Consider the following 115,343-nt stretch of genomic DNA (forward strand, 5'->3'; position numbering starts at 1 on the left):
TGAACGAGCTGGACGCTGTCGGCCGTGGCGGCGGCCGGTACGTCGAGGCACTTTCCGCTGTTGCGGTTGACGAAGTGGTAGGCGCCGCCGCCCTCGTCGACCGCCCGCCACTGCTGGTTGCCGCCACCGCCGTACGTCCACAGGTGCACCGCCGCGTTGTCGGCGGTGGACACGTCGCTCACGTCCACGACCTGCTGGGCGTCGTTGCGGTTGTTGATGCGTACGTAGCCGTCGCTGGTGGGGGTGAAGCTCCACTGCTGGGCGGTGCTGTTGTTGCAGCCGTACTGCTGCACCGCGGTGCCGTTGACGGTCGCGGCGGCCCGGGCGTCCAGGCACTTGGCGCTGCCGTTGTTCACCACCGTGGACCAGCCGGTGGGCAGGGCCGCCGCGACCGAGGGGGCGGCCTGGGCGGCCTGGGCGGGCTGGAGGCCGGTGAGGATCGAGGCGGTGGTGGCAGCGGCCGCGAGGAGCGCGGTCCAGCGTCCGGCGATGGGTGGTCGGGGGAGTCGGAGCACGTCTTCTCCTGTGCCGACGAAGCGGCGTGAGTGGGGGGCGGGGAGGGGGTGGGGCGGTCGCTGCGGCGTGTCAGCCGCCGTACTGGGCGAGGACCCGGGTGAAGTCCCACGGCTGCTGGGCGACGCCCGAGCAGGTGTCGGCTCCGCCGCCCGTGCACGGCCGGTCGCGGTTCACCGACCAGAACGTCAGCCGCGCCAGGTGACGCTGCTGGGCGTAAGCGAGGATGGTGCGGAAGTCGGCGACCGTGACGGTCTCGCCGTTGTCGGTGATGCCGTTCATCGAGGAGATGCCGGTGTGCCGGTATGCCTGGTCGTCGGTGTAGCCGTAGGCGTTCTTGACCGCGGTCTTGAGTCCTTCGGCGGCACGGACGCTGAGCTGCCCCATGTTCTGGCCGGCGCCGCCGAAGTTGAACGGCATGATCGTCCAGCTGTCGACGGTGAGACCGGAGGCGGCGGCCTTGCCGATCAGACTGCTGTCCGGGCCGTTCTGGCCGGTGCCGAAGGTGATGTACACCTTGATGCCGGGGTTGGCGGCCTTGACGGTCTTCAGCGCGTCGACCGTGCGCTGCTGCACCGCCGGGCTGTCGTACGCGGCCGCTTCGAGGTCGACGTCGATGGCCTTGAGGCCGTAGGCGTTGATCACTTTCTGGTACGCGGCGGCCAGTTCACCCGCGCTCGCGCACGAACTCTCCAGCTTGTTGCCGCTCCAGCCGCCGAAGGACGGGATGACGTCGCCGCCGGCCGCCCGCACCGTGTTGATCGTCTGCTGGTCCACGCCTCCCGTCAGAGGCCGGTTGCCGTCCCACTGAGGGGTGCAGTAGCCGTTGCTGAGCACGAAGGCCAGCGTGAACCACTTGACGCCGGTCGCGTTCATCACGGTGGTGGGGTTCGGCGGACTGCCCCAGCCGTTGTAGAGATAGGGGGCGACGGCCATCGCGCCGGGTGAGGGAACCGGCGTGCCGCCGTCCGGCGCGGTCCACTTCTGGTTGCCCGCTCCCGTGCACGTCCAGATCTGCAGCCGCGTTCCGTTGGCGGAGCTGTTGCCGCTCGCGTCCAGGCACTTGTCGGCCTGCGGGTTGACGATGTCCCGCGCGGACGTGACGGACCACTGCTGGGCGGCACTGCCGTTGCAGTCCCAGAGCCGCACCCGCGTGCCGTCGGCCGTCCCGCCGGAGGCCACGTCGAGGCACTTGCCGAGCGCGCGGACGGTGCCGTCGCTGCCCACGGTCCACTGCTGGGCGGCACTGCCGTTGCAGTCGTAGAGCTGTACGGCGGTGCCATTGGCCGTGGCGGCGCCCGCGACGTTCACGCACTTTCCGCCGGTCCCGGTGATCTGTCCCGTGGCCGCCGCGGCGCCGCTCGCGGGAACCCCGCTGAGACCTACGAGGAGAGCCGCGGCCGCGGCGGTACCCAGCACGTGGCGTCCGGTGCGGGCGGCCACAAGGTTTTCGATCATGAAGTCACGTCCATTCTGGCCATGCGCATGTCATGCGAAGTGCTTCATGTGCGCTCGAGGCGTGTCGGCGCCAGGTGGGGGGAGGGGCGTGGGGCTTATCTCAGTTCATGATTTAAGAAGTGACGCAAGCAACTGTCAAGGCTTTGGTACAGGCCAATCCGGGGGACGGCTAGGTGCGCGGTGAGGCGTCCAGGAACCGGTGGAGGGAGCTCGTCATGCTGGTGACGAAGGCGTCGCGGGTCGGGGCATCGACACGGTCCAGGGACAGGTAGGGGTTGAGGTCCTCCAACTCGACCAGGAGGAGGTCGCCCTCTCGGGTGCGGCAGGCGTCCACGCGCTGGATGCCGTGATCGAGGGTGTTCCAGTCGATGAAGCGGCGGGCGAAGCCGAGGTCGGCTTCCGTGGGCAGATAGGGCTCGAGGACCCAGCGTCGCTCGGGATCGGGGGCGTGGAGGGCGTACTGGAAGGCGTCGTCGACGTAGTAGAACGACACCTCGTAGCGGAAGTCGATGCGGGGCTGGACCAGCACGTCACCGTAGGCGAGGCCGTCCAGCCGGTCACGGGGGACGAAGGTGAGGCCGATGGAGTCCGCCCCCGCCTTCGGCTTGACCGCGTACTGCTCGGCCCGGGGGAGCAGGGCCAGATCCTGCTGTCGGTCGACGGTGGGGATGACCGGGTGTCCGGCTGCCGTCAGATCCAGCAGGTACCGCTTGCCGGCCATGTCGGCCCGGCCCGACAACGGGTTGTAGACCCGGGTGCCGCGAACCGCGGCCTGGTTCCGGAAGGCGTCGTACTCCCTCTGGTAGTGGAGCACCGGGCCGCTGTTGCGGACCACGACCGCGTCGAAGGAGTCCATCAGGGCGGCGGCATCCAGCGGGTGGCACAGAGCGAGGTCGAAATCGTTCCGCAGCCGCGACGACAGGAAGACGTCCTCGTCGCCATAGCGTCGCCCCCGGGCCGGGTAGGCGAGATCGGTCACGAACAGAACGCTGGGGCGGCCGGGCACGGGACATCTCCTGGGTCGGTGGCCCCCAATCTACCGACGCCGGGCACTGCCCCGCGCCGGGGTTCGTCCCCTCGATGACCGGCCCGGCGACGTGCGGGGCGGCCATGCGCATGCCCCGCGCCCACCGGGACCCGCCCGCGTCGCGCCGCAGGCGGGTGAAGCCTGAGCCACCGTCAGCTTCCCGGGGCATGCATGAGGACCTCCGCCGTATCCGGCCGGGTCGGCGGCATCGATGCGCTGGAGGCGAGAGTGATGAACGAACGAGCCGGACGGACGGGCCCCCACACCATCAGCGTCCCGGTCCTCATCGTGGGCGGCTCCCTGGTCGGCCTGTCCACCTCGTTGTTCCTGGGACGCCTGGGCGTGCCCCACGTGCTGGTGGAGCGCCACGCAGGCACCTCCATCCACCCGCGGGGCCGCGGCAACAACGTCCGCACGATGGAACTGTTCCGGGTGGCCGGCGTCGAGAAGGGGATCCAGGACGCGGCCGCCACCCTGGCCGTCAACCACGGCATCCTCCAGGCGCCCACCCTGGTCGGCGACGCGGGCGAGTGGTTGTTCAGGGACATCGACCCGGGCGGCGGCCTCGCCCGCTTCAGCCCGAGCGCCTGGTGCCTGTGCAGCCAGAACGACCTCGAACCGGTGCTGCTCGACCACGCCCGCGAGCACGGAGGCGATCTGCGCTTCTCCACCGAGCTGATGTCGTTCGACAGCGACCCCACCGGTGTGACCGCCGTCGTCAAGAGCCGCGAGACGGGTGAGCACACCACCATCCGTGCGGACTACCTCGTCGCCGCGGACGGCCCGCGCAGCCCCGTGCGTGAGCAACTCGGCATCACCCAGAGCGGGCCCGGCGACCTGTTCCACAACGTCAGCCTCACGTTCCGCTCCCGCCGTCTCGCCGACGTCGTGGGGGACCGTCACTTCATCGTCTGCTACCTGACGAACCCCGAGGCCGACGGCGCCCTGCTGCCGGTGGACAACCGCGAGAACTGGGTGTTCCACGCCCCCTGGCACCCGGAGAACGGGGAATCCCTGGAGGAGTTCACGGACGAGCGATGCGTCGAGCACATCCGCCGGGCGGTCGGGGTCCCCGACCTCGATGTGGAGATCACCGGCAAGGCGCCCTGGCACGCCGCTCAGCGGGTCGCCCGCAGCTACCGGTCGGGACGGGTGTTCCTGGCCGGTGACTCGGCGCACGAGATGTCCCCCACCGGGGCCTTCGGTTCCAACACCGGTATCCAGGACGCTCACAACCTCGCCTGGAAGCTGGCCGCGGTGCTCGACGGCTGGGCGGGGGAGGAGTTGCTCGACACGTACGACGCCGAGCGGCGCCCCGTGGCCGAGGCCACCAGCGCGCGGGCCGCGGCCCGGTCGGCCGAGCACAGCCACCCCGGATTCGCCCCGCCCCCCGGAGCGGGCGGCGGTGGCCCCCAGAAGGGCATCCTCAACGTGGCCCTCGGCTACCGCTACCCGCAGGGTGCCGTCGTCGGCGCCGATCCGGCGGTCCCAGTGGTGCCCGAGCGCCTCGACCTGAGCGGAGGACCGGGCAGCAGGGCGCCTCACCTGTGGGTGCGCCGAGGGGACGAACGGCTCTCGACGCTCGACCTGTACGAGCGGTCCCTCGTGCTGCTCAGTGACGCCGCTGAGCCGAACGAGTGGCACGGGGCAGCCGTCCGCCTCGCCGACACACTGTCCCTGCCGCTCACGTCGTACCGGGTGGGCACCGGGGCTCAGGCCGACCTGGTGCCGGAGGACGACGCCGACTGGGCCGAGCGCCACGGGACCGGCCCTGGGGGCGCGGTGCTCGTCCGGCCCGACGGATTCGTCGTATGGCGGTCCCAGGGACCGGACGCGGAGGCGGAGGCGGTACTGCACCAGGTCCTGAGGACCGCACTGGCAGTCGCCTGAGCTCCCTGACGCAGCGGAGGGGGCAGTCGACGGGCGGCACGTCGACTGCCCCGGCCGTGGCGGGAGGACGAGTGGATGCCCACGTCACCTGTGCGGGGGAGTGCGGCCGGCAGGCCGTGACCGCGCGGATCGCCTGATCCGTCCGGGCTCTTCTCGTACCGCCCGCCTCCCGCCCCGTCACTCGCGCACGCCGTCCGAGTCGCGCGAAGTGCGGGGACGGCCACAGGATCGAGGAACGCCGACGTCGCACGACCGCGACCGGCGCTCACTTTCCCCTCCGCGAAGGAGATGTGCGGGATGACCACCACGTCCGAACGGGTGGAAGGTTCGCGTGCGCGACAGGCGTCGCACCATGTCTCCCAGTCCGTGTTCGACGGTTCCCGGCTGCGCGTCGTCCTCCTGGTCGACGTCCACGACGGGGCCCAGCACCAGTTCCTCGAAGCTTACGAACAGTTGTGCAACCAGGTCGCGTCCGTGCCCGGGCACGTCAGCGATCAGCTGTGCCAGTCGATCGAGAACCCTTCCCAGTGGCTCATCACCAGCGAGTGGGAGAGTGCCCCGCCCTTCCTGGCCTGGGTCAACAGCGAGGAGCATGTGCGGATGGTGGAGCCGCTGCACAGCTGCGTCCGCGACACCCGGTCACTGCGCTTCCACGTGGTCCGCGAGACCGGCGGCCCGGCGACGGGCACCGACCAGGCGGCCCGCAGGCTCCAGACGGCGCCCAGGATCGGTGACGGCGTGATCCGGCACGCGCTCACCTTCACCGTGAAGCCCGGCAGCGAGGAGATCGTCGCCAAGATCCTCGCCGACTACGACTCGCCCGAGCCCAAGGTCGACGACACCACGCGCCTGTGCCGCACCTCGCTGTTCATGCACGGCAACCGGGTGGTGCGGGCCGTCGAGGTGCGCGGCGACCTGCTGGCCGCGCTGCGCCACGTCGCCCGCCAGCCCGAGGTACGGGCCGTCGAAGAGGCCATCAACCCCCATCTGGAGCAGGACCGGGACCTGGGCGACCCCGAGTCCGCCCGGGTCTTCTTCACCAGGGCAGCCCTGCCGGCCGTCCATCACGTGATGGCGGAGCGCCAGAACCCGCAGGCCGAGCGGTACGCCCTGTACTACCCGGCACGGCCGGAGCGCGGGATGCAGCTCGCCGAACTCCTGGCCCATCGCGACGAGGCGGCGGACGACCCGCGCAACCCCGTCCTGCGCAGCACGATCTTCCAGCGCGACGACGTCGTCGTACGGCTGATCGACGTGTACGGCGGACTCGAGGCGGCCGATCCCGGCCACATCCTCGGTCTGTCCGACTCGGCACAGGTGGCCGAGCTGACGACGCTGCTGGACGAGACCGCGGGCATGGACGTGGTCGCGTCGAAGGACGGCAGCCTCGCGCGTGTGCTCGAACTGGCGCGCATGGATCTCGTCACCGACCGCCGGTCGCCCGACGCCTGATTCGCCATCCGGCGGGAGAGGCGGCTGCCGCCTCTCCCGCGTTGGTGCAGCACCTCAACGGAGGAACCCGTGATCACATCCCGTCCCAACATCGTGAGCCTGAGCGACGTCGAGCCCAACCGCCGGCGAGGCGGTGACCTGCGCGCCATGCTCACTCCGGCCGCGGTGGGCGCCACCAGTGGATTCATGGGCGTGGCCCTCATCGAGCCCGGTGACCGCATCGGTGAGCACTACCACCCGTACTCCGAGGAGTTCGTGTACGTGGTGTGCGGGCAGCTCGAGGTGGACCTGGACGGAGAGCCGCACCCGCTCCAGCCCGAACAGGGGCTGCTCATCCCCGTCAACATGCGCCACCGTTTCCGCAACGTCGGCAACGTGGAGGCCCGGTTGGTCTTCCACCTCGGCCCCCTCGCCCCGAGTCCGCCGCTGGGCCACGTGGACACCGAGGCGACCGACGTCCAGTCCGCAGTGGTGGGAGCGGAGGCGGCCGAACGACGTCAGGTCCGGTCATGACGAGGCGAGTGGCGGTCACCGGCATAGGTATCGTCGCTCCCGGCGGCATAGGCGTGCCGGCGTTCTGGAACCTCCTGGCGGACGGACGCACGGCGACACGGGCCATCACGTTCTTCGACCCGTCCGGTCTGCGCTCGCAGATCGCCGCCGAGTGCGACTTCGACCCCGCCGCCCACGGTCTGGACGAGCGGGAGACGGAACGCAGCGACCGCTACATCCAGTTCGCCCTCGTCGCGGGAGAAGAGGCGGTACGGGACTCAGGTCTCGACCTCGACGCCGAGGACCCGTGGCGGGTCGGCGTCTCACTCGGCACGGCGGTCGGCGGCACCACCCGGCTGGAGAACGACTACGTCCTGGTCTCCCACCGCGGACAGCGCTGGGACGTGGACCACCGGGAAGCCGGCCCCGACCTGCACCGCGCCTTCACGCCCGGCTCGCTCGCCTCGACGGTGGCGGAGCGGTTCGGAGCACGCGGCCCGGTGCAGACCGTGTCCACGGGCTGCACCTCGGGGCTCGACGCGGTCGGGTACGCCTTCCACACCGTGGAGGAGGGCCGCGCCGACATCTGCATCGCCGGCGCCTCGGACTCGCCGATCTCCCCGATCACCATGGCCTGCTTCGACGCGATCAAGGCCACCTCCCCGAACAACGACGACCCGGCCCACGCCTCGCGCCCCTTCGACGCCGACCGCAACGGATTCGTCATGGGCGAGGGCGGCGCCGTACTCGTCCTGGAGGAGCTCGAGCACGCCAGGGCCCGCGGCGCCCACGTGTACTGCGAGCTCGGCGGCTACGCCACCTTCGGCAACGCCTACCACATGACCGGCCTCACCAGCGAGGGCCTGGAGATGGCCCGCGCCATCGAGGACGCCCTCGACCACGCACGCGTCGACCCCACCGCGATCGACTACGTCAACGCGCACGGCTCGGGCACCAAGCAGAACGACCGCCACGAGACCGCAGCGGTCAAACGGGTCCTGGGACCGCACGCCTACCAAACCCCCATGAGTTCCATCAAGTCGATGGTGGGCCACTCCCTGGGCGCCATCGGAGCGATCGAACTCGTCGCCTGTGTGCTGGCCCTGACCCACCAGGTGGTACCGCCGACCGCGAACTACGAGACCCCCGACCCCGAGTGCGACCTGGACTACGTCCCCCGCGTGGCCCGCGAGCGCAAGCTCGACAGCGTGCTCTCGGTGGGCAGCGGATTCGGCGGGTTCCAGTCCGCGGTGGTCATGAACCGGCCGAGGGAGAAGTCACGATGAGCGAACCTCGTCCACGGCGCGCGGCCGTCACGGGAATCGGTGTGGTCGCGCCCAACGGATCCAGTACCGAGACCTTCTGGAAGTCCACCAGGGAGGGCATCAACGTCCTGGACCGCGTCACCCGGGAGGGCTGCGAGCATCTGCCGCTGCGGGTGGCGGGCCAGGTCCGCGACTTCGACCCGTCGGCGGCGATCGAGGAGCGCTTCCTGGTCCAGACCGACCGGTTCACGCACTTCGCGATGGCCGCGGCCGACCTCGCGCTGGACGACGCCCGGCTCCCCCGGTCCGTGACCGACGAGGTGCCGTTCTCCGTGGGCGTGGTCACCGCGGCCGGTTCCGGCGGCGGCGAGTTCGGACAGCGCGAGCTCCAGCAGCTGTGGGGCAAGGGCAGTCGCTTCGTCGGCCCGTACCAGTCCATTGCCTGGTTCTACGCCGCCAGCACCGGCCAGATCTCCATCCGCCGCGGCTTCAAGGGCCCCTGCTCGGTCGTCGCGGCCGACGAGGCCGGCGGCCTGGACGCCCTCGCCCACGCGGCACGAGCCGTACGGCGCGGCACCGACGTGATCGTGGCCGGCGCGACCGAGGCACCGATCGCGCCGTACTCGGTGGTCTGCCAACTCGGCTACGAGGAACTCAGCACGGTCGACGACCCGGCCCGTGCCTACCGCCCGTTCACCTCCGCGGCCTGCGGGTTCGTGCCCGCCGAGGGTGGAGCCATGGTCGTGGTGGAGACGGAGAGCACGGCTCGGGAACGGGGCGCGCCCGTGCGGGCCCACCTGGCCGGACACGCGGCGACCTTCACGGGGGCCTCCCGCTGGGAGGAGTCCCGGGAAGGGCTCGCTCAGGCGGTCCGGGGCGCTCTGACGGAGGCCGACTGCGCCCCCGAGGAGATCGACGTGGTCTTCGCCGACGCCCTCGGCGTACCGCAGGCGGACCGCGCCGAGGCCCTGGCCATCGCCGACGCTCTCGGGGCCCACGGCACCCGGGTGCCCGTCACCGCGCCGAAGACCGGGATCGGCCGGGGTTACTGCGCGGCGCCGCTGATGGACGTCGCGGCGGCGGTGCTCTCGATGGAGCACGGTCTGGTCCCGCCCACCCCCAATGTCTTCGACATCTGCCACGACCTCGACCTCGTGACCGGCCGGGCCCGTACCGCCGAGGTACGCACGGCGCTGGTGCTGAGCCGCGGGCTCATGGGGTCGAACTCGGCGCTGGTGCTGCGGCACGGCGCCACCGACGCCTCGTCCTGAGGCGCCGTGGAACAGGCAAGGAAGGGAAATGGCATGAATGACCGCATCACTGTGGAAGAGCTCGCCGAACTCATGAAGAAGTGCACCGGTGTCACCGTCACTCCGGAGGAACTCCGCCGCGACGAGACGGCCTTCGAGCAGCTGGGCGTGGACTCGCTGGGCCTGCTGGGCATCGTGGGCGAGCTGGAGAACCGGTACGGCACGCCGATGCCCACCGACGCCGAACGCTCCAAGACGCCCCGGCAGTTCCTCGACCTCGTCAACGGTGCCCTTCTGGCAGGAGCGTGACATGACCGGACACACGCAGAACGAGATCACCATCGCGGCACCTGTGGACCTGGTCTGGGAGGTGACCAACGACCTGGAGAACTGGCCGCAGTTGTTCAGCGAATACGCCTCCGTCGAGATCATCTCCCGGGAGGGCCACAAGACGACCTTCCGGCTGACGATGCACCCGGACGAGAACGGCACCGTGTGGAGCTGGGTCTCCGAGCGCGAGCCCGACCGCGAGACGCTCACCGTCAAGGCCCGCCGCGTCGAGACGGGTCCCTTCGCCCACATGAACATCCACTGGCGGTACGAAGAGGTGCCGGCCGGCACGCGGATGGTCTGGACGCAGGACTTCGCGATGAAGCCGGAGGCACCCGTCGACGACGAGTGGATGACGGACAACATCAACCGGAACTCGAAGGTGCAGATGGGTCTGATCCGCGACCGCATCGAGAAGATCGCAGCCGAACGCGGTGCGAGTCCCGGTCTGACCCACTGAGCCGGACGGAGAACAGCCCCATGCACCAAGCCCTGATCGTCGCCCGGATGGCCCCGGGATCGGCCCCCGACATCGCCAAGGTGTTCGCGGAGTCCGACCGCGGGGAGCTGCCGCACCTCGTCGGCGTGACCCGGCGCAGCCTCTTCCAGTTCGGCGATGTGTACATGCACCTGATCGAGTCCGAGCGGGAGCCCGGACCGGCCATTGCCAAGATCACCGGGCATCCCGAGTTCCGGGACGTCAGCGAGCGCCTGTCCGCGTACGTCAGCGCGTACGACCCCGACACCTGGCGCTCCCCGAAGGACGCCATGGCGCAGCGCTTCTACCTCTGGGAGCGCGAGCCGGCCGGCTGACCGCAGTCGGCACTCGACGGCCGCCGGGTCCGCAGCGTCGCGGACCCGGCGGCCGTCGGTCTGTCTGCGTCGAGGGAGTCCCGGGATCACCCGACCCCTCGGTACGCGGTCGGATCAGCCGGGGATGTGGCAGTCGAACGCGTGGAGATAGGGATTGACGGGACTGATGTCGTCGATGACCAGGCCGGCCTCGGTGAGCCGGTCCACCATGCTCTGGCGCGTGTGCTTGGCCCCGCCGACGTTGAGCAGCAGCAGCAGGTCCATCGCGGTGCTGAACCGCATGGACGGCGAGTCGTCGACGAGGTTCTCGATGACCACCACCCGCGTCCCGGGGCCGCCGGCCTCGCGGACGTTGCGCAGCGTGCGGGTGGTGCTCTCGTCGTCCCACTCCAGGATGTTCTTGATGACGTAGACGTCGGCCCTCACCGGGACGGCCGTCCGGACGTCGCCGGGCACGACCTGCGCGCGGTCCGCGAGGTCGCCGCCCGTGCGCAGTCGCGGGACGGCGTTCTCCACCACCCGGGGAAGGTCGAGCAGCGTCCCGCGCAAGTCCGGGTACTTGTCCAGCAGGCTCGCCACCACGTGCCCCTGGCCGCCGCCGATGTCGGCGACCGAGGCGCATCCCGTGAGGTCGAGGAACGCGGCGACGTCCTGCGCCGACTGCACGCTGGAGGTCGTCATGGCGCGGTTGAAGACGTCCGCCGACTCCGGGGCGTCCTCGTTGAGGTAGGGGAAGAACTCCTTGCCGTACAGGTCCTCCACCACGTTGCGGCCGGTGCGCACCGCCTCGTCCAGCTTCGGCCAGACGTCCCAGGTCCACGGCTCGGTGCACCACAGCGAGATGGCGCGCAGGCTGTGGGGGTCGTCCTCGCGCAGCAACCGGGAGACGTCGGTGTGCGCGAACGTCCCGTCCGGGCGTTCGGCGAACACGCCGTAGCAGGACAGGGCCCGCAGGAGCCGTCGCAGCGGGCCGGGTTCGGACTTCACCGCGGCCGCGATGTCCTCCACGGCCATGGGCTGGTCACCGAGCGCATCGGCGACGCCCAGCCGGGCGGCCGCGCGCAGGGCGGCGGCACATGCCGCCCCGAACGCGAGTTCCCGCAGCCGCATGGACGGCGGAGGGGCTGGCTGAGTGGTCGTCATGTGCCGCCTTTCTACTTGGATCGAGCAGGGTGATCACTGAACAGTCGTGGAACTCTCGGACGCGTCGAGGGGTGTGGGTCGGTGTGCGGTCAGCACAGACCGGCGGGCTTGGACGACAGGCAGGAGTTGCCCTGGAACGTGTTGCCCTCGCCGGGATCCGTGTTGACCAGGTCCGCCGGGGAGTTGCCCTCCAGCAGGTTGCCGCTGATCCGGTTCCGCTCGCTGGTCGTGCCGACGAAGCTCTTGAACACGACGATGCCGCCCGAGAGCGGGGACGTGCCGACGTTGTCCCTGATCACGTTGTGGGTGATCAGGTTGTCCTCGGTGCCCGTCAGGACGATGCCGGACCCCTGCAGGGCGTCCAGCCGGGCGGTCTTCGGGCAGGACTTGTTGTTGCGCTCGATGCGGTTCTCGCGCACGGTCACGAGGCCGGCCTTCGGCTTGTTCTCGTCGCCGACGACGAAGACCGCCGCGCAGTTGCCCGTGAGGTGGTTGCCCGCGACGGTCAGGTTGCGCAGCCGGCGGATGGTGACGCCGATCCGGTTGCCCTCCAGCCGGTTGTGCTCCACCACCGTTCCCCCGGTGTCCGTGGCGCCTTCCTCCTCCTTCACGGTGTTGGCGAGGAAGAGGCCCGCGTCGCCGTTGCCCCGGGCGGTGTTGCCGCGGAACACACCACGGGCCGAGCGCTCCGTGGCGATGCCCCACACCCCGTTCCGGGCCGCGGTGACGTTCCGCACCGTCAGCCTGTCGGCCTCATTGGCGTGGATGCCCGTCTTGGCGAAGCCGGTCACCGTCAGGGACGCGATGGTGACGCCGTCGACGCCATGGTCCTTCGTGCCCGTGACACAGATGCCGTTGCCGGCCGCGGCACAGCTGTCGGCGGCCCTCGCGGCGCCCGCTGCGCCGGCGGGAAGGGTGGTGGTGCCCGCGCCCGCCTCCGGTACGAGGACCGTGCCGCGGCCCATGCCGCGCAAGGTGAGTCCGGGCGTGGTCACGTCGATGCTTCCGTGGTGGGTGCCGTGCGCCAGCAGAACGGTGTCACCCGGCCGGGCGCTGTCCACCGCCTTCTGGATCGATTCCCCGGGCCTCACCAGATGGACCGTGTGGCCGGTGGTCGACGGAGCGGCCCCGAGGCCCGTACCGAGCAGCGCGGCTGCGCACGCCAGGTATGCGATATGGCATTTGTTCATACCGCGCAGATTATGTCCACAAAGGTCGCGAAACGGTGAGATGGGCCATCCGGCGGCGTGGCCCTGCCGACAGGCACCGGCCCGGGCGGGCCGGCGCCCCGAAAGGACCTCTCAGCCCTGCTGTGCGGCGTCGGGCCGAGCCGTGTGATCGGGGTGCCCACCGGTGCGGCGCGCTTCCTTGAGCTCGGCCTCGTACAGGTGGTCCCTGCCGTCGGCCAGTTCCCGGCGCGCCTCCCGCTCCGTGGCTCTGAACGGCTCGTAGTAGGTGGCGTCGTAGGCCTCGATGATCTGGAAGGTCCAGTGCCCCGGAATGACATTGCGGCCCGTGATCTCGTGCCGGATCCGTTCCGCCCATCGCGAGTGACCGGCGTCGCGCATGAGGTCGGCCGCGCGGTCCAGCTCGAAGTCGGCCCCGCCCGTCAGCTGGTGAAAGGCGTACAGGTGGCCGCGCGCACGTTCGGTCGTCTCCAGTGCCTTGGACAGGGCACCCAAGGCCCGGACGGTGGCGTCGGTCATGCCGGGTGGACGGCGGTGGGCCGCGTCCGGTCCCTCGTGGTGATCACTCATGTAGGACTGACTGCCCTGTCGGCGGCTGCTCGCATCACCGGCATTCGGGCGACGCGCGGCTCTGCGCACCCGCATACCGGCTGCCCCGCGCCGCGCAGGCCGTGAGACGTGCTCAGAAGGCGTAGCGCACGCGCAGCCACGGCGCGTGGCGGTCGATCAGGGTGCGCAGGGTCCGTACCGCCTCGCCCTTGACGTCGTTGCGGTAGCGGAGGTTGAGGGCGCCGTTCTCGGAGCGCTTGGCCTGCTGGAGTTCCGGGCGCCACAGGACGTCCTCGGCACGGGGATGCCAGCCGAGGTTGACCTCATGCAGGTCCCGGTTGTGGGTCAGCATGATCACCTCCGCCGCCGCCTGCTGTTTCACCCGCTGGGGCAGCACGTCGTCGAGGTGGATGAGCAACTCGGCCCAGGCGGCCTCCCAGCCGGGGCGGACGACCACGGGGGAGAGGTTGAAGTGGACCTCGTACCCCGCGTCCAGGAAATCGGCCGCCGCGCCGATGCGCTCGACGACGGGCGAGGTGCGCACGTCGAGCAGCCGGGCGTCGTCCGGCGGCATCAGCGAGAACCGGATGCGGGTGCGGCCACGCGGGTCGAGGGCCAGCAGGTCGGGATTGACGAACTTCGTGGCGAAGGACGCCTTGGCGGTCGGCCACTGCCGGAAAGCGTGCACCAGATCCGCGGTGTTGTCGCAGATCAGTGCGTCCACCGAGCAGTCGCCGTTCTCCCCGATGTCGTACACCCACGACTCCGCGTCGCACTGGTTCGGCTCGGGCTTGCGCCCCTGCCGCGCCACGTGCCGGGCGATGTGGGCGACGATCCGGTCGATGTTGGTGAAGACGGTGATGGGGTTGGCGTATCCCTTGCGCCGGGGCACGTAGCAGTAGGCACAGGACATCGCGCAGCCGTTGGAGGCGCCGGGAGCGATCCAGTCCGCCGACCGGCCGTTGGGGCGTGTGGTGAGGGACTTCCTCTCGCCCAGGACCAGCGTCTCCCCCTTGATGCGCACCCAGCGCTCGATGTTCCCCTGGTTGCCGTGCAAACCGGGAAGGCGCCAGTGGGACTCCACCGTCGTCACCCGCGCGTCGGGGAACCGGGCGCTGATCTGCCTCCCGCGGGGGGACTCGGCCGCCGCGGGCTCGGCGTAGATCTCGCGCACGGGCAGCAGTCGGCGAGCCGCGCCGGAGGTGCGGAAGGAGGGGCGCCGGTCGGCGGCGTCCGGTCGAGGAGTGAGGGCGTCGAGTCCGAACAGTGCGCCGGAGTCGTCGTCGGGGGCGCCGGACGGGTGGTGCATGAGTGCTCCCGTACGGAGGGGTGCGAGCGGAGGAGAGGGGGTCCCGTCGCTCAACCGGGCTGGAGGATTCCCGTCACTCAACTGTACGGGGCACACATTGCCGACGCGTGTGTCATGTGGTCCGGGGCGAGTTCAGCGCCAGTCGCACCACGCCCGGCCAGTCGGCCGCCCGGTCACCGACCCGCGAGGTGCGGGGGCGACGGCATGGCACGCGGACCCGGAGTGCGCCGGGCGCGATGCGGCACACCACGGGTGACGGCAGGACGACGTGCTCTCCGTCGATGCCGGCCGGGAGGGTGTCCGAGTCCGCTTCGACGACGACGGTCTCGGCACTCAGCCGGATCAGTCCTCCCCCGGAGCCCGGACCGCGCAGGAGGCGTGCCGCCTGGGCGGCGTTGCCCACACGCACGCACACCACGCCGAGGAGCCCCGAGTCCAGCCGTCCCCTGCGCCCGGGGTGGGCGGCGTCGACGGCCCGCCCGTAGGGGTTGTTGCTGACGAGCAGGGCCTGGAGCCCGTCGATGTGCGTCCGGTCGGCCCGCGCCCGCAGCCTGGGCGCATCCTCGCCGGTGAGGAGACCGGGGAGCGTGCGCAGGGTCGTGCGGGCCTTGGCGTCCCGGTAGGCGGGATCGGTGACGACGAACGCGTACGTCCCGAAGGAGGCGTTGTTGACGAAGACGCGGTCCGCGGCGTACCCGAGGTCGATGCGGAGTTCGACGCCCTCGGTCAGGGCCTCCAGGGCTGTCGCCGGATCGTCGCGGTCGAGGCCGAGATCGAGGGCGAAATGGTTGCGGGTGCCGGCGGGAATCACCAGGAAGGGCAGGTCGTGACGCGCGGCGACCTCGGCCACGAGGGCCTGGGTGCCGTCACCCCCTGCCACGGCCAGCAGATCGGCTCCCTCGGCGACGGCCTGCCGCGCCAGCTCGGTGATGTCCTGGTCCCGATCGAGCAGCGTCACGCGGCAACCGGCCGCCCGGGCCCTGTCCACCAGGTCGAAACGGCCCACTTTGCCGCCGCCGGAACGCGGGTTCATGAGGACCCAGGGGTGTCGGGGCGCCTTCGTCGCCGTCTGCTCCGAGGCGGTGTGGCCGGAGGGCAGTGCGCTACGGGCCGTGGCGAGGGCGAGCGCCCACAGTGCGAGGGACAGGCAGGCCGCCCAGAGCATTCCGGCCGCCGCGTACAGGGCCAGGACGGCCGACGGCGCGGCCAGTGCCAGGACCAGTCCGAGCACACGGACCACTCCGGTGTGCGCCAGGATCCACCACACCCCGACGGCCGCCAGCGCCAGTGCCGCGATTCCGGCCAGTACCCACAGCACGCTTCTCAGGCCGGCCGTGACGAGTGGCACCAGGATGCTCGCCAGCAGGGCCAGCACGGCGAGGCGTGCCCGTCCGGGGCTGCCCTCGCGCGCGGTGGCCGCCCCCGCCTCGGTGGATTCCGTCCGGTGCCGGACCTGTCGATGCACCAGTGCTGCCCGCCCTTCGCGTCACAGGTCGCGTGGTGGGGCGTCCTCGGAGAGGTCGTAGAGGTTGTCGGCCCGTACGACGCACAGGGCCCAGACGATGAAGCCCGAGAGCGTGATCATCACGACCGACCAGACCGGGTACTGCGGCAGGGAGAGGAAGTTGGCGATGATGACGAGCCCGGCGATGGCCACACCCGCGACGCGCCCCCACATCGACATCCGGAACAACCCGACGGTGACGATCAGGGCGACCACGCCGAGGGCGAGGTGGATCCAGCCCCAGCCGGTCAGGTCGTACGCGAAGACGTAGTCGCGGGACGTGACGAAGATGTCGTCCTCGGCGATGGCCATGACGCCCCGGAAGACGGCGAGCAGCCCGACCAGGAAGAGCATCACGGCCGCGAAGGCGGCCAGGCCGGTGGCCCACTGCTGTCTCGCCGAAGGTGTGGACCGGGTGTGTGTCGCGGTCATGGTGCGTGCCTCGGCTCGTGTGGCTCGGCTCGTGTGGCTCGGCTCGTGTGACGAGAACGCTCAACGATCGGAGGCGTGGGCGCCGGAGCCCGAGGGTCCGGCCGGGGCGTGGCCGGTCAGAACGAGCTCCTTCGCCTTGCGGAACTCGTCGTCCGTGATGGCGCCGCGGTCGCGGATCTCCGACAGCTTGGCGAGTTCCTCGACGCTGCTGGTCCGGGCCTCGGTGCCCGCGGCCTGCCTGACGCGGGCGTCGAAGGCCTCCTGCTGCGCCCGGGCCTGCGCTATCTCACGGCGGCCCATGTTCTTGCCGCGGGCGATCACGTAGACGAACACGCCCAGGAAGGGCAGCAGGACGGTGAGCACCAGCCAGCCGGCCTTCGCCCAGCCGCTCATGTCGTCGTCACGGAAGATGTCGACCACCACGCGGAAGAGCAGAACGAACCACATGATCCACAGGAAGAACAGGAGCATGCTCCAGAAGACGCTCAGCAGGGGGTAGTCGTACGCCAGATACGTCTGTGCGCTCATGTCTTCCTCCGTCTCCGGTGCTCGCCGGGCCTCCGGCGCGCGCTGCACTCAGCGTGAGCCCGGCAGGGCACGGCCGGCCTCACCCGGCACGGGTGAACATGCGACGGAGGGCGGACGTCCGGTACCAGGTGGTGGAGGCGACATGCTCGCCGAGGGCCAGACCCGAGACGGCCACGAGGAAGACGGCGATGAGCCACGAAAGGAAGGTGAAGACGGGGCCCAGAGGGCCGAACTCTTCCAGGCTGCGTTCCATGGCCGTGGGGACCAGCACACGCGCGGCCAGGCTCAGCAGGACCGTACCGCTGCCGGCCAGCAGCGCTCCGGGCAGCAGACTCCGCCAGCCGATCCGGCCGCCCAGCAGCAGGTGCTGCGACCACCACCACAGCAACGTCGCCGAGAGCACGGACAGCAGCACTCCCGGCACCGTGCCCGCGCCGAACGCGTTGCGCAGCGGCGCCTGGAACAGGAGGCAGGCGAGCCAGACCACCAGCCAGAGCAGCCAGCGCCAGACCGCGGTCCGTAGCGGTGCGCGCGGGAGGCGCCAGCAGCGCTCGCACACCGCTTGGAGAGCCCGGCTGAACGCCGTGGCCGACACCAGGGTCACCACCGCGCTCACGGCGCCGGCCGTGTTCCGCGTCGTGCCCGTCGCGGAGAAGACCCGGCGCAGTTCGTCGAGGGTGTCGCCGCGGATGCCGAGAACCGCCCGGAGGGAGTCGGCCAGCAGGTCCTGCATCCAGCCGGGGGCGAACGCCGCGACGGTCATGAGCAGCGGCAGTGCGGTGAGGAACGCCTGCGCGGCCAGCCGCACGGAGCCCTCCACGATGTTGAGCGACGACAGACGGGACAGCAGCCGGGGCACGGCGCCGGACCGCAGGCTCGCCGCGATCCGTGCCGCCGTGCGTCCGCGGGCCTCGTCCCCTCGGCCGGATGTGCCGGTCATGACTCACGGGGCCGCCTGTTGCGTCGCCCGCCCCGCCGCCCGGTCGGCCGGTCCGGCGGCGGCAAGGACCGCCAGAACGATCAGTACGGCCAAGGCGATGCCGAGGACGAGCGCCACCGCTCCGACGGTGGGATGGTTCCAGAGCACGAGAGCCAGAGCTCCGGCCGCCATCACCACTCCGGTGATCCACGTGCGGTGCTCGGCGAGCAGGCGTCCCGTGGCACCGGTGCGCACCCCCGCGTGCTCGAGGGCCCTGCCGGTGGCCGCCGTGCCACGGTCCGCCGCCGTCCGGACCCCACGGGCCAGGCGCCCGGGGCCGTACAGGTACGCGACCAGCGCGGTGACGACCGCCACGACGAGCAGGGTGATCGTGCTGTCGCGCAGGAAGCGGACGAAGGTGTCATAGACGGCCGCGGCCGCGTCGGCGGGCAGGGCCGCCGGCGGGACCGAGTCCAGATAGACGCGCCGGACCACGGCGAAGCCGACGAGCAGCACCAGCATCATCACGCCCACACCCGTCGCGGTGATGATCAGCATCACCCGGTGCGCGGGAGCGGTCCACACGGCGAGCGCGGCCAGGACGACGGTGAGGACGGGGAGCCAGGCGCCGAGGATGTCCAGCAGCCGCATCGCGTCCTGTGCCTTGCCCAGTTGCTCCGTCTCGAACAAGGTGACCGTCCGGTCGACGTCCGGGATGGCGGAAGCCTTGTCGAAGCCCGCGTCGACGAGCCGCTCCCGCACCTGGTCCACGATCTCGCCCACGTTCAGCTGGACCGTGCCGTCCTCGGAGGTCACGGCACCTTCGCGGTCACCGGTGAGCATGTTCACCACCGCTGCGTGTGAGCGCCTGTTGGCGCCCTCCCACACTTGCTGGAAGGCGTCGCTGGTGATCACGCCGGTGACGGTGCGGTTCACGGCGGTCCTGACCGCGTCCCGCAGCGGACCCTCGAGAGAAGCGGCTCCGTCGACGACACGCGGCGGCGCCTCCGCGTCCTGAAGGGTCCGTACGAGTGCGTCCGTCACGGCCTTGACGTCGACGTTCTTCACCACTTGGTCCGTCAGCCGCTTGATCACGACATCCTGCACGGCCGGCTCCGACGCCAGGGGCGCGACGGTCTCCACGTACCTGTCGGTGTCGGACACCGTGTCCTGGACCCAGGCGGCGACGACGGCCGGCGGCGCCAGCAGCAGAGTCAGCACGAGGAGCAGCGTGGAGCCGGCCCGTCGAACCCTCCGGTGGCGTACCGCGGCGTGACGGCGCAGCCGCTCGTACTCGGCTCTTTCCTCGGCGGTCATGACGTGGGCCGGGCCGGCGGCGTCACCGGGGTGCCCCGGGTCCTGGGATGCGGGCGGGTTCATGGGTGCGCCCCTTTTGAATGTGCGTCGCCCCGGCTGTGTGGGCCGTCGCACGGGGTGGAGGAGGAGAGGCGCCGCGAGGGCGTCCCTCAGCACGTCGTGAGCGGTGTCAGGCTCCTCCCGTGGGCGCGCGCGACCCCACGGCGTGCGTCTTGCGGAGCGCGCCCCGCCACGCGAGGGCGACCGCCGTCTCGGCCAGGGCCAGCAGGACCAGCCACAGGCCGAGCAGCCGGGTCAGGGCTCGGGCCGACTCCGAGGGCAGGGCGAGCACCACGATCCCCGCGACGATGCCGATCACCGCGGCGCCCAGGACGACGCCGCGGTGCGGCAGGTCCTTCGCCGCGATGGCCGTGTAGAGGGTGAGGATCCCGGACACCAGCCATACGACCCCGACGACCAGCGAGAGCGCGGCGATCGTCTGCAGCGGGTTCCGCAGGCACAGCACCCCGGCCAGGACGTAGAGCACGGCCAGGACCAACGCCGGAAGGCGTTCTCCGTGCTCCTCCCGGCCGAAGACGGCCACGAACCGGAAAGCCCCGCTCACCAGCAGGTACAGGCCGATGAGGACGGCCAGGACGTGCAGGGTCGCCTCCGGCCAGACCAGTATCAGGACGCCCGGTACGAGCGTCGCCACGGCCGAGGCCAGGAGCCAGGTCCAGGAACGGCCCAGCCGCGCGAGGCCGTACGCGGAGTCACCCGTCGCGATGAGGACCGCTCCGTCGGAGTGGTGCTCCTGCCCGGGGAGCGGTGACGGACCACGCGACATGGTCATGGCTCCTCCTCGTGTGATCGAGGTGCGGCGGTCTTCGAGGGATGCGTCGCGGCCCGGGCGATGGATCCGACGGCTTCAGCGTCCCGCCTGTCGCCGGTTCCGGGCTCACCCTCGGTGGGTGAGCCGTCGGCGCCGCCGCTGCGGGACGGGACCTTGCGCGCGTCGTACGCCTGGGAACGGTCGCGTCACTCCGGTACCGGCCGCATCTCCACGACCCGCAGTCCCAGCGACTGGCAGCGTGCCAGCAGCCCGAACAGGTGCGCTTCGTCCACGACGGGGCCGAACAGGACCGTCTGGCCGGCCATCACCACATGGCCCAGCTCCGGAAAGGCCTTGGCCAGTGTCTCCGACAGGTGTCCCTCGACGCGGATCTCGTAGCGCACGAACTTGTCCTCCCACGGCTTCCCGGGACAGGCGGACGGCGCCCTTTCCGCCATCGTCCACCTCCGTGCCCCGTCGAACCTCACCCGGAGCAGGTGACCCGCCCGGTGACGGACGCCGGGCTCAGTGCTTCAGCACGATCTTGACGGCGATGATGAGCAGGCCGAGCAGCAGATTGACCGATGCGGTGACGGCCATGAGCCGCTGCGACGCACCGGCGCGGCGCGCCGCGGCCACGGACCAGCCGACCTGGCCGACCACGGCGACGCAGAGAGCCAGCCACAGCGCCCCCCGGACGTCCAGCCCCAGGAGCGGGCTGACCGCCACCGCGGCCGCCGGCGGGACGGCGGCCTTGACGATGGGCCACTCGTCACGGCACACGTGCATCACGAGGCGGCGGTCCGGAGCCTGTTGCGCCAGGCGCGCCCCGAACAGCTGGGCGTGCACGTGCGCGATCCAGAAGACCACTCCGGTGAGGAGCAGCAGCACGACCATCTCGGCCCGGGGGAACGACCCCAGGGAGCCGGCGCCGACCACCACGGAGGCCGCGAGCATCGAACCGTAGACGCCGCCCGTGTAGTCCGCGCGGGCCCGGCGCTCCGCCCGGCGCCTGCTCCGGTCCGCCGGGGCGGGTGAGGTCCTGGACATGAGTGGCCCCCTGTGGCCTCAGAGTGTCGACCCGGTCGCTCCGGCCGGGGCGTCGGGGCCCCGCTCCTGCGGCCGGCTCTGCCGGGCGGTCGGCAGGTGCGGTGTGACGAGGAAACTGGCCAGAGCGATGCCGCCGGTGGCCAGGATCGCCGCCTTGAGGCCCTGCAACTGCGCGGACGCGTAGGAGTCCGTGACGGCTTCGACCTCGGACGGTGGCAGCCCGGCGCGTTGGGCCGCCGAGCGCACCTGATCGGTCGGGATGAAGGTGACACCGGCCTGGAGGGCGACACCGACCTGCTCACGGGTCTCCTCGGACAACCGTGGATCGTCCTCGACCCGCGTGGTGAACGCGTGGGCCAGCGCGCCGATGAGAAGGGATCCGATGAGCGCGGTGCCCAGCGCCGAACCCAGGTTCTGTGCCGTGAACTGAAGCCCTCCCGCCTCACTGCGTTCCGCCTCGCCGACACCGGACTGCACGACGTTGCCCAGCTGCGAGGCGAGTAGGCCGACCCCCACGCCCAGCAGGGCCATGGCCCCGGCGAACTGCGCGTCGTCGATGGCCGGGTCGATGGTGGCCAGCAGCCACACGATGGCCGCCACCAGCGTGGTCAGGGCCAGCCGGACCACCCGGCGCGGCCCCGCCACCCGCCCCAGCGTGGACGCGCCCAGAGAGGTCACCAGCATGGTGGCGGACACCGGGAGCAGGCGCAGGCCCGTCTCGAACGCGTCGAACCCCTGGACCACCTGCAAGTACAGCGGAATGGTGAAGAACAGCCCCAGCAGGATGAGGTTCTGGCTCAGCAGCGTCATCAGGCCCGACCGCAGCACGGGTCTGCGCAGCAGGGCCAGGTGCACGAGTGGGTCGGCGTTCGCCTCGTCCCGCCGCCGCTCCCACCACCGGAAGACGGCCAGGACGGCCGCCCCGGCGCCGACGACGAACAGTGTCGGAGCGAAGCCGAAGACGGTGAAGGGCGGGTTGCGCGGCTGTACCCATCCCCACGTGCTGCTCTGCAGCACGCCGAGTACGCCCAGCCCGAGCCCGGCCGCGGAGAGGACCGCGCCGACCCCGTCCAGCCGGGGGCGCGGCCCGCTCGGAGCGGACGTGGCGATAGCCCGGCGGCACAGCAGTACGGCCACGACGACCACGACCTCGCCCGCGAAGACCAGCCGCCATGTCAGGTAGGTCGTCACCCAGCCGCCCAGCAGGGGGCCGACCGCGATCCCGGCACCGGCGAGCCCGCCGATGACCGCGTAGGCGATGGCCCGGTCACGTCCTCGGTAGGACTCCGCGACGAGGGCGGCCATGGCCGGGAGCACCATGGCGGCGCCGAGCCCCTCGATGACGGACCAGCCCAGCGTGAGGACCCACAGCGTGGGTGCCACAGCGGTGATGGCCGACCCGACGCCGTAGACGACCATCCCGATGAGGAAGATGCGGCGGCGCCCCACGATGTCCCCGAGCCTGCCGCCGGTGATCATGAAGGCGGCCATGACCAGTGCGTACAGCGTGATGACCGCCTGGATGGCGGTGACCTCCGTGTCGAAGTCCTCGACCAGCTGGCTGATGGACACGTTCATGACGGAGGTGTCCAGGACCATCAGGAACTGAGCCGCACCGAGGATGATCAGAGCCCGCCAGCGTTTCACGGTGTCCACCTCGCCGAGTCGGCCCGGTACGGCCGGGGAGTCCCGGGCGTGCACCGGCGCACCCGCCGGCTGCCCTCATCGAACCCCTGAGTGCGCGCTGCCCGCTTCACCCACGAGGGGGGAGAGGGCGGGCGCAGGACTCGTGGACCGGCGCGGCCTCACAGCATCCGGAGGTCGCGGGCGCGGCGCACCGCCTCGCCGCGCCGGTTCACCGCCAGCTTCCGGTAGACGCTCTTGAGGTGGGTCTTCACCGTGTTCACCGACAGGCAGAGGTCGGCGGCGATCTCCTCCGTCGACATCATCCGGGCCACGCGCTCCAGGACGTCGTGCTCGCGCGCGCTCAACTCCACCACCACGAGCGGGGCGGGCGGCGGTGATCCCGGCCGCTCGCGGGTCGGCGGTGCAGCGGGCGTGAGCCAGCCCGCCGCCAGATCGTGCAGCGGCGCCGTGGCCATGTGGGGCCGGATCCACGCTCCGGCATCCAGGAACGGACGCCGCAGCCGTTCGCGCCGGGCGTCGAGGAGCGCCTGGGTCAGGAGTTTGCGGGCGGTTGCCGTGTCTCCCGCCGCGTCGGCGGCCCGGGCCCTCACCAGTGCTGCCCTCACGGTCACCGCCGGGCCGGTGCGTTCCTCGGTGTGGATGCTGTCGAGCAGGTCGAAGGCCGCCGCGGTACGTCGTGCGGAGAGCTGGATCGACGCGGCCTCCACGGCGCACACGGGCTGTTCGCCGGAGACCGCCCGGAGTGCCTCGGTGGCTCTGTCGGGCCGACCCTCGGCCAGGAGGGCGGCCGAGGTGACGAGTGCTTCCTGGCTTGCCGCCCACGGGGAGGTCACGGCGGCGGGGACGGCCGGGGCCACCGCCTCGACCGCGGCTCGCATCTTTCCCCGGGCCATCAGGAGGCGAGCCGCGGCGAGGGAGCGCCCCGCTGCCGTCACCGGGTCACGCGCTTCGAAGGGGAGATCTGCTGCCTGGTCGATGAGGGCTTGGGCCCGGTCCAGCTCGTTGCGGTCGACCGCAACGGCGGCGAGGACCAGCCGTCCGATCGCGGAACCGGTCGGCTGGGGCGGGCCGGGGCGGTCTCCCTCGGACACTGCCGCCAGGGCTTTGCGCTCTGCCCGGCCGGGCCAGCCGTTGAGGTAGTCGATCAGGGCCAGGTGCCCCATCGCCTCCTCCCGGGGAGCCTCGGTGGACGTTCCGCCGGGGGAGCCGGCCACGGTGTTCAGGACGGCACGCGCCTCCTCGAAACGCCCGGCCCAAAGGAGTGTCGAGCCCACATGGGTCAGCAGGAGGGCGGTGAGTTCCGGATGCTTGTCCAGGAGGTGAGCCGGCACTTCCTGTCGTAGTTCGTGGGCCGTTTCGGCGGCCTTCTCCACGTGCGGGGGACTGCCGGTCAGCCGGGCGGCCAGGGCTTCCAGCAGCGCGCAGCTCAGCCGCGCGGCCGCGAGGTCGCGGTCGTCGTCGGCCAGCTGCTCCTCGGCGTGGCGCAGGCTCGCCAGGCCGTGATCGAGGTCGTGGTGGGACAGGTCGTGGGCGGCGCGCACGAGGTCGGTGGCCGGGCTTCTCGCCTCGGGCCCCATGTGGGAGAACAACTGCGCCAGGTCGTGCGCATTCGGGCCGGTGAAGAGCCGTCCGATCGCGAGGTCGTCCACGAGGGCACCGGCGGCGAGGTCCCAGTCGTCCGCGGCGGCACTGTGGGCGAGTGTCTCCGGCAGGTGGCCGTGCCGACGCAGCCAGCGCGCGGCCCGTCGGTGCAGTTCGGGCTCCAGCCCGGGCAGGCGGACACGCAGATGGGCCCGCAGGATCTCCCTGAACAGCGGGTGGAGCTGGTACCAGGAGTGCCCGAGCCGTTCGACGAACGCGTTCTCGCGGTGCAGGCCGGCGAGGAGGGGCTCGGCGTCGATGCGGTGGGTCAGCGCGTTGGCCAGATCGGGACAGAAGCGGTCCAGGACGCTCACGCGCAGCAGGAGGTCCTGGGTCTCCCGCGTCTGCCTCTTGAGGACCTCGGCCAGCAGGAAGTCCGCGACCGTGCTGCGGTCGGCTTCGAACTCCTTCAGATAGAGCTCGGGGTCCGAGCTCTCCCGGGCGGCCAGGGCGGACAGGCTCAGACCGGCGGCCCAGCCCCGGGTGCGGTCGACCAGGTTCCGCGCCGCCTGGATCGGGACGTTCACACCGTGCAGTTCCAGCAGCGCGGCGGCCTCTTCGGGTGTGAAGGCCAGTTCGGCGGAGCGGATCTCCGTCAGTTCGCCGACCGCCCGGTAGCGGTGCAGCGGGAGCAGTGGTTCGGTGCGGGTGATCAGGACGAGGCGCAGTCCCCGGCCGGCGTGGTGCAGGACGAACTCCAACTGCTCCGCGATCTTCGTGTCGGCCACGCGGTCGTACTCGTCGAGCACGAGGAGCACGGGCCGTTCGCGCTCGTTCAGCTCGGAGGCGAGTGTGGACAGCAGCCTGCGGCTCACCCTGGAGGCGTTGACGGGTGCCCCGACCGCGTCGTACGGCGGGGCACCGCAGGTGCGCAGGGCCTGGAGGACGTAGGCCCAGAACAACCCGGGGCGGTGGTCTCCGCCGTCGAAGGAGAGCCAGGCGACCGGCGGGCTCTGGCGGGAGGCCCATTCGGCGGCCAGCAGGGTCTTGCCGGCTCCGGCCGGGCCGTTGAGAAGAGTCAGCGGCGTCTTGAAGGCCTGGTCGAGGTGGTCGACGAGCCGTCGGCGCCGCAGGTATGTCCGGGGCCTCGCGGGGAGGGCGAATCGCGTGCGCAAGAACGGATTGCCCAGGGGATCGGTGTGCGACAGCGGCGTAACGACCGGAACCTCGGATACTCGAGCACGCGCAGGAATGTCCGACACGGCGCTCATCACCCCAGTCGGGTCAGGGCCACGTCATGGGCAGCGCTTCCACCCTCAGCATCCCAGCACTCCAGCCCGGCCGCACGGCGGACCGGGCCTCCTCGGAGGTCGCCCCGGGGCCCTCAGCGAGGAGGCCGGGGAGCGGCCGTCGGACGGTACGCGTCGTCGTGTGCGCGCCAGGAGCCTTCCTCGGACGGTTCGAGAAGGTTCTCACGCGGTACGACGCACAGGGCCCAGATGATGAAGCCCGAGAGCGTGATCATCACGATCGACCAGACCGGGTACTGCGGCAGGGAGAGGAAGTTGGCGATGATGACGAGCCCGGCGATGGCGACGCCGAGCACGCGGGCCCACATCGCCGTCTTGAGCAGCCCCACGCTGACGACCATGGCGACCACGCCGAGGGCGAGGTGGATCCAGCCCCAGCCGGTCAGGTCGTACGCGAAGACGTAGTTGCGGGTCGTGACGAAGATGTCGTCCTCGGCGATGGCCATGATGCCCCGGAAGAGGTCGAGCAGCCCGACCAGGAAGAGCATCACCGCGGCGAAGGCGGTCAGGCCGGTGGCCCATTCGTCCTTCGCCCTGTGTGACGGTTGGGTGGGTGTGGCGGTCATCTTGCGCCTCGGTTTCGATGCTCAGGGGCCGGCGGGGGACGGGGGAGAGGAGCCTCCTCCGAACGGTTGGGCTCGGCGTCCTCGCGGTTCGGCTCGGCGTCCTCTTCAGCGTGCCCACGGCAGGCAACGGGCGGCTTCACCCGGTGCGGGTGAGAGTGGAGCCGCTCGCCTGCCTCACAGCACGCACTCGCCGTTCCCCACGGCGGCCTCAGGCGAGGGGTGCCGCTTCTCCCATCAGAGTGCGCACGGCCTCCAGCGCCTCGGCCCGGTCCGCCGGGACCAGCCCGATGCGGGTGCGCCGGTCGAGCAGGTCGGCCTCGTCCAGGGCGCCCTCGTGCCGCAGTGCCCACAGCACCTCGGCGCCGGTGACGGGATGGCCCGGGACGACGGGCTCGGCCAGCCGCGGGTCCTGCCCGGCCAGGGCATGCACGGCCGGTGCCTCGGTGCCGTAGCGCTGGACGAGGCGGCGGGGCGCACGGAGTGCGGCGAGTGCCCGGGGGGCCGCGGCGCCCACCAGCGGGAGCGCGGCGGTGGGTGAGGGACCGGCGGCCAGACCGCGTGCGTCGACCGCGGTGTTCACGGCGTCCTCGGCCATCCGACGGTACGTGGTGAGCTTGCCGCCGACCACGCTGACGACGCCGTCCGGTGAGGTCAGCACCGCGTGACGGCGGGAGATGTCGGCCGTGCGCGAGGCGGCGCCGGACTGGGCCGTCCCGCTCGTGTCCAGCAGGGGGCGCAGGCCGGCGAACGAGCCGACGACGTCACCGCGGCGAACCGGGACGTCCAGTACGGAGCCGAGGACGTCGAGCAGGAAGCCGATGTCCGTCTCGGGCACGTCGGGGACGTCGGGGACGGGCCCGTCGAGGGGTTCGTCGGTGAGTCCGACGTAGACCCGCCCGTCGTCCTGGGGCAGGACGAGGACGAAGCGGTTGGTCTCTCCGGGGATGGGGATGTGCAGGCCGGCGGGGAGCGGGCCGATGTGCTCCGAGTGCAGGACGAGGTGGGTGCCGCGGGAGGGCCGGATCCGGATGCCGTCCACGAGGTCCCCGGCCCACACGCCGGACGCGTTGATCACCGCACGGGCCCGGATCTCGCCCTCCGCGCCGGTGAGTTCGTCCCGCACGCGGGCGCCGGACGCGGTGAGTTCCAGGGCCCGGACACGGGTCAGCACGCGGGCGTGGTGCGCGGCGGCCGTGCGGGCGAGGGCGGTCACCAGACGGGCGTCGTCGGTGAGCCGTCCGTCCCAGGACAGCAGGCCGCCCCGCAGCCCGCCGGGGCGCAGTGCCGGGGCCAGGTGCCGGGTCTCGACGGGCGACAGCCGGCGCGGTGCGGGCAGTGTGGCGCGCGCCGTACGGGCCGACAGCCGCAGGGCGTCGCCGGCCCGGAAGCCGGCCCAGGCCAGCGCGGCCTGGCCGCGCGAGACGAGTCCGGTCAGGGGCAGGACGAACGGCTGGGCACGCACCAGATGGGGCGCCGTGCGCTCCATCAGCACGCCGCGTTCGACCGCGCTCTCGTGGGCGACGTCGAACTGCGCCGAGGCCAGGTAGCGCAGCCCTCCGTGGACGAGCTTGGAGCTCCAGCGCGAGGTGCCGAACGCGAGGTCGTGGGCGTCGACGGCGACGACGTCCAGACCGCGGGCGGCGGCGTCGAGGGCCGCTCCGGCGCCGGTCGCGCCGAGGCCCACGACCAGCACGTCCACCACGCGGCCGTCGGTCGCTTCGCTCAGCTCGCGGGCGCGCCGGGCTGCGGACAGGGAGGCCCCGGCGGCCGGGACGGCGGTCTGGCTCATGGGGTGAGGCTCCTCTCCAGAACGGTGCGCAGTTCGGCCAGGAACGCCGCTGTGGTGAGCTCGGCGTCGTCCTCGTCGGTCATGGTGCGCAGGGACAGGGCGAAGGACTGCAGGATCAGCAGCACGGTCCGGGCCTGGCGTTCGGCCGGGGCCTCACGCACCGAACCGTCGGCGTGCCCCTCGCGCAGCGCCCCGGCGAGCAGCCCCAGCAGGGCTTCCTGGCTCGCGCCGCGCCGGTCCAGCACGTAGGGCAGGAGCAGTTCGGGGTCCACGTCGACGATCTTCTGGAAGAGCGGGTGGGCGCGGAACGCCTCCACTCCCGCGACCAGGCCGTCGATCAGCGGCGGGCGCGTGCCCACCTCCGGCCGGCTCTCGGGCATGGACCCGGTCGCGACGGCGATCCACTCGCGCGTCATGAGGTCGCCGACGAGGGAGCGGACGTCGGGCCAGCGGCGGTAGAGCGTCATCCGCGAGAGGCCCGCGCGCCGGGCCACGTCGGTCATGGTCGTCCGCCGGACCCCGACGGCGAGGACGCAGTCGCGGACGGCGTCGAGCACCACGTCGTTGTCGGCGGAGGTCGGCTGGGCCGAGCTGTTGTGACGATTAGGCGTCATGTGTAACAGTGTAACGCCCGACGCCGCTCCAGCGGCAACCCCGACGACCGGTGAGGACGACAGGCATGGACATGCTGTGGAACGGCTGGGGAGACCCGGCCAGGGCGACGCCGCTGCCCGACACCGTGACCGGGCTGCTGCACGACTGGCTCGGCGTCAAGCCGCAGCCCACGGCATCAGCCCGGCTGGAGGAGATCGCGATCTCCACGCCCGCCCTAGACGGCGCCGCCCTGCACGCGCTGCGCACCGCACTCGGCGACCGGGCGGACGACGTCCGCACCGACACCGAGAGCCGCGTCCGGCACACCCGCGGCAAGTCCACCCCGGACCTGCTGCGCCTGCGCGCCGGTGACACCGCCGACGCCCCGGCGGCCGTGGCCCTCCCGCGAAGCCATGACGAGGTGCTCGCCGTGCTCCGCGTCTGCGCCGAACACCGCCTCGCCCTCGTCCCGTTCGGCGGCGGCACCTCCGTCGTCGGAGGCCTCGCCCCCTCCGGCAAGGCGCCCTTCGTCGCCCTGGACCTGCGGCATCTGAACCGGCTCATCGACCTCGACCCCGTCTCCCGGACCGCCACCCTCCAGGCCGGTCTGCGCGCCCCCGAGGCGGAGGCACTCCTGGCCGAACACGGCTTCACCCTCGGCCACTTCCCGCAGTCCTACGAGTGGGCCACCATCGGCGGCTTCGCCGCGACCCGCTCCAGCGGCCAGGCCTCCGCCGGCTACGGCCGCTTCGACGAAATGGTCCTCGGCCTCACCCTCGCCACGCCCGGAGGAACCCTCGACACCGGCCGCGCGCCCCGCTCGGCCGCCGGGCCCGATCTGCGGCAGCTGCTGCTCGGTTCGGAGGGCGCCTTCGGCGTCATCACCTCCGTCACCGTCCGCGTCCGGCCCGTCCCGCAGACCCGCCGCTACGAAGGATGGCGCTTCGCCTCCTTCGCCGAGGGCACCGCCGCCCTGCGCCGGCTCGCCCAGGACGGCCCGCGCCCCACCGTCCTGAGGCTCTCCGACGAGACCGAGACACTGATCGGCCTCGCCCAGCCCGACGCCATCGGCTCCGCCGCCGAGCAGCGGAGCGCGGGATGTCTCGCCGTCGTCGGCTTCGAGGGAACCGAGGAGGACACCGCCCGGCGCCGGGCGGCCGCGGCGGCCGTACTCACCGACTGCGGCGGCGAGTTCGCGGGCGACGAACCAGGACGGCGCTGGGCCCACGGCCGCTACTCGGCCCCGTACCTGCGGGACTCGCTCCTCGAAGCGGGAGCATTTGCCGAGACGCTGGAGACCGCCGCCTACTGGTCACGGCTGCCCGGCCTGTACGCGGGCGTCCGCGACGCGCTGACCGCCACACTCACCGAGAACGGCACCCCGCCCCTGGTCATGTGCCACATCTCGCACGTCTACGAGAACGGCGCCTCGCTGTACTTCACCGTCGTCTCGGCCCAGGGCGAGGAACCCGTGGCGCACTGGACGCGCGCCAAGCACGCCGCGAACGAGGCGATCCTCGCCGCCGGGGGCACCATCACCCACCACCACGCGGTCGGCACCGACCACCGCGACTGGTACGTCCGGGAGGCCACGGACCTGGGCGTCGCGGCACTGCGGGCCGTCAAGCAACGCCTGGACCCGGACGGCCTGCTGAACCCCGGCGTCCTGCTGCCGACCGACTGACCGCGTCCCCGCTTCCAGTCCGCACACGCACCACCCCACCAGACGACAGCCCGGCACCACCCGTCAGCCCGGAGGCACATCGATGCGACAGTTCACCGCCGTCGTCAACCCCACCGCCGGCGGAGCCACCAGCGCCGCGGCGCTGCTGAAGGTGGCCCGTCTGCTTCGGGAGGCGGGCGCCGAGCTGGAGACCGAGTACAGTCGCAGCCTCGCCCACGCCCGCGAACTCGCCCGGCACGCCGGGGAACGAGGCCGGGTCGTGCTCGCCGTCGGCGGTGACGGCATCACCGGAAGCATCGGCGGAGCCCTCAGCGGCACCGGCGCACTGTTCGGCATGGTCCCGGCCGGGCGCGGCAACGACTTCGCCCGCGCCCTGGGCCTGCCCGGCGACCCCGAAGGCGTGGCGCGCGTGCTGCTCCACGGCACCCCGCGTGCCGTGGACACCATCGAGGTCACCTCGTCCGTCCACGCCGGCACCGTCGTGCTCGGCAGCGTCTACGCGGGCGTGGACGCGCTGGCCAACCTCCATGCCAACCGCTCACGCCTGCTGCGCGGTTCGGCCTCCTACTACGCCGGTGCCCTGCGCGCGATCAGCACCTGGCGCCCGGTCGGCTACCGGATCACCGTCGACGGCCAGGAGCACACCTGCACGGGCTACACCGTGGTGGCCGCCAACTCCAGCTACTACGGCTCGGCGCGCCGCATCGCTCCCGAGGCCCGGCTGGACGACGGCCTCCTCGACGTCGTGATGATCCGCGACGCGCCGCGCCGGCTGTTCTTCGCCCTGATGAAGGAACTCGACACCGGCGCCCACATCCACCGCCCCCAGGTGCGGGTCCTGCGCGGCCGGGAGATACGCATCGAGGCCGACAGAGACCTCCCCTACGGCGCGGACGGCGAGATCGAGGCCGCCCTCCCGGTCACGGCCAGGGTGCTGCCCGGCGCCCTGCGCGTCCTGTGCTGAGGCCGGGCCGCACCCTGACGGCCGTCTATCCCTCGCTGCTCGTCAGACCCATCCGCGCCAGGTAGCGGCCCACATGTTCCGGGCCGTCGGCGGCCAGTGCGATGTGGTGGTCGGGGCGGATGAGGAACAGCCCGGTGCCGAGTTCCTCGGCGAGCGGTCCGCCCGTCACGTGGTGGGTGCGGACACCCGGTGTCGCGCGGGGCGGTGCGCAGTTCACCGCCAGCAGGGTGAAGTCCGGGCCTCTCAGCAGGCCGAAGAGATTCGCGCAGGGGCCGTCGGCGGTGACGCACGGGAGGTCGGGCGCCCGGTCGCCGGCCCGGACACCCGCCAGGGAACCCAGCGCGCGGGCATCGGTCGAGAGCTCACTGTCGCGGTAGTGCACCGACAGCAGGTGGCAGACCCGCCCCCGCAAGCGTGACTGCCCGCCGTCCTCGGGTTTGCGGCCGGCACGGTACAGGCGGGTGCTGAGGTCCAGGACGCCCGCCGCGGCGGGCCGGCGCTCGGCTTCGTAACTGTCCAGCAGTGAGACCGGGGCACCGCGGCCGATGACCTGGCCGAGCTTCCAGCCGAGGTTGCAGGCGTCCTGCACGCCGATGTTCAGCCCTTGGCCACCGCCGGGCGGGTGCAGGTGGGCGGCGTCCCCGGCGAGGAAGACCCGCCCCTGGCGGAAGCGTTCGGCCATCGCGGTGCGCGGCCGGTAGAAGGAGCTCCACGGCACCTCGGTGACGGCGTCCGGCGGCAGGTGGGTCCGCTCGGCGACCAGGCTGCGCACGGTCTCGGCCGTCGCGGTGAACTCATCGCCCGTGATCTTGGCGTTCAGCTGGAAGTCGGCGGTGCCCGGCAGCGGGCACAGCAGCAGCTCACCCGGCGGGTCGTCGGGCCAGATGTGCCAGTGATCGCGGTCCAGGCCCCGCACGCGCACGTCCGCCACCACCGCCGACCGCAGCCCGCGGTCCTCGCCCTTCATGGCGATGCCGAGGGACTCGCGCACCGAGCTGTGGCTGCCGTCGGCGCCCACCAGGTAAGGCACCGTCATCAGGCGACAGTGGCCGTCGGACTGCGCCACCTCGGCCGTCACGTGCGTGTCCGTCTGCGTCAGGGACACGAGCCGGGCACCGCACTCCAGGGTTCCGCCCAGTTCGAGCAGACGATCGCGAAGGATCTCCTGCGTGCGCCACTGGGGGATCAGCCACTGCTGCGGCTGACGCGAGACCGGCGCCTCCGGGTCCGGTTCGATCAGCCACCACTCGCCCCCGCGCTCGCCGTCGCGCCAGGTCTGCATGGGCGGGAAGGGGGAGCCGGCGGCCTGCACCGCGTCGATGACGCCGAGGTCGTCGAACGCCTCCAGCGTGCGTGCCTGAAGGCTCTTGCCGCGTGAACCGGCGGGGAGCCGGTCGCTCGCCTCGATGACATGGGTTTGCACACCGCGCCTGGCCAGGTCGCAGGCGAGGGTGAGGCCGGTCGGTCCGCCGCCGACGACCAGCACGTCGACGGTCGGCTGCTGCGGTGTCCGAGAGGTGGGATCGGGCACGTCTCCCTGCTTTCTGCCGTCTGCCCCGGCACTGGATGCATGGAGCGGCGCTCTGCCGCACTATGCGAAATGTCCCCCACGGGCGGGGCGGCCGTGGCCCGTGCCCACCGGTTCCGCCCACATGGCCGCACCACCGCACGAGCTCAGGAGCACACATGGCTCACACCGCCGCCTGCCCCTTCGACTACAGCGAGCAACTCGAGTTCGACCCGTCCCTCGCCCAGCTCATGGCCCGCGGCCCGGTCAGCCGTATCCGGCTCTCCTACGGCGAAGCCGACGCGTGGCTGGTCACCACCTTCGACGGCGTACGCCAGGTGACGACCGACCCCAGGTTCAGCCGGGCCGCCATCGTCGGCCGCGACTACCCCCGGATGACTCCCGAGCCGATCGTCTCCCCGGAATCGATCAACGTCATGGACCCGCCGCGAGGCACCCGGCTGCGCCACGCCGCCGCCCGGGCCTTCACCCAGAGCAGCGTGAAACGCATGACGCCGGCCATCGAAGAGGTGGCCCACCGGCTCGTGGACGAGATGATCGAGCAGGGCCCGCCGGCCGACCTGGCCCGTGCCCTGTCCGAGCCACTGCCCAACCACACCATCTGCGCCCTGCTGGACGTCCCCGTCCAGGACCGGCCGCTCATGCTGCGCCTCACCCAGCAGATGCTGACCACCGCGCCCGAAGCCCGGCAGACGGCGGCCGAAGCCAAGCAGCACCTGCGCGCCTACTTCACCACGCTCGTCGCCGAACGCCGCAAGGACGGCGGCAGCGACCTCATCACCACCATGGCCGCCGGCGATCAGGAGGAGGAGCCCCTGAGCGACGACGAGCTGGCCGTCCTGGCACTCACCCTCATCCTCAGCGGCAACGACACGGCCACCTGCCAGATCAGCAACATCACCTACACCCTGCTGACCCGCCCCGAGCTCCACGAACTGCTGCGGCGCAGCCCCGAACAGCTTCCCCGGCTGCTGGACGAACTCCTGCGGCACATCCCCTTCCGCAAGGGCGTCGGCATCCCGCGCGTCGCGCTGGAGGACGTGGAGCTGGAAGGAGTGCTGATCCGCGCCGGTGACTTCGTGCACGTCTCCTATCTGGCAGCCAACCGGGACCCGGAGGTGTTCGCGGACCCCGACACCCTCGACGTCGACCGTGCGTCCCACCCTCATATGACGTTCGGCTGGGGCGGTCACCACTGTGTCGCCAGCACCCTCGCCGTCGCGGAACTGAAGACCGCGATCGGGGTCCTGTTCACCCGCCTCCCCCGACTGCGGCTGGCCGTACCGGCCCAGGACGTGCCCTGGGACACTCAGACCATCCGGCGCTTCCCCCTGGAGCTGCCCGTCACGTGGTGAGGGCGCGGGCATCTTCAGTCCTGCTCCTCGCGGAGAGGCGCTGACGCCGCCCTGCCGCGAGGAGTTCACGGACTCGGTGGAAGCCTCCCGCTAGAAGGTGAGGTTCCAGGCGTCGATCCGCCCGGTGTCCTGTGTCGCGATGTCGCGGACACGCAGCTTCCACGTACCGGACGCGGTCTCCGACGAGGCGTCCACCGTGTACGTCTTCACCACGTCGTCCCCGCTGTCGCCGTCGGCGAAGTCCTCCAGGGAGTAGACCGAGCCGTCGGGGGCGACGAGGGACAGCACCAGGTCGCCGCGGTACGTGTGCTTGACGTCCACACCGACCTTCAGCGCGGCCGGGGCGTTGCCCGTCACCCCGGTCACGGTGATCGGTGACTCCACCGTGGCGTTGTCGGCGACGGTGACGTCGGCGGTGTTCTCGAAGGAGCGGCCGGGCGGCGGCGTGGTGCCACCGACGGCCTTCAGCGCGTCGACCTGGCCCTCTCCGAAGAAGGCGTTCTTCGCCGTGGTGCCGGTGCAGCGGCCGTCGGACGGGCACGCGGTGTCCGTGGCCTGAGTTCCCAGCCGCGCGCGCAGATCAGCGGGGGTGGCGGCCGGATCGGCGCTCTTCAGCAGCGCGGCGACGCCGGCGACGTGCGGCGACGCCATCGATGTGCCGTTCATGTTCCCGTACTTGCCGCCGGGGAGCGTGGAGTAGACGCCGTAGGCCCCGTCGCCGCCCGGCGCCGCGACGTCGATGACGTCCCGGCCGAAGTTGGAGTACGAGGCCTTGATGCTCCCGTTGCCCATCGCCGCGACGGTCACCACGCCCGGCAGCTCCGTCGGGATGTCGATGCAGGCGTCGGTGATGGTGCGGTTGACGGGGGTGGAGTCGTTCGGGCTGGAGCTGTCGCTGCGCTTGTTCGCCAGGTCGTAGTTGGAGTTGCCCGCTGCCGCGACCTGGAGCGAACCCTTGCCCTCCGCGTACTCCTGCGCCCGGCGCACACCCTCGATGATGGCCGCCTGGTCCGGGTCGTCGGGGCAGTTGAACATCCAGGGGTCCGTGTAATAGCTGTTGTTGGTGACGTCGAAGCCGTGGTCACCGGCCCACATGAAGCCGCAGATCGTGTTCTCGGCGAAGAACATGCTCGTACTCGGCTCCGCCACGCGCACGGAGGCGATCTTCACGCCCGGCGCGACGCCGACCACGCCCTTGCCGTTCTTCGCGGCGGCGATGGTACCCGCGACGTGCGTGCCGTGGCTGCCGACGTCTCGCCAGGCGCCGGCCCGGGTGTCGGCCTTGCCGTAGGCGCAGGAGACGGAGTCCGCCGTGTCGAAGTTGGGCGCGATGTCCTGGTGCCGGTCGTCCACTCCGGTGTCGAGGACGCCCACCGTGACGGACGCCGAGCCGGTGCTGACGGCCCAGGCCTTGTCGGCGTTGATCCTGGTCATGTCCCACCGCGCCGTCTCGGTCAGCGTCGTGGACGACTGCCCGGGAGCGCTCGGGAGGGTGGGGGAGTAGGCGTCGGCGGGGACGTCCGAGGTGCGGGTCGCACCCACCTTCTGCACGCCCGCGACGGAGCGCATCGCGGCGGCGAAGCCGGCCGACGAGGAGTGGGCGACCACGACGCCGATCGCGTCGTAGGACGCGAAGACCGAACCGCCGCTCGCCGCGACGGCGTTGCGGGCGGCGGAGGTGTCGCCGGGAGCGGTGATGACGAGGTAGGAGCGGGTTCCGGCGGCCCACCCGGCGGCGGTCTGGGCGGGCACGGCGGCGCGGGCCGCGCCCGGACCGGGCGGAAGGCCGGTGTCCACGTCGGCCGCTCCGGCGGGCGTGGCGAGAGCGAGGGCCGCTCCGGCAGCGGCGACGGACAGCAGCGACCGTCTCAGACGGCGCAGGGATATGCGGGGGGTTGTCACAGCATCCTCCGAGAGCCCGGGGCAAGGGGTGGCGCCCGCCGGGCCGTGGGTCGAATGGGTCGACGCAAGATTTCAGATGAGGGCATGACAAGGGAAGGGTCTGCGGTGCTTTGATCGTCAAGGGAAGACAAGTAGGTGACTTCACTCCGGATCGCAAAGAGGGGCATGCTCTGTACATGCCGGGGTACACGCGCGTTCGTCAGCCCACGGGAGGCCGGCAGCGTGCAGTTATAGGGGAGGGAAGCATCGTGGCGACAGTGACGACGGCGAAGACGGACACGACCGTGGATGGCCTGCCGGAGGTCGCCGAGCCCTCGCGGATGGCACCGAAGGACGCCCGGCAGCTGACGCGTCTGTTCTTCGACCAGCTCGCGGCGCTGGAGGAGGGCACACCCGAGTACCAGTACGCGCGGAACACGCTGATCGAGATGAACATGTCCCTGGTCCGCTTCGCGGCGGGACGGTTCCGCAGCCGTGGGCCGGAGGAGATGGAGGACATCGTCCAGGTCGGCATGATCGGCCTGATCAAGGCCATCGACCGGTTCGAGCTGACCCGCGAGGTGGAGTTCACCTCCTTCGCCATCCCCTACATCGTCGGCGAGATCAAGCGGTTCTTCCGCGACACCACCTGGGCCGTGCACGTTCCGCGCCGGCTGCAGGAGGCCCGCGTCCAACTCGCCCGTGCCACCGAGGAACTCCGCAGCCGCCTGGGCCGCACCCCGACGGTGAAGGAACTGTCGGAGCTGATGAGCCTGCCCGAGGACGAGGTCAGGGAGGCCCGACTGGCCTCCAACGGCTACAACTCCACCTCCCTGGACGCGGCGATCGGCGGCAGCGAGGACGGCGAGACGGCCCTGGCCGACTTCATCGGCGCCGACGACCGGGCCCTCGAACTCGTGGAGGACTTCCACGCGCTCGCCCCGATGATCGCCGCGCTCGACGAACGCGACCGGCAGATCATCCAGATGCGCTTCGCGGAAGAACTCACCCAGGCCCAGATCGGCGAACGCCTCGGCGTCTCCCAGATGCACGTCTCCCGCCTGCTCTCGCGCTGCCTGGCCCGGCTGCGCGAGGGCATGCTCACCGAGAGCTGACCCCACGGCGGACGGCGCGGGGCGTCAGATCATCCGAGGGAGGCCGGTGCCGCCGAACTGGGGCTCTCCCGCTGGGGGAGCCCCACGGACGAGGCGGTGATCATCCGGCTGCCCCTGGCGGTCGGCCCGCCGCTGCCGCCCGGGAGAACCCAGTCCGCTCCGGTGGAGGGGTACTCGATCGCGGCGCCGATGAAGAGCTCCGGTCTGCCGTCCTTGTCGATGTCGCCGGCAGGTCGGTGCCGGACGTCAGCCCGTTCTTGCCGCCCCACAGGACCGACACGGTGCCGGCGTCGCGGCCCCGCGTGGTGTCCTCGTTCGGGGCGCCGACCACCAGATCCGCATAGCCGTCCCGGTTCAGATCGGCCGTCGCGGTCGCGGCATCGAAGCGGTCCTCCGTCTCGGCCGTGCCCGGCACCCCCGCGGCGTTCTGCGTGATGACGGACCGCCGGGACGCCGACAGCCCCGACTTCGCTCCGTAGAGCACGCACGACCACGGCGCCGGATCCCGCCTTCCCGGCGACGTTCGCCCCCGGCGCGGGCAGCACGGCGTCGCGATATCCGTCACCGTTGGCGTCGCCGGGCACCGCCCGTGCGCCGCCGCGGACGTCGCCGTCAACAGTGGCGCCCTCATGACTACGGCGATCAGGAACGCCCCCGTTCTCCTGGCATGCGCCCCAGTCGGGGGAGTCGTAGGACGAGCCGACACGGCGTCGGTCGCGCCCCGGGTGTGGTGCAGCCGCTACGACGCAGCCACGACCTCGCCGGCCGTGACCTGGGGCGGTTGAGGGAGCAGTGCGGCGAGGCGGTCCCGGACGAAGTCCTTCGCCCGGTGGGTCGACTCCTCGGCGCCGGACCGGTCCTGGAAGACACTCGTCGACACCATCACCCCGTCCCCGGCATCAACCCAGTAATAGGCCACGAAACCCTGGACCTGGCGGACCAGAGGGAGGAACTCCTCGTTCACCCGACGCCCGGCCTCGGCCGGCTCGGTCACCCCTTCGTACCGGCGAATCACTGCGTACATGCGGCTGTCTCCTCGTGCGTCTCGACGTAGTCGTGTGCGCAGACGACGTACCCGCCGCGGGGCGTGAGGCGTGCGGCGGCGGGAGAAGATCACCGGAAAAGCCCCTCACCGGGCCCGCTGCCGTCATATCACTCGAGTCAGGAGCACGCGCTCCCACTCCCGCACCGTTCCTCCGATCACGACCGGCGATGCGGAGCCTGGTCACTCCGTCACGGGGCCACTTCGCGGGCATTCTCCCCATGATGACCAACGGTTCGTCGACCGGGCCGTGGCCGAGGAGGCCGCCCGCGCGACCGCCATCGAACTCGCCCAGGCTCAGGTGGGGATGGCCGGCGACACCCTCGGCACCATCAAGGCCCGCATGTACGGGCCCACGCCGGCCGTCCTGCGGGACACCGCGACGCCGCTCGGCCGACGCCGCTGGGTTGGCGCGGAGGCGGACGGCGAGCCGCCCGCCAACGCCCGCTTCGGCGGGCCGGTGGGCGGGCGCAGGGGCGCGGGCAAGCGGGGGCCGGGCAACCACCTGGCCCACGCTGCCCCGAGCTGTCGCCGACGGGGGTCGGCGGGAGCCCCGGAAGCGCCTGTCCGGCCCGTTGGCGGCACCACTCGAACCAACCCTGCGGCTCGGCGCATACAATTTGCTCTCATGCCGAAGCCTGACGAGCTGATCGTTGACATCGCCGCCCGTGTGGAATCCGGGCAGAGCAGCCAGATGTCCCTGACCGTGGTCACCGGTGGTGCCGTCATCACCGGTCGACTGGCTCCCGAAGCCATGTGGCGGCAGAGGGTATCGGAGGTGCTGATGGACTCCGCCCGCCTGGGTGAGTTCTCCGCCGTCTTCGAAACCCCACTGACGAAGGACGGGCCGCCCACGCATCTGCACTTCCATGTCGCGCGGATTCTGCAAGGCACCGTGGGAATCCCGGAGACGGGCGGCATGTTCCGCGTCGCGATCGAGGACATCAGTGCCTGGACCGTGGGCGACTTCAGCTACTCCGACCACTGACCGGCGGGCGTGCCGGAGCGCACGACGGTGAAGGGCGGCCCCAGGCGGCGCTGTCGTGACCGGCCTCGCCGGGAGCGCCCAGTGGCCGCGTCGGCCCCTCGTCCTCCACCACCCTGCGTTCCGGCTCGGTCGCGTCCAACTCCCAGTGGTGCCGGCACTCCTCGCACCGGGGGCCGTCCGCCCCCACGTCGAGCACCTCCCCGTTCGGGCAGTCCGTGCCGTCCCCGCGACCCTCACACGCTTCCCCGCCGACCCCCATGCGCTCGACCGTGCGCCCTCCCGTACCCGAACGGGAGGGCGTCGGCAGGGCGCACAGGGGCTCAAACCCGGTACAACGCCCCGGCACCCGCCGTCAGCCCCACCAGCGACATCATGAGGCCGCGAGCGGCGTCAGCGAGGCAGGCGGGTCCCCGGCTCCTGGATCGTTTACACGCTCTGGCCGCTGTATGTGGTAGGTGAATTCAGCGGGAGAGCAACCACCGAAGCAGGCGGAGTACTGGTCGAATTTTGAACTTTTTCTGAGTCGCACGGGACTACCTGTGAATCGTCGGCTTCGCCCGCTGCCGTGATCTCACCTTTGCGCTTCACGCAGGCCAAGAGGGCCGGCCGCGTGGTCCGGATGGCGAAGGCAGATCATGTGTCCAACTGCGGAGATATTCCCATCCGCCCGCGGGGAGCCGATCATTCCGCCCGAAGGGGGAGCTTTGCACTCCGCTCGCCCCTCGACCAGCGATCAAGAATGGGCCGGCTTCCTCTACAGGACGGCATGACAGAAGCCTTGCACCGATCCGATCCTCCTGGCAGGGTTCGGGAGTCGGTTCTCGGCATTGCGTCACGGGGGAGACTCGATGTTGTTCACCTTTCCGATGGACCATGACGGCTCTTCCTTTCCTCGGCCCGTGGTTCGCCGCGCTGCCTGACGACATCCGCAACCGGATGAGTCGCACGACAGTCGGTGGGTCCACTGGGAGTTGCTGAGGAGGAAGAGCGATGGACCACATCTCCGCATCCATACCGAAACCGATACAGCAGCACTTACGCCGCCCGGATCCGCATCTGGGCGGACGTTTATCGGAGATCACCCAAGTACCGATCAGCAGAATCTTGGTCGCGGGCTCACTTCGTACGGTCGGGGAGGATCCACGGCACATCAGCGCGCTCGCCGAAGTGTGCTCCGAACTGCCGCCGATCGTCGTCCACCGGAAGACGATGACCGTCATCGACGGTGTCCACCGGCTCAGGGCGGTGGAGAACAGCGGCGCCACGCACATCAGTGCCGTGCTCTTCAACGGCGATGAGCGCGAGGCCTTCGTGCTCGCGGTCAAGCTGAACAGCAACCACGGGCTGCCGCTCTCCCTTGCCGACCGCAAGGCCGCGGCCCTGCACATGATCACCGACTTCCCGGAGTGGTCCAACCGGCGGCTGGCGGGAGTCGTCGGCCTGTCGGACAAGACCGTCGCGGCACTCAGGCGACGGTCGGGTGCGGAACTTCCGCACCCGACCGCGGTGCGACTCGGGCGTGACGGGGTGGCCTACCCCCTCGCGGCAGCCGAAGGCCGCAGTCGCGCGCTGGTGTACCTCGCCGCGCATCCCGACGCGTCCGCGCAGGAGGTGGCGCGTGCCGCGGGCATCTCGCTCACCACGGCGAAGGACGCGCGAAAGCGGGCCCGCGCCCTTCCAGGAGAGCCGCCGCCGGCGGAACAGCCGGGCGACGGGCCGGTCCGGGAGGCCGGGGCCGGTCGCCCTGCGCTCGTGAAACGTCCCAAGGCGGGGAGCGCGGACCTGTCCCTGGCCGTGCGGCGGTTGCGCGCCGATCCCTCGCTCCGGTTCACCGAGGTGGGCCGGAAGCTGCTGCGGACCCTGGACCCCGCGGCCACGCAGCCGCACGACTGGGCGGCGATGGCGAGCAGCATCCCGATCCACTGCGCCCCTCTGATCGCCGAGCTGGCACGGCACCACGCCGAGAGCTGGCAGCTCCTTGCGGAATCATTGACGGAACGGATCAATTCCCGGGAAGCTGACGTATAGATCTCCGGCCGGTTCATCGAATACCGTTGCCGACGCCTCGGATTCGTCGCCTCCGGTTGATTCCGCCGAGATCATCGCCTGGATTCCCCAGGCGCTGTGTGAAACGCCGGCGTATCAGATTCCGCGGTACCCGGGGCTTTTTGTTGACGCGCTCCGAACCGCGCCTTCGGTGGCTGATCAAGCCGGCGTGGCTCCTGGTGGGGAACGGAAAAGCCTTTCTGGAACCCGCGGTATTCGTTGAATGTGCGACTTAAGTTCAAACGGTTGCGCGGTGCTCGAACGGTTTGTACGCTGGCTCACACAATTTTGAAGCGGGGGTGCGGGGGGAACGTGACTTCGTATAGTCCTGGCCATGTTGGGCATGAGCAATCATCCGTGCCTCAGCACATTGTTCGTAACGGTTCATCATTATCGGGAATGCCGACTCATTGGTACAACTTCCTGGCGGATCTGCCGGGCCCCATGCCCGAAGTCAGGGATTCCGGAAGCCCCACGGCCGCAGAGATATCGGCCAAAATCAGGCCGCGAGTACTCGCCGAGCAAAACGGCTCGGACGAGCAATGGATCGCCATTCCCGAACCGGTCATGGAGCGGCTGCGGCAATGCGGCCGGCCGACACCGCTGCACCGGGCGCACCGGCTCGAGAAGTATCTCGGTACCGGCGCGAGAATCTACCTCAAGCGTGAAGACGTCCTTCCCACCGGCAGCTTCAAGCTGAACACCGCCATAGCTCAGGCGTATTACGCGGCCGAGGAAGGACGCACGACCCTCGTCACCGAGACCGGGGCGGGTCAATGGGGGATGAGCGTCGCGCTGGCGGCGAAGATGTTCGGCCTGCGGGCCGAGATCTTCATGGTGAGGTGCTCGCTCGAGCAGAAGCCCTACCGGCGTCACTACATGGAGCTGCTGGGGGCCGAGGTACGGCCGTCGCCGTCGACCCACACGGCGATCGGACGAAAGATCCTCGGGGAGAACCCGGACCACCCCGGCAGCCTCGGCACCGCGATCAGCGACGCGATCGAGCACGCCCTGGGCAACTCCTCCGCCGCGTATCTCGCCGGCAGCGGGATGCCGCACGTCTACCTCCATCAGACGTTGCTCGGGCTCGAGGTCGCGCAGCAGCTCAAAACAACCCACGGCGAGGACCTGGGCGTCGACGGGCGCGGCGACCACCTCATCGCGTGCTCGGGTGGCGGAAGCAACCTCTGCGGTCTCATCGGCCCTCACCTGCGGGCCAAGGCCGACGGGGCCGACCTCCGCTTCCTCGCCGCGGAATCCACGGCGGCGCCCCGGCTCACCCAGGGCGTCTACGCGTACGGCCGCACCGACCTGGGCGGCTACACGCCCGAGGTGCTGGGCTACACGATGGGGGAGAGCTTCATCCCCCCGTCCAACCACGTCGGCGGCCTGCGCAACCACCACAGCTCCGCCCTGGTCAGCCTGCTCCGGCGCGAGGGCGTCCTGGACGCCGTCGCCTTCGACCAGCGAACGGCCCTGGAGGCCGGCCGGCTCCTGCTGCAGACCGAAGGCCTGCTGCTCGCCCCCGAGGCCGGTCACGCGGTCGCCGCGGCCCTGGACGTCGTGGCGAAGGCCGACGCGGAAAACGCCGAACCGGTGATCGTGGTCCTGGCCAGCGGCTCCGGATTCCTCGATCTGCAGGGATACAACGAAGTCCTGCTCGACGCATAGCCGCACCATCGTTCACGGCATCTTCGCACCATGCGATTGGGAAGCCATATGCGCTTGGCGACATTTCAGCCCCAGCACGGCGTTCATTGCGAGACGACCACCCTCCGCAACATGCTCCACCACGCCGGCGCCGGTATATCCGAAGCCATGCTGTTCGGCCTCGGCCAGGGGATCGACTTCCAATACTGGGACGCTCCGGATCCTGCTCTCGGCACGCCGATGCTCACCGGCCGGATCGAGCCGGCCCTGCTGTCCCGCAACGCCTGCGCGGCCCTGGGTGTGACCTTGCGTGAATCGCGGTCACCCGACCCCGAATCGGCTTCCGCCGCAGCGGCGGAACTGCTGGCCGCGGGACACGTCGTGGGAGTGTCCGTCGACATCTTCCACCTCGACTACTTCTCGTCCCGCAGCCATTTCGCGTCGCACTACATCGCGGTGTACGGGCTCGACGACTCCCTCGCCCACGTCGTCGACACCGATCAGCAGGGTGGGGCACAGACCCTTCCGACGGAGTCGCTGCGCCGAGCCCGCGCTTCCGACGAAGGCTTCATGCCGTCGCCCCACCTGCACCTGTACGTCGAGAACCTGCCGGAGCGTGTCACCACCGACACCGACGCGGTCCTGCGCGAACAGATCTGGAACGCCATCCGGCTGACCGCGGAGCGGATGACCGAGGACCGCGGACCCCGATTCGGTCTCCGCGCGATGCGGCGGGCCGCTTCCGAGATCGCCGGATGGAGCGACACCCTCGCCTCCCCGGACGAGACGGTGCCGGGTGTCGGCCGCTTCTGGCGCTTCGCGGGAACAGGCGGAGCGAACTTCCGCAAGCTCTACCGCGAGTTCCTGCTGGAGGCCCGGCAGCGGTACGACGACCCCGAACTCGACTCGTTCGTCGAGGACTTCGGCGATGTGCAGCGGCAGTGGGACCAGGCGATCGACCTGCTGACGGCCTACCGCGCCGCGGACGACGGGCGAAGGCGGCTGGAGGCCGTCGCGGCCCGGCTGGACGCGATCGCCGACGCCGAACAGGCCGTCTTCGAAAGGCTGCTCGTATCGGCCGCCAAACGGGCGGGTGAGCCGGCTTGACGACCACCCGGGCCAGGTCCGTCTGCCGCATGTGCCACGGCGGATGCGGCGCCATAGTCGAACTCGAGGACGGCGTCCCCACCGACATCCACGGGGATCCGGACAATCCCACGAGCGAGGGCTACTTCTGCATCAAGGGCAAGGCGTCTCTCGACCTGCTGCGCAGCCCGGACCGGCTGACCACACCACTGGTACGGACCGGCCCGCGCGGCTCGGGGACGTTCGAGCCGGTCAGTTGGGAAGCCGCCCTCGACCGGATCGCCGGCGAGCTCGCCGCGACCATCGGCCGGCACGGGCCCGAGTCCGTCGTCCTCGGCCAGGGCACCGACCGCAACTACCAGGAATGGGTGTTCCGGCTCGCCAACGCCATCGGGACGCCCAACGTGGTCGGTCCGGCCCACGTGTGCTTCTACCCGCGGGTCATGGCCTCGATCATGACGTACGGCGCCTTCACCTTCTGCGACTACGACGGCGACCCCGAAGTCGTCCTGCTCTGGGGCAGCAACAAGCCGAGCACCCACTCGGACGGCGTGATCGGCATCAAGCTGCTGCGAGCCGTCGAACGCGGCAGCCGCGTCATCACCGTCGATCCCCGACGGACGCAGACCGCCGCCCGCTCCGGCCTGCACCTGGCGATCCAGCCGGGCACCGACTGCGCACTGGCCCTCGGCATGATCAAGACCGTCATCGACGAGGGCTGGTACGACCACGACTTCGTCGCCGCGCACACCTCCGGGTTCGACGAACTCGCCGCCCACGTGAAGGCGTACGACATCGAGCGGGTCGCGCGGATCACCGGACTCGCCCCCGAGCTCATCCACGAAGCCACCCGCTCCTACGCCCTGGCATCCCGGGCATGCATCGAGGCCGGAACCGGTCTGTCGCAGAACGAGAACTCCTTCGACACCCACCGCGCCATCGCCATCCTCGCCGCGATCTGCGGACACATCGACGCCCCCGGCGGCGATGTGATCTGGGAGCCGATGCCGATCGAGGGCCGGCGCGCCTTCCCCCGCTCGGACCTGCTCCCCGAAGAGCAGGCGAAGAAGCGGATCGGCGGCGACAAGCACAAGATCCTTTCGATGTCGGGCTGGGTCGCGCCGGGAGACCTGCACGAGGCCATCGTGACCGGGTCGCCGTACCCGATCACCTCCATGCTGATCTTCGGAAGCAACATGCTGGCCTCGCACGAGAACACCGAGCTCGTCCGCGAGGCGATGAGCAAGCTGGACCTGATCGTCGTGTGCGACCTGTTCATGACGCCGACCGCCCGCTACGCCGACGTCGTCCTGCCGACGTCGAGCTGGCTGGAGCGGGACCAGATCGTCGAATTCAATTCCTACATCGCGGCCCGGCAGAAGATCGCCACGGTTGACGGCTGCCGCTCGGACGAGGAGATCATCCTCCAGCTCGCCGAACGGCTCGGCCTGGGCGAGCACTTCTTCCCCTCGCTGGAAGCCGCTCTCGACGCGAAGCTGGCCGGCATCGACCTCACCTGGGAACAGTTCACGAAGATCGGCTACATCCGGAACGAGAAGCGGTACCGCAAGTACCGCGACGGCGGATTCCGGACCCGGTCCGGACGCGTGAACCTCATGAACCACGGGCTGCGGGCCATGGGCTACGAGGCGTTCCCGGTCTACCGGCGCCCGCCGGAGCCGGACCCGGCTCTGCCGTACGTGATGACCAGCGCCCATCCGCGCCAGTTCTACAACACCGAGTTCCACCAACTCCCGACCACCTCGCGCAGCCAGAGCACGGCGCGGGTGACCGTCCACCCGGACACCGCTGAGCGGGAAGGGCTGACAGACGGCGAAGAGGTGGACCTCTTCACGCGGGCCGGTGCGCGCGGGGTGCGCATGACGGTCAAGATCTCCGACTCCGTCGCACCGAACGTCGTGATGGCGGACGCCGGCTGGTGGTATCCGGGCGAGTCCTCGGTCGACGCCTCGCTCAGATCCTCGGTCAATCTCCTGACGGGCAACGACCGTTCCGACGTGCACATGGGGAGCGCGACGATGAGAGGTGTAGCAGTGGGAATACGGCGGCTGGGGCCGGGCCGTGGCTAGCGCGCGGGGCACCGTCGCCGCCCGGGTGCCGGAGACCGACGAGGGCCTGCAGGGCGACGAACTGGCCCTCAAATACGACGAGATGCAACGTCACATCCGGGACAACGGCTGGCTCCAGGAGAAGATCGACGACATCCTGGCCGCCGGGATCACCACCGGCGAGGTCCTGGAGCTGGGATGCGGCCCGGGCTACCTCGGCCTGGAATGGCTCACCCAGGCCGAGGACTCCGCCCGGCTCGTCGCCCTCGACATCTCACCGGCGATGCTCCGTCGGGCGGGCATCAACGCAGGCGGCTACGGCGTCTCCGAGCGATGCGCCTACGAATGCGGCACCGTCCTGGCCCTGCCGTTCGAGGACGACCGCTTCGACCACGTCATCAGCGCGTCCTCACTGCACGAATGGGCGGATCCGGTGACCGCCCTGTCGGAGATGCACCGCGTGCTCAGGCCGGGCGGCCGGTACTGCGTCTCCGATCTGCGCAGGGACGTCGACCGGACGACGTTCCAGTTCATGAAGGCGAACATCGCGGCCGACATGCGCCCCGGCTTCCGCACCTCGATCCGGTCCGCGTACGTCAAGAGCGAGATCGAAGAGCTGCTGCGCGGCACCGCGCTCGACACGGCCGTCGTGACGGAAGTGCAGATGGGGATCGTCATCACGGGCAGGAAGGAAGCGCCATGAACGCACTCGCGGGAAGTTCGCCGGCCATCACCGCCACGCGCGACGGGCGCTTCCCCGACCGCGCCGGCTTCGGCCGGGCCTGGGAGGAGATCCTCCGGACGTCGAGCGCCTGGCGGGACCTCGACTGCGGGCAGTACCTGTCGGCCTGGTGCGGATACGCGCCGGAGCACGTCGTCGAGAAGTTCGCCGGGGTCAACCACGTCGGCATCTACATGGGCGACTACGACGTCGACGACGAGGTGTTCGGCTGGAACGCCCACCTGAACGACCTCCGGGCCTCCGGCGAGATCACCACCGTCGAGATGGGGCCATCGTACATCTCGCCCCGGCAGTACGGCACGCCGGGATGGTGGAACTCGATCGCCCTCGCCGACGGACGGGTCATCGAGATGTTCGCCTGCCGCCGCTTCGGCCCCTGGGCGGACCGCCCCGCCGGAGAGCGGGGACGGCTCATGTCGCACGTCGCCATCGACGTGCACACCGACGCCGACGTCCGCTACCTCCTGGACGTCCTCGACCGGGACGTCGACCACCTCGAGAACATCGCGTTCACCGAGGCGGACGAACTCGGCCACACCTACGGGCACCTGCGCAACAACGACAGCGGTTCCGTGCTCGAGATCGTCTACGAGGCGCCGCGCGGCGGATCGGGGCACGGCGATGGCGGTCATTGAGATCTCGCCGCACTCCGGCGAACACTGCGAATCCACCGCGCTGCTCAACATGCTCCGCAACCACGACATCGAGCTGAGCGAGCCGCTGATCTTCGGGCTGGGACAGGGGCTGTCGTTCCTGTACTGGCACTCGAAGCAGATGCCGAGCCCGTTCCTCGCCGGCCGGGTCAAACCCGACCACCTCATGCGCAACGTGGCGGACGCGCTCTCCCTGGAGCTGCGGGCGCAGGAGACGTCCTCACCGGCGAAGGCCGAGGCCACGCTGATCGAGGCTCTCGACGAGGGCGATGTGGTGGGCCTCAAACTCGACCGCTACCACCTCGACTACGCGCGGGAGAACCACCACTTCGCCGCGCACTACGTCGCCTGCATCGGCTACGAGGACGACAGGTTCGTCGTCGTCGAGACCCGGTCGCTCGGCGTCCAGTCGACCTCGCGGGAGAGCATGGCCCGGGCCCGGTCCGCGAAGGGACCGATGTCCTCGCGCCACCTGTCGGTCCGGGTGGACCCGCGCGGGTACGACGAGTCGATCCTCGCCAAGGCCTGCCGGACCTCGATCCTGGCCGCCGCGCAGGACTTCCTGAGCCCGCCGATCACCAACATGGGATTCAAGGGGATCGCGAAGGCCGGCTCCCTGATGCGCGGGTGGCACGACAAGCTCGACCGTCCCGTCGAGGCGATGAGCGCCGTCGGCACCAGCATGGAGGAAGGCGGAACGGGCGGCGGACTCTTCCGGACGCTGTGGGCGCAGTTCCTGGAGGAGGCGCACGAGCTGACCGGCGTCGAGGCCTACGACGAGCTCGCCGTCGAGTACCGCCGCATCGCCAAGCGCTGGACGGACGTGGCGAACCTGCTGCGCGACGCCGACGAAGCCGGTGCCCGGCGCTCACTCGACGACGCCGCCTCGATCGTCAGCAGCCTGGCGGCCGAGGAACGTACGGCGATGGCGAGGCTGGAGGAGGCGTCCCGATGACCAGGCTCGCCCGGCCGGCCGGCCACGACCCGCGCGGCACACTCCGCGACACCCTCGTCTCCCGCGTCGACATCGCGCGCAAGGTCGCCGTGGTCACCTCACTGGACCGGCCGGCGCTCGACGCCTGGGCCGCTCAGGCGCTCTCCGCGACCGTGGAGCACGCCTGCCGCAACTCACCGTTCTACACCGACTTCGTCCCGGCCGAGGTCGCCCGGGCCGTCGCACAGGGCCGTCCGCACGCCTTCGAGGCCCTTCCCTTCACGACGCGCGAACATCTCGCCGCCGCCTACCCGCTCGGCATGCTCGCCGTGCCCCGGCGTGAGGTGATCCGGTTCGACGAGAGTTCCGGTACCGGCAACGGGCGCCCCATCGCCGCGTTCTTCACGATGGCGGACTGGCTGGAGAACAACCTCACCGTCGCCGGGCTGCTCGCCGCCGTCCTGGACGAGCGGGACGTCGCGGCCATCGCCGTCCCGTACGAGCTGGCCGGGGTGGGCCAGGACCTCGACCGTGCGATCGAGATCCTCGGCTGCACCATCGTGCCGCTCGGCGCGGCCTCACCGTCCTGCACCCCGGACCGGATGGTCGACGCCCTGCTGCGGTCCGGCGCCACCACCCTGGTGTGCTCCGGAACGCGCGCCCTGTTCCTCGGCGAGATCGCCCGCCGCCGAGGCATAGACCCGCGGCGCGACCTCGCCGTCTCGAAGATCCTCATGGCGGGGGAGGGCGCGTCGCCGGCCAAGAAGCGGCGCCTGGCCGACCAGTGGGACGCCGTCGCGTACTCGATGTTCGGCATGACCGAGACCAATACGCTGGCCATGTTCTGCCGCGAGCGCGAACTGCACCTGGTCGAGACACGGACGTTCTTCGAGGTGGTCGATCCGGGATCCGGCGAGCGGCTGCCGGACGGCTCCGTCGGCGAACTGGCCGTGACGACGCTGGCGAGCCGGGCCATGCCGCTGCTGCGGTACCGCACCGGTGACGTGTGCCGGATCGAGGCGGCGCCGTGCACCTGCGGCTCCCCGCTGCGCCGGCTGCAGCACCGCGGCCGGATCGGCGACCGGATCCCGCTCGGGGAGCGCTGGACCTCCCAACTGGAGGTCGAGGACATCGTCCTGGGCGCCATGACCACCGAGCCGTACTACTTCGCCTTCGACATCGACGGCGATGCCCTTCAGATCGCTCTACCGCCGACCGGCGCCGACGACGCGACCCGCAAATCGATCGAGGCCGCGGTCCGTGACCGCCTCGGAGCGGCCACCCGGTTCCGCGTGCTGGACACCGAACGGTTCGAGACGGCGCTGCGGACCTCGGCCAAACCGACGATGCGCAACTTCAGTGCCTACGGGGGAGGAGGGACTGCCGGTGAGGGTTGAACTGCCGCTTCCCACGCGCATTCCGATCGACGGGCGCTTCGAGATCGATGACACGTGCATCGACTGCAAGCTCTGCAACGACCTGGCGCCCGACAACTTCGACGCGGACCTCGACAACGACGTCCACTACGTGTGCAAACAGCCCGATACGTCCGACGAGCTCGAGCGGGTCCTCGACGCGTTCGAATCCTGCCCCACCGAATCGATCCGGTACTCAGCGGCACCCAGCGGGGAGTGATGGCGCAATGTCAAGCCTGGACGATCCAGTGGAAGCCGACATGTGCGCCGGCCGACGGCAGATGACCGCACTGGGCCCGGTGGCCGAGAGCTACGACCAGCTGCACCGCATCGACCTGCTCGGCGAGGCGCGGGCCGCACGAGGAGTGCCGGAGGGCACGTACGACTCGACGGTGTGCGCCGTCCTCCAGGCGTCCGAGGTATGTCTGCTCAACCTGGCACGGCTGGCGAACAGGACCCAGGCGTGCCTGCTGGCCGACGACATCCCGACCGCCTCCCGCTATGTCCAGTGGGCCGTCGGGTTCCACCGGTTGCTGCGCAGGCTCGGCACGGTGATGTGCGGCGCCCGCGGCATCTACGGAGCCGGCGTGTCCGCGGGGGCCACGGCCGTCAGCATCTCCGAGTCCGCCGGCTACGCGGCCTACGTCGACGCCCTCCGGGGACTGGAGGACGTCGCCAAGGGCTCGCTGCTGGCCGGCGCACCCGAGCTGACCCGCTCCACCATCGCCACCAGGAGCATCGACGACTCGCTGTACCGCGTTCTGCACGGCATCCGGATCGGCTGCCACGACGCCACCAAGTGGGAGAGCGACCTCACCTCCGTGCCCATCGGGGTGAGCCGGAGCACCGACGAGCTGATCTCCGCCGAGACACTGGCGCGGGCGGTCGCCGCGACCGAGCTGAACGCGGACACCCTGCACGGCGAGTTCGTCGCCCTCCACCAGGTCCCGGAGATCCTCTGCGCCGAGGCGAACGACCATCTCGAGGTCGCGATCCGCGCCATCCGCGCGTCGGCGCTGAGCCGGGCGGCGCAGCACCTGACGGCCTGCCGGGAGCTGCTCGATCCGGTGGTCGACGCACAGCGGGTGATGGCCGAACACCTGGCCACCGGGGAGTACCACGAGTTCCGGACCAATCTGGGACCCGCGAGCGGTACGCACTCGCTGTCGATCAAGCAGCACATGTTCCGGGACCTGTTCAAGCACATGTGGAACGACCTCGAAGCCTGGCTGAGCTCGCTCGGCGGGGCGTCGCTCGAGGAGACCGTCCGGGACATCGACGCACGCCGCCACGACGACCCGGAAGGCTGGCTGCGGCACACCGTGGTCGACCAGGCGTTCAAGCTGCACTCCGCCCACCAGCAGTGGCGTCACGAGCATCTGCACATGCCCCGCAACTGCCTGGGCAGCGGCGGCACCAAATCCATGATCGGCATCCCGGACGGGCCCCAGGCGGTCTACAAGATGCGGGACGCGGCCAACGCCCAGCACGCACTGGCCACGATCCACCGGGCACGCCGGACGCCCCTGACGAACGCCGTGCCGGACTCGCCCATGGTCAAGCTCATCACCGATCCCAGCTCCCTCGACTCCGAACTGATGCGGGTCGTGGGCGAGGCGACACGCGAGTACTTCCCCCAGGTGCAAGAGCAGAGCTACCAGCCGTTCCGGTCCGGTGCGGCCGAGCGGAACCCGTAGGAGCGCGGACGGTGACCACCACAGGATCCACAGCCTCTGACCAGCCCGCCGACGAGACGGCCCTCCTGCCGGGCACCTCCGGCGGCGCCTGGCGAGGGAACGAGTACATCGCCAGCCTCAAGGACGAGCGGGAGGTCTGGAGCGAGGGACGCCGGGTCGACGTGACCGGCGACCCGGGCTTCCGGCCCATGCTGTCCACGCTGGCCGGCCTCTACGACGCCCAGCACCTGCCCGACCGGGCGCAGGAGATGCTGCACCGCTCGGACACCTCCGGCAACCTGGTCAGCCTGTCGTACCTGGCGCCGGCCGACCGGGACGACCTCGGCCGCAAGTGGGCCAACTCCCACCGGTGGGCGGAGGCCTCCTACGGCCAGCTCTCCCGGATACCCGACTTCATGTCGAACGTGGTGGTCGGCCTGTACGACTACCGGTTCCAACTGGCCGAGGTCGACCCCGAGTTCGGGCGCAACGCGGAGAACTACTACCACTACTGCCGCGAGAACGACCTCACGCTGACCCACGGCCTCGGCGACCCCCAGATCGACCGTTCCTCGACGCCCGCCGACCGGCCGGAGCTGGGTCTCAGGGTGGTGCGGCGCGGCTCCGACGGCATCGTCGTGCGGGGAGCCAAGCAGATCGCCACCCTGGCGCCGTACGCGCACGAGGTGCTCATCTACCTCTCGCCCGCGAACTACCTGCGCGAAGACCCCAGCTACGTCTGCTGGTTCGCCGCTCCCCTGGCGACACCGGGCCTGCGCGTCCTGTGCCGCACGTCGTACGCCGAGGGCTCCGGTGGCCTGTCCGCGCGCTACGACGAGCAGGACGCCATGCTGGTGTTCGACGACGCGTTCATCCCGATGGACCGGGTCTTCCTGCTCGACGACTCCCAGGCGGCCGTCCGCGGGTTCGGCGAGCTGAACAAGTGGTCGCTCTACACCGGCCAGGTGCGCTACTACCACCGGCTGCGCACCATGCTCGGGGTCGCGTCTCTGCTGGCCCAGGCGATCGGCGTCGACACGTTCCGACAGGTCACGGACCTCCTCGGCGAACTCACCTCGTACGTCGAGATCGTCCGGCTCGGCCTGGCCGCGATCGACGCCGAGTGCCGGCCCACCTCCTCGGGCCTGCTCGCCCCCGGCTCGACGGCAGCGCTCGACGCCGTCGCCGGCCGTTTCTCGACGCGGGGCTCGGAGATCATCCGGCAGATCGGCGCGTCGGGTCTGATCATGCAGCCCTCGGAGGCCGATCTCGGGACCTCCGAGCTGCGCGCGGTGCTGGACACCTACATGTGCGGGCGCGAGACGAGTGTGGACGAGAAGTCCCGGATCTTCCGTCTCGCCGCCGATCTCGCCGTCGACCGCTTCGGAATGCGTCAGGAGCTCTACGAGACATGGAACCGCGGCGATCCCGCTCGGGTCCGCTCGATGCTCTATGCCCGCTATCCCGACCTGCGGCGCTGCGAAACCCAGGCCCGCGACCTGGCCGAAGGGCGGAACGACACCACATGAGTCTCGACAGCATCCGGCTCGAAGGCGTCACGACCCACAACCTCAAGTCGGTCGACGTCTCCTTCCCCAAGGGGAAGCTGGTCGTCGCCGCGGGTGTCTCGGGGTCGGGCAAGTCGTCCCTGGTCATCGACACCCTCTTCGAACACTCCAAGACGCTCTACCTGGGCGCCCTGTCCAGCAAGTCCCTCGACATGGGCGACGGCGACTACCAGTTCGACCGGATCGCGGGGACCCAGCCGCCGGTGGCCCTGCGCCAGCGCGACGGCGGCTACTCCAACCCCCGCTCGACCGTGGGGACCCTCACCGGCCTCGACGGGCTGTACCGGCTGTTGTTCGGCGCCGGCTCGCGGCCGGTGTGCCCGGCCTGTCTCGGCCCGACCGGTCCGGACCTGTTCTGCGACGACTGCGGCTGCTTCGCCGAACCGCACTCCGCGAAGCACTTCAGCCCGAACCGCAAGGAAGGCAAGTGCCTCCGGTGCGACGGCATCGGCGAACTCGTCGGCTTCTCGCTGGACAAGATCATCCCGGACCGGTCGAAGACCCTCACCGAGATCTGGGACGGCGCCGACCCGGGGACGTTCGCCGTTCCCAACGTGCGCAAGGCCTTCGAGGCGATGGCCGCGGACATCGGCCTGGACCTCTCCCTGCCGTTCGAGAAGCTGAGCCCGGAGCAGACCGAGAAGGTGCTGCACGGCTCGGACACGATCTACACGCTCAAGATCCGCAAGGTCACCAACGACTTCCGCTTCGAGGGCATCCTGGGCTTCCTGGAGCGCGCGTACCGCAACGCGTCATCGGCCGCCCGCAAGAACGCCTTCACCAACTACCTCGGACGGGAAGTCTGCCCCGGGTGTGACGGAGGGCGGTTGCGCCCCGAATCGCTCAGGGCGACGGTGGCCGGGCACACCTTCCACGACTTTCAGAGCGATGAACTGTCGCGATCGATCACCCGGTTGCGCGACGGACTCGCGTCCGGTGCCGTGCCGGCGCAGGTGCGTGAACTCGCCTCCGCGATCGTCAAACAGAGCGCGAACATCGACGACGTCGGACTCGGCCACCTGCAACTCCAGCGGCCCGTCATCACCCTCTCCGGCGGTGAACTGCAACGGCTGCTGCTGGCGCAGCACCTGGCCAGCGACCTGACCGGCGTCATGTACGTCCTCGACGAACCGACCGCCGGTCTGCACGAGGCCGACACAGGGAAGATCCTCACCTCGCTGCGACGATTGCGCGATCTCGGGAACACCGTCATCGTCATCGAGCACGACGAGTCGGTGATCCGTGCCGCCGACTGGATCGTCGAGCTGGGACCCGGGGCCGGCTCTCGCGGCGGCGAGATCGTCTTCGAGGGCCGCTTCGCCGACCTGCTGAGCTCCGGTGCCTCACCGACGGCGACCGCGATGTTGTCCGGCGGGCCGTCGCGGGCGCGGGCCGAACTCGCCGACGCGTCCTGGCTCGAAGTGCGCGGCATCACGCGCAACAACGTGGTCGACCAGACCGCGACGTTCCCGCTCGGCGGGCTCACCTGCGTCTCCGGCGTGTCCGGCGCGGGCAAGAGCTCCCTGGTGGCAGGTATCCACGCAGCGGTCTCCCGGGCCATCGCCCAGCGGTCGACGGGCGCGGCGGACGGGAGCAGCGGCATCCGGGGAGCCGAAGCCCTCGACGACGTCATCCACGTCGAGCAGCGGCCGATCGGCCGCTCCAGCCGCAGCACGCTCGTCACCTACATCGGCATCAGCGACCACATCCGCGACGCCTTCGCCGGCAGCGCCGACGCGGTCGAACGCGGCCTCGGCCGAGGCGAGTTCAGCCCGAACGTCGCGGGCGGGCGGTGCGAGTCCTGCAAGGGACTCGGGCTGGCCGAGATCGAGATGACCCTCTTCAAGAGCGAGTTCATCGTCTGCCCCGAGTGCGAGGGCCGACGGTTCCAGGAGCACGTCCTCGACGTGCGGCTGGGCGACAAGAACATCCACGACGTGCTGTCGATGACCGTCGAGGACGCACTCGAGTGGTTCGACGCCACGAGCAGCCCCAAGGTCGTCCAAGCGCTCGGCGTGCTCCGTGAGTTCGGCCTCGGCTACCTGCAACTCGGCTGCTCGACGACCACGCTGTCCGGTGGCGAGGCGCAACGGCTCAACCTGGCCGGCGAGCTGCTCAAACAGCGCCGCAGCCGCACGCTGTTCATCTTCGACGAGCCGACGCGCGGCCTGCACGCCGCCGACATCCGCCACCTTCTGGCCCTCTTCGAGCGCCTGATCTCCACCGGCAACACCATCGTGGTCATCGAGCACGACCTGAAGGTGATCGCCATCGCCGACTGGGTGATCGACCTGGGACCCGGCGCCGGCCGCGAGGGGGGCCGGGTCGTGCACAGCGGGACACCGGAGGACCTCGCGGCCAACACGGCGAGTGTGACCGGCGAGTTCGTACGCCGGTTGCGCGAGGAACCCGGCGCGACGACGCCGGTGCCCGAACCCGCCGGACTCCTTCAACCGAACGCGGCGCCGGACCTCGGGGTCATCGGCGAGCTTCTCCCACGGGCCGTCACGGTGGTCGCCGGCACGGCACGGCAGTCCGAGCGGAACGGACCGACACCGTACGGCCTGGTGATCGGCTCGCTCACCGTCGTCTCCGACGAACTCGCCCTGATCGGCTTCCTGGTGCGCTCCGGCAGCACCAGCTGGAACGCCATCGCGGACACCGGACGGTTCTGCGTCAACATCCTCGGCGAGGACCAGCACGAGGTGTCCGACGCCTTCTCGCAGGGCAGGCCGGACAGCCGTTTCGACGCCCTTGCGTGGACGCCCTCCGCCAACGGCTGCCCGAGGCTCTCCGGCGCCGTCGGCACCATCGACTGCAGCCTGAGGTCGACGTACCGGATCGGCGACCACGAATTCGTCCTCGCGACGGTCGTCAGCGTCGACATGGAGGGCGGCGCGGACCGCCGGCCACTGCTCCGGGCCGAACGGGGCGACAGCGCTCTCGACGACTACGGGTGGCGCCGGTTCGCCCGGGAAGCGGAGGCCAGGTGACCACGACCACGTCCCTCGCGGGTCACTACGAACAGTTCCTGGAACTGCTCACCCGAGACCCGCGTACCGAGGCGGACGGCCGCGGCGGTCTGCGCGCGCGGTACGGCGAACGGGCCGATCCGTCGGGCGGATCACAGCCGATCGTGCTGACCCGCGACGAGTGGATCCGCAACCAGATCGACCTGACGCTGGCACTGGGCCGGCTGCTGACCGAGGACGACGTCGTCGTCTCGGCCGTGCCGTACGAGCTGTCGTTCGTCGGCGCCGAGGTGGACCGCGTGATCGAGATGGTCGGCGCCTCGGTGATCAGCGTCGGGACGAGCGGGACCATCTGCCCGATGGCGCGGCTGCTCGGACTGATCGAGCAGTACGAGGTGACGGCCCTGGTGTGCTCGCCGAGCTTCGCCGCAGAGCTCGCGGGTCTCGCGGTGTCCCTGGGCAAGCGGCCCGCGGACGCCACGATCCGGACGATCGTCTGCGTGGGGGAGGCCTGCTCCACCGAGCGCCTCGACCGCATCGGCGCCGCCTGGGCGGCGAGGACCTCCGCCCTGTACGGGACGTCGTCGACACCGACGGTCGCCGTCGCCTGCGACCACGGCGCACTGCACCTGTGCGACCACCGGCTGCGGGCGGAGGTCCGCGGCGGTCTGCGCGGCGAGCTGATCCTGGACGGCACACCGACCGGCGAGGTCGTCGAGCTGTGGCCGGCGGAGCGCCGCTGCGACTGCGGTTCCCCGAGCCGGGTCCTGGTGCCGCTCGGCAGCGTGGCGTCGGCGGTACGCGGACCGGACGGGCTGGTCTCGGCGGTGGACGTGGAGCGGGTCGTGTTCGGCCACAGGAGGCTCGCACCGCGCTTCGCCTGCGCCGTCCGGGACGGCACCTTCCATGTGACCTGCGCCGTGGCCGACTCCGCCGCGGTGGACACGGACGCGATGCGGCGTGCGATCCGCGGCGGCATCGACGAGGCGCTCGGCGTCGAGGCCGAGGTCACGATCGTCGGCGTGCAGGACTGGAGCACCGCCCCGTCATGACCCGCACCCCGCCGCGGCGCGCGGTCGCCGCGGCCCATCCACCCGGTGGCATCTCGAGGAGACAAGACGCATGAGGGTAGCGGTAGTACAGACCCAGTGGGTCGACGACCCCGAAGACGGCCTGCGCAACGCCTACCAGGCGATCGAGGACGTCTGCGGCGCCGGCGACATCGACCTGGTGTGCTTTCCCGAGTTCCTGCTCGGCCCGCCGTGGTACATGCCCGGGCAGGACGGGCTGAAGGGACGCACCGACACCCCGATACCGGGGCCGATCGTCGACGGCTTCCAGTCCCTGGCCCGCAAACTCAACACGCACATTCTGCTGGGGTCGCTCGTCGAGGACCTGCAGGACGGCATGTACCGGAACACGTCCCTGCTGATCGGCCGGCAGGGCGTCATCACCGGACGCGCCGTCAAGGCACACCCGTTCGGCAACGAGATGGTGGTGTGCCGCCAGACGGACGCACTCGGCGTGCTGTCGACCGAGTTCGGGCAGATCGGCATCGCCGTGTGCTCGGACTTCTGGATCCCCGAGGTCGTCCGGCTGCTGGCGCTCGCCGGCGCGCGAACGGTCTTCGTACCGGGCGGGACACTGGGCCAGAACCAGCCGCTCATGGTGAACGCCCTGCGCACGGCGGCGTACCTGAACGACGTCAACATCGTCTACGCGAGCTCGGTCGGAGTCGTCCGCGGCAAACGCGGCGACCGGCTCGTGGAGATCCACTTCGCCGGCACCAGCCTGGTCGCCAGCCCCGAGGGTGTGCTCGCGCAGGCCGGCAGCGACGAGCCGGAGACCCTCGTCGTCGACATCGACGAGCCCGCGGACGGCGACGGCCGCCGCTGGCAGCAACTCCGCAGGCCCGACGCCTACCAGGCGCTGCTCACTCCGTACGCCGGAGCGGACCGGGACCTCGCCGCCGAACTGCGGGCCAGCCTGACCGGCGGCGGCCCGGACCGGGGCCGGCCCCCGGCCGCGACCAGCACACATGAGGGGACTCGTTCGTGACCATCTTCGTAGCGCAGCACGCCCGCCGGGCGACCCCTGAGGCGACGGCCTCCGCCGTACTCGACGATCTCGACAGCCGGGTGAGCGACGAGGCGTCGTTCGTCGTCCTCCCCGAGAACGCGTTCACCACCGGCGGCGACGTCCGGGCGCTGCCCCGGCCCCTGCGCGAACAGTGCCTGGACCGGCTGACGGCCCTGGCGCGGACCCGCGGTACCTATGTGCTCACCGGCTCGTGGGCGGAGACACGGCCGGGCGGCGGGCTGACGCAGGTGACCAGGTTGCTGGACCCGAGCGGCTCGGAGTGCGCCCGGGTGGAGCGTCCCGTCCTGCCCGACGGGACGACGGGCACCGGCGACGACTTCCCCGTCGTCGAGACGCCGTTCGGCCACGTCGGGGTGCTCCTCGGCCCCGACTTCTGGCTGGTCGAACCGCCGCGCATCGCATGCCTGGCCGGTGCGGAGCTGCTGCTGGTGGCCGGGTCCCTCGACGGCAGGCAGCAGGCGTCGCAGCGCGCCGCCGTGTGGGGCATCGCGACCCTCAACACCGTCGCCGTCGCCTTCGCCGGTTCGCTGAGCGAACGCTGCGGCGGGGGCAGTGCCGTGGCGGCGCCCGAGGGCTTCGTCGCCGAGGCGGGCACCGACGAAGGGGTCATCGAGGCGCCCTGGGACGTCGAGAGGATCCGGCACCTGCGCGAACCCGACCTGCGCTTCCAGCAGACCCTCTGGTTCGGCCTGTGGGCTCGCCGGACGGAGCTGTACACGGACCTGACGGCGCAGGTGAGTTGAGATGCGCGACACCGGTGCCTCCGCCTCCGACGTCCGAGGGCGGATCGCCACGGAGATGGCGGACGACGTGCCCTGGAACAGGGTGCTCAACTCCATCTGCACCGAACCCCATCCGCTGGGTGTCGAGATGGCGTCCGCCGCGGCACACACCAACCTCGGCGACGTGCGCATCTTCCGCGGCACCAAGCGGATCGAGCGCAAGGTCGTCGAGCTGCTGCTCGACCTGATGGGAAACCCCGGAGGTTCGGGAAGTCTGGTGTCCGGTGGCACCGAGGCGAACCTGATCGCGATGCTGGTGGCCCGCGAGGCGGCACGCGCCCGGGGACGGCTGACCGACCGGCCCGAAGTCGTCGTCAGCAGCACCGTGCACTTCTCCTTCACCAAGGTCTTCGGCCTGCTGGGGCTGACCCCGGTGGTCGTGCCGGTCGACGACTCCCTGCGGTTGCCGGCCGGCGAGGTGGCCCGGCGCATCGGCGAGCACACCGTCGCGGTCGTCGCGACCGCGGGCAGCAGCGAGTTCGGTGTGGTCGACGCGGTCGACGAGATCGGACCCGTGGTGGCGGGACGCGATGTGCACCTGCACGTGGACGCGGCCACCGGCGGCTTCATCATCCCCTTCGCCCGTGAACTCGGCCACGACCTGCCCCGGTTCGACTTCACCGTGGACGGCGTCGACTCGATCACCATCGACCCGCACAAGTACGGACTGGCCAACGTCCCGGCCGGGGCGATCCTGTTCCGCGGCGGCCAGGACGCCGGACGTTTCGCCGTCGACTCGTTCTTCATCGACACGCCGGTGCACAACACCCTGCTCGGCACCCGGCCGGGCGCCGCCGCGGTGTCGACCTACGCGGTGCTGGAGCACCTAGGGCGGGACGGCTTCCGCGACCTCACCCGGACCAACTTCGAGGTGACGAAGTACCTGGTGGACGGGTTGCGCGCCGCCGGGCACGAGTTGTTCGCCGAACCGCAGCTGAACATCGTCGTGGTCAAAATGCCGCACGCGGTCCGCATCTCCCAACTGCTGGAGTCGAAGGGCTGGATCGTCTCCACGTCGAAGCGATTCGGCGAAACCCTGCGGCTGGTGGTCACCCGGCACGTGACGCCCGCGATGGTGGACGAGTTCCTTCCGGTGCTGGAGCGGGCGTGCAAGGAAGTCGCGGCCGAGGCGGCGCCACGATGAGCCTCTTCCGCGGCGCCCGCACCCGGCTCGCCGCCCTGCAGTTGCGGATCGAGCCCGGGCAGCGGGACGAGAACCTGGCGCGAGCCGCCAAGCTGCTGTCCACCGCACGAGAACGCGAGGCCGACCTGGCGTGCCTGCCGGCGACGTTCGCCACCGGCCTGAACTTCCCGACGCTGCGCACCGACGCGACCACCGAGGACGGCCCGGTCGTCGAGTTCCTCGCCGAGCAGGCCCGCACCCTCGGCATGCACATCGCCGCGGGCGTGCTCCTGTCGGCCGGGCGGGACGTCTTCGACGCGGCCGTGCTCGTCGGCCCCGGCGGCGACCCGCTCGGCTGGTACCACCGCGCCTGCGTGTGGGCGGGCGAGTCCGAGTACATCTCCACCGGCTCGCCCGGCGAGGTCATCGACACACCCGTCGGGCGGATCGGCCTCCAGGTCAGTTACGACCTGCGGTTCCCGGAGGCGAGTCGGCAGTACCTCGCCCAGGACGCCGACCTCGTCGTCTGCGTGGCCAACCTCTTCGGGCCGTTCTCGCACCCGGTGCGCTCCTTGTGCCGCGCCCGGGCCGCCGACAACGAGTGCGCACTGGTCTTCGCCAGCGGGGTGGGGGAGAACCGCTTCGCGAACATGACCTACGTCGGCCGCAGCATGATCGTCGACGGTCTGGTGCAGGACGCCCGCGAGGACCAGGACGCCGACGTCCTCGCCGAGGCCGACCCGGGCGGCCAGGAAGCCGTGATCCACGCGGACGTGCACTGGCGGCAGCGGCGCAAGGTCCGCGCCGGGCTGCCGTTCCACGACGACCTGCGCTCGACCTGGACCACGAACCACGGGGGGCCCGCCTGATGAGGGCAACGCGTATGCAGCCGGAGTCCGGCTGGCTCGGCGACGTGCTCGGGCTGGTCGTGATGGACATGCGGCAGTTCTTCGACAACCGTCTGTTCGCGGTGTCGACGCTGCTGACGTCGGTGTCGATGGTGCTGGCCTTCGGGGCGGCGACCGACCAGATGGTGAGCCCGGCGCCGACGGCCGCCAACTACTTCGGCTTCGTCTTCCCCGGCATCATCGGCGCCGGCATCATGTTCAGCTGCACCTACACCGTCGGCTACACGGTCATCATCGACCGCAACCGCCGCACGATCGAGGACCTGATCCTCTCGCCCCTGTCGTACTCCGGGTTCCTGCTCGCCCGGATCGTCGGGGTCGTGCTCAAGTGCCTGTTCCAGTTCGTGCTGGTGCTCCTGCTCGGCGTCGGGGTCTTCGACGCCCGGATCGAGTCGGTGCCGCTGTTCGTCCTGGGCTTCTTCACCGCGTGCACGGCCTTCGCCGGACTCGGGATCCTCATCGCGACGTACACCAACGAGATCTCGTTCCCGGCCGTCGTGAACATCATCGTCATCCCGCTCATGTACTTCGCCGGGATCTTCTTCCCCCTCGAAAACCTCGGGACGCTCGGCGACGTCTTCGCCAGGCTCCCCCTCTCCGTGCACGTCGACATCTTCCGCGCCGCCACCTCACCCGACGTCTCGGCCACCGGAGCATCGGTGCTGGCGGTGGCCTACTCGTTCCTGGCTCTCGGCATCGCCGCCTGGGCCTTCCGCAGGAGGATCGGCCATGGCTGACACCACGAGCACCGCAGCGCCGGTCCTGTCGGTCTCCCGGCTCGACCACCGCGTGAGCCCCGACTTCGCCCTGCGCTCCCTCACCTTCTCGGTGAACGCCGGCGAGGGCGTGGCCATCATCGGCACCAACGGCGCCGGCAAGACCACGCTGATCCGGCTCGTCGCCGGGCTGCTGCGCCCGTCGGGCGGCGAGGTGCGCATCTGCGGCACCCCGCCCCGCCGCTGGGGGCAGATCGGCCGCCACATCGGCTACGTCCAGCAGGCCAAAGACCTCCCGGACGGCGTCAGCGTGGAGACGTACGTCAAGCACCAGCTCAAGCTCCGACGGGCCGACCCCGGCCGGTACGAGGAGCTCATCGCCCTGGCCGACCTGGAGCAGTACCGCCACCAGTACGTGCGCAGCCTCTCCGGCGGCAGCCAGCGCAAACTGCACGTCATCTGCGCCGTGGCGCACCGCCCCGACCTGCTGATCCTCGACGAGCCGACCACGGGCCTGGACCCGACGGCACGCGAGACGCTGCTGGAGCTGCTGGGGAGCCTGAAGAAGGACGGCGTCGGCGTGCTGTTCGCCAGCCATCACCGCGACGAACTTATCGCGCTGGCCGACTCGGTCGTGGTGCTCCACCAGGGCCGCCAGATCAAGGACGCCTCGCTCGACGCCGTCACCCGGTGGGGCGAGCGCTCCAGCCTGATCCTGGAGGCCTTCACCGAATCCCACCTCGAGCGGCTCCAGGACTGGGCCGGGCAGGAGGCGCGGGCCGGCGGCCCGGTCCGGTCCGTCCGCACCGCCGACCAGGGCGTGCGGCTGGACCTGTCCGACGGTGACCACCAAGGCACTCTGGCCGAGGTGGTCGCCCGGGCCCACTCCGCCGGCCTCGCCCTGCGCTCCGCGTCCTACTTCCAGCCCACTCTGGCGGACGTCGTCCGTTCCATCGTCGACCAAGTCGAACCGGAGGACATCGCATGAGCATCACCACCACGACCACGAGCATGCCGTTCTGGAAGGAGTACCCGGAGCGCGACAGCGAGTGGGTGCGGCAGTACCCCACCAAGCACGTGCCGGTGAACGAGGAGGAGGTGTTCACGCGCAAGCCCATGGGCGTGTACGTCCACATCCCCTTCTGCAACCGGCTCTGCTTCAGCTGCCCGTACATCAAGCACCAGACCGACCGGGACCTGACCCGCACCTATCTGGACGCGCTGAAGACGGAGATCACCAACTACGCCGAACGGCCCTACATCCAGGACCACGTCATCACCCTCGGCTACATCGGCGGCGGCACCCCGACCGCGCTCACCGCCCCCCAGCTCGACGATCTGCTGGGCCACATGTTCAGCAGCTTCGACGTCGAGGAGGGCGCGGACTTCTCCATCGAGACCACCCCGGTCGACATCAGCGAGCGCAAGGCCACCGTCCTGCTGGAACGCGGCATACGGCGCATCAGCCTCGGGGTGCAGACCTTCGTCCCGGAGGAACTGAAGAACATCGGCCGCCCCAACGACCCGGAGATGCTCAAGGAGAGCATCCGGCTGCTGCGCCGGTGCGGATTCGAGAACATCAACATCGACCTGATGCACGGCATCAACGGGCAGACGATGGAGAGCTGGGAGCACAGCCTCGACGTCGCCATCGAACTCGGGGTCACCTGCATCTCGTTCTACACGTACATGGAGTTCGCGCAGATCTCCACCAAGCGCAGGAAGCTGCCGCCGGTCCCGGAGAAAGCCGTGGTCGACGACATGTTCCTGTTCGCCGCCGAGAAGCTCTCCAAGAACGGCTTCCTGGGCTACTACGGCGACTGCTTCGCCAAGCCCGGCTTCCAGCCGAAGTACGGCGAGACGTCGTGGAGCGAGGACATCCCCATCATCCCCCTCGGCCCCACCGCCACCGGGCACCTGCGCGACCACTGGTACTTCAACGAACCCGACATCGGCCGCTACATCCAGACGGTGATGGAGGGCCGGCTGCCGATCTCCATGGGCAAGCACATCACGAAGTCGGAGTCGATCCGGCGGTCGATGGTGCTGGGCGTCAAGGCCGGACGGGTCAACCGGGAGCGTTTCCGCCGGATCCACGGCGTCGACTTCATGGAGATGTTCCGCACCGAGATCGACGACCTGATCGAGAAGGAACTCATCACCGCCGACGAGAACGGCATCGAGGTGACCGGCCCCAAGGGCTGGTACTACCTGGACAACATCTCCAAGGCGTTCTACTCGCCGGAGTTCCGGCGCTACCCGCAGCACCTGGGAGCGGACATCTCCAACTTCATCTCCAGCCGGCCGATCCCCCTGCAGATCACCACGCGGCCCAAGGACGAGGAGGCCGGCTGTGACCACCACTGAGGCCCGACTGCTGAACCTGACCGACCGAGTGCCGCAGGCGTCCCCGCACGACGACATCGACAAGGTCCGCTTCTACGACCTCGGTATGCGCCGCTCCGCGCTGATGGCGTACAAGCGGCCGAGCGACCGCATCCTGGCCCACGTCCGCGACGGGATGACCGACCTCGTCGAAGTCGGCTTCAACACCGGCCTGCTGTCCCTCCACGTGGCCGGCAAACTGCCGGACCTGGCCGTGTCCGGAGTGGAGGAGAACCAGAACCTGGTCGACGTCGCCGAGGACAACCTGACGCTGGCCGTCTGGGCCAACAGCGCCGGCGACGTGGAGTTCGAGATGGCCAAGCTGAACCGGCTGCCCTTCCCGGACGACTCCGCCGACATCGTGTTCTCGTTCTCCTCGCTGCACCGCTGGCGCCGACCGGTCGAGACGCTGAAGGAGTGCGCCCGGATCTGCAAGCCCGACGGTGTCGTGATCATCGAGGACATGAACCGGCACGCCGAGGAGGGGCACATCACCTTCATCCTGCAGTTCGTGAAGGAGGGCGGCGACGAGTTCATGCGCTCGCTGCAGGCCGCCTACACCCGGGACGAGGCGGCCGAGCTGCTCAAGGAGGCCGGCCTGACGGACTGGCAGGTCGTCGAGGAGGACCTCGGCCTGGTGATCTCCTCGCGTCCCCTCGAAGCGGTGAGCACCTGATGCCCGGGACGAAGATCGCCGTCGTCCAGATGGAGTCGAAGCTCGGCAAGCCGACGCAGAACCTGCGCCGCGCCGAGCACTACATCGGTGAGGCCGTCGCGCAGGGAGCGGACCTGATCTGCCTGCCCGAGGCGTTCTCCACCTCCGGCAACATCCTGGAGGTCGCGGACGTGTCGGTGACCGTACCGGGGCCGGAGACCGACTTCCTGCGCGAGCAGGCCAAGCAGGCCGGCGTGCACATCGTGGCCGGCCTGCTGGAGCGCGGCGGCGACGGCAAGTACTACAGCACATCGGTGCTGTGCGGCCCCGAGGGAACCCTGCTCGGCCACTACCGGCGCGTGCACTGCCACGAACTGGAGGCCCGCTACCTCAGCGGAGGGTCCGAGTACCCCGTCTTCGACGTCGAGTTCGGGCGGATCGGCCTGATGCAGGGCTACGACATCAACTTCCCGGAGGTCGCGCGGGAGTACTGCCGCCGCGGGGTCGACATCATCGTGTGCTCCGCGCTGGTACCCGAGATGTTCGCCTACGTGGCGAACATGCGCCTGCCGGTCAGGGCCGTGGACGCCGAGTGCATCGTCGCGTTCGCGTCCGGCATCGGCACCAACCTGTACGCCGGATTCGGCTACATGGGGCGCAGCCAGGTCCTGGCGGACCCGCTGTTCCTGGAGGCCGAACGCTTCGACTTCGTCGACGGCGACGAACGGATGGTGGACCTCGGCAAGGAGCCCGGCGTCGGCGTCGTCGAGGTCGACCTGGACCGTATGCGCCGCTACCGCACCAAAGCCACCCTGAGCGGCGACCTGCAGCCGGTGACGTACTGGCAGTCCTGACGAGAGTGAAGGCCCATGCGCGTACTGCTCATCTCCACCAACAAGATCCGGGTACCGCGGCCGGCGCTGCCCATCGGCATGGCCTACATCAGCGCCGCGCTCAAGCACGCCGGACACCAGGTCGACGTCCTCGACCTGCTCTGGGAGTCCCGGGAGCTCAAGGCGGTCCGGGAGAAGCTGACCACCGGGACCTACGACGTGGTCGGCATCGCCGTGCGCAACCTGGACAACCTGACGTTCATCGACCCCGTCTTCTTCGGCCCCATGACCGAGAAGATCGTCCAGTGCGTGCGCAAGTACACCAGCGCCACCGTCGTCCTCGGCGGCTCCGGCTTCTCGGTCGAGCCGCTGTCGTTCTTCGAGTACGCCCAGCCGGACTACGGCATCGCGGGTGAGGGCGAGGCCGGCATCGTCCAACTGCTGGACTACCTGGAGTCCGGCGGGCGGCGGGAGTCGATATCGGGGCTCTGCTACCTCGACGACAACGGCAAGTTCTGCCAGAACCAGTCGAGTCAGGCGTTCGACCTGGGCGCGCTCGAACCCGACCGGTCCGTGTACGACCCCCGGTACTTCGAGGAAGGCGTCTCGGCGGCCTCCGACCTCACCCGCGACCACCAGCCGGCCATCGAGACCCTGCAGACCAAACGGGGCTGCAAGCTGTTCTGCTCCTACTGCATCATCCGCAAGACCGAGGGCAAGGGCGACCGGTTCAAGGACCCGGCCGAGGTCGTCGCCGAGATCCAGCGGGCGATGGCGGAGAACCCGGCCGTGCGGGAGTTCGAGATCGTCGACGCGACCTTCAACTACCCGATGGAGTACGCGGCCGAGGTGTGCGAGGAGATGATCCGCGCCAAGCTCGACGTGCCCTGGTACTGCCAGCTGACACCCAACGCGATCACACCGGAGTTCGTGAAGCTGCTGCACGCGGCCGGCTGCATCCGGGTGGACCTCGGCACCGACGCCCTCACCGACGAGGCCCTGGCGGACCTGATGAAGGGCTTCGACATGGCCCGCGTCCTCGAGATCGACCGCCTCTTCACGGCCAGCCCGATCGAGCACACCCACTGCGTCTTCCTCGGCGGCCCGGGGGAGACCCCGCAGGCACTGAGGGAGTCGATCCGCTTCACCGAGCGGTTCCTGAACCCGGCCCAGATCTACGCCAACCTCGGCATCCGGATCCTCAGCGGCACCAAGCTGCAGCGTCAGGCCGTCAAGGCGGGCATCCTGCGGGAGGGCCAGGGCACGTTCGTCCCCGCTTTCTACGTGGAGCCGGCGATCCTCGCCGACCGGGACACGCTCGACTTCGTCCGCGACGCCTACCTGAGCCACAAGAACTGGTACCTGTGGTGGGGCCTGGGCGGGCAGAACCTGACGGACCGTTCGACGGAAACCGTTCAGGCCGTGGCCGACATGCACCAGGAATACGAGTACGTCATGCAAGGCAAGCCCCGGCTGGAACGCGCACCGAAGCCGGTGACCGCCCAGCCGCTCAAACTCACGATCGGCACCAAGTGATCAATGTTCCAACCGCCGCGCACGAACTGTCGAAGACACTCGAGGCCAGGGCCGACCCGGACTTCGCGGTGCGTATGCAGCGCTACTTCCCGCACGAGATCCGGGCCCTCGGGGTCGGCAACGCCGCGGTCGCCGAGATCGCCACCGACTACTTCCGTGACCGGCGCGACACTCCCGCGGCGACACGGCTGCTCCTCGCGGAGGAATTGTTGGCGCGCGCCGAGTACCACGAGGAGGTGCTCCTGGGCTTCGCGGTCCTGCACAAGGTCGCCAGGACCGGACTCGGCGAGGAGTTGCTGGACCGCTGCCGGCACTGGCTGGAGACGTACGTGTCCAACTGGGCGCAGTGCGACGACATGTGCCTGAAACTGCTGTATCCGTTCTTCCTCGGGCACCTGGAGCTGATCCCGCGGACCCGGAGCTGGGCCGAGTCCGCCTCCCCGTGGGCCAGACGCGCCGCGAACGTGGCCGTCGTGAAGTTCGTCCGGCGCAAGGTGGGCCGGACGGTCTTCGAGCTGCCGCTGTCGCACGTCCTCGACAACTGCGTCCGGCTGATGCACGACGACGACGCCTATGTGCAGAAGGGCTCGGGCTGGCTGCTCAAGGTCACCGCCGAGGTCCATCCGGACGAGGTGGCCGAGTTCCTGCGCACCTGGCACACCGAGATGCCCCGCGACACGTTCCGGTACGCGGTGGAGAAGATGGACCCGCGGCTGCGCCGGTCCTTGATGGCACTGGGACAGGGGTGACGCGATGAACGACACCGGCCGCTACGCCCACCGGCGGGGCATCCACTGCGAGTCGGCCTGCCAATGCGCCGTCCTCGCGGCCGGCGGCTACGACGTCGACGAGGAGATCGTGTTCGGGCTGGACGGAGGCTTCGGCTTCTCGTTCTTCCCGGCGAACGGCAACGCGCCGGACATCGTCGTCGGCAAGCAGGCGATCATGCCGCTCCGGGCGGCACGGCTGATGGGCGTCGAGGTCGCCGCGCACACGCCGAAGTCCGGTGACGGCCTGGCCAAGCTGCTCGCATCCGCCCCGGCCGTCATGACCCGGGTGGACCTCGGCCTGCTTCCGTACTGGGGTCTGGAGGGCCGCACCTCCTTCGGCGGGTACTTCGTCAACGTGGTCCGCCCGCTCGGCGCCGACACCTTCGAGGTGTCGGATCCGGCGTTCGACGAACCCGTCACCGTGAGCGCGGCCGAGCTGCAGGCGGCCCGGTCCAGCCGCAACTCGCCGCCGCTGAACCCGGACTGGAAGGTGTACGTCTTCGGCGCGCCGAGGCGAACTCCGCAACTGGACCGTGTCGGGCCGGTGGCCGTCCGCACCCTGTGCCGCGAGGTCCTCAAGCCGGGCAGCCGGAACCTCGGCATACCCGGGATGAAGCTGCTGGCCACGACGGCGGCATCCTGGCCGCAGTCCAAACACGGCGAGGTCGAGGACGTGGACCTGACCGGCCGCGTGGTGCGGACCGACGCGCTGGCGCGTCAACTGCTGCACCTGGGACGGCAGATCGAGTCCTTCGGCACCGGCGGCGGGCTGTTCCGCCCGATGATCGGCCGCTACCTGACGAGGGTCGCCGACAGCACCGGCGACACCCGCTACGCCGACGCGGCCGGGCAGTTCCTCGACAGCGGCCGGCTCTGGTCGAACCTGGGGTCCGCGCTGCTGGCAGCGGGGGCCGCCACCGCGCGCGACGATCTCAAAACGCTGGTGGACGCCGTGGCGGACACGGCCCGGTCCGCGATGGACGTCGAGAAGCGGGCGCTGAGCGCGCTCACCACCCTGTAGACGCGAGGTCGAGACATGCCCACCGAGGACGAGACCGTACTGCTCCAGGGTCCCCGACGCTGGAACGAGCACGCCCGCCGGCGCCGGGCGCAGGGCCCCTTCCGCCCCGACCTGCGCAAGGCGCGGCTGCACGGCGCCGACCTGCAGGGCGCCGAGCTCGCCGACGCGGACTTCACCGACGCCGTGCTGACCGAGTCGTATCTGATGTCCGCGGACCTCAGGGGCGCGAATCTCGAAGGCGCCGATCTGTGCGAGGCGTACCTCATCCTGGCCGAGCTGAACGGCTGCCGCCTCGTGGGCGCGAACCTCGACGGCGCGGACCTCAGCGGTGCCGACCTGACCGGCGCGGTGCTCGACGCGGGCTTCCGGCGATCCACCGTGATCTCGGACTACCTCACGATCTGGCCATAGCGAAAGGAGCTCCTCGTGATCGTTCTGGGCTACAACGGATTCGGCAAGTCTGCGGAAATCTTCGGACGCCTCTTTCGCGCCACCGGCATCGACCGTCACCTGCTGTACGGCCATGACTCGTCCGCCGCGCTGGTCATCGACGGGAAGCTGGTCGCCGCCGTCGAGGAGGAGCGGCTCAACCGGGAGAAGAAGACGTCGAGCTTCCCGGTCAACGCGATGCGCTGGTGCCTGGATTCGGCCGGGATATCCTTCGACGACGTCGACACCTTCGCCTTCTCCTGGCAGTTCTCGCAGGACGTGCTGAACAAGATGATCGCCGAGATCACCGAGGACCGCGCGGCGTCCGTCGAGCAGAAGTTCGCGCGCCTGGGGCGTCTGGCGGAAACCCACGAGGCGATGTTCAGCGAGGCCGCGACCGAGGCCGACTTCCTCGAGCATACGGGCCACAGGCTGAGCCCCGAGAAGCTGGTCCGGGTCCCGCACCACATCGCGCATCTGATGACGGGATACCACCTGTCGGGCGGCACAGACGCGGCGTTCCTGGTCAGCGACGGCCGCGCCGAATGGCTGTCCTCGATCATGGGTGAGGTGCGCGACGGCGAGGTGAAGATCTTCGACGACATGACCATCGACTCGCGGCACTCGCTGGCGATGCTCTTCTCCGTGGTGACGCGCTACCTCGGATTCGTCCCGAACAACGACGAGTACAAGGTGATGGGACTGGCCGGCTACGGCCCGCCGCCGGAGCCGAACCCGTTCCTCGAGCATGTGGTCGAGATGTGCCCCGACGGCACCTACCGGATTCCCTATCCGGCGAATGCCGTGCCCGCGTACTACGAGCTCTTCGACCGCATCTTCGGCGGAGATCCCGATGGCCGGGAGGAGTTCGACTACCGGGTCCGCGTGGCCAGTGCGGCCCAGCACATGCTGGAGACCGTGACCGCCGGCCAGATCCTGACGCTCGAAGCCCGGAGCGACCTGCCGCGCGTGATCTTCGAGGGCGGACTCGCCCTGAACTGCGTCAACAACAGCAAGCTGCTGGAGCGTTCACGCTTCACCGGGATGGATGTCAGCTTCGGTGCCAGCGACGTCGGTGTGGCCATCGGCGCGGCGCTGTTCGCCAGCGGCCGGGCCGGCACACCGCCCCGGGTCGACACGTCGCCGTACCTGGGCCCGAGCTACGACGGTCAGGAGATCCAGGCGGCCCTCCGGCAGTTCGCCGACCAGGTCGTCTGGCGAGAGCTGGACCCGGCGGACGTGCCGCGGGAGGCCGCCGTCCTGATGCAGGAGCGCTGCGTCATCGGGTGGTTCCAGGGGCGTATGGAGTACGGCCCGCGCGCCCTGGGCAACCGGAGCATCCTGGCCAACCCGAAGTTCCCCGACATCAAGGACATCATCAACGAACGTATCAAGCACCGCGAGCAGTTCCGGCCCTTCGCCCCCGTGGTCCTGGAGCACCTGGCGCCCGACGTCTTCGAGCTCGGCAAGAAGACGTCCTCGCCCTACATGACCTTCGTGGTTCCGGTGCGACCCGAGTACCAGGAGAAGATCCAGGGTGCCTGCCACGTCGACGCCACCTCGCGGATCCAGACGGTCACCGAGCAGAGCAATCCCCTGCTCGCCCGGCTGCTGCGGGAGTTCACCGAGCTGACCGGGATTCCCTGCTTGATCAACACATCGTTCAACGTCGCCGGCGAACCGATCGTCTGCTCGCCCACGGATGCCCTGTCCTGCTTCCTCAAGACGGAGATGGATCATCTGTTCCTCGGTAACTTCCTCGTTTCGCGAATCTGAACGAGTGAAGGCCTCCCTGATTCCGGCGTCCGCAATCGTACTTCAGGGGGTTGCGCTACGCTCTACGCGAAGGAAGGGAGAGCAGAACTAGTGTCGCTTTTAGAGGAAGATCCGTACGTCGGAAACCATTGTGAGTCGACCACCCTCGTGAATCTCTTGCGGCAGCGAGAGGTCGACCTGTCGGAGTCGCTCATCTTCGGGCTCGCCGGTGGTTTGTCGTTCATCTACTGGCGGACGAAGCAGATGCCGACCCCGTTCGTCGGTGGCCGCATCAAGCCCGACACGCTGTCCGAGAATCTCGCGCATGCGCTGAAGTTGCGGCTGTCCGTTCATGAGACGTCGTCGGTGAAGCGGGCGAAGGAACATCTGCTGGCCGAGCTTGAATCCGGAACCGTTGTCGGCCTCAAGCTCGACCGCTATTTCCTCGACTACTCCACCGACGACTTCCGGTTCGCGGCCCACTACGTCGCCTGCGTCGGCCACGACGACGACCGTTTCGCTCTGGTCGAAACCCAGCCGCTCGGCCTGCAATGGGCCTCGGCGGAATCCCTCGAGACAGCGCGGAACGCCCGGGGCCCGATGAGTTCCCGCAATCGCGCCTTCACCCTGGATCTCCCGAAGGGCGGCCTTCCTGATCTGGGGAAAGCGGCACGCAAAGGCATCAAGAAGGCGGCGGAGGAATTTCTGAACCCGCCCATCTCCAATTTCGGATACAAGGGCATGCACAAAGTCGCCGACCTGATGCCCCAGTGGCTCGACGACCTCGAATCGCCCGCCGACAGCCTGCCCGAGATCCGCACGATCATGGAGGACGCGGGAACCGGCGGCGGCCTGTTCCGCACGATGTGGGCGGAGTTCCTCGCCGAGACCGCGGATATCACCGGCACCGGCGAGTACCAGGAGGTCTCGGACGCGTACCGTGAGGTGTCGAAGAAGTGGACCGAGGTGGCCGGACTGCTGAACGAGGCAGGAGTCGCGTCGTCACGGGAATCCCTCCACAGTGCGTCAAAACTCGTACATGAGGCAGCAGACAAGGAGCAGCTCCTGATGCAGCGCCTTTTGGAACTGTCGAGCTGAGCGGGCGGCGCTGTCGCCGAGCGGGATGGTGGTGGGGCCAGGACGTCAAGGGTGCGGGGCGGCACGGGCAAAGAGAGGGTCGAGCGGATCGCCGTCGTACCCGACGACGAGACATTCCGCGGCCACCGGCCCCCGGGCGAGCTCCACGAGCCGCGCCAGGACCGTCGCCGCGGACGGCAGCCCGGCCGGGTCGAGACCAAGAGCCCGGGCCGCACGGTCCCGTCGCCTGTCGAAGTCGGGTACGTCCTCCCGGTACTCGTCGGCGACGGCCCGGAGTTCAGCGTCCGTCCGCCCGGGAGCGTCCCGCCACCATGGCGCCACGAGAGACAGCCGCACCAACTCCGGCAGCCCGCGCGCGATCGGGCCGGCCTCGCCGTCGAGGCTCACGTACACCACCGGGCGTTCCTCTCCGCCCTCGCCGACGAAGCAGAACGCATCCCCCGAGCCCGCCCGTGCGAACTGCTCCAGCCGTAGCCCGGAAGCGAGCCGGACCCCGTCCTCCAGCTCGTGGGAGTCCGGGTCCGTCGCGTCGAGGTCCGCGACTCCGGCGAGGAACGCGACGGCCTCCTCGTCGGCTCCCAGCAGAGGAAGCAACGCGCTCCGTACATCAAGGGAGGCAGAAGCACCGGGTCCGGTGGGCGCGTTCGATCCGTTCACCCGGCCACCGTAGCCGCGCAGTCGCCCCGGCGCATGACTGGCGTCTCAGCCGATCTGGAAGCGCGATCTGAAGCGCAACTCCATCCGGACAATCCGCTGATCGAAGCACGCGTCATGGTGGGAAAGCCGGTGGCGGCCGGCATGAGGTCCAACGAGCGTCTGATCCATTGGGCCACGTCCCAGGCCCACCGACCACTCAGTACGGAGATGGTGCAAACGCCGGACGGGTGGGTACTTGCGTGCGGCGGCCCGTCGACGTCGGGCGGGTGAGCGGTGCGAGTGTGCGGAGTGGGGAGATCGTCGTGGCATTGAGCGTAGTGCGGGACGCCCGGGTTGTTCGGGGTTGTGCCCGGATCCTGGCGGGCCGCTACCGTCTGGATGCGCTGATCGGTTCGGGTGGCGCGTCCGACGTGTACCGCGGTTTCGACCTGCGGCTGCGGCGGCCGGTCGCTGTGAAGATGTTCCGCGCCGGCACGGGCTTCGACACGGAGGAGATCTTCCGCAGCGAGGCCGAGATCCTCGCCCGATTGCAGCATCCAGGACTGGTGACCGCCTTCGACGCCGGACACCATGACGGCGACGCCTTCCTGGTCATGCAACTGATCGACGGACGCACGCTGAAATCCCGCATCGCCGAAGGACCCCTGTCGTGCGAAGCCGTGGCGGCGCTCGGCGCCGCATTGGCCGAAGCGCTGGCTCACACCCACGAGGTGGGGATCGTCCACCGGGATGTCAAACCGTCCAACATCATTCTCGACTCCTCCGACCGCCCCCACCTCACGGACTTCGGTATCTCCCGGCTGCTGGACGCGACCACCCGCACCGCCACCGGAACCATGACCGGCACCGCGGCCTACCTCTCTCCCGAACAGGTGCTGGGTCGGCCGGTGGGCCGGCCCGCCGACATATACGCCCTCGGCCTGGTCCTCCTCGAATGCCTCACCGGCCGACTCGAATACGACGGCGGCCCTCTCGAGGCCGCCATAGCGCGCCTGCACCGCCCGCCCGTCCTCCCGGACTCTCTGCCCGAGGGCTTCGCCGGCCTTCTGCGGGACATGACCAGCCTGGAAGAGCAGGATCGCCCCACGGCCCGCGACTGCGCCCAAGCCCTGGCCCGTCTGGCCGGAACGGGCGCGGCAGACCCTGTCGCGTCCGTGGCCCGGCCGGCGCTCAGCGCGGTGCCTCCCACAACCGCGGAGCCCGCCGACAGCACACACCGGAGCTTGACGCCGGTCGTAGAAGCACCCTCTGCCTCGCACGCTTCGACAGGCCTCCCGGAGGACCTGCCCCGCTCCGCCTCCACACGCGGCCGCCTTCGAATGCGAGGGGCGGCGGCCGCACTGGCCGCCCTTGTCGCCGCAGGCCTGGTGGTCACCGACGGCTCTTCACCCCGCGACACCGCCAGAAAGGCGGCCCCGTCCGCCCCTGACCCGGTCGCCCCTTCCTCGCGCCCGGACACCCCTGCTCACCACGACGACACGTCCTCCGCCCCGGTCACCCCGCCACCCTCGCGCAGCCCCTCCGCCTCCGCTCAGCCGCTGCGCGACGCCGTACCAACGCTCCACGAGCATCCGCCCGTTGACAGCTCGCCGCGCACCACGCACCCCGTGGGCAAGACTGTGGGGAAGGGCAGCGCGAAGGGCCTCGACCAACCGCCGGGGCAGGCCCGCTTGAAGCAGAAAGGCAAGAAGCCCCGCTCACGTTGACGGACGTTCGCCGCGGTGGACGACGGTTACGTGCTGGTCGGGCCCAGGGGTCTCGAGTTCGTCGACGACGGCGACGGCCAAGTCCTCGGCGCTGATCCAGGATCGGCCGTCGGCGCCGATGAGGAGGGTGTCGGTGCCCCGTCGATAGCCGCCGGTCCGTATGCCGGGTTCGAGCACTGCCGGTGGACTCAGATAGACCCAATCGGCTCCGGCGTGGGACTGGCACGTTCGCAGCTGGGCGACTCCGGCGGCGGCGACGGCCTTGATGCCGGCCGGCACGAACGCCGTGTTGTCGGCGACCAGCAGCTGCGAGTCGTCGGGGCTGCGCAAAGCCCCGGCGCCGCCGACCACCAGGGCGCGGATGCCGAGCTCCGCGGCGATGTCCAGCACGGTACGGGTCGTGCCGACCAGGAACTCCTCGTCGACCGGCATGGTCCGCACGGCGAGGACGACGGCGTCCACACCGCCGTGCAAGGCGGAGCCCGCGAGCGCCTCGCGTACGGCGCGTGCATCGTTCGCGTCGACCCCGACCGGTGTCACATTCGGGCTCCCCGCAGTCCGACCCACGGATCTCCGAGACAGGGCGATCACCCGGCGCCCGCGTGCACTTGCCTCGTCGACCACCCTGCTGCCGACCATTCCGGTCGCGCCCAGCACAGCGATTCTCATGTCCGTCCTCATCGGGTCTCTCCTTCTCGTACGTGGCCGGCACGCGATGCGGTCTTCTCGGCGCGCGCAGTTGCCGACCGGTCACGGCCCCATCGGCCGGTCGGTTTCGGGGAATCGAGCTGAGCCGCGAGCAACGCGGCCAGCGCAAGGACGAAGCCACACATCTGCACCGCACTCAGCGATTCGCCCAGCGCGACGCCGATGACGGCCGCAACCAGCGGGGACAGCAGCACCAGCGGTGCGGACGCACCGACCGGCAGCTTGCCGATACCGCGGAACCACAGCGTGGACGCGATCAGTCCACCCACACCGCCGAGCCACAGGTATCCACCGACGGCACCGGCATCGATGCGTGGCGGCGCGCCCTCGATCACGAGAGTGAGAGGCAGCAACAACAGGCCGCCCGCCGTCAGTTGCCAACCCGTGAGGGTCAGTGGCCCGACCCCCGCGGGGAGACCCCAGCGTTTGATCAGGACGATCCCGGCGGCCATGGTGGCCGTACCGCTGAGACCCGCGAGGACGCCGACGGCGTCCAGCCTGGCCTGCGGCCCCAGTACGACGAGTCCGACGCCCACCACGCCGAGCACGCCCCAGGCCAGTCGCCAGGCCGTCGGCCTGATGTGGAGCATCGCGACGGCCAACCCGGCAACCATCAGCGGCTGGCCGGCGCCGAGGGTGGCGGCGACACCGCCCGGGAGTCGCTCGGCCGCGATGAACAGGAGCGGGTACAGGGCGCCGATGTTGAGCGCGCCGAGAACGGCGGCCTTCCACCACCAGCCGCCCCGGGGGAGCCCTCGGGTGATCGCCAGCGCGAACAGCCCGCCGGGCAGGGCCCGGAGCATGCCGGCGAACAGCGGATGCCCGGGCGGGAGCAGTTCCGTGGTGACGACGTACGTGGTGCCCCAGGACGCGGGGGCGAGGGCGGTCAACGCGAGGGTGGGCACATGCCGCGCGGAGGGGATCCGTTGCGGGCCAGGTGCCCGTTCGGTCGAGGTGTGCATGTGTTGAAGTCTGAGAAGAACCCGTCCATGCGTCCAACACATGCTTGTCATCGCAACCATGAACCAGGATCATGACTGCGTGGATCTCCAGCAGATGCGCTACGTCGTCGCCGTTGCCGAAACCCGCAATTTCACCCGCGCCGCGGAGCGCTGCTTCGTGGTGCAGTCGTCACTGAGTCACCGGATCGCAGGCCTGGAACGAGAGCTCGGGGTCAAGCTGTTCGCCCGGTCCAGTCGGCGCGTCGAACTGACCCCTGCGGGAACGGCGTTCGTCGCCGGCGCCCGCGAGTGCCTGGCCGCCGCCGACCGCGCGGCTGCCGACGCCGCTGCCGCGACCGGCGTGATACGCGGACAGATCTCCGTCGGCGTGATCGTGACGACGGCTGCCGTCGACGTACCCGAGCTGCTCCAGACGTACCGCGCCCAGCACCCGGACGTCCGCGTGGCCCTCCGTTCCGGTCGTAGCGATGAACTGGCGGCGGCGGTACGGAGGGGCGAGCTGGACATCGCCTTTCTCGGTGTGCCGCAGAGCGAACCGCCTGTCGGTGTGGAGACCGTCGTTCTCGGTCACGACGAGCATGTGCTGGCGGTGCCGGCCGGGCACCGGCTGGCGGACGCCTCCCAGGTCACGCTGAAGGAGATCACCGAAGAGACGTTCGTGGACTTCGTGAGCGGGACGCCCGCCCGGGCCCAGTCCGATCAGGCGTTCGTCGCCGCCGGGCTGGTCCGCGACGTCGCGTATGAGGCCGGCGTCGTGGAGCTGATCACTCGGCTGGTCGCACGGGGGCTCGGCATCGCGCTGCTGCCGTCGGCGTTCATCCGGCCGCGTGCCGCCGACGACCCCGGCCTGACGTTGATCCCCGTGGCCGACGGGCCGCGCCGGACCGAGTACCTGGTGTGGAACCGCTTCAACCCCAGCCCGGCCACGCGGGCGATGCTCGACGTGCTCGGGGTGGGAGCGCCCCATGGCCAGGCATCGGTCGGCGGCTACTGAATCAGGAACTCCAGCTCGGGCCGGTCCCAGGCCACGGCGGGCGGGTTCGCGGAGACGGTCCCGGTGAGCAGCGCGCCCACGCTGCGGTAGAACCCCTCGGCCGGAGGATGCGACACCACCCGGACGCGGTCCAGCCCCGCCGCGCGGGCCTCGGACTTCATGTGCTCGACCAGCAACCGCCCGATGCCGCGTCCCTGCATCCCGTCCTCGACGAAGAGCAGGTCCAGCTCCGGCGGCACGAGGACCAACGAGTAGAAGCCGAGCACCCGGCCCGCGGAGTCACCGGCGTCGACAGCCACGAAGACCCGATGCGTCTCGACGTAGTCGGGCCCGACGCGGTAGTCCGCGACCATCGCCGCGTACTGCCCCCCGTAGGCACGCGAGCCCCGCACAAGCCGCGTGAGCCGCTTGACGTCCCGGGCCGCAGCCCGGCGTATGACGATCCCGCCGCGCATGGATGTACCGCGCACCTGCATGTGGAGCATCTTACGCATCGCGAAGCGGCGGGTGAGTCCCCGCTGCGCACCGGGCCCCGGCTCACCAGGGGCCCTTACGGCGTGCCGCGTGCGCCTCGAGGAGTGTGGCGGCTCAAGTAAGCTACCGCTCGGTAATTTTCAGGGGGAGTTCTCGTCCGGTGGCTCTGGGCTGATAGAAGCGATGGAGAGGATGTAAATGTCCGACCTGGACTTCTACGCCCACGTCGCCACCCGCGGCGACGTGTGGGGAGTGGGGATCGGCGCGCAGCCCGCCGACTGGGAAGCCATGCTGGGCGCCGACTGCCTCGACACCGAGGACGGCAGTCTGTTGCGCCGGGACTACGGGCTGGTGGAGCTGTCGTTCCAGGAGGAGGACGGCGCCTGGCCCTGTTTCGGAGTGAGCGTGCAGGTGCACCGTCTGCGGTGGGACACCGAGTCGTCCGTCCCGGCGGCCCTGCGCGGCGCATACGGCACCTTCGCTCCCTCGACGCGCTTCGAGGACCTGGCCGCCGCGATCACCGGGCTCGGCTGCTCGGTCGAACCCGACCCGGACGAGGGCGGTACGTCCGGGGACATGCACCGCTACCGGGTGCCCGAGTCCGGCGTGAGGATCTTCGTCCGCGCGGACGAACACGCCGAGGGGCACTCGGGTGAGGTCTGGAGCCTCAGCGTGTCTCCCGCGTGGTGGCGCGCGGCGGGCTGAGCCCTCGGGGCGGGCCGTGCCACCATCTGTGCGGCGCACCCAGGCCACGTGGCCGGTCCCGAGGTCTGCCCGGCCTCGGGACCGGCTGCCCAGGTGGCTCGTGCCGCTCACTGCGCGGTGTCCCGCGCACTACGAGTCGGCGCACCAGCGCGAAGCGGCCGGTCAGGCTCGCCCCGCGGTGCGCAGGGACCGCGCCAGCCACTCCAGTTCCTCGGTCGCGTCGGGCGACGCGTCCTGCCCGCGTACACGGGCGACGAGCGTGCGGTAGCGCTCCGCTCCTGCCTCGATCCCGGCCTCCAGGCTGCGCAGCACGGCGGCCCGGTCGGTGTCGCCGAACAGCTCGGACAGCATGCCGCCCGCCTCCGGATCCTCGGGGGCGACCCCGCGCTTCCGGGCTGCCGCGACGGTCTGCACCACCTGCCTGGCCCACCAGATGGACGCCCCGGGAGGACGACCCTGCCCCGGTGCGGGCGTGTTGAGCTCCATCCAGGTGCGCAGCCGGGCGCGGAAGCCGGGGTCCTGTACCAGTTCGGCCAGTTCGATCCAGGCGTCGACCTGCTCGGGAGTCGGATCGTCGGGCAGGTCGACATTGTAGGCGCGGAAGCGGTCGCGCACGGACGGCTCGACGTCGAGACCGCCGAACACCTCCTCCTTGAACTCGTCGACGACCTGCTCGCGTTCGGCGGCGGAAAGCCGCGCCAACCGATTCATCAGTGCAGTCTCCTCAGCGGTGGAACCACGTGTCGCCACGGTGGACAGGACGGCCCGGCTCACCTTGAGGGAGCGGATCTGCGCGTCGAGCGCCGCCACATGCGCGTCGGCGACCTCCGCGACCGTCGCCCGGCCGCTCAGTACCCGGCATACCTCGTCGAGCCCGAGGCCCAGCTCCCGAAGGGTGCGGACCAGCTCGACGCGGGCCACGGACCCGGCGTCGTACAGCCGGTAGCCGCTCGCGGAGCGGGCCACGGGCGGCACCGCTCCCTCGTCCGACCAGAAGCGCAGGGTGCGCACCGAGAGTCCGGTGCGGTGCGCGAGCCGGCCGATGGTGAGCACGTCGGGGCGTCCGTCATCCATGGGTGAGATCCTGGACCTTCCAGTCGCTGGAGACTCAAGTGCCGATCTCACCTCACGCTCCGATAAACCGCATTCAACAAATTGTCACTGCTTCGAGGTAAGCATCTCGTCTCCCCGGTGGATACGGCCCGCCCAGTGGATAGCTTCTGCAGGTGGGCGGATCCGCGTGGTTCCTCCCGCTCGTTGCCCACCCCTCCCTGTCTCCCGGTCGGCGCACCCGTGTGCGTCGGCGCCCCGTTGTGCGAGGAGAACCACCGCCGATGACCGTCGACAGCGTCCCGGAAGCCGAGACCGTCCGCGCCGCTCCGCAGCAGTCCCTGAGCACTGCCGCCGCCCGCAACCTCGCCACCACCACCAAGTCCGTCCCGCAGATGCAGGAGATCACCTCCCGCTGGCTTCTGCGGATGCTGCCCTGGGTCGAGGCCGAAGGCGGCGCCTACCGGGTCAACCGGCGGCTGCGACATACCGTCGGCGACGGGTCCATCGAGTTCGTCCAGGAGGGCGCCACCGTCCGCGTGATCCCCCGGGAACTCGGTGAACTGGCCCTGCTGCGCGGATTCGAGGACACGGACGTCCTCACCGCACTCGCCGACCGCTGCACGCAGCACGACTTCGCGGCCGGCGACGTCGTCGCCGAGCGCGGCAGCCCCGTGGACAGGATCCACCTGATCGCCCACGGCCGGCTCAACCAGACCTCCGAGGGCAAGTACGGCGGCGAGATCACCCTCGGGGTGCTCGCGGACGGCGACCGTTTCGGTGAGAACGCCCTGCTGGACCCCGACGCCCGCCACGACAGCACGGTCACCGCCGAGACCTCCGGCACCCTCCTCACCCTCAGCCGCGCCGACTTCGCCGCCGTTCAGGCCTCGGCGCCCGCCCTGCAGGCCCACGTCGACACCTACAGCTCCCGCGCGCGACACCGGCAGAACAAGCACGGCGAGGCCGAGATCGCCATGTCGGCAGGCCATGTCGGCGAGGCGGACCTGCCGGGCACCTTCGTCGACTACGAACTGGAGCCGCGCGAGTACGAACTCTCCGTGGCCCAGACCGTCCTGAGGATCCATTCGAGGGTCGCCGACCTCTACAACGGGCCGATGAACCAGACCGAGGAGCAACTCAGGCTCACGGTCGAGGCCTTGCGTGAGCGTCAGGAACACGAACTGATCAACAACCGTGAGTTCGGGCTGCTGCACAACGCCGACTTCAAGCAGCGCATCCAGCCCCACTCCGGCCCGCCCACCCCGGACGACATGGACAATCTGCTCTGCCGCAGGCGCGGCACCAAGATGTTCCTCGCCCACCCGAGGACCATCGCCGCCATCGGACGTGGCTTCAACGCGTGCGGTCTCTACCCCGACCATGTCGACCTCGGCGGACAGTCCGTCCCCGCCTGGCGCGGGGTCCCCATCCTGCCCTGCAACAAGATCCCGATCAGCAAGGAGCAGACCAGCTCCATCATCGCGATGCGCACCGGTGAGAAGAACCAGGGCGTCATCGGCCTGCGCAAGACCGGACTGCAGGACGAGTACGAACCGGGACTTGCCGTGCGGTACATGGGCATCAACGAGCAGGCGATCATCTCCTACCTCGTCACCACCTACTACTCCGCCGCGGTGCTCCTACCCGACGCCCTCGGTGTGATGGAGAACGTCCAGATCGCCCCCAGGCCCCACTGAGCCCCGATCCGCGCGGCAGGTCCACCTCCGGTCACCTCCACGCGCGACGGAGCGCCCATCCCACGGCAGCAAAGGAGCCGCCGATGCCCGACTCCGGGCCCCTCGGATCACCACCCCCTGAGCAGCAACCGACGCCGCCCGCAGCCGTGCAGGACGCGGCCATGCCGGTGGTGCACCACGTTCCGGTCCCTCCGACGGCCCTGCAGTTTCTCGCCGCACTGCATCCGCCGGTCCCGATCGCGATCCCCGGCCCGCCGCCGCCTCCTGCGGCCGCCTCAGCCCCAAGGGACACGCCCGCCGCGACAGCGACCGTTTCCGCCCTACAGGACACGCTCGCCGCGACCGCCGCTGACTCCGCCCTCCAGCGGATCCTGCGCGGGCCGACCGGACTGGGCACGTCGTCGCTCTCCTTGGCCCGCAGGCACGAGCCCCCGGCCCCGGAACAGGGGCCACCGGCCCCCGCCCCGCCGGCCGAGGGACGAGCCGTCCCCGGCCTCTACCACCACCCCGTCCCGGAGCCCGACCCCGTACGCGTCGAAGAGGTGAGCAGCCGGATCAAGCGCTGGGCGGAGGACGAGGTCCAGCTCTATCCCGAGGAGTGGGAGGGGCAGTTCGACGGCTTCTCCGTCGGCCGCTACATGGTCGGTTGCCACCCCGACGCCCCGACGGTCGACCACCTGATGCTCGCCACACGGCTGATGGTCGCGGAGAACGCGCTGGACGACTGCTACTGCGAGGACCACGGCGGGTCGCCCGTCGGTCTCGGCGGGCGCATCCTCCTCGCGCACACCGCGCTCGACCACTTCCACACGACGGCGGAGTACGCGCCGGCATGGCAGGAGTCGCTCACGTCGGACGCCCCGCGCCGGGCCTACCGCAGTGCCATGGACTACTTCGTCCGCGCGGCCACGCCCTCCCAGGCCGACCGCTACCGGCACGACATGGCCCGGCTGCACATGGGCTACCTCGCCGAGGCCGCCTGGGCGGAGACCGATCACGTCCCGGAGGTGTGGGAGTACCTGGCGATGCGCCAGTTCAACAACTTCCGCCCCTGCCCCACGATCACCGACACCGTCGGCGGCTACGAACTGCCCGCGGACCTGCACGCCCAGCCGGACATGCAGCGGGTCATCGCCCTCGCCGGCAACGCCACCACCATCGTCAACGACCTCTACTCGTACACCAAGGAACTCAACAGCCCGGGCCGACACCTGAACCTGCCGGTGGTGATCGCGGAACGTGAGCAACTCTCCGAGCGCGACGCCTACCTGAAGGCCGTCGAGGTCCACAACGAACTCATGCACGCCTTCGAGGCAGCCGCCGCCGACCTCGCTGCGGCATGCCCCCTGCCCACCGTGCTGCGCTTCCTCAAAGGCGTGGCCGCCTGGGTCGACGGCAACCACGACTGGCACCGCACCAACACCTTCCGCTACAGCCTGCCCGACTTCTGGTAGAGAACGGACATTTCTGTGACCACTGAAACGACCGCCCCCGTCACCGCGAAGATCCCGGCCCCGGCGACGCCCTACCAGGGGGACATCGCCCGTTACTGGAACAATGAGGCGCGACCGGTGAACCTGCGCCTGGGTGACGTGGACGGGCTCTACCACCACCACTACGGCATCGGTGCCGTGGACCAGGCCGCGCTCGGCGACCCGGCGCACAGCGAGTACGAGAAGAAGCTCATCGCGGAGCTGCACCGGCTGGAGTCGGCACAGGCGGAGTCCCTCCTGGACCACCTCGGCGCCATCGGGCCCGACGACACCCTCGTCGACGCCGGCTGCGGCCGCGGCGGATCCATGGTCATGGCCCACCGCCGCTTCGGCTGCAAGGTCGAAGGTGTCACGTTGTCCGCCACCCAGGCCGACTTCGGCAACCGGCGCGCGCGAGAACTGCGCATCGAGGACCGCGTCCGCTCCCGCGTGTGCAACATGCTCGACACGCCCTTCGAGAAGGGCAGCGTCGCGGCTTCGTGGAACAACGAGTCGAGCATGTACGTCGACCTCCACGACCTGTTCGCCGAGCACTCCCGCTTCCTGAAGGTGGGCGGCCGGTACGTGACGATCACCGGCTGCTGGAACCCCCGCTACGGCCAGCCGTCGAAGTGGGTCTCCCAGATCAACGCCCACTTCGAGTGCAACATCCACTCCCGGCGTGAGTATCTGCGGGCCATGGCCGACAACCGGCTCGTGCCGCAGACCATCGTCGACCTCACCCCGGACACGCTGCCCTACTGGGAGCTTCGGGCCACGTCCTCGCTGGTCACCGGGATCGAGGAGGCGTTCATCGAGTCCTACCGGGACGGCTCCTTCCAGTACGTCCTGATCGCTGCCGACCGCGTGTAGGCCCGCCATCGCGGGGCCGGGTCGCGGGGCCCTCTACCGGCCCCGCGACCCGGGCGTGCCGGGCGACTTGGCGGAAAAGGCTTTGAGCGAGATGTCGACCCGCTGCTACTTTCGCGGTGGACCGTGAAATCGTCGCATGGAGGTGAGCCCCGTGAACACAGTTACCCGTGGGTGCTCCCTCAACCCGTCACGGTCCGGCGGCTGACGTTCGGTGTCGCCAGGAGCGCCTGAGATCGAGGCACTCCTGGAAGGAGACTCCGATGAACACAAGACCCTTCACTTCTGGCCTGGGCGAGAACGCCGTGACGATCACGCGCGTCGCGGACAGGCAATGGCACGCCCTGGACGACGACCTGGTGGTCGGCCGCGCGCATGCCCAACATCGGCCCGACGGACGGTTGTTCGTCAGCATCGACGCCTGGCACGAGGTGGCCTTCGACCTCCTGGCCGAGGCGATGCTGGCGGAACTGCCGTCACCGCTGTACACGCTGGTCGACGAAGCCGACGTCGAGCTGACGGCCGGCTGGAGGCGGGCCGGGTTCACGATCCGGCGCCGCGAGTGGGAGTACGTCGTGCCGACCGACCCGGGGGTCACAGGTCTCGACGACGTCCTGCCACCTCCGGGCGTGACGATCGTGCCCGCCGGTCAGGTGGACGAGAGTCTGCTGCGGGCGGTGGACCGCGCCATCCGTGACGAAGTCGAGGCGACCGTCGGGTGGCAGTCGATGCCCGCGGAGGTGGTTCCCCGCCCCGAAGGCGACACGATCGTCGACCCGTCGAAGTACGCGGTGGCCGCGGCGCCGGACCGCTACCTGGGGTTGATCCGGGTGGTGAGGGTGAAACGGCCGCGCATCGGGCTGGTCGCGGTCCGGGCCGGCGAGCAGCGCCGAGGCATCGCGCGGGCGCTGCTGGCCCATGCGCTGGGGACGCTGCACCACTCCGGGGCCACCGCTGCGTGGGCGGAAGTGCACGAGTCCAATCAAGCGGCCTCGGCGCTGTTCGAGGGCATCGGCGCCCGGTCCATGAGCAGCAACCTGGAGCTGGTGCGATGACGAGGAACAAGAACGTCATCGAAGTCGAGGGCAAGGTAGTCGAGTGCCTGCGCAGCGCCATGTTCACCGTGGAGCTCGAGAACGGCCACCAGGTGCTCGCGCACATCAGCGGGAAGATCCGCAAGAACTACATCAAGATCATGCTGGAGGACCGGGTGCTGGTGGAGCTCCCGCCGTACGACCTGACGCGCGGCCGGATCGTGTTCCGGTACCGCACCTAGCGGCGGCCGGCACCGTCCGCGGTCGCTGATCCAGGGGCCCTGGTCACGGCGTTCCCGTGACCAGGGCCCCGACGACGGCTCGCACGGGACGACGGCGGGGGCAGTGGCCGTGGTCCGCGACAGGTGCCGCGCGAAGACGACAAGCCGCAGGACGGCGAATCGTGCGACACCGGCGAGCGCGGACGCGGACAGGTAGACGACCTGCTCGACCACCGCACCGGGTGTCGCCACCAGGTGATGCAGGACGCACATCGCCCCGCAGGTCACCGCATACGCGGCCACCGCCGACCCGGCCGACTGGGCATGCTGACGCAAGGTCGCGTGCCGGCCTGCGCCGAAGGTGAACCGGGCGTGCAACTCCGTGGCGAGGAGCGTGGACACCGTGGTGATCAGGGCGTTGGCCACCATCCAGGGCACCCATGCGGCGAGGGCCACTACGGCGAAGCTGGAGGCGACGCCCACCCCACCGCCGCAGAGTACAAAGCGGACGAAGGCGGTGAGCGTGCCCCGTGCCGCCTCTTGCTGTCTCTGCACTGTCTCCACGTTGCCCCCCTGACTGTTTCTGTAGATGGAAACGCTACGTTGCGTTCGCGATAGGGGCAACGGAATTGTTGCGTGAGAACCTCATTTATGCACGTCGGCGCCTCGAAATCATTGCAATGCATGCGGGATAATGCAATGACGATGTCACTCGTCGTTGCAATTGATGGAAGTGAAGGCTATGCGTGCCGCCATCGATCCGGCAGCGGGCCGTGGCAGCTTCCGGGCGGGCCGAGGAGCCCGCCTTCCGCAGGAGGGATCTAACGCGGGCCGGGGCCCACCGTGCTCGCCGTGGGCGCCGCTTCAGCCGGTGCTGCCGTAGGGTGCGGCACTACGGAGGGCGGCAGGGGTGGCGCACACCCTCGCAGCATCGAGTCGACGCCCCAGACGGGGACGTGTGCTCGCCAGGTCGCCGATGCCTGGGGCGGCTCGAGGGCGGCGGAGGAGTGGCACGAGGGCTTCTACCCCCTGGGGAAGTCGTCCAGTTGCCGGAGGGGGCCTGCGGGGTGAAGCCGACCAGCGCGCATGGGACATCGGGAACTTCGACCTGAACGGGAAACTCCCCCGCACCGAGCCCGGCAGCGGCAGGGTGACCTGGGAAAGCGGAAGTTCGCTGGCGGCGCCACTTCTTCAGGCCGATCAGGCTTACAGGACACTCGGCCATGCCCGGGGGCCCCGGTGACCGGCCACCGTCCCGGCCTGGCTGTTCACCCTCGACGGCTACGACAGCCCCCTCAAACGGGTCGTGGTCAGCCCGTCCGGGCTTCCTGCGTCACCGATCGAACCGCTCGGTCAGGACGTGCCCACCGACGTACTGGCACTACTGGGTGGCCTGACGGAGACAGCGCAGGACGGCCGGTTCCTCACTGTGGTGGCCACCCATGGTTCCTGCGACGACGGCCCGACCGTGAAGGCGCTCGAGACGAGCGGCAGCGTGGTGTCGTCCGCATCCACGGCCAACACCGAGGATGGACCGTGCACCAGTGAACTGCGCGGCGAGAAGGTGCCGGTGAAGCTGGACCGGCCCCTCGGCGAGGGCATCGTCCTGGACGCGTTCACGGGCCGCCCGGTGCCCTATGGCGAGTGGCCCGTGACGGCGCAGAGCCGGAGCTGAGTCACGTGAACACCCCGACGAGGAGGCAGATCGGGCCCAAGCTGATCCCAGGCGGGCTGACACCGCCGCAGCCACGCCGGATCACAGCATCTGCCGGCCGGCCACGGCCCCGCCGGGGTCGTCGGCGAGCATGACGTCGGCGGTGATGCGTTTGCCGACCGGCTCACGGTGGATGGCGAAGCCGACGCAGATGGCAGCCACGATCTCCAGGCCGTGCTGGCCGATCCGGCTGGGGTCGGGAGCGAGGATCGTAGGCAGGGTGGTGCTGCTGTCCCACACGCTGATCCGCGCGGCCCCGTCGGCGATCTCGAGAGTGAGCAGGCAGGGGCCGGGGGCGTACTTGCGGGCGTTGGTGACCAGTTCGCTGACCACGAGCTGCACCATGCCGATGGCCCGGCTGGAGACCGGCAGGCCGTGTACGGCCTGCACACGGGTGAGGAAGGTGTGGGCCATGTCCCGGGCCTCAGCGATGCCCGTGTCGTCCTCGAACGCCGCGGACACGGATATGGCACTGGTGGCCAGCGGATGCCGCTCGTCACCTGCCTCTTCATGGTCCATGCAGTTCGCCGTGTCCTTCAGTCCTTTGTCCAGCACGTGCCGCGCATACCCACAAACTCGCGTGCAATGCCCGTGACCGCCCGTGTGCCACATCACTGCCCGCGCGTCCGTCATGGTTGGCGCGCGGCGAGGATCGCGACGTCGTCCTCGTAGGCTCCGTGCGCCATGCCGGACAGAAGTGTGTCGAGGAGGTCGTCCAGGGCTCCGTCGGCCGGCAGGCTCAGGGCCGCGAGCTCCCGCAGTGAGACGTCGATCTCCGTACCGCGTCGTTCCACCAGGCCGTCGGTGTAGAGCAGCAGCGTGGCACCGCGTTCCATCGGTACGGTGGTCGACTCGTAGCCGCCGAGCCCCGTGCCGATGGGCGGGCCGGCGGGGAGCCAGAGCACCTCGGTGCCGGCTCCCGGCCGTGTGAGGACGGGGGCGGGTGTCCGCGCTGGCCAGCGTGCAGGAGCCGGCCTGCGGGTCCATGACGGCGAGGAGACAGGTGGCGAGCCGGTCGAGGCCGAGGTGCGCCGCTCTGCGGTCGAACTCGTCGAGGATGCCTCCTGCAAGGACGGCGACGTGTTCGTCACGCGAACGAGGAGCGGCTACGAGGACCCCGGCAACGCCGACGAGATCGCCGTGGTGAAGCCGGGCCGGCGCCTCTACATCGACCCGTCCTATGGCGACGCCCCCGAACGCGGCATCGAGGCACCCTGGACCGTTCCGGCGAACGTGCGGGTGGTGGACGCGCGCAAGGACCCGCTGGTGGAGTCCAACCGTCTGCTGGTCACCCCCGCCGCCCTGCCCGCCGGGGCCGCGCCCGCGCTGGCCTCGGACGGGGTCTATCTGCGGATGGACCCGACGGTGCCGAACGCACGGGAGTACGCACGCAACGTCGTCGCCCGGATCGACCCCCTGGCACACGCCTACAACTGGTCGGCGACCCAGGAGGACGAGAAGTACGCCTCCATCCGCACCGGCCTGTTCGTCGGTTCCGGGGCTCCTCCAGCGAGGAGGAGCCCATCCCTGCACGCAGGCAAGCCCGGACGGCATCGCGGGATGCCGACCGTCCGTTCCTGCGGGAGCTTCGGTGGCTTCACCATCAGGCTCCTTGGAATCGAGCGTCCAGGGATCCGGGAAGTGCGCTACCGGCGGACCGCCGAGATCAGTCCGCCGGGGTCGCTCATCGCGCTGCGGCGGGGAGCCGATCGGGCGGCCGTAGGCCGCAGCGCGCTCACGCAGGGTGTGGCTGTCGGCCTCCCAGCCGTGCCCGGCCGGCCAACCGACCGGGTCGTCGGGCATCTCCGAGCCCCACAGGGACGCCGCCGATCCCGGCGCTGCGTCCGCGCCGAAGCGCTCGATCACGCCACGCGAGCCCAACGTCAGCCCCATCCGACTGCGCGCTGATCCGGGCCGGCAGCAGCTCCACCGCGTCCTCGGGCAGACAGATCAGCAGTCCTTCGGCGATCCACGCGGTCGGCAAGGTCGGCCCGTGCCCCGCGGCGGCCAGCGCGCCAGGCCAGTCCTCCTGCAGATCCATCGCGACGGTGATCCGCTCGCAGCGCGCCACGGCTCGCTCCTGGCGCAGCACCGAAGCCTTGAAGTCCAGCGGGGCGGCGGTGTCGACCTCGAACAGCCGGGTGCCCTCGGGCCAGTCCATTCGGAAGGCCCGGCTGTTCATACCGGCACCGAGCAGCACGACCTGCCGGACCCCGGACGCGTCGGCCCGCCGCAACAGGTCGTCGAGGCACTTCGTCCTGATGACGATGGAGAACGACACGGCCCGCCGACGGCGTCGCGCGGCCTCGTCGTCGGGCAGCGGCGGCGAGGAGGGCCACAGGCCGCCGGCAGCGGCGAAGGCCTGTGCCGGCGGGTCGCGGAACAGCGCGTTCTCCCGCTCGGTCTCCAGAGCCCGAACTCTGGCCACACCCACCGCCGTTGCCCACACTCCCGACAGCCGCACCCGCTCCTGCTCATCAGCCACCGCGCCGGCCTCGAGGAGCGATTCCTGGGGGCCTGGTGAGCGGAGCCGGCTCTCAGGGACAGAGCCACGCGGGTCAGAGGTCGGGGTGGAGGGCCTGCTCGGTGGTGGGGTGGCAGGTGATGAGGGTGTCGACGCCGACCAGTTGCAGGACGCGAAGGACGGACGGTTGGGCGCCGGCGATCCGAACCCATCCGTCCGCGCTGCTGACCTGTTGGTGGGTGGCGACGAAGACGTTGATGCCGCTGGAGTCCATGAAGGTGACACCGGCGAGGTCGGCGACTATCCGCGGCGGCACGACCCCGCCCTCGGTGCGGAGGGCCTCGCTGAGCACGTCCTGGACGTCGTGGTCGATCTCACCCCGCAGCGTCACGACGCGGATGCCCTCGACCTCGCGATGCTCGGCATGGAGGTGCCCGCGCCGGTCCGTTCTTTCCGTGTGGGCCACTGTTTCCTCGACTGCGATCTAGGAGCCCCCAGGACGGGACGCGTTCCGGTGATCCTGCCCCATGGCTCCGGCCGCATGCACCCGCGTAACCGTCGTGACCTCGGAGGGCGGGCATGCACGGCGGGACGCGGGGTACCGGCTGACGAACGGGGAAGGCGGGGTCAGTGGAATCCGAGACCGACGGTGACGGGCGTACAACGCTGGAACAGCATCTGATACGTGTGGGTTTCGCCCTGGGCGGTGACGACGGTTGCATCGCGGACGCCCGCCAACGCGCCATCGCCTTCCTGAATCAGGCCGGCGAAGACTATGGCCTGACGGTGCCCGCACGCGCGAAGCACCTCGCCCAGCTGGTGGTCAGCGAACTGGTCACCAACGCCTACAAGTACGCTCCCGGGCCCGTTCTGGTGGAACTGGGCCTGACCGCGCGGGCAGTGGAAGTCGTCGTGTGGGACAGCGATCCCACGGTTCCCGCAGCCCGAACGGCTGATCCCGGCCGGATCGGCGGCCACGGCCTGGAGATCGTCAAGGCGGTGACCGACGCCCTGTCCGTCCATCAGGAGACGGTCGGCAAGCGCATCGCAGCCCGCATCGTCCTGCCCGGCGCGTCCAAGGAACCGCCAGGGTGACTGCCCGGGCGGAGGCGGGGCATACGGGCTTCACCCCCTATGAGAGGAGCTCGTTTCATGCTCGGCATAGTCGCGGCGGTGCTGTTCTTCTTTGCGTTTCTGATCAACGCAGCAGAGATCAGTACCAACGATGTGTTCTCTTCGACGAACGTCATGTTGCTGGGACTGTTGTGCCTCGCTCTGCAGGTGGCCGGAGTCGGTGGTGGCTGGGCCCGCAGACGATGACCGCACGCTCTGCAGATCCGGTGGCATCCCTTCAGCGGATCTGCAGAGCGCACCGGGTGTCCACTGCCGACCCGCCGCTGCGTAGCCGTACTCCCTACGCGCTGCGGCATAGTGATCGACATGATCGGACGCCTGTTCTCTCTCGTCATCGACTGTCCCGACCCGTCCGAGCTCGCCGGCTTCTACGAGGTCCTGCTGTCGCTTCCGCGCGTCGTGGACACAACCGACTATGTAGTGCTCCAGAACGCGACCGGCACCGAGAGCGTCACCTTCCAGCGCGTCGACGATTTCCGGGCGCCGCGGTGGCGCGATCCCGATCGTCCGGCCCAGATGCATGTGGACGTGATGGTCGACGACTTGGACCTGGCCGAACCGAAAGTACTCGCCCTGGGTGCCACGCTGCTCGAAGGGTCGGACAAGCCGATCGGCTATCGCGTGTACGCGGACCCGGTGGGGCACCCCTTCTGTCTCCTCACGCGTGAAAGCGTGATGCTCGGCGAATAGCAGGATCCGTCGGCGACGGCGACGGCGACGGCGGGAATCCCGCCACGGGTGGAGCCGAGTGGGCAAAATCGTTCGCGTGGAAGCACACCAGTCACCGGAGACAAGCCCCGACGGGCATTTCGTCGTCATCGGTGGAAGGAGATGGCGGGCGACCGATCCGTCCATCCCCGAGGAGATCGCCGCTCGTCTTCGACGTCACCTCATGTCGGCTCGTCGGGCGGTGCGCTCAGCGACGACAGCGGGCGATGCGACGGCCGAGAAGGCAGCGCGCGCACGCGTGCACCAGGCGAAGGTCGCACTGGGCGAACGGGGCACCCCCTGGTGGGACCAGCCGGAGGACGAGCGCCGACGACGCTGGGAACAGGGGCTTGCTCGCCTGGATTCCGAGACTTAGAGCCGAGGCCCCAGGACGACAAGCGGCAGCGGTGTCGGGGACCGACGTGCACAACCGGCGCCCACAGCACAGGAGCGGCCGAGGTCTCGAGTCGGCGGTCGCCGGGTGACGCCGAGGCCTCGCGCGAGCGGTTCATGGGCCCGTCCGGGCAACCCGCGTCATCTGCCCTGGCACCCCGCGTCGTCGATGACGTAGTGACCGGGCGCCGTCTGCTTGAGCGTGTGGCTGGTGAAGGTGTTCCACAGTCCCATGGCCTGACTCGAACCCTTGGCGTAGGCGTGGCCGCCGCTCTGATAGGCGCGCCCGGCGGCCGTGTGCTCATAGTTGCCGGCCGTGTGGCAGGTGGGCGTGAAGCCGGTGGTCGTGGCCGTCACGGCGGGGGAGGCGGTGCCCGCCGCACCGGCGGTGTCCACGGCGGCCGCCGTGTAGCTGTATGTCGTGCCGGTGGCCAGGCCGGTGTCCGTGTAGGAAGCCGACGTCGTACGGCCCACCTGTGTGCCGCCGCGATGGACGGCGTACGAGGCCGCGCCCGCGACCGCCTGCCAGCTCAAGGAGACCGTGGTGTCGGTGGTACCCGTGACCGTCAGCCCGGTGGGCGCGGGCAGGGAGCCGGTGTCCTTGTCGCCGTCGAGCCCCCAGAAACGGGCGGTGTGGTAGCTGGAGCAGATGGTGTCGAGGTAGTAGGTGCCGGCGCTGCCGCACTGTTCGGCGCCGCTGCCCGGGTCGACAGCCAGCCCGTGCCCCATGCCGGAGACGGTGTAGACCTCGACGGCGGAGCGGCCGGAGGCGTCGTCGTAGACACTCCGCGTGGTGCCCCCGCCGAGGCTCTCCGTGCGGGACGGCGTCTGGCCGATGCCCCACACGTTCGTCCACTGGTCGCGCAGCTCCGTGGCGTTGGCGGGCCTCACGGTGGTGTCGGCGGTGCCCTGCCAGATCGCCACGCGCGGCCAGGAGTTCGTGCCGGCCGGAGCGGTGGAACGCACCAAGTCCCCCCACTGTGCGGGGCTCTTGTCCGGCGGGCTGTACATGCAGGTGTACGCCGTGGACACACTGCTCGCGCAGCGGGCGGGCAGTCCGGAGCCGATGGCCCCGCCCGCGAAGACGTCGGGGTAGGCGGCCAGCATGTTCGCCGTCATGGCGCCGCCCGCGGACAGGCCGGTGATGTAGACGCGCCGGGTGTCGCCACCGTGGAGCGCGACGGCCTTGTCCACCATTTGCTTGATCGACAGTGCCTCGCCCTGACCGCGTCCGCTGTCGCCCGGCTCGAACCAGTTGAAACAGGAGTTGGCGTTGTTGGCGCTGCTCGTCTGGGGCAGGACCAGCGCGAAACCGTACGCGTCGGCGAACTTGGGCCAGCCGGAGTGCGCGAAGTAGTCGTTCGCACTCTGCGTGCAGCCGTGCAGGGCGACGACCAGAGGGGCGCCGGCGGGCAGTGCGTCCGGTGCGTAGGTGTACATCGACAGGTTGCCGGGGTTGGTGCCGAACCCGGTGACCTGGGTGAGGCCCGCGGCGGATGCCTGGGGTGCGGCGGCGAGCAGCCCGCCGGTCAGGGCCAGAGCCCCGGCGGCGGTCGCCCAGCGGCGCATGCCTCGAAAGAGGGTCCGGGAGAAGCGGAACGCAGGGTGCGACTGTCCCATGACGACTGCCTCCTGATGTGGGGGGAACCTCGCCGGTACCGGGGGAGCGGCGACCAGCGTGTGGCGTGCATCATCGGCGTGCGCGGGCCGGGGGCGGCATGGGTGGGGCAGCCACGAGTGGCGGGAACCTGTGTGAGGGCAGAACATGTCCCGGCTCGTACAGGACCGTGTATGGCAGGAGCCCACACGGCATGGCAGCAGGAGCCCCCAAGGGCAGAGCCCACAAGGCAAGGCAGGAGCTACCGGCCCGCCCCATCCGCAAAGGCAGGACCGATCCGCTCAGCACCCGGTGGTGCCGACAGCTACCCCGCCGGCCCGGATGGTGTTCGCCGGCCCCATAGGTGGCGGCGACACCGCGCCCTAGCCTCCCGCGCATCCCTGTTCACGACGGTGGAGGCTCACGCATGCGCTTCTCATTCCGCTCCCCGACCCGCGCCCGGCGACGCGGCGGTCCGGCGGGCCTGGCCCTGGCCGCCCTCACCTGCGCGCTCGCACCCGCGCCCGCCGCGGCGGCACCGGCCGGCCCGGACGCCATCCGCTGCGCGCACCTCACCCAGGTCCGGGTACCAGGTGCAGAGCGTCAACGGTCAGCCTGTCTCGGGGAGTTGACCACAGCCGGCACGGTCGTCTCGGGTCACACCGACCCGGCCGACTGGGCGGGCCTGACGCCCAAGGACCTGGCCGTACCCAGCGGGGTCCCCGGCCTTCAGATCGACGGCTACTTCCCGGACACGTCCACCACCAACACCAACAACGGGTGGAACCACGACGCCCAGTTCGTCATCCGCCTTCCCGACCGGTGGAACGGCGGTCTGGTGGTCGCGGGCACCCCCGGCAACCGGGAGCAGTACGCCAACGACCGGGCCATCGCCGACTGGGTGCTGTCCCGCGGCTACGCCTACGCCGCCACCGACAAGGGCAACACCGGCCTGGCCTTCCACCGGGACGGCAAGGAGCCGGGCGACGCCATCGGCGAATGGAACGACCGGCTCACCCAGCTGACCCGAGCCGCCCGCGCCACGGTCGCCCGGCACTATCATCGCCCGCCGTCGCGCACCCTGGTGACCGGCATGTCCAACGGCGGATACCTCGTGCGCTGGCAGCTGGAGAACCATCCCGGCCTCTACGACGGGGGAGTCGACTGGGAGGGCACCCTGTGGCGCTCCGGCGGCCCCACCCTGCTGAACTTCCTGCCCCGGGCGCTGCGCCACTACCCCGTGCTCGCCGCCGGTGGCGGGGAAGCCGACGCTGCACGCAGAGCTCTGCACACCGCGGGCTTCCCGACGGGGTCCGAATTCCTCTGGCCCTACCACCACAAGGTCTACTGGGACCTGACCCAACGCATCTACCGCGAGGAACTGGACCCCGGTTTCGACGGCCCGACCGAGGCCGGCACGCCCTTCTGCGCGCCGGGCACCCCGGCCTGTGACGCCGACTACGACTACGCCGCCCGGCCCCGCGCGGTCCACAAGGCCATCGAGAAGATCGCTCTGACCGGCCGGATCGGCAAACCGCTGATCACCCTGCACGGCACCCTGGACGTCTTGCTGCCGATCACCCGGGACTCCGACGTCTACGCCCGCATGGTGCGCCAGGCCGGCCGCGGCCCACTGCACCGCTACTACCGCATCGAGGGCGGCACCCACACGGACGCCCTCGTCGACACCCACCCGGAGCGCCTGCGCCCGCTCACGCCATGTCACCGCACGGCCTTCACGGCCCTGGAGAACTGGCTCACGCCCGGACACCGCCCGCCCGCCTCCCACACCGTCCCGATGCCCGAACAGGCAACCCCCGAGACACTCCTGAACACCTGTCCCCTCAAGGCCCGCGGCGACACGGCTCCTCCGTCCGTGCCCTGAACGGCCCTGCGCGACCGGGGGCCGGGGGCCGGGGGAGGACGGCGGGTGCGTCCTTCCCCGGCCGAACCGGCTCGTCGTCAGGACGGTGAGAGCTCCTCGCGGACCGTACGGGCGGCGTGAACCAGGTTCTCCAGCGAGGAGCGGGTCTCCGGCCAGCCGCGGGTCTTCAGACCGCAGTCGGGGTTGACCCAGAGGCGCTCGGCGGGGATCGCCTTGAGACCGGTGCGGAGCAGTTGGGCGGCCTCCTCGGGGCTCGGGACACGGGGGGAGTGGATGTCGTACACCCCGGGCCCGGCTTCTCGCGGGTAGCCATGGGCGGCGAGTTCGCGGGCGACCTGCATGTGCGAGCGGGCCGCCTCCAGGCTGATGACGTCGGCGTCGAGGTCGTCGATGGCCTGGACGATGTCACCGAACTCGGCGTAGCACATGTGGGTGTGGATCTGGGTGTCCGGCCGCACGCCGCCGGTGGTGAGCCGGAACGCCTCGGTGGCCCACGCCAGGTAGGCGGGGTGGTCGGTGGCGCGCAGCGGCAGCGTCTCGCGCAGGGCCGGCTCGTCGACCTGGATGACGGAGGTCCCGGCCGCCTCCAGGTCGCCCACCTCGTCGCGCAGGGCGAGGGCGACCTGGCGAGCGGTGTCGCCGAGGGGTTGATCGTCGCGGACGAAGGACCAGGCGAGCATGGTGACCGGCCCGGTGAGCATGCCCTTGACTGGCTTCTCCGTGAGCGACTGGGCGTACGCCGTCCAGCGCACCGTCATCGGCTGCGGGCGGGAGATGTCGCCGGCCAGGATCGGCGGACGGACGTGGCGGGTGCCGTAGGACTGGACCCAGCCGTGCTGGGTGGCCAGGTAGCCCGTGAGCTGCTCGGCGAAGTACTGGACCATGTCGTTGCGTTCGGCCTCGCCGTGCACGAGGACGTCCAGGCCGGCCTTTTCCTGGAAGGAGATCACCTCGCCGATCTCGGCTTTGATGCGCTCCTCGTAGCCGGCCGCGTCGATGCGGCCCGCACGCAGATCGGCGCGCGCGGTGCGCAGCTCGCCGGTCTGTGGGAAGGAGCCGATGGTCGTGGTCGGCAGTAGGGGCAGACGGAGGTGGGCCCGCTGGGCGGCGGCCCGTTCGGCGTAGGACGGTGAGCGGCGGGCGTCCGCCGCGGTGACGGTGGCGGTGCGAGCGCGGACTTCGGGGTCGCGGGTGATCGGCGAGCTCGCGCGGGAGGCCAGGTCGGCTCGGTTGGCGGCGAGTTGGCCGCTGATCGTGTCGGTGCCCTGGGCCAGGCCCTTGGCGAGGGTGACGATCTCGCTCGTCTTCTGTTTCGCGAAGGAGAGCCAGCGCAGGATCTGCGGATCGATGTCCCGCTCCCGGGCTGCGTCCAGCGGTACGTGGAGCAGGGAGCAGGAGGCGGCCACGTCGACGCGGTCGGCCAGCCCCAGCAGGGTGCCGAGGGTGGACAGCGACTTCTCCATCTCATTGACCCAGATGTTGCGCCCGTTGACGACCCCGGCGATCAGCCGCTTGCCGGGCAGCCCGCCTACGCCTGCCAGGGCGTCGAGGTTGGCGGCGGCGGACTCGGTGAAGTCCAGCGCGAGCCCGTCGACGGGAGCCTTGGCCAGCATCGGAAGCGCGTCGCCGAGCCGGTCGAAGTACGAGGCGACCAGCAGCTTCGGACGGTCGATCAGGGCGCCGAGGTCGCGGTAGGCGCGCGCCGCGGCGTTCAGTTCGGCGGGAGTGCGGTCCTGGACGAGCGCGGGCTCGTCGAGCTGCACCCATGCGGCGCCGGCCGCGCGCAGGTCGGCGAGGACCTCGGCGTACACCGGGAGGAGCCGGTCGAGGAGGGTGAGCGGCTCGAAGTCCGCGGGCACGCCGGGGGCGGGCTTGGCGAGCAGGAGGTAGGTGACGGGCCCGACCAGCACGGGACGGGCGGTGAGCCCGAGGGCGAGGGCCTCCTTCAGTTCGGTGACCGGCTTGGCGGAGTTCGCGGTGAACACGGTGTTCGGCCCCAACTCCGGTACGAGGTAGTGATAGTTGGTGTCGAACCACTTGGTCATCTCCAGCGGCGCCGCGTCCTGGGTGCCGCGGGCCATGGCGAAGTAGCCGTCCAGGGCGTCCGCGTCGGAGGCGGCACGGTGCCGGAGGGGGACGGCGCCGACCATGACGGTGGTGTCCAGGACGTGGTCGTAGTACGAGAAGTCACCGGTGGGCACTTCGTGGATGCCGGCTGCGGCCAGCTCCTGCCAGGTGGTGCGGCGGAGTCCGGCGGCGACCGCCTCCAGGGCGTCCGCGGTGACGCGGCCCTTCCAGTAGCCCTCGACGGCCTTCTTCAACTCCCGCTCCGGGCCCTGGCGGGGGTAGCCGTACACGGTGGCCCGTGCTGCCGCGGCTGCGGTCTTGGTGGTGGTCACGGAGATCTCCTTCGCGAGATGAATCCCTGAGATCCCGGAGACGGGACGAGAGCGCGAAGGGGTGACGGACCGGACGGAGTCGACCGCGCGCAACTGAGCGCGGCTGTCCGCCTGGTATGTACGCCGACCCGCCCACGAGGTCACCGGGATGTCCGCGCACGAGCCGGTCGTGCACGGGCAACGGGCAGGTCTTCGGACTCGCGGGCACATCCTCCGGACGGAGGACTCCTATTGGCCGTCGCTTCCCAGGCCCGGTTCGTCGGACCCAGTGCGTATGACGGCGGTCGTTCCCGCTCACCGCTGCGGGGCAGTCCCGGATTCCCACCGGGTTCCCTCTTACGACGCATCCCGCCTGGCGGACGGGGCGAACCAGCTGCACCGGTCAGCCTACGGGCCGGCCGGAGAACACGACTGCTCGCGCTGACCATTCGGATGGTGAGGTGGGTCACGCGACCGGGGTAGCTAATCGGTCTGGTTCTTGCTGCGGGGGGCGGTCGGCAGCAATTTTCGTGTTCTACGAAATGCCGGCCCGAAATCGCTTGCTGCGGAACTGGCGCTGTCTACCCAGATTGTTCAAAGCCACCGCCCCTCCGGGCGCATGGTCACACATCCTCGACACAACGTCCGTATGAGCGTCAGGCATGTGATGAATGAACGCGTAGGTGAGGGTGGCCGATTCGCGCGCTGCTGACCTGCCGATACGGCGCGGGTTGGCGTGAAGCCCTTGATCTGAGCACATCAATGAGTCAGGTTCGAGGCGGGCCGGACGCAGTTCCGGTCCGAACCCCCACACCCCCCACGAAAAGTGACGAGGAGAACCCTCACATGTCAGCTCGCGCATTCACACGCAGAATGCAGGTCCTCACCGCCACGGCCGTCGTCGCAACCCTGACGACCTTCGGGACGGCGCACGCGCAAATCGCTCCCGAATCCGTTCCCGCCGAAGGCACCGTGTACGGCCTCGGCGCCAAGGGAGCCGTACCTGGCAGCTTCATCGTCACGCTGGACGACAAGGTGAACAAGGCCGCGCTCGCCAAGGAGTACGGCGGCAAGCTCAAGCGCACGTACACCGCCGCCCTCGACGGCTTCTCCGCCGGCGGCCTCTCGCAGGCCGAGGCCAAGCGTCTCGCCGCCGACCCGTCCGTCGCCAAGGTCGTGCAGGTCAAGAAGTTCAGCATCACCGCCACTCAGGACAACCCGCCCTCCTGGGGCCTCGACCGCCTGGACCAGGCGGACACCGCCGGCGACAGCAAGTACACCTACCCCGATGGTGCGGGCGAGGGCGTGACCGCGTACGTCATCGACACCGGCGTACGGACCACGCACAAGGACTTCGGGGGACGGGCCGCTTCCGGCTTCGACGCCGTGGACAACGACAACGACGCCACGGACGGCAACGGCCACGGCACCCATGTCGCCGGCACGATCGCGGGCACAGCCCACGGTGTCGCCAAGAAGGCGAAGATCGTCGCCGTCCGGGTGCTCGACGACAACGGCTCCGGAACCACCGAGCAGGTCGTCGCCGGCATCGACTGGGTCACCAAGAACCATCAGGGTCCGTCCGTCGCGAACATGAGCCTGGGCGGCGGCGCCGACGAGGCCCTCGACGAAGCCGTGCGCAAGGCCGTCGCGGCCGGCGTCACCTTCGCCGTCGCCGCGGGCAACGAATCCTCGGACGCCGGGCAGGGCTCCCCGGCCCGCGTGAAGGAAGCCGTCACCGTCGCGTCCTCGACCAAGGACGACAAGCAGTCGGACTTCTCCAACTACGGCGCGGTCGTGGACGTGTACGCCCCCGGCTCCGACATCACCTCCGCCTGGAACGACAGCGACGAAGGCACCAAGACCATATCGGGCACGTCCATGGCCACCCCGCACGTCGTGGGCGCCGCGGCCGTCTACCTGGCGGGCCACAAGGACGCCACGCCGGAACAGGTCGCCAAGGCCCTCACCGACGGCGCCACACCCGACAAGATCTCCAACCCCGCACAGGGCACCGCGAACAAGCTGCTGAAGATCGTCGAGTAGTCGTCCTCGAGTCGTCGTCCTCGACCGGCGCTCGCCGTGCTGTCCAGACGAGGCACGGCGAGCGCCGGCGGCGTGATGCGCTGCGCGGCGATCGGGCCTGTCACGGCGCCTCGTCGCCCCGCCGCCGCTCCTGGCGCAGGACGTCGTCGAGGTCGGCCAGCCGGTCCAGGCCCTGCACCGCGCGCCGCATGCGGGCGTTGCCGGACAGGCGGCTTCGGTGCCGGTGCAGGAAGGCCCAGTACCCGGCGGTGTACGGGCACGCGCGAGGGCCGGTGCGCTCGGTGGGCCGGAAGGCGCAGCCCTCGCACAGATCGCTCATCCGGTGGATGTAGGCGCCGCCCGAGGTGTACGGCTTGGTGGTCATCCGGCCCCCGTCCGCGTACTGGGACATGCCGACCACGTTCGGCAGCATCACCCAGTCGTAGCCGTCGACGAAGCAGCGGTGGAACCAGTCGGTGACGGCGGCCGGGTCCCATCCGCGCTGCAGGGCGTGGCTGCCCAGCACCATCAGACGGGGGATGTGGTGCGTCCACCCGGTGTCACGGACCTGGGCGAGCACTCCGGAGAGGCAGCGGGCGGTGACCGCGTCCGCGTCGAGTTCGGTGAAGTAGGCCGGCAACTCCCGGGTGTGCCCGAGGGCGTTGCCGTGCCGGTATTCGTCACCGAAGTGCCAGTACAACTGCCAGACGTACTCACGCCATCCGGCGACCTGGCGTACGAACCCCTCGGCGCTGTTCACGGGAACGTCGCCCTCCCGCCAGGCCCGTTCCGCACGCTCCACGCACTCGGCGGGGTGCAGCAGTCCCAGATTCATCGAGGACGACAACAGGCTGTGGGCCATCACCGGGTCACCGGCCAACATGGCGTCCTCGTACGGCCCGAAGGAGGGCAGTCGGTGCGCCACGAAACGGCGCAGCGCCGACAGGGCCTCGCGCCGGGTGGCGGGAAAGCGGCGGGGCCCGTCCCTGCCGACGAACCGCACGGCCCCCTCGCGCTCCCACCGATCGAGGTCCTCCCGCACTTCGGCATCGATGTCGTCCTCGCGCGGCCGGTACGGCCCCGGTACGTCCAGCGCGGTGGCACCACGCGGCGGGGGCTCGCGGTTGTCGTGGTCGTGGTTGAACCGGCCACCGGCCGGGCGGCCGCCGTCCATCAGCAGGTCGTGCCGCTCACGCACCCAGTGGTAGAAGCTCTCCTGGAGCAGCCGCTTCCCACCGAGTTTCCCGGCCCACCCGGCGAACTCCTCGTGCCCGACCAGGAATCCGCGGGCGGGCAGCACCCGCACCCCCGGCAGGGAGCGCACCAGCCGCAGCGCCGCGTACGAGGTGGGGTGGCACACGGTCACCGGCGCGTCGCCCACCGCGCTGCGCAGGCCCTCGCGATACGTCTCCGCCCGCACGTACGTCACCCGCTCACCCAGCTCCGCCGCACGGTGCCGCATCGCCGAGAGCACCAGATGGGCCTTGGCCCGGTGAAAGCGTCTGCGCCGGAAGACCGACCGCGCCTCGATCATCACCACGGGCGCCCCGCGGTCCGGGCCCTGCTCACCCTCAGGGGCGAGGAAATGCGGGCCGAGCTGGTCGCCGAAGAGCCAGTGCGGGGTGGCGTGCGCCATGGCAGGGAGCCTTCCGTCAAGGGCGGGACGCGTACGGACGATGGGCACTTCGCCCACCGCGGTGAAACCGGATGCGAAGGCCGCCGTGCGTCGCCCGTACGGGTGCAGCACCCGACCTCCCAGTGGGACCGGCCCGGTCGGCGGGGACCGTGCATGTGATCGCCGGTAGGCTGCCGCGGTGCGCACGGTCGAGCTCTTGTTGGACGAGACGGCGGAGCAAGCGGTCCGCGAGGCCTGGCGGCGGCTCGCCGACGCGGGGCTGCCCAGTCAGGCGCGTCACCGCTCACCGACCAACAGCCCGCACCTCACCCTGGCCGCTTGCCCGGAGCTGACCGCCCCGATCCGCTGGGAGCTCGCCGAGGTGGCCGCCGCCCTGCCGCTGCCGGTGCGGTGCACCGGCGTGGTCCGCTTCGAGCGGCCCACCTCAGTACTGGCCTGGGCGCTGGACCTGGACTCCGCGCTGGCCGCCCTGCACCGACGCGTGTGGGAGGCGGTGGCCTCGGACAGCCCGCCCGAGACCCTCAACCCCTTGCACCAACCCGGTCGCTGGGCCCCGCACATCACCCTCGGCCGGACCCGGCGAGCCGGCGCCTTCGCCGACCGACGGATCCCTGAGCTGCTCCCGGCACCACCGCTGTCCATCCGGCTCACAACCCTGCGCAGCTACGACACCCGGACCGGCACCCTGGAAGTGCTGCAACCTCGTCCCTGAGCTCCTTGCCACGGGCCCGCTCTGGAGGGTCGGCAGCGGGCGCACGCCCCCCGACGCCAGTACCCGTCCGTCGACCCCAAGTCAGGCTGCGGGGCGGGCAGATAAGGGTTCGCACGGTGCCGTTCGGTCTGTGAGCTGCGTGCAAGAATGTCGCCCGTGACCGAATCGTCTTCGTCGCCCGCCCCCGAGCGCACGCCGGGCCGTGTCGGTCTGGGCCCTCGGGCCGCCGCACTGCTGGTGTTCGGATCCTCGGCAGCGGTCCTGGTGGTCGAGATCGTCGCTCTGCGGCTGCTCGCCCCCTACCTCGGCCTGACCCTCGAGACCAGCACCATGGTGATCGGCATCGCGCTCACCGCCATCGCCTTCGGTTCCTGGCTGGGCGGGCACATCGCGGATCAGGTCGATCCCCGTCGGCTCATCGGCCCTTCGCTCGGAGTGTCCGGAGCGGTCGTGGCGCTCACCCCGTCCGTGCTGCGCACCACCGCGGAGTGGGCACCGGCGGTGCTCCTGGTGATCGCCTCCCTCACCATCCTGGTGCCGGGCGCGCTGCTCTCCGCGGTGACGCCGTTCGTCACGAAGCTGCGGCTCACCAACCTGGCGGAGACCGGTACGGTCGTCGGCCGCCTGTCCGGAGTCGGTACCGTCGGCGCCATCGTCGGCACCGTGCTCACCGGCTTCGTCCTCGTCTCGAGATTGCCGGTCAGCGGGATACTGCTCGGCCTCGGAGCACTGCTGGTGGCGGGTTCGGCGTGGGTCGAGTGGCGAACACGCGGATGGAGCGGCGTCCCGGCCCTGACACTGATGGTCCTGGCCGGCGGCCTCGGTGCCACGGTCGCGCCCGGGGGCTGCGACGTGGAGACCACGTATCACTGCGCACGGGTCGTCGTGGACTCCGACGGGGGCAACGGCCGCACACTCGTCCTGGACGGCCTGCGGCACTCCTACGTCGACATCGACGACCCGACGCACCTGAAGTTCGAGTACGTGCGCGCCATCGCGTCGGCCGTGGATGCCGCCTTTCCGCACGGTGCAGCACTGACGGCTCATCACCTGGGCGGCGGCGGTCTCACCCTGCCCCGTTACCTCGCGGCCACGCGGCCCGGAACGCGCAGCCTCGTCTCCGAGATCGACGGCGGGGTCGCGGGCATCAACCGTGAGCGACTCGGACTGCCGGCGCAGGCCGGTATCGGCGTGCGTGTCGAGGACGGCCGGCTGGGCCTGCGACGCCTGGACACCGGCAGTCGTGACCTCGTCGTCGGCGACGCCTTCGGGGGTGTGAGTGTGCCGTGGCACCTCACCACGGTGGAAGCGATGACCGACGTACGGCGGGTGCTCAACGAGGACGGTCTGTACGTGGTCAACCTCATCGATCACGGTGGTATGGACTTCGCACGGGCCGAAGTGGCCACCCTGAGCGAGACCTTCGAGCACGTCGCCGTCCTCGGCGAACCCGCAGCCATCGGCCAGGGCCCATCCGCCGACTCCGTCGGCGGCAACCTGGTGGTGCTCGCCTCCGACCGACCGGTCGACCTTCGCGCGGCACAGAAGAAGCTGGACGCCCGGCACACCGGCTGGAAGATCACCACCGGCGGGGACCTCGACTCCTGGACCGGCGACGCCCCACTGCTCACCGACGACCACGCACCCGTGGACCAACTCCTGCAGCCCTACAGCCCGCAGACCGGCCGGTGACACAGCCCGGGCGGGTTCGAGCGGTCAGGGGCACTCGTACGTGAAACGGGCGGTCGCCGTGCGCTCGGGTCCGGACAGGATGCGCAGTTCGGCCCGGGCCCTGTGCTGTCCCGGGCCTTGGAAGGTCCACCGCAGATGGATTCGGGCCCGCTTCTGTCCCCGGACCACCACTTCTTCCAGCACGCCCGAGGCGGTGCCGTCGCTGCGGACCCAGCGGTAGGACAGTGTGCCCGGACGGCCGTTGGTGGTGACGAGGGCGACGATGTGTGCGGTGCCGTCGCAGCCGAGTGCCGTCGGCCGGGCCGTGACCGTGATCGCGCCGACCCTGAGCGGCTGACCGAGTCGCTGCCAGGCGAGGAGCGCGAGGACGCAGAGCAGCACGAGCAGGGGCAGTGTGTGTCTGCGCAGCCGTCGACGCCGGGGTGCGGACGGCGGTGTGGCGGCGGGCATCCGGTGGGTCCGATGCGCGACGGTGGCGGTCACGCCCGGGCCGAAGCGAAGCACGGTGCCTTCGACGCGGTCGGGCGGCGTCGAGCGCTCCTCCGCCGCAGGCTGGACGAGGGTCTCGTCCGCTTCGGGGCGCTGTATCCAGTGGCTGGCCAGCACGGTGGCGCTGTACTCGGCGTCGGTCGAGCCCGTCGTGCCGCTCCGGGCGTGGCTGCCGAATGCCTGAGTCGGCCGGTCGGTGGACCGCAGCACCTCGGTGGGCCCGTCGGCGAAACCCGGCGGCACGGTCGGGTCACAGGCGGGCGCGGGAGCGTGGTCGTCGTCGCGTGCGGTCATCTGAGGTCGCACCGCCTCGTGAGGAGCTGCTGCGAGGCGCCCCCGTCGGCGGAGGCCGGGGTCGTGGTGGCCTGAACCGCCCAGTAGCAGCCCACGTTCTGGAAGGTGTGGTCGACGGTGAGGGTGTACTGGGTGGCGCCGCTGCGTTCGAAGGTCTGGGACGGGCCGTCCGGAGTGCCCAGCGGGCCCGCCGTACGGCCCGTGAACCAGGAGACCGTGATCGAGACCGGACCCGTGCCGTCCGTGGTGATTCCGACGGTTGCCGTGGCGCTCGTGGGGCCTGTCTGCCGGAAGTCCGACACCACCACGTCCTTGACGGCGGGTGCGACAGGCGGGGCGGGCGTGGAGGTCGTCGGTGCCGCCGCGGTGGCCGGGCCGCCGGGTGCGGTGGTCTCCGGGTCGCCGGAGGGGGCGTCGGGAGCCGGGGGTTCATCCGAACCGGTGGCCGCCGGGCCCGAGGGCGACGACACGGTGGGTGACGGCGACGAGCCGGCCGACTCGGTCGGCGTGATGGAGGGAGAAGGCGAGGAGGCGATGGGGGAGGGCGGAGCGGCCGGTCCTTGGCCGGGCTGGGCACTGGTGGTGGCCAGGGCCTGCGCCGTCTGCTGCGCGGCGGTCCCCGGGTCGAAGGGGATCCCGAGGGTCAGGAGGACACCGAGAAGTGCGGCGCCGGCGGACACGAGCAGCCCCGGCCGGCCGGGCACCCACGACTGCGCCCGGCCGAGACCCGGCGGACGGTGCAGGACCGTGCGTGCCGTGTCCGTGGTGCTCCGCGGCGCCTCGCGCGACGAGGGCAGGAGCAGCGGCAGCAGGGCCACCAGCGCGGCGAGCCGGCCCCGGCCGCGTTCCTCCCAGTCGGGACCGTAGGCGGTGCCGGCGGCGGTCTGAAGCTCCGCGACCAGGTCCTCGGCGCGTGCGGGCCGTTCCTCGGGGTTCTTGGCCAGGCCCCGGCGCACCAGGTCCCGCACCGGCTCGGGGGCCTCCTCGGCCGGCACGGGTGCGTCGACGTGCTGGAGGGCGAGTTCGGCGAGGTTGTCGCCCCGGTACGGCTTGCGGCCCGTGAGGCATTCGAAGAAGGTGGCCGTGGCCGCGTACACATCGGCGGCGGGAGAGGCGGGAGCGCCGGTCCACTGCTCGGGGGCCATGTAGGAGGGGGTCCCGGCCATACCCGAGCTGGTGCCCGCATCCACCGCGATGCCGAAGTCGACCAGCTTGGAGCATCCATCCGGCGTGACCAGAACGTTCTCCGGCTTGTAGTCCCGGTGGACGACGCCGATCCGGTGCGCGTCGGCCAGCCCGAGCAACGAACCCTTGAGGATGACGAGTGCGGCTTCGGGGTCGAGCGGCCCCTCACGCTTCAGCAGCGCACGCAGCGAGACGCCGTCGACCAGCTCCATCACGATGGCGGCGCCGTCGGGGCTCTCCACGTACTCGTACAACCCGGCGACGTACGGGCTCTCCAGCCCGCCCAGCAGCCGTGCCTCCGCGCGGAAGTCGTGCACGAAGCCCGGCCGGGTGCGCAGGGATTCGCTGAGGTACTTCACCGCGACCGGAACGCCGGTCTCCTCGTGGACGGCCTGGACGACGCGTCCACTGGCCCCTTCCCCGAGCTCGAGCGACCCGGTGTATCCGGGCACTTCCCACGTGTTCATCGCACCCCCCTGGGCCACCGTTCGGCATCGGCCGGCCCTGCACTCGAGGACACATCTTTCGGCCACCGCGGTTGCGTGGCCAGAAGTATGCGCGAGGCGTGCCCGGACCGTGACAGAACGGTGGAGAAGCCTGCCGGAGCCCGGAGCCCGGAGCCCGGAGCCCGGAGCCCGGAGCCCGGAGGCCGCAGCATGGGTTCTGCCAGGTGAAGAATGAAGCCGGCCGTCATGGGTGGGTGTCGGTCGGCCGGATGGTGGGGCGGCGTTCCTGCGGAGGCGCTCGGTGCACCCGAGTAGGCCGACATCCCCGGCCTACTCGGGTGCGCCTTCGATGCGGCGCGCCCCCGGCCCGCCCTAGTGGGAATCCGGCCCGGCGGCGAAGTCGTAGGTGCCCGACCCGACCTGGAAGACGGCCGCCCCGTCCTCCATGCGCAGGAAGCGGACCCCCTTCGCCTTGTCCGCCGGTCGGCCGCCCTCGGTCACCGCGCGGCGCGTGTCGGCCGGGACGTGGACTTCCGCGACCGTGTTGACCGGAACCGTCACCTTCAGGGTGAAGACGCCGTCGCGGCTGGTCCAGCGCGATGACAGCAGGCCGTGGACGGTGTGGAGGCTTCCGGAGCCCCGGGTCAGGTTGCCGCCGGGTACGGGGGCGATCCGGGAGCGCTTGTAGCCGGGCTCGATGGCGGAGAGGCCACCGATGTTCTGGAACATCCAGTCACCCACGGCGCCGTACGCGTAGTGGTTGAAGGAGTTCATGTCGACGGGGCCGAATTCGCCGTCGGGCATGATCGAGTTCCAGCGCTCCCACATGGTGGTGCCGCCCTTCTCGATCTCGTAGCCCCAGGACGGGTAGTCCTTGTGCAGGAGCATCTTGTAGGCCAGGTCGTCGCGGCCGATCCGGCTCAGCGCGGGCAGCAGCAGCGGCGTGCCGATGAAGCCGGTGCGCAGGTGGTAGTCGGTCAGGGCCAGCTTGGCCACGAACTTCTCCCCGACCTTGCCGACGAGTGCCGGGTCCGCGACGAGGTCCATGCCCAGGGCCATGGCGTATCCGGTCTGGGAGTTGCCCTTCACGGTGCCGTCGGCCGAGACGTAGGCCTCGGTGAAGGCGTGGCGGATGTCGGCGGAGAGCTTGCGGTAGTCGGACGCCGCGGACTCGTCGCCCAGGGCGTCGGCGACGTCCGCCATCATGCGGGCGTTCTCGGCGTAATAGGCGGTGCCCAGGATGCCCTGTTCGGTGGGGTCGTCCAGATGCAGCCAGTCGTTGGTGAAGAACGTGGTGCGGCCGGGCTCCAGGAGGTCCGCTCCGGCACTCTCGCGCACGAACTGGAAGAACTTGCGCATCGCGGAGTAGTTGTCGCGCAGGATGCGGGTGTCACCGTAGGAGCGCCACACGTGGTACGGCACGGTGATCATGACGTCGGACCAGCCGACGCCGCTGTCGGCGAACTGGCCCTGGGGGGTCGGCACGACCGCCGGCAGATCGCCGTTGGCGCGCTGGGAGTTGCGGACGTCCGCCATCCAATGGGACAGGAACGCGCGCGTGTCGACGAGGTAGTTGGCCGTCGGGGCGAACAGGCTGATGTCGCCCGTCCAGCCCAGGCGCTCGTCGCGGGCCGGGGTGTCGGTGGGGATGGACAGGAAGTTGCCCCGCTGGCTCCAGGAGATGTTGCTGACCAACTGGTCGAGCATGCCGTCCGAGGTCTTCAGCGTGCCGGTGGAGGGGAGGTCGGAGCCCCAGACGACGCCCTGGACGTCGCTGAGCGCGGGTGGTGAGTCCACTCCGGTGATCTCGATGTAGCGGAACCCGTGCTGGGTGAAGGTGGGCTCGTAGGTGACCGGTGCGGAGTCGGCGAAGACATAGCGGTCGGTGACCTTGGCGCTGCGGAAGTTGTCGGTGTAGAGGGTGCCGTCCTTGTTGAGTACCTCGGCGTAACGGATCTTCGCGGTCCGGCCGGAGGAGCCGGTCAGGGTCAGCCGGGACACGCCGACCATGTTCTGGCCGAGGTCGTACACGTAGGTCCCGGGGCTGGGCTCGGTCATCTTCCGGGCCTTGAGGACCTGGGTCTCGCGCACGGGCTCGTCGCTCTGTGGGACGAGCCGGGCGGTGCGTGACTCCACCGTCGCCGCCGTCTCCCAGCCGGCGTCGTCGAAGCCGGCGCGGCTCCAGCCCGCCGGCTTCAGACGGGCGTCGTACGTCTCACCGTCCTGCAGGTCGGCCTTCACGTAAGGTCCCTCGGCCGCCTTCCACGAGCCGTCCGTGGCGATCCACTGCACGGAGCCGTCGGTATAGGCGACGCGCATCTTCGCCACGAGCGCCGGAGCGTCGCCGTACTGGCGGCTCCAGCCGATCCCCACCTTGCCGGCCCACCAGCCGTTCGCCAGGGAGGCGCCGATCGCGTTGTCGCCCCTGTTGAGGAGTCTCGTGACGTCGTAGGTCTGGGACTGGATGCGCTTGTGGTAATCGGTCCAGCCCGGGGCCAGCACCTGGTCGCCGACCGGCCTGCCGTTGATCTCCAGCGCGTAGATGCCGAGCGCGGAGGCGTAGACCCGTGCGGAGGTGACTTTTTTGCCGGGCTCGGTCGCGAAGGCCTTGCGGAGCAAGGGCATCGGCCGGAGATCGGTCCCGTACAGGGCGTCCGTGGTGCCGGAGACCGCGAGGGCGGAGGCGGCGATGTCACCGCCGGAGAAGGGGTTCCGGCCGGAGGCGAAGTCGGTGTCGAGCAGGGTGCTGCCGTCGGCCCCGGTCACTACGGCGTCGTAGACCGTTCCCCGCTCGCCGCAGCAGGCGTGGGTGCGGAAACCGATGTAGCCCTTCGTGAACGTGGAGTCGGTGAAGGTGCTGACGAGCTTGCCGTCGAGTGTCGTCCTGATCGTGTCGCCCACCGCGTCGTAGCGCACGGTGTGCCGGTCGGCGAGGAGGGATGCGTTGGTGAAGCCGTAGGGTGCGAGGTCTACTTCCTTGACGACGCTGTACGTGCCGTTGACCTGCTTGTGCAGCCTCAGCGTCGGGCTCGCGCCGGTGACGTTGAACTGCCACATGTATCCGTTGGCCGAGTCGGGAGCGCGCAGGAACATGCCGAAGGCGGCGTTTTCGAGCTTGAAGCGGACGGTCGCGGCGTAGTCGGTCCACTTGTCCAGTTCACTCGGAGCGCCGGGGCGCGTGATCCACTGCGCGCCGTCCCAGTCGTCGGCGTCCAACAGGCCGGTCTCGAAGTACGCGTCCGCGCTCCACCGGCTCACCGCTCCCTTGTCGTCCCAGACCCGGACGCGCCAGTGGTAGCGAGTGGCCGACTTCAGGTCCGGGCCGCCGTACGCGACATCGACCTGCCGGCCGGATGTCACTTTGCCCGACGACCACACGTCGGCGGCCCCTGGTCGGCGCCCGACCTGTATCTCATAGGCCTGTTGTGCCGTCGCCCGCCGGTCCGACGCCAACTGCCATCCGAATACCGGGGTTTCACCGCCGATGCCGATGGGGTTCGTGCGGCTGTTGGTGCTCAGGCCACGCACGGCGAGAGGGGTGTCCGCGGCGGACGCCGTTGGTGACAGGGGATGGGGCAGTGCGGACACGCCGCCGAGTATCGCGAGCACGACGAAGCCCGAAAAGAGGCCGAGCATGAGGGGGCGCCTGAGGAGCATGGCTTCTCCGGTCTGCTGAATCGTTTCAATCAAGCAGGTCGCGGGGACAGTAGCTGTGTGACGTGAGACACGTCAATATGTGAGTCGGCCCGGATTGCCGTGGAAGTCGGGCAGTCGAGGGGGATTCGGTCTCTCGCGAGCATGCGGCCGACGCCCCATCGACCACGTCAGTCCCACGAGTTGAAGAGGACCGCGCCCAGTGTGGTGATGCCGTAGAAGCGGATGTCGCGCCATTCGCCCTGAGTGAGGACCGAGGTGTCGAGGTCGGTCAGTGGGGTGGTGAGCCGCACGCGGTCGAGTGCTTCGAACCCGAGGTCGGCGAAAGCGTGGGCCCAGGGCGGTGGGGTGAGGAACTCGTCGCTGAACCAATCCCGGAGTTCTTCGGCGAAGGCGATCCAGGGGTGGTGGGCGTGGCAGAGGATGACGTGCTCGCCCGCGCTCGTGACGACCGTCGCGGTGTGGAACGACCGAGGGTAGGCCTGCTCCTCGACCCGGCCCACCTGGCCATTGGCAGCCCGGGCGGCTGCGTACAGGGCTGCGCGGAACGTCCTCTGGTCGACTTCCGGCAGGGGGCCGTCCTTCGGCTGGAAGAAGCCGGTGGCACCTCGCGGCAGTACGAACGCTGCGTCCTTGTCTGCGGCCATGTGGCTCATTGTGGCGAAGCGCGTCTCCGTCGGCGTTCTATTTGCGCTGTGAACTGCCGCGTCGTGCAGGCGGAAAGTGCCTTGTCGCGAGCCGTCGTGACCTCGGCTTCGTCGAGATCGAGTGGTTGATCCGTCCCGGGCGCTTGCCGTGCGCGGCCGGCCCCTAGACGCGCAAGAGCGCCGTCACGGCGACCGCGGCCACCAGAGCCACGGGGAGTGGGGCACGGCGCCAGAGGAGCAGCGGGACGACCGCGAGTCCCGCGATCACGGTGAGATCCACGGCGCTCCAGCGGGAGCCCAGTACGTCCACGACGATGAAACCGGCGAGCAGCGCGGGGCCTGTGAGGGCGATCACCGACTGTGCTCGCGGGGGCAGGGTGCGCCCGCCGAAGAGGGCGGGGCCGAAGGCTTTGCAGGTGAAGCTGAGGGCGGCGACGGCGCCGATGGCGAGCCAGAGAGTCATCGTGCGACCTCTTCGTCGGAGTGGACGGGTTGCACGGCCTTATCGGCCTGCCCGGCCGCTTCGGCCCTGTTCGCCTCTTCGGCGCTTTCCGGACCGGCGGGCGGCGAGGCGGGCGCCCGGAAGAGGGCGACGAGGGCCGCGAGCGCCGCGCCCACGAGGGCGGGCCCGGCCGGCAGGAAGACGATGAGGCCGGCCGCGAGCACGGCGCCGAGCAGGGCCGGCAGTCGGTTGATCCGTTCCCGGCGGACCTCGTCGAAGAGGAGCGCGACGAAGAGCGCCGGTGTGAGGACGTCCAGTCCGAGCCGGTGCAGGAGATCGGGGTCGGGTGACATCGCGACGCCCAGGGCGGTGCCCGCGACCCAGGCCGGCCACTGGATCGCGGTGGCGCCGAAGAGCAGGTACCGGTCGAACCGTCCTCCTCCGAGATGGGCGGCGGCCCATGACCCGTCGACCACCGCCTGGCCTTCGAGCGCGCGGCGGAACCGGCCGCCGCGCAGATCACCGGCGACGGCGATGCCCATGGGGATGAAACGGCTGTTGATCAGCGCCGCTGACGTCACGGCGCCGGCGATGCCGCCGCCGGAGCCCAGGGTCGCGAGCAGGGCGAACTGGGCGGACCCCGAGAAGACGGCCATCGAGCAGATCACCGGCGCGAGATGTCCCCAGCCCTGCGAGGTGCTGATCGCGCCGAAGCTGACGGCGAGCAGAAAGGAAGCGGCCGCCAGCCCGGACCCGGTTTTGAGCCCGGACAGGAAGCTCGCACGCGGCGAGACGGCGACTTTCGCTGGTCGGAGACGGTCCATGACCCCGATTCTAACAGTCATAAGAGTTTATGCCTGTTAGAAAGGCGAGTACGCTGAGGGTGTGATGAGCAAGCCACCGGTTCTCCGCGCCTCGACCGCGTCGGGAAGCCCTCACGACTCCGGCATGTCACTCGTGGGCGGCCATCCGGTACTCGACTTCGCCAACACCATCGCCTGGCGCCTGGACCCCGCCCGCACGGCCGACCGCGTCCAGGGCCCCGAGGCATGGGTCCGCTGGGCCGTCGCCGGCGGACTCCTCACCGCCGACCGCGCCGAGACGATGCTCCGAGCCGAGACGGCGGACTCCGCACCAACAGAGGACGAGACCGCGGCGCTCATGGACCTGCGTGCCACCCTCGTGCGGATCCTGGACGCCCTCGTCGACGACGAGGCGCCCCCTGCCGAGGAATGGGAGGCACTGCGCCGCAGCATGGTGCTGGCCCGCGAGGACGCCGCACTGTTCCCCTCCTTCCCCCTGCGGTGGCAGCCAGGCACGGACCACCTCGGCGACCTCGCTCACACGCTGGTGCTGCTGACGGAGGACCTGCTGTCCGGGGACGGCCTGGGCCGGATCCGGCGCTGTGCGGGCCCCGGATGCGGCTGGTTCTTCCTCGACCGTTCCCGGAGCGGGACCCGGCGCTGGTGCAGCTCGGACGACTGCGGGAACCGGGACCGCGCCAAGCGCCACTACTCCCGCACTCGTCGGCGCGGGTGACGTCGCGGGCGCGCGCCGCCGTGCGAATTGTCGTTTCGGGCCCGTGAACCCCGGCGGCAGAGCGCACCGCAAGGGCTCACGGGCAGGCGCGGGCGAGGATGACGGGGGCGGCCAGGCGCCGAAGTTCGGTGGGCCGTCCCAAGAGCAGCGAGTCGACCGCGGCCCGCCGGGAGAAGAGCTGCGCGTGGTGCTCCTCGGTCATGCCGACCGCCCCGTGCAACTGCACGGCGTCCGTGGCCCGTTCGAGCGCTGACGGTCGTTGAAGAGGGGCACCTCACATAGCGATTGGCCGATACGCCAGGGCTTGATCGACCACCTCATCGGCCGAAAGCTCCAGCCCCGGCGGCCAGAAGATCAAGTCGCGGACATGACCGGACGGGCATGCCAGTGATCTGTCGAGACTGTCCAGCCAAGCGTCCATCTCGTCGTCCGAGGTGTAGTCCGCTTGCATGATCCGCTGCACGAGCGCGACAGCCGCCGCGCGATTCACCCCCACAGCACTCATCAGACCCCTCCGCCGATTCACTCTATCGGGACGCGTGATCGCCCCTGGCAGGTCCGTGTCTCCGCAGCTGCACTGGCTTGATCACACCGTTCGCCCGCCATCGACGTCCACTCGACAGACAACCCACAGACATCCTTCCCCCGTCCTACGTGACGCGAGAGACGCCCGGGACCGACGGGACGTCTGCGCACGGGGTTTTGAGGAGAGGACCATTGATCCGTGCCCGGCGAATATGTGTGACCGCCGTGGCGGTGCTGGCGGCCCTGGCGGGCTCGCCCGGACTGGCACAGGCTGAACAGTTACGCGAATCGGGGCTGTTGAGCGCGGCGGACGACAACCCACTTCCGCCCGGGTGGCGGATCGGCGGGGAGGGCGGGTCGCGTGAGCTGGTCTGGCGTGCGCCGAAGGCCGTGCCCATGGGGGACGCCCGGGTCGAGTTCCGCACCGGGGACCGGCTGCTCGGGGTGCCGAAGCCCGCGAAGGACGGGCGGACCTTCCGGCTCGCCCTCGACCAGACGCGTCCCAAGCAGCTGAGGGACCTTCAGGTGACGGCCGCGGGGCGCCGGCTGGACGCGGGGGCCGAGGCCCCGCACGAGTCCGGCTCGCGCGGTGCACGGATGCCCGAGCAAGCGCCGGCCAACGGCGTCGACCCGGGCAAGCCCGGCTCGTACCGCACCGTCACCGGGAAGTACGACCTCGACCCGGTGCGCCTGCCCGGGTTCGACACGCCGGTGGAGATGACCGCCGAGGTCGTGGCACCGAAGGGTGCCGCCGGCAAGCGGCCGCTCGCACTGTTCCTGCACGGCCGCCACTTCACCTGCTACAAGCCGGGCTCCGAGGACGACGTGACCGGCGACTGGCCCTGCGCCGGCGGCTACAAGCCGATTCCGAGCCACCTGGGCTATCTGCGCGACCAGCGCCTGCTGGCCTCCCAGGGCTATGTGACGGTGTCGATCTCGGCGAACGGCATCAACGCCCAGGACGGGGAGGCCGAGGACGCCGGCGCGCAGGCGCGTTCCTCGCTGGTGCGCCGGCACCTCGCCCGCTGGGCCGACTGGAACGCCCATCGCTCCTCCGCCCCGGCCGTCGTACGCCAGGCGCCGAAGGCGGACCTCTCCCGTGTCCTGCTCGTCGGTCACTCGCGCGGTGGCGAGGGCGTCAACCGGGCCGCCATGGACAGCCTCTACCCGCCGCCGGCCGCCGAGGACGGCTACCGGGGCCCGGTGCGCTGGAAGGTGCGCGGCACCGTGCTCATCGGACCGACGATCTTCGGTCAGAATCCGGTCGCCGACGTGCCGTCCGTGACGCTGCTGCCGGGCTGCGACGGTGACGTCTCGGACCTGCAGGGCGAGGACTTCGTCGACGGGACGCGCGGGATCGGCCGGGGCACGGCACTGCACAGCGCGGTCTACATGGTCGGCGCCAACCACAACTACTTCAACAGCGAGTGGACCCCGGGCGAGGCCGTCGCACCGGCCGAGGACGACTTCAGGACCGACCCGGAGCAGCCGGCGGACCCGGTGTGCGCGCCGGGTGCCGCGACCCGGCTGACCGCCGCCCAGCAGCACAAGGCGGGCGCCACGTACATCGCCACCGCGGCCCGGCTCTTCCTCGCCGGGGACGACCGGGTGCGTCCGCTGCTCGACGGCTCCGGCAAGCGGGCCCCGTCCGCGGACCCGGCCCGGGTGCTGACCCACGCGGTCGGCGGCCGCCGCAGCGGTGGTTTCCTGCCGGACGGCGGGGCGAAGGTGACCGGCGCCCGGCTGTGTTCGGCGATCGACCCGGACCCGGCCGTGGCCTGTCTGGGCCCGGAGACCCCCGGATCGTCACCGCACTTCGCTTCGTGGGAGACGGAACGGGAGACCGGCCGCAGCGCGGTGGACCTGACATGGTCGGCGCCGGGCAGGGCCGCGCGTGTCACCCCGGCCAAGCCGCTCTCCCTCCGCGGCTCCCAGAAGCTCGCGCTGCGGGTCTTCGTACCGCCGAACACGACCGGCACCAAGTTCGACGTGTCCGTCACCGACTCCTCCGACCGCCGGGTGAAACTGGGCTCTGTCCGGGTGGACGGACTCCCGGGCTCCGCGAACACCGCCTCCTACTGGGCGCAGGAGCTGCGCGTCCCGTTGTCGGCCGCGACCCGGGCCGGACTCGACCTGGGACATGTCAAGTCCCTGGAACTGACGCCCCGTTCGCGGACCGGGCGGGCCTGGCTGATGGACGCCTGGGGCTGGGCACCCGGCACGTCGGCGGTGAAGGCGGCCACCCTGCCGCGTGTCGACGTGGGCCGCACGATCGTCAAGGAGGGCGACTTGGGCACCCGCACCTACCGGATCCCGGTCGAGATCTCCGGGCGCGGCAGCGGGCAGGTCCGCGTGTACGTCCTCGACCCGGACAGCGGCCGGGCCGGCAACCGCCTCGTGACCGTACGGTCCGGCAGCCACGCGATCGACGTGCCGGTCGAGGTGAAGGGCGACACGGCCTACGGCGAGGACGTGGAGCACGACATCGCCGTCAAGGCCGTCCACAACGCCGTCGTCGGCAAGTACCGGGGCGGGATCACTGTCGAGAACGACGACCCCGAGCCGGTGATCACCCTGTCGCCGGTCGCGGACCGGGTGACCGAGGGAGGGCCGCTGACCTGGAGGCTGTCCGTGGACGCGCCCGCGGCGGTGGACCTCTACGAGCCGGTGCGGGTGCTTCCGGTCACCGAGGGCGCCGAGCTGTCCACCAAGGACGTGGACCCGCAGTGGCTCAAGGAATGGTCCGGCGACGTGCCCGACCCCGAGCGGCCGCTGTCCGACGCGCACCTGTGGCTGTGGCTGCACATCCCGCCCGGGAGCACCGGCGTGGACTTCGACGTGCCGACCGTACGGGACCAGGTGGCCGAGCCGGCCGAGTCGATGCGCCTCGCCCTGACCGACCGCAACGCCGAGCCGCTGCCCGGCAGGCCGGTGCTGACGGGGACGGTGCTCGACAGGCCGTAAGCACGGGGGCCAGGATTCGTGAGCACCCTCTCGTGCGGGGTCCGGCCTGTTCGGACCCCGCA

Annotated in this window: 103 protein-coding genes, 2 pseudogenes and 1 riboswitch (1 of these 106 only partly in view); of the genes and pseudogenes, 60 read left to right on the forward strand and 45 right to left on the reverse strand. The window is 70.5% G+C overall.

The window, feature by feature from the left end:
- From IE153_RS28315 to IE153_RS28325, 3 genes are all read right to left on the reverse strand, one after another.
- Positions 1–515, reverse strand: partial view of an RICIN domain-containing protein gene (locus IE153_RS28315; protein WP_229829213.1) — the start only. The gene continues 1,702 nt to the left of window position 1, outside the view; the window shows 515 of its 2,217 coding nt (coding positions 1–515); its start codon is at positions 513–515; its stop codon lies off the left edge, out of view.
- A 70-nt stretch (positions 516–585) separates the two neighbouring features.
- A complete protein-coding gene (locus IE153_RS28320) occupies positions 586–1,971 on the reverse strand; it encodes a chitinase (RefSeq protein WP_189592633.1) in 1,386 nt (461 codons plus the stop codon).
- 169 nt (positions 1,972–2,140) lie between these two features.
- A complete protein-coding gene (locus tag IE153_RS28325) occupies positions 2,141–2,977 on the reverse strand; it encodes an ATP-grasp domain-containing protein (RefSeq protein WP_189592634.1) in 837 nt (278 codons plus the stop codon).
- 252 nt (positions 2,978–3,229) lie between these two features.
- Between IE153_RS28325 and IE153_RS28330 the strand changes: the two genes are divergently transcribed.
- The 8 genes from IE153_RS28330 to IE153_RS28365 all read left to right on the forward strand — a co-directional run bounded on the left by IE153_RS28330 (position 3,230) and on the right by IE153_RS28365 (position 10,490).
- A complete protein-coding gene (locus tag IE153_RS28330) occupies positions 3,230–4,888 on the forward strand; it encodes an FAD-dependent oxidoreductase (protein WP_189592759.1) in 1,659 nt (552 codons plus the stop codon).
- Positions 4,889–5,185: 297 nt separating this feature from the next.
- A complete protein-coding gene (locus IE153_RS28335; RefSeq protein ID WP_189592635.1) occupies positions 5,186–6,340 on the forward strand; it encodes a SchA/CurD-like domain-containing protein in 1,155 nt (384 codons plus the stop codon).
- A 69-nt stretch (positions 6,341–6,409) separates the two neighbouring features.
- The gene (locus tag IE153_RS28340) at positions 6,410–6,853 is read left to right on the forward strand and encodes a cupin domain-containing protein (protein ID WP_229829214.1); all 444 of its coding nucleotides are present in this window, start codon (positions 6,410–6,412) and stop codon (positions 6,851–6,853) included.
- Positions 6,850–8,118: a beta-ketoacyl-[acyl-carrier-protein] synthase family protein gene (locus IE153_RS28345; protein ID WP_189592636.1), complete on the forward strand. Its 1,269-nt coding sequence runs from the start codon at positions 6,850–6,852 to the stop codon at positions 8,116–8,118. The genes IE153_RS28340 and IE153_RS28345 overlap by 4 nt, the downstream gene beginning before the upstream one ends.
- Positions 8,115–9,368: a ketosynthase chain-length factor gene (locus tag IE153_RS28350; protein ID WP_189592637.1), complete on the forward strand. Its 1,254-nt coding sequence runs from the start codon at positions 8,115–8,117 to the stop codon at positions 9,366–9,368. Before IE153_RS28345 ends, IE153_RS28350 begins: the two co-directional genes overlap by 4 nt.
- 33 nt (positions 9,369–9,401) lie before the next feature.
- Positions 9,402–9,656, forward strand: coding sequence for an acyl carrier protein (locus IE153_RS28355; RefSeq protein ID WP_097222665.1), 255 nt, complete (start codon positions 9,402–9,404; stop codon positions 9,654–9,656).
- A gap of 1 nt (position 9,657) precedes the next feature.
- Positions 9,658–10,137 (forward strand): SRPBCC family protein, encoded by a 480-nt coding sequence (locus tag IE153_RS28360; protein WP_189592638.1) that lies wholly within the window; start codon positions 9,658–9,660, stop codon positions 10,135–10,137.
- 20 nt (positions 10,138–10,157) lie between these two features.
- A complete protein-coding gene (locus tag IE153_RS28365) occupies positions 10,158–10,490 on the forward strand; it encodes a TcmI family type II polyketide cyclase (RefSeq protein ID WP_031104672.1) in 333 nt (110 codons plus the stop codon).
- A 114-nt stretch (positions 10,491–10,604) separates the two neighbouring features.
- Here the strand turns inward: IE153_RS28365 and IE153_RS28370 are convergent, their stop codons facing one another.
- From IE153_RS28370 to IE153_RS28450, 17 genes are all read right to left on the reverse strand, one after another.
- Positions 10,605–11,633, reverse strand: a complete 1,029-nt coding sequence (locus IE153_RS28370) for a methyltransferase (protein WP_189592639.1) — start codon at positions 11,631–11,633, stop codon at positions 10,605–10,607.
- An 89-nt stretch (positions 11,634–11,722) separates the two neighbouring features.
- Positions 11,723–12,823: a right-handed parallel beta-helix repeat-containing protein gene (locus IE153_RS28375; protein ID WP_189592640.1), complete on the reverse strand. Its 1,101-nt coding sequence runs from the start codon at positions 12,821–12,823 to the stop codon at positions 11,723–11,725.
- 111 nt (positions 12,824–12,934) lie between these two features.
- On the reverse strand, positions 12,935–13,390 hold the full coding sequence (locus tag IE153_RS28380) for a hypothetical protein (protein ID WP_189592641.1): 456 nt from the start codon (positions 13,388–13,390) through the stop codon (positions 12,935–12,937).
- Positions 13,391–13,502: 112 nt separating this feature from the next.
- Positions 13,503–14,678: a spore photoproduct lyase family protein gene (locus IE153_RS28385; RefSeq protein ID WP_189592642.1), complete on the reverse strand. Its 1,176-nt coding sequence runs from the start codon at positions 14,676–14,678 to the stop codon at positions 13,503–13,505.
- Positions 14,679–14,790: 112 nt separating this feature from the next.
- A complete protein-coding gene (locus IE153_RS28390) occupies positions 14,791–16,143 on the reverse strand; it encodes a diacylglycerol/lipid kinase family protein (protein ID WP_189592643.1) in 1,353 nt (450 codons plus the stop codon).
- Positions 16,144–16,164: 21 nt separating this feature from the next.
- Entirely contained in the window at positions 16,165–16,614 is a 450-nt protein-coding gene (locus tag IE153_RS28395; RefSeq protein WP_189592644.1) for a DUF7144 family membrane protein, read from the reverse strand.
- Positions 16,615–16,674: 60 nt separating this feature from the next.
- Positions 16,675–17,142 (reverse strand): SHOCT domain-containing protein, encoded by a 468-nt coding sequence (locus tag IE153_RS28400; protein ID WP_189592645.1) that lies wholly within the window; start codon positions 17,140–17,142, stop codon positions 16,675–16,677.
- 79 nt (positions 17,143–17,221) lie between these two features.
- A complete protein-coding gene (locus IE153_RS28405; protein ID WP_189592646.1) occupies positions 17,222–18,082 on the reverse strand; it encodes a YhjD/YihY/BrkB family envelope integrity protein in 861 nt (286 codons plus the stop codon).
- 3 nt (positions 18,083–18,085) lie between these two features.
- Positions 18,086–19,441 carry a hypothetical protein gene (locus IE153_RS28410; RefSeq protein WP_189592647.1) on the reverse strand — a complete coding sequence of 452 codons (1,356 nt, stop codon included), beginning with the start codon at positions 19,439–19,441 and terminating at the stop codon, positions 18,086–18,088.
- Positions 19,442–19,547: 106 nt separating this feature from the next.
- Complete coding sequence (locus IE153_RS28415) at positions 19,548–20,210, reverse strand: HdeD family acid-resistance protein (protein WP_189592648.1); 663 nt, start codon at positions 20,208–20,210, stop codon at positions 19,548–19,550.
- Between the two features lie 185 nt (positions 20,211–20,395).
- Positions 20,396–20,593: a DUF8691 family protein gene (locus IE153_RS28420; protein ID WP_030847793.1), complete on the reverse strand. Its 198-nt coding sequence runs from the start codon at positions 20,591–20,593 to the stop codon at positions 20,396–20,398.
- Between the two features lie 121 nt (positions 20,594–20,714).
- Positions 20,715–21,239, reverse strand: a complete 525-nt coding sequence (locus IE153_RS28425; RefSeq protein ID WP_189592649.1) for a hypothetical protein — start codon at positions 21,237–21,239, stop codon at positions 20,715–20,717.
- 18 nt (positions 21,240–21,257) lie between these two features.
- Complete coding sequence (locus IE153_RS28430; RefSeq protein ID WP_189592650.1) at positions 21,258–22,886, reverse strand: MFS transporter; 1,629 nt, start codon at positions 22,884–22,886, stop codon at positions 21,258–21,260.
- Positions 22,887–23,044: 158 nt separating this feature from the next.
- A complete protein-coding gene (locus IE153_RS28435; protein WP_189592651.1) occupies positions 23,045–25,738 on the reverse strand; it encodes a winged helix-turn-helix domain-containing protein in 2,694 nt (897 codons plus the stop codon).
- A gap of 113 nt (positions 25,739–25,851) precedes the next feature.
- Positions 25,852–26,343, reverse strand: a complete 492-nt coding sequence (locus tag IE153_RS28440) for a DUF7144 family membrane protein (protein ID WP_189592652.1) — start codon at positions 26,341–26,343, stop codon at positions 25,852–25,854.
- Between the two features lie 208 nt (positions 26,344–26,551).
- Positions 26,552–28,132 carry a glycerol-3-phosphate dehydrogenase/oxidase gene (locus IE153_RS28445; protein ID WP_189592653.1) on the reverse strand — a complete coding sequence of 527 codons (1,581 nt, stop codon included), beginning with the start codon at positions 28,130–28,132 and terminating at the stop codon, positions 26,552–26,554.
- Positions 28,129–28,746 carry a TetR/AcrR family transcriptional regulator gene (locus IE153_RS28450; RefSeq protein ID WP_189592654.1) on the reverse strand — a complete coding sequence of 206 codons (618 nt, stop codon included), beginning with the start codon at positions 28,744–28,746 and terminating at the stop codon, positions 28,129–28,131. Before IE153_RS28450 ends, IE153_RS28445 begins: the two co-directional genes overlap by 4 nt.
- 65 nt (positions 28,747–28,811) lie before the next feature.
- Here IE153_RS28450 and IE153_RS28455 point away from each other — a divergent pair, with 65 nt between their 5' ends.
- Together IE153_RS28455 and IE153_RS28460 are read left to right on the forward strand one after the other, a co-directional pair.
- Complete coding sequence (locus IE153_RS28455) at positions 28,812–30,410, forward strand: FAD-binding oxidoreductase (RefSeq protein WP_189592655.1); 1,599 nt, start codon at positions 28,812–28,814, stop codon at positions 30,408–30,410.
- Between the two features lie 82 nt (positions 30,411–30,492).
- The gene (locus IE153_RS28460; protein WP_189592656.1) at positions 30,493–31,374 is read left to right on the forward strand and encodes a diacylglycerol/lipid kinase family protein; all 882 of its coding nucleotides are present in this window, start codon (positions 30,493–30,495) and stop codon (positions 31,372–31,374) included.
- Positions 31,375–31,399: 25 nt separating this feature from the next.
- On the opposite strand, the gene IE153_RS28465 is transcribed toward IE153_RS28460, so the two are convergent.
- On the reverse strand, positions 31,400–32,905 hold the full coding sequence (locus IE153_RS28465; RefSeq protein ID WP_189592657.1) for an FAD-dependent oxidoreductase: 1,506 nt from the start codon (positions 32,903–32,905) through the stop codon (positions 31,400–31,402).
- A gap of 155 nt (positions 32,906–33,060) precedes the next feature.
- On the opposite strand from IE153_RS28465, the gene IE153_RS28470 reads away from it, so the two are divergent.
- Entirely contained in the window at positions 33,061–34,257 is a 1,197-nt protein-coding gene (locus tag IE153_RS28470) for a cytochrome P450 (RefSeq protein ID WP_189592658.1), read from the forward strand.
- Between the two features lie 90 nt (positions 34,258–34,347).
- Here IE153_RS28470 and IE153_RS28475 read toward each other — a convergent pair whose 3' ends face one another.
- Positions 34,348–36,159, reverse strand: coding sequence for a S8 family peptidase (locus IE153_RS28475; protein WP_229829215.1), 1,812 nt, complete (start codon positions 36,157–36,159; stop codon positions 34,348–34,350).
- A 248-nt stretch (positions 36,160–36,407) separates the two neighbouring features.
- Here IE153_RS28475 and IE153_RS28480 point away from each other — a divergent pair, with 248 nt between their 5' ends.
- A complete protein-coding gene (locus IE153_RS28480) occupies positions 36,408–37,253 on the forward strand; it encodes an RNA polymerase sigma factor SigF (protein WP_189592659.1) in 846 nt (281 codons plus the stop codon).
- A 100-nt stretch (positions 37,254–37,353) separates the two neighbouring features.
- Here the strand turns inward: IE153_RS28480 and IE153_RS28485 are convergent, their stop codons facing one another.
- A complete protein-coding gene (locus IE153_RS28485) occupies positions 37,354–37,884 on the reverse strand; it encodes an FG-GAP repeat protein (protein ID WP_308432214.1) in 531 nt (176 codons plus the stop codon).
- Between the two features lie 108 nt (positions 37,885–37,992).
- Positions 37,993–38,277 carry a hypothetical protein gene (locus tag IE153_RS28490; RefSeq protein ID WP_189592660.1) on the reverse strand — a complete coding sequence of 95 codons (285 nt, stop codon included), beginning with the start codon at positions 38,275–38,277 and terminating at the stop codon, positions 37,993–37,995.
- Between the two features lie 646 nt (positions 38,278–38,923).
- On the opposite strand from IE153_RS28490, the gene IE153_RS28500 reads away from it, so the two are divergent.
- The 29 genes from IE153_RS28500 to IE153_RS28640 all read left to right on the forward strand — a co-directional run bounded on the left by IE153_RS28500 (position 38,924) and on the right by IE153_RS28640 (position 72,205).
- Complete coding sequence (locus tag IE153_RS28500; RefSeq protein WP_189592762.1) at positions 38,924–39,283, forward strand: hypothetical protein; 360 nt, start codon at positions 38,924–38,926, stop codon at positions 39,281–39,283.
- Between the two features lie 990 nt (positions 39,284–40,273).
- Positions 40,274–41,311: a ParB/RepB/Spo0J family partition protein gene (locus tag IE153_RS28505; RefSeq protein WP_189592661.1), complete on the forward strand. Its 1,038-nt coding sequence runs from the start codon at positions 40,274–40,276 to the stop codon at positions 41,309–41,311.
- A 417-nt stretch (positions 41,312–41,728) separates the two neighbouring features.
- Positions 41,729–43,000 (forward strand): TrpB-like pyridoxal phosphate-dependent enzyme, encoded by a 1,272-nt coding sequence (locus IE153_RS28510; protein ID WP_189592662.1) that lies wholly within the window; start codon positions 41,729–41,731, stop codon positions 42,998–43,000.
- Between the two features lie 48 nt (positions 43,001–43,048).
- Positions 43,049–44,086 (forward strand): BtrH N-terminal domain-containing protein, encoded by a 1,038-nt coding sequence (locus IE153_RS28515; protein ID WP_189592663.1) that lies wholly within the window; start codon positions 43,049–43,051, stop codon positions 44,084–44,086.
- Entirely contained in the window at positions 44,083–46,155 is a 2,073-nt protein-coding gene (locus tag IE153_RS28520; RefSeq protein ID WP_229829217.1) for a molybdopterin-containing oxidoreductase family protein, read from the forward strand. Before IE153_RS28515 ends, IE153_RS28520 begins: the two co-directional genes overlap by 4 nt.
- Entirely contained in the window at positions 46,148–46,837 is a 690-nt protein-coding gene (locus IE153_RS28525) for a class I SAM-dependent methyltransferase (RefSeq protein ID WP_189592664.1), read from the forward strand. Before IE153_RS28520 ends, IE153_RS28525 begins: the two co-directional genes overlap by 8 nt.
- The gene (locus tag IE153_RS28530) at positions 46,834–47,511 is read left to right on the forward strand and encodes a hypothetical protein (protein WP_189592665.1); all 678 of its coding nucleotides are present in this window, start codon (positions 46,834–46,836) and stop codon (positions 47,509–47,511) included. The genes IE153_RS28525 and IE153_RS28530 overlap by 4 nt, the downstream gene beginning before the upstream one ends.
- Complete coding sequence (locus IE153_RS28535; protein WP_189592666.1) at positions 47,498–48,484, forward strand: BtrH N-terminal domain-containing protein; 987 nt, start codon at positions 47,498–47,500, stop codon at positions 48,482–48,484. Before IE153_RS28530 ends, IE153_RS28535 begins: the two co-directional genes overlap by 14 nt.
- Positions 48,481–49,860: a phenylacetate--CoA ligase family protein gene (locus IE153_RS28540; RefSeq protein ID WP_189592667.1), complete on the forward strand. Its 1,380-nt coding sequence runs from the start codon at positions 48,481–48,483 to the stop codon at positions 49,858–49,860. The genes IE153_RS28535 and IE153_RS28540 overlap by 4 nt, the downstream gene beginning before the upstream one ends.
- Positions 49,850–50,098 carry a ferredoxin gene (locus tag IE153_RS28545; RefSeq protein ID WP_189592668.1) on the forward strand — a complete coding sequence of 83 codons (249 nt, stop codon included), beginning with the start codon at positions 49,850–49,852 and terminating at the stop codon, positions 50,096–50,098. Before IE153_RS28540 ends, IE153_RS28545 begins: the two co-directional genes overlap by 11 nt.
- Positions 50,099–50,105: 7 nt before the next feature.
- Complete coding sequence (locus IE153_RS28550; RefSeq protein WP_189592669.1) at positions 50,106–51,575, forward strand: tryptophan 2,3-dioxygenase; 1,470 nt, start codon at positions 50,106–50,108, stop codon at positions 51,573–51,575.
- 11 nt (positions 51,576–51,586) lie between these two features.
- Positions 51,587–53,083: a 4-hydroxyphenylacetate 3-hydroxylase N-terminal domain-containing protein gene (locus IE153_RS28555; protein ID WP_189592670.1), complete on the forward strand. Its 1,497-nt coding sequence runs from the start codon at positions 51,587–51,589 to the stop codon at positions 53,081–53,083.
- A complete protein-coding gene (locus tag IE153_RS28560; RefSeq protein WP_189592671.1) occupies positions 53,080–56,115 on the forward strand; it encodes a flavin reductase in 3,036 nt (1,011 codons plus the stop codon). Before IE153_RS28555 ends, IE153_RS28560 begins: the two co-directional genes overlap by 4 nt.
- Positions 56,112–57,146 (forward strand): phenylacetate--CoA ligase family protein, encoded by a 1,035-nt coding sequence (locus IE153_RS28565; protein ID WP_189592672.1) that lies wholly within the window; start codon positions 56,112–56,114, stop codon positions 57,144–57,146. The genes IE153_RS28560 and IE153_RS28565 overlap by 4 nt, the downstream gene beginning before the upstream one ends.
- A 70-nt stretch (positions 57,147–57,216) precedes the next feature.
- Positions 57,217–58,152, forward strand: coding sequence for a carbon-nitrogen hydrolase family protein (locus IE153_RS28570; RefSeq protein ID WP_189592673.1), 936 nt, complete (start codon positions 57,217–57,219; stop codon positions 58,150–58,152).
- Positions 58,149–58,937: a carbon-nitrogen hydrolase family protein gene (locus IE153_RS28575; protein ID WP_189592674.1), complete on the forward strand. Its 789-nt coding sequence runs from the start codon at positions 58,149–58,151 to the stop codon at positions 58,935–58,937. Before IE153_RS28570 ends, IE153_RS28575 begins: the two co-directional genes overlap by 4 nt.
- 1 nt (position 58,938) lies before the next feature.
- On the forward strand, positions 58,939–60,120 hold the full coding sequence (gene mfnA / locus IE153_RS28580) for a tyrosine decarboxylase MfnA (RefSeq protein ID WP_189592675.1): 1,182 nt from the start codon (positions 58,939–58,941) through the stop codon (positions 60,118–60,120).
- Positions 60,117–60,968 (forward strand): carbon-nitrogen hydrolase family protein, encoded by an 852-nt coding sequence (locus IE153_RS28585; protein WP_189592676.1) that lies wholly within the window; start codon positions 60,117–60,119, stop codon positions 60,966–60,968. The genes mfnA and IE153_RS28585 overlap by 4 nt, the downstream gene beginning before the upstream one ends.
- Positions 60,968–61,744, forward strand: a complete 777-nt coding sequence (locus IE153_RS28590; protein WP_229829218.1) for an ABC transporter permease — start codon at positions 60,968–60,970, stop codon at positions 61,742–61,744. The genes IE153_RS28585 and IE153_RS28590 overlap by 1 nt, the downstream gene beginning before the upstream one ends.
- A complete protein-coding gene (locus IE153_RS28595) occupies positions 61,737–62,711 on the forward strand; it encodes an ABC transporter ATP-binding protein (protein ID WP_189592677.1) in 975 nt (324 codons plus the stop codon). The genes IE153_RS28590 and IE153_RS28595 overlap by 8 nt, the downstream gene beginning before the upstream one ends.
- Complete coding sequence (locus IE153_RS28600) at positions 62,708–64,090, forward strand: coproporphyrinogen-III oxidase family protein (RefSeq protein ID WP_189592678.1); 1,383 nt, start codon at positions 62,708–62,710, stop codon at positions 64,088–64,090. The genes IE153_RS28595 and IE153_RS28600 overlap by 4 nt, the downstream gene beginning before the upstream one ends.
- Complete coding sequence (locus IE153_RS28605) at positions 64,077–64,784, forward strand: class I SAM-dependent methyltransferase (protein WP_189592679.1); 708 nt, start codon at positions 64,077–64,079, stop codon at positions 64,782–64,784. Before IE153_RS28600 ends, IE153_RS28605 begins: the two co-directional genes overlap by 14 nt.
- Complete coding sequence (locus IE153_RS28610) at positions 64,784–65,617, forward strand: carbon-nitrogen hydrolase family protein (RefSeq protein WP_189592680.1); 834 nt, start codon at positions 64,784–64,786, stop codon at positions 65,615–65,617. The genes IE153_RS28605 and IE153_RS28610 overlap by 1 nt, the downstream gene beginning before the upstream one ends.
- Positions 65,618–65,632: 15 nt before the next feature.
- Entirely contained in the window at positions 65,633–67,132 is a 1,500-nt protein-coding gene (locus IE153_RS28615) for a B12-binding domain-containing radical SAM protein (RefSeq protein WP_189592681.1), read from the forward strand.
- The gene (locus IE153_RS28620; protein ID WP_229829219.1) at positions 67,129–67,881 is read left to right on the forward strand and encodes a DNA alkylation repair protein; all 753 of its coding nucleotides are present in this window, start codon (positions 67,129–67,131) and stop codon (positions 67,879–67,881) included. Before IE153_RS28615 ends, IE153_RS28620 begins: the two co-directional genes overlap by 4 nt.
- A gap of 4 nt (positions 67,882–67,885) precedes the next feature.
- On the forward strand, positions 67,886–68,923 hold the full coding sequence (locus tag IE153_RS28625; protein WP_189592682.1) for a BtrH N-terminal domain-containing protein: 1,038 nt from the start codon (positions 67,886–67,888) through the stop codon (positions 68,921–68,923).
- Between the two features lie 15 nt (positions 68,924–68,938).
- The gene (locus IE153_RS28630; RefSeq protein ID WP_031106464.1) at positions 68,939–69,334 is read left to right on the forward strand and encodes a pentapeptide repeat-containing protein; all 396 of its coding nucleotides are present in this window, start codon (positions 68,939–68,941) and stop codon (positions 69,332–69,334) included.
- A 15-nt stretch (positions 69,335–69,349) separates the two neighbouring features.
- Positions 69,350–71,128, forward strand: coding sequence for a carbamoyltransferase family protein (locus tag IE153_RS28635; protein ID WP_189592683.1), 1,779 nt, complete (start codon positions 69,350–69,352; stop codon positions 71,126–71,128).
- 90 nt (positions 71,129–71,218) lie between these two features.
- The gene (locus IE153_RS28640) at positions 71,219–72,205 is read left to right on the forward strand and encodes a BtrH N-terminal domain-containing protein (RefSeq protein ID WP_189592684.1); all 987 of its coding nucleotides are present in this window, start codon (positions 71,219–71,221) and stop codon (positions 72,203–72,205) included.
- A 45-nt stretch (positions 72,206–72,250) separates the two neighbouring features.
- Here IE153_RS28640 and IE153_RS28645 read toward each other — a convergent pair whose 3' ends face one another.
- The gene (locus IE153_RS28645) at positions 72,251–72,862 is read right to left on the reverse strand and encodes a hypothetical protein (RefSeq protein WP_229829220.1); all 612 of its coding nucleotides are present in this window, start codon (positions 72,860–72,862) and stop codon (positions 72,251–72,253) included.
- 302 nt (positions 72,863–73,164) lie between these two features.
- Here IE153_RS28645 and IE153_RS28650 point away from each other — a divergent pair, with 302 nt between their 5' ends.
- Positions 73,165–74,568 carry a serine/threonine-protein kinase gene (locus tag IE153_RS28650; RefSeq protein ID WP_229829221.1) on the forward strand — a complete coding sequence of 468 codons (1,404 nt, stop codon included), beginning with the start codon at positions 73,165–73,167 and terminating at the stop codon, positions 74,566–74,568.
- On the opposite strand, the gene IE153_RS28655 is transcribed toward IE153_RS28650, so the two are convergent.
- Together IE153_RS28655 and IE153_RS28660 are read right to left on the reverse strand one after the other, a co-directional pair.
- Entirely contained in the window at positions 74,560–75,237 is a 678-nt protein-coding gene (locus IE153_RS28655) for an NAD(P)-dependent oxidoreductase (protein WP_189592685.1), read from the reverse strand. The genes IE153_RS28650 and IE153_RS28655 overlap by 9 nt on opposite strands.
- An 8-nt stretch (positions 75,238–75,245) precedes the next feature.
- Positions 75,246–76,238, reverse strand: a complete 993-nt coding sequence (locus IE153_RS28660; protein WP_189592686.1) for an EamA family transporter — start codon at positions 76,236–76,238, stop codon at positions 75,246–75,248.
- Between the two features lie 79 nt (positions 76,239–76,317).
- On the opposite strand from IE153_RS28660, the gene IE153_RS28665 reads away from it, so the two are divergent.
- Positions 76,318–77,232 (forward strand): LysR family transcriptional regulator, encoded by a 915-nt coding sequence (locus IE153_RS28665; protein ID WP_189592767.1) that lies wholly within the window; start codon positions 76,318–76,320, stop codon positions 77,230–77,232.
- Here IE153_RS28665 and IE153_RS28670 read toward each other — a convergent pair.
- Positions 77,226–77,708, reverse strand: a complete 483-nt coding sequence (locus tag IE153_RS28670) for a GNAT family N-acetyltransferase (protein ID WP_189592687.1) — start codon at positions 77,706–77,708, stop codon at positions 77,226–77,228. The two genes, IE153_RS28665 and IE153_RS28670, sit on opposite strands and share 7 nt — an antisense overlap.
- Before the next feature lie 196 nt (positions 77,709–77,904).
- Between IE153_RS28670 and IE153_RS28675 the strand changes: the two genes are divergently transcribed.
- On the forward strand, positions 77,905–78,411 hold the full coding sequence (locus tag IE153_RS28675; RefSeq protein WP_189592688.1) for a hypothetical protein: 507 nt from the start codon (positions 77,905–77,907) through the stop codon (positions 78,409–78,411).
- Positions 78,412–78,573: 162 nt separating this feature from the next.
- Here IE153_RS28675 and IE153_RS28680 read toward each other — a convergent pair whose 3' ends face one another.
- Positions 78,574–79,485: a helix-turn-helix domain-containing protein gene (locus IE153_RS28680; protein WP_189592689.1), complete on the reverse strand. Its 912-nt coding sequence runs from the start codon at positions 79,483–79,485 to the stop codon at positions 78,574–78,576.
- Between the two features lie 260 nt (positions 79,486–79,745).
- Here IE153_RS28680 and IE153_RS28685 point away from each other — a divergent pair, with 260 nt between their 5' ends.
- The 5 genes from IE153_RS28685 (at position 79,746) to infA (ending at position 84,779) form a co-directional block, all read left to right on the forward strand.
- The gene (locus tag IE153_RS28685; protein ID WP_189592690.1) at positions 79,746–81,161 is read left to right on the forward strand and encodes a family 2B encapsulin nanocompartment shell protein; all 1,416 of its coding nucleotides are present in this window, start codon (positions 79,746–79,748) and stop codon (positions 81,159–81,161) included.
- Between the two features lie 83 nt (positions 81,162–81,244).
- Complete coding sequence (tcp, locus tag IE153_RS28690; RefSeq protein ID WP_189592691.1) at positions 81,245–82,615, forward strand: 2-methylisoborneol synthase; 1,371 nt, start codon at positions 81,245–81,247, stop codon at positions 82,613–82,615.
- A 15-nt stretch (positions 82,616–82,630) separates the two neighbouring features.
- Positions 82,631–83,506 (forward strand): geranyl diphosphate 2-C-methyltransferase, encoded by an 876-nt coding sequence (locus tag IE153_RS28695; RefSeq protein WP_189592692.1) that lies wholly within the window; start codon positions 82,631–82,633, stop codon positions 83,504–83,506.
- A 260-nt stretch (positions 83,507–83,766) separates the two neighbouring features.
- Positions 83,767–84,558, forward strand: a complete 792-nt coding sequence (locus IE153_RS28700; RefSeq protein ID WP_189592693.1) for a GNAT family N-acetyltransferase — start codon at positions 83,767–83,769, stop codon at positions 84,556–84,558.
- Positions 84,555–84,779, forward strand: a complete 225-nt coding sequence (infA, locus tag IE153_RS28705; protein ID WP_189592694.1) for a translation initiation factor IF-1 — start codon at positions 84,555–84,557, stop codon at positions 84,777–84,779. Before IE153_RS28700 ends, infA begins: the two co-directional genes overlap by 4 nt.
- A gap of 84 nt (positions 84,780–84,863) precedes the next feature.
- On the opposite strand, the pseudogene IE153_RS41835 reads toward infA, so the two are convergent.
- Positions 84,864–85,322, reverse strand: a pseudogene (locus IE153_RS41835) (GtrA family protein); the annotation flags it as partial.
- 796 nt (positions 85,323–86,118) lie between these two features.
- Here IE153_RS41835 and IE153_RS28710 point away from each other — a divergent pair.
- Entirely contained in the window at positions 86,119–86,433 is a 315-nt protein-coding gene (locus IE153_RS28710; protein WP_189592695.1) for a hypothetical protein, read from the forward strand.
- Between the two features lie 81 nt (positions 86,434–86,514).
- On the opposite strand, the gene IE153_RS28715 is transcribed toward IE153_RS28710, so the two are convergent.
- The 4 genes and pseudogenes from IE153_RS28715 to IE153_RS28730 all read right to left on the reverse strand — a co-directional run bounded on the left by IE153_RS28715 (position 86,515) and on the right by IE153_RS28730 (position 89,402).
- Positions 86,515–86,991, reverse strand: a complete 477-nt coding sequence (locus tag IE153_RS28715; RefSeq protein ID WP_189592768.1) for an ATP-binding protein — start codon at positions 86,989–86,991, stop codon at positions 86,515–86,517.
- A 110-nt stretch (positions 86,992–87,101) separates the two neighbouring features.
- Complete coding sequence (locus tag IE153_RS42415; RefSeq protein ID WP_189592696.1) at positions 87,102–87,563, reverse strand: SpoIIE family protein phosphatase; 462 nt, start codon at positions 87,561–87,563, stop codon at positions 87,102–87,104.
- A gap of 555 nt (positions 87,564–88,118) precedes the next feature.
- Positions 88,119–88,921, reverse strand: a pseudogene (locus tag IE153_RS28725) (SAM-dependent methyltransferase).
- 109 nt (positions 88,922–89,030) lie between these two features.
- Entirely contained in the window at positions 89,031–89,402 is a 372-nt protein-coding gene (locus IE153_RS28730) for an STAS domain-containing protein (RefSeq protein WP_229829223.1), read from the reverse strand.
- A gap of 164 nt (positions 89,403–89,566) precedes the next feature.
- Between IE153_RS28730 and IE153_RS28735 the strand changes: the two genes are divergently transcribed.
- From IE153_RS28735 to IE153_RS41845, 4 genes are all read left to right on the forward strand, one after another.
- Complete coding sequence (locus IE153_RS28735; RefSeq protein ID WP_189592697.1) at positions 89,567–90,031, forward strand: ATP-binding protein; 465 nt, start codon at positions 89,567–89,569, stop codon at positions 90,029–90,031.
- Positions 90,032–90,088: 57 nt separating this feature from the next.
- Positions 90,089–90,256, forward strand: a complete 168-nt coding sequence (locus IE153_RS28740; RefSeq protein ID WP_097222720.1) for a hypothetical protein — start codon at positions 90,089–90,091, stop codon at positions 90,254–90,256.
- A gap of 120 nt (positions 90,257–90,376) precedes the next feature.
- Positions 90,377–90,760, forward strand: a complete 384-nt coding sequence (locus tag IE153_RS28745) for a VOC family protein (protein WP_189592698.1) — start codon at positions 90,377–90,379, stop codon at positions 90,758–90,760.
- Between the two features lie 76 nt (positions 90,761–90,836).
- Complete coding sequence (locus IE153_RS41845; RefSeq protein ID WP_229829224.1) at positions 90,837–91,154, forward strand: hypothetical protein; 318 nt, start codon at positions 90,837–90,839, stop codon at positions 91,152–91,154.
- 158 nt (positions 91,155–91,312) lie between these two features.
- Here the strand turns inward: IE153_RS41845 and IE153_RS28750 are convergent, their stop codons facing one another.
- Positions 91,313–92,740, reverse strand: coding sequence for an extracellular catalytic domain type 1 short-chain-length polyhydroxyalkanoate depolymerase (locus tag IE153_RS28750; protein ID WP_189592770.1), 1,428 nt, complete (start codon positions 92,738–92,740; stop codon positions 91,313–91,315).
- 455 nt (positions 92,741–93,195) lie between these two features.
- On the opposite strand from IE153_RS28750, the gene IE153_RS28755 reads away from it, so the two are divergent.
- Positions 93,196–94,653, forward strand: coding sequence for a 3-hydroxybutyrate oligomer hydrolase family protein (locus tag IE153_RS28755; protein ID WP_189592699.1), 1,458 nt, complete (start codon positions 93,196–93,198; stop codon positions 94,651–94,653).
- 77 nt (positions 94,654–94,730) lie between these two features.
- Here the strand turns inward: IE153_RS28755 and metE are convergent, their stop codons facing one another.
- Positions 94,731–97,052 (reverse strand): 5-methyltetrahydropteroyltriglutamate--homocysteine S-methyltransferase, encoded by a 2,322-nt coding sequence (gene metE, locus IE153_RS28760; protein WP_189592700.1) that lies wholly within the window; start codon positions 97,050–97,052, stop codon positions 94,731–94,733.
- A gap of 166 nt (positions 97,053–97,218) precedes the next feature.
- Positions 97,219–97,441: riboswitch (cobalamin riboswitch) on the reverse strand.
- Between the two features lie 436 nt (positions 97,442–97,877).
- Between metE and IE153_RS28765 the strand changes: the two genes are divergently transcribed.
- The gene (locus IE153_RS28765; protein ID WP_189592701.1) at positions 97,878–99,077 is read left to right on the forward strand and encodes a S8 family peptidase; all 1,200 of its coding nucleotides are present in this window, start codon (positions 97,878–97,880) and stop codon (positions 99,075–99,077) included.
- Between the two features lie 100 nt (positions 99,078–99,177).
- Here IE153_RS28765 and IE153_RS28770 read toward each other — a convergent pair whose 3' ends face one another.
- On the reverse strand, positions 99,178–100,692 hold the full coding sequence (locus tag IE153_RS28770; RefSeq protein WP_189592702.1) for a cryptochrome/photolyase family protein: 1,515 nt from the start codon (positions 100,690–100,692) through the stop codon (positions 99,178–99,180).
- 178 nt (positions 100,693–100,870) lie between these two features.
- Here IE153_RS28770 and IE153_RS28775 point away from each other — a divergent pair, with 178 nt between their 5' ends.
- Both IE153_RS28775 and IE153_RS28780 read left to right on the forward strand, forming a co-directional pair.
- A complete protein-coding gene (locus IE153_RS28775) occupies positions 100,871–101,404 on the forward strand; it encodes a 2'-5' RNA ligase family protein (protein ID WP_189592703.1) in 534 nt (177 codons plus the stop codon).
- A gap of 156 nt (positions 101,405–101,560) precedes the next feature.
- Complete coding sequence (locus IE153_RS28780) at positions 101,561–103,096, forward strand: fused MFS/spermidine synthase (protein ID WP_438817941.1); 1,536 nt, start codon at positions 101,561–101,563, stop codon at positions 103,094–103,096.
- A 24-nt stretch (positions 103,097–103,120) separates the two neighbouring features.
- Here IE153_RS28780 and IE153_RS28785 read toward each other — a convergent pair whose 3' ends face one another.
- The 6 genes from IE153_RS28785 to IE153_RS28810 form a co-directional block, all read right to left on the reverse strand.
- On the reverse strand, positions 103,121–103,879 hold the full coding sequence (locus IE153_RS28785) for a hypothetical protein (protein ID WP_229829225.1): 759 nt from the start codon (positions 103,877–103,879) through the stop codon (positions 103,121–103,123).
- Positions 103,876–105,531 (reverse strand): serine/threonine-protein kinase, encoded by a 1,656-nt coding sequence (locus IE153_RS28790; RefSeq protein ID WP_189592705.1) that lies wholly within the window; start codon positions 105,529–105,531, stop codon positions 103,876–103,878. Before IE153_RS28790 ends, IE153_RS28785 begins: the two co-directional genes overlap by 4 nt.
- Before the next feature lie 351 nt (positions 105,532–105,882).
- On the reverse strand, positions 105,883–109,167 hold the full coding sequence (locus tag IE153_RS28795; protein WP_229829226.1) for a family 78 glycoside hydrolase catalytic domain: 3,285 nt from the start codon (positions 109,165–109,167) through the stop codon (positions 105,883–105,885).
- A 167-nt stretch (positions 109,168–109,334) separates the two neighbouring features.
- Positions 109,335–109,811 (reverse strand): hypothetical protein, encoded by a 477-nt coding sequence (locus tag IE153_RS28800; RefSeq protein ID WP_189592706.1) that lies wholly within the window; start codon positions 109,809–109,811, stop codon positions 109,335–109,337.
- Between the two features lie 163 nt (positions 109,812–109,974).
- Positions 109,975–110,274: an AzlD domain-containing protein gene (locus tag IE153_RS28805; RefSeq protein WP_189592707.1), complete on the reverse strand. Its 300-nt coding sequence runs from the start codon at positions 110,272–110,274 to the stop codon at positions 109,975–109,977.
- Positions 110,271–111,077 carry an AzlC family ABC transporter permease gene (locus IE153_RS28810; protein ID WP_189592708.1) on the reverse strand — a complete coding sequence of 269 codons (807 nt, stop codon included), beginning with the start codon at positions 111,075–111,077 and terminating at the stop codon, positions 110,271–110,273. The genes IE153_RS28805 and IE153_RS28810 overlap by 4 nt, the downstream gene beginning before the upstream one ends.
- A 124-nt stretch (positions 111,078–111,201) precedes the next feature.
- Between IE153_RS28810 and IE153_RS28815 the strand changes: the two genes are divergently transcribed.
- Entirely contained in the window at positions 111,202–111,792 is a 591-nt protein-coding gene (locus IE153_RS28815) for a CGNR zinc finger domain-containing protein (RefSeq protein ID WP_189592709.1), read from the forward strand.
- 76 nt (positions 111,793–111,868) lie between these two features.
- Here the strand turns inward: IE153_RS28815 and IE153_RS42420 are convergent, their stop codons facing one another.
- Positions 111,869–111,994: a hypothetical protein gene (locus tag IE153_RS42420; protein WP_268251853.1), complete on the reverse strand. Its 126-nt coding sequence runs from the start codon at positions 111,992–111,994 to the stop codon at positions 111,869–111,871.
- Between the two features lie 72 nt (positions 111,995–112,066).
- Positions 112,067–112,297 (reverse strand): bacteriocin immunity protein, encoded by a 231-nt coding sequence (locus IE153_RS28820; RefSeq protein WP_189592710.1) that lies wholly within the window; start codon positions 112,295–112,297, stop codon positions 112,067–112,069.
- Positions 112,298–112,509: 212 nt separating this feature from the next.
- Here IE153_RS28820 and IE153_RS28825 point away from each other — a divergent pair, with 212 nt between their 5' ends.
- Entirely contained in the window at positions 112,510–115,281 is a 2,772-nt protein-coding gene (locus tag IE153_RS28825; protein ID WP_189592711.1) for an alpha/beta hydrolase, read from the forward strand.
- The last annotated feature ends 62 nt before the right edge of the window (positions 115,282–115,343 follow it).

It is taken from the genome of Streptomyces massasporeus, assembly GCF_014648995.1.
GTDB lineage: Bacteria > Actinomycetota > Actinomycetes > Streptomycetales > Streptomycetaceae > Streptomyces > Streptomyces massasporeus.

Coding starts and splice junctions, on each gene's coding strand:
- IE153_RS28410 (WP_189592647.1), bottom strand. CDS start 19,441: ATGAACCCGCCCGCATCCCAGGACCCGGGGCACCCCGGTGACGCCGCC.
- IE153_RS28320 (WP_189592633.1), bottom strand. CDS start 1,971: ATGATCGAAAACCTTGTGGCCGCCCGCACCGGACGCCACGTGCTGGGT.
- mfnA (WP_189592675.1), top strand. CDS start 58,939: ATGCGCGACACCGGTGCCTCCGCCTCCGACGTCCGAGGGCGGATCGCC.
- IE153_RS28500 (WP_189592762.1), top strand. CDS start 38,924: ATGCCGAAGCCTGACGAGCTGATCGTTGACATCGCCGCCCGTGTGGAA.
- IE153_RS28365 (WP_031104672.1), top strand. CDS start 10,158: ATGCACCAAGCCCTGATCGTCGCCCGGATGGCCCCGGGATCGGCCCCC.
- IE153_RS28380 (WP_189592641.1), bottom strand. CDS start 13,390: ATGAGTGATCACCACGAGGGACCGGACGCGGCCCACCGCCGTCCACCC.
- IE153_RS28345 (WP_189592636.1), top strand. CDS start 6,850: ATGACGAGGCGAGTGGCGGTCACCGGCATAGGTATCGTCGCTCCCGGC.
- IE153_RS28755 (WP_189592699.1), top strand. CDS start 93,196: ATGCGCTTCTCATTCCGCTCCCCGACCCGCGCCCGGCGACGCGGCGGT.
- IE153_RS28810 (WP_189592708.1), bottom strand. CDS start 111,077: ATGGACCGTCTCCGACCAGCGAAAGTCGCCGTCTCGCCGCGTGCGAGC.
- IE153_RS28745 (WP_189592698.1), top strand. CDS start 90,377: ATGATCGGACGCCTGTTCTCTCTCGTCATCGACTGTCCCGACCCGTCC.
- IE153_RS28680 (WP_189592689.1), bottom strand. CDS start 79,485: ATGGATGACGGACGCCCCGACGTGCTCACCATCGGCCGGCTCGCGCAC.
- IE153_RS28795 (WP_229829226.1), bottom strand. CDS start 109,167: ATGCTCCTCAGGCGCCCCCTCATGCTCGGCCTCTTTTCGGGCTTCGTC.
- IE153_RS28370 (WP_189592639.1), bottom strand. CDS start 11,633: ATGACGACCACTCAGCCAGCCCCTCCGCCGTCCATGCGGCTGCGGGAA.
- IE153_RS28395 (WP_189592644.1), bottom strand. CDS start 16,614: ATGACCGCGACACACACCCGGTCCACACCTTCGGCGAGACAGCAGTGG.
- IE153_RS28485 (WP_308432214.1), bottom strand. CDS start 37,884: ATGAGGGCGCCACTGTTGACGGCGACGTCCGCGGCGGCGCACGGGCGG.
- IE153_RS28425 (WP_189592649.1), bottom strand. CDS start 21,239: ATGTCCAGGACCTCACCCGCCCCGGCGGACCGGAGCAGGCGCCGGGCG.
- IE153_RS28470 (WP_189592658.1), top strand. CDS start 33,061: ATGGCTCACACCGCCGCCTGCCCCTTCGACTACAGCGAGCAACTCGAG.
- IE153_RS28435 (WP_189592651.1), bottom strand. CDS start 25,738: ATGAGCGCCGTGTCGGACATTCCTGCGCGTGCTCGAGTATCCGAGGTT.
- tcp (WP_189592691.1), top strand. CDS start 81,245: ATGCCCGACTCCGGGCCCCTCGGATCACCACCCCCTGAGCAGCAACCG.
- IE153_RS28450 (WP_189592654.1), bottom strand. CDS start 28,746: ATGACGCCTAATCGTCACAACAGCTCGGCCCAGCCGACCTCCGCCGAC.
- IE153_RS28600 (WP_189592678.1), top strand. CDS start 62,708: ATGAGCATCACCACCACGACCACGAGCATGCCGTTCTGGAAGGAGTAC.
- IE153_RS28510 (WP_189592662.1), top strand. CDS start 41,729: ATGCCGACTCATTGGTACAACTTCCTGGCGGATCTGCCGGGCCCCATG.
- IE153_RS28715 (WP_189592768.1), bottom strand. CDS start 86,991: ATGGACCATGAAGAGGCAGGTGACGAGCGGCATCCGCTGGCCACCAGT.
- IE153_RS28590 (WP_229829218.1), top strand. CDS start 60,968: ATGAGGGCAACGCGTATGCAGCCGGAGTCCGGCTGGCTCGGCGACGTG.
- IE153_RS28445 (WP_189592653.1), bottom strand. CDS start 28,132: ATGAGCCAGACCGCCGTCCCGGCCGCCGGGGCCTCCCTGTCCGCAGCC.
- IE153_RS28670 (WP_189592687.1), bottom strand. CDS start 77,708: ATGCAGGTGCGCGGTACATCCATGCGCGGCGGGATCGTCATACGCCGG.
- IE153_RS28655 (WP_189592685.1), bottom strand. CDS start 75,237: ATGAGAATCGCTGTGCTGGGCGCGACCGGAATGGTCGGCAGCAGGGTG.
- IE153_RS28675 (WP_189592688.1), top strand. CDS start 77,905: ATGTCCGACCTGGACTTCTACGCCCACGTCGCCACCCGCGGCGACGTG.
- IE153_RS28490 (WP_189592660.1), bottom strand. CDS start 38,277: ATGTACGCAGTGATTCGCCGGTACGAAGGGGTGACCGAGCCGGCCGAG.
- IE153_RS28805 (WP_189592707.1), bottom strand. CDS start 110,274: ATGACTCTCTGGCTCGCCATCGGCGCCGTCGCCGCCCTCAGCTTCACC.
- IE153_RS28335 (WP_189592635.1), top strand. CDS start 5,186: ATGACCACCACGTCCGAACGGGTGGAAGGTTCGCGTGCGCGACAGGCG.
- infA (WP_189592694.1), top strand. CDS start 84,555: ATGACGAGGAACAAGAACGTCATCGAAGTCGAGGGCAAGGTAGTCGAG.
- IE153_RS28685 (WP_189592690.1), top strand. CDS start 79,746: ATGACCGTCGACAGCGTCCCGGAAGCCGAGACCGTCCGCGCCGCTCCG.
- IE153_RS28595 (WP_189592677.1), top strand. CDS start 61,737: ATGGCTGACACCACGAGCACCGCAGCGCCGGTCCTGTCGGTCTCCCGG.
- IE153_RS28550 (WP_189592669.1), top strand. CDS start 50,106: ATGTCAAGCCTGGACGATCCAGTGGAAGCCGACATGTGCGCCGGCCGA.
- IE153_RS28440 (WP_189592652.1), bottom strand. CDS start 26,343: ATGACCGCCACACCCACCCAACCGTCACACAGGGCGAAGGACGAATGG.
- IE153_RS28770 (WP_189592702.1), bottom strand. CDS start 100,692: ATGGCGCACGCCACCCCGCACTGGCTCTTCGGCGACCAGCTCGGCCCG.
- IE153_RS28400 (WP_189592645.1), bottom strand. CDS start 17,142: ATGAGCGCACAGACGTATCTGGCGTACGACTACCCCCTGCTGAGCGTC.
- IE153_RS28415 (WP_189592648.1), bottom strand. CDS start 20,210: ATGACCATGTCGCGTGGTCCGTCACCGCTCCCCGGGCAGGAGCACCAC.
- IE153_RS28790 (WP_189592705.1), bottom strand. CDS start 105,531: ATGAACACGTGGGAAGTGCCCGGATACACCGGGTCGCTCGAGCTCGGG.
- IE153_RS28660 (WP_189592686.1), bottom strand. CDS start 76,238: ATGCACACCTCGACCGAACGGGCACCTGGCCCGCAACGGATCCCCTCC.
- IE153_RS28815 (WP_189592709.1), top strand. CDS start 111,202: ATGTCACTCGTGGGCGGCCATCCGGTACTCGACTTCGCCAACACCATC.
- IE153_RS28460 (WP_189592656.1), top strand. CDS start 30,493: ATGCGACAGTTCACCGCCGTCGTCAACCCCACCGCCGGCGGAGCCACC.
- IE153_RS28820 (WP_189592710.1), bottom strand. CDS start 112,297: ATGAGTGCTGTGGGGGTGAATCGCGCGGCGGCTGTCGCGCTCGTGCAG.
- IE153_RS28625 (WP_189592682.1), top strand. CDS start 67,886: ATGAACGACACCGGCCGCTACGCCCACCGGCGGGGCATCCACTGCGAG.
- IE153_RS28535 (WP_189592666.1), top strand. CDS start 47,498: ATGGCGGTCATTGAGATCTCGCCGCACTCCGGCGAACACTGCGAATCC.
- IE153_RS28355 (WP_097222665.1), top strand. CDS start 9,402: ATGAATGACCGCATCACTGTGGAAGAGCTCGCCGAACTCATGAAGAAG.
- IE153_RS28455 (WP_189592655.1), top strand. CDS start 28,812: ATGGACATGCTGTGGAACGGCTGGGGAGACCCGGCCAGGGCGACGCCG.
- IE153_RS42420 (WP_268251853.1), bottom strand. CDS start 111,994: ATGACCGAGGAGCACCACGCGCAGCTCTTCTCCCGGCGGGCCGCGGTC.
- IE153_RS28700 (WP_189592693.1), top strand. CDS start 83,767: ATGAACACAAGACCCTTCACTTCTGGCCTGGGCGAGAACGCCGTGACG.
- IE153_RS28375 (WP_189592640.1), bottom strand. CDS start 12,823: ATGAACAAATGCCATATCGCATACCTGGCGTGCGCAGCCGCGCTGCTC.
- IE153_RS28615 (WP_189592681.1), top strand. CDS start 65,633: ATGCGCGTACTGCTCATCTCCACCAACAAGATCCGGGTACCGCGGCCG.
- IE153_RS28515 (WP_189592663.1), top strand. CDS start 43,049: ATGCGCTTGGCGACATTTCAGCCCCAGCACGGCGTTCATTGCGAGACG.
- IE153_RS28505 (WP_189592661.1), top strand. CDS start 40,274: ATGGACCACATCTCCGCATCCATACCGAAACCGATACAGCAGCACTTA.
- IE153_RS28610 (WP_189592680.1), top strand. CDS start 64,784: ATGCCCGGGACGAAGATCGCCGTCGTCCAGATGGAGTCGAAGCTCGGC.
- IE153_RS28800 (WP_189592706.1), bottom strand. CDS start 109,811: ATGGCCGCAGACAAGGACGCAGCGTTCGTACTGCCGCGAGGTGCCACC.
- IE153_RS28405 (WP_189592646.1), bottom strand. CDS start 18,082: ATGACCGGCACATCCGGCCGAGGGGACGAGGCCCGCGGACGCACGGCG.
- IE153_RS28750 (WP_189592770.1), bottom strand. CDS start 92,740: ATGCGCCGCTGGGCGACCGCCGCCGGGGCTCTGGCCCTGACCGGCGGG.
- IE153_RS28360 (WP_189592638.1), top strand. CDS start 9,658: ATGACCGGACACACGCAGAACGAGATCACCATCGCGGCACCTGTGGAC.
- IE153_RS28530 (WP_189592665.1), top strand. CDS start 46,834: ATGAACGCACTCGCGGGAAGTTCGCCGGCCATCACCGCCACGCGCGAC.
- IE153_RS28385 (WP_189592642.1), bottom strand. CDS start 14,678: ATGCACCACCCGTCCGGCGCCCCCGACGACGACTCCGGCGCACTGTTC.
- IE153_RS28540 (WP_189592667.1), top strand. CDS start 48,481: ATGACCAGGCTCGCCCGGCCGGCCGGCCACGACCCGCGCGGCACACTC.
- IE153_RS28330 (WP_189592759.1), top strand. CDS start 3,230: ATGAACGAACGAGCCGGACGGACGGGCCCCCACACCATCAGCGTCCCG.
- IE153_RS28570 (WP_189592673.1), top strand. CDS start 57,217: ATGAGGGTAGCGGTAGTACAGACCCAGTGGGTCGACGACCCCGAAGAC.
- IE153_RS28765 (WP_189592701.1), top strand. CDS start 97,878: ATGTCAGCTCGCGCATTCACACGCAGAATGCAGGTCCTCACCGCCACG.
- IE153_RS28585 (WP_189592676.1), top strand. CDS start 60,117: ATGAGCCTCTTCCGCGGCGCCCGCACCCGGCTCGCCGCCCTGCAGTTG.
- IE153_RS28560 (WP_189592671.1), top strand. CDS start 53,080: ATGAGTCTCGACAGCATCCGGCTCGAAGGCGTCACGACCCACAACCTC.
- IE153_RS28785 (WP_229829225.1), bottom strand. CDS start 103,879: ATGACCGCACGCGACGACGACCACGCTCCCGCGCCCGCCTGTGACCCG.
- IE153_RS28350 (WP_189592637.1), top strand. CDS start 8,115: ATGAGCGAACCTCGTCCACGGCGCGCGGCCGTCACGGGAATCGGTGTG.
- IE153_RS28630 (WP_031106464.1), top strand. CDS start 68,939: ATGCCCACCGAGGACGAGACCGTACTGCTCCAGGGTCCCCGACGCTGG.
- IE153_RS28740 (WP_097222720.1), top strand. CDS start 90,089: ATGCTCGGCATAGTCGCGGCGGTGCTGTTCTTCTTTGCGTTTCTGATC.